This window comes from Fodinibius halophilus, from assembly GCF_011059105.1.
GTDB classification, from domain to species: Bacteria; Bacteroidota; Rhodothermia; order Balneolales; family Balneolaceae; genus Fodinibius; species Fodinibius halophilus.
In genome coordinates this window covers 1-115,343 of record NZ_JAALLS010000011.1, presented here as the reverse complement: position 1 = coordinate 115,343, position 115,343 = coordinate 1, and the positions used below count along the sequence as shown (strand labels likewise).

At 43.0% G+C, this 115,343-nt stretch carries 112 protein-coding genes, 1 tRNA gene, 2 pseudogenes and 1 riboswitch (1 of these 116 running past the window's edge); of the genes and pseudogenes, 45 read left to right on the top strand and 70 right to left on the bottom strand.

The annotated features are described in order from the left end of the window. On the bottom strand, nucleotides 1-626 hold the 5' portion of the coding sequence (locus G3569_RS10005; RefSeq protein ID WP_165268670.1) for an acyl-CoA dehydrogenase. The gene continues 538 nt to the left of window position 1, outside the view; the window shows 626 of its 1,164 coding nt (coding positions 1-626); the start codon lies at nucleotides 624-626; its stop codon lies beyond the left edge, outside the window. A 249-nt stretch (nucleotides 627-875) separates the two neighbouring features. On the opposite strand from G3569_RS10005, the gene G3569_RS10000 reads away from it, so the two are divergent. The 5 genes from G3569_RS10000 to meaB all read left to right on the top strand — a co-directional run bounded on the left by G3569_RS10000 (nucleotide 876) and on the right by meaB (nucleotide 7,717). Continuing rightward, nucleotides 876-2,897, top strand: a complete 2,022-nt coding sequence (locus tag G3569_RS10000) for a methylmalonyl-CoA mutase family protein (protein WP_165268668.1) — start codon at nucleotides 876-878, stop codon at nucleotides 2,895-2,897. Nucleotides 2,898-2,948: 51 nt separating this feature from the next. Beyond that, entirely contained in the window at nucleotides 2,949-5,078 is a 2,130-nt protein-coding gene (scpA, locus tag G3569_RS09995; RefSeq protein ID WP_165268666.1) for a methylmalonyl-CoA mutase, read from the top strand. A gap of 60 nt (nucleotides 5,079-5,138) precedes the next feature. Beyond that, nucleotides 5,139-5,840, top strand: coding sequence for a TenA family protein (locus tag G3569_RS09990; RefSeq protein ID WP_165268664.1), 702 nt, complete (start codon nucleotides 5,139-5,141; stop codon nucleotides 5,838-5,840). Nucleotides 5,841-6,060: 220 nt separating this feature from the next. Further along, on the top strand, nucleotides 6,061-6,435 hold the full coding sequence (locus G3569_RS09985) for an endonuclease domain-containing protein (RefSeq protein ID WP_240894682.1): 375 nt from the start codon (nucleotides 6,061-6,063) through the stop codon (nucleotides 6,433-6,435). Between the two features lie 184 nt (nucleotides 6,436-6,619). Continuing rightward, nucleotides 6,620-7,717 (top strand): methylmalonyl Co-A mutase-associated GTPase MeaB, encoded by a 1,098-nt coding sequence (gene meaB, locus G3569_RS09980; protein ID WP_165268662.1) that lies wholly within the window; start codon nucleotides 6,620-6,622, stop codon nucleotides 7,715-7,717. 515 nt (nucleotides 7,718-8,232) lie between these two features. Here meaB and G3569_RS09975 read toward each other — a convergent pair. The 9 genes from G3569_RS09975 to G3569_RS09935 all read right to left on the bottom strand — a co-directional run bounded on the left by G3569_RS09975 (nucleotide 8,233) and on the right by G3569_RS09935 (nucleotide 17,951). After that, nucleotides 8,233-8,511: a hypothetical protein gene (locus tag G3569_RS09975; RefSeq protein WP_165268660.1), complete on the bottom strand. Its 279-nt coding sequence runs from the start codon at nucleotides 8,509-8,511 to the stop codon at nucleotides 8,233-8,235. A 59-nt stretch (nucleotides 8,512-8,570) separates the two neighbouring features. Then, nucleotides 8,571-9,443: a DUF4097 family beta strand repeat-containing protein gene (locus tag G3569_RS09970; RefSeq protein WP_165268658.1), complete on the bottom strand. Its 873-nt coding sequence runs from the start codon at nucleotides 9,441-9,443 to the stop codon at nucleotides 8,571-8,573. 82 nt (nucleotides 9,444-9,525) lie between these two features. Next, nucleotides 9,526-10,344, bottom strand: coding sequence for a diadenylate cyclase CdaA (cdaA, locus tag G3569_RS09965; protein ID WP_165268656.1), 819 nt, complete (start codon nucleotides 10,342-10,344; stop codon nucleotides 9,526-9,528). Nucleotides 10,345-10,468: 124 nt separating this feature from the next. After that, nucleotides 10,469-11,326: a dihydropteroate synthase gene (gene folP / locus G3569_RS09960; RefSeq protein WP_240894681.1), complete on the bottom strand. Its 858-nt coding sequence runs from the start codon at nucleotides 11,324-11,326 to the stop codon at nucleotides 10,469-10,471. A 63-nt stretch (nucleotides 11,327-11,389) separates the two neighbouring features. After that, on the bottom strand, nucleotides 11,390-11,728 hold the full coding sequence (locus tag G3569_RS09955; RefSeq protein ID WP_165268654.1) for a DUF3470 domain-containing protein: 339 nt from the start codon (nucleotides 11,726-11,728) through the stop codon (nucleotides 11,390-11,392). 87 nt (nucleotides 11,729-11,815) lie between these two features. After that, on the bottom strand, nucleotides 11,816-13,042 hold the full coding sequence (locus G3569_RS09950; RefSeq protein ID WP_165268652.1) for an alkaline phosphatase family protein: 1,227 nt from the start codon (nucleotides 13,040-13,042) through the stop codon (nucleotides 11,816-11,818). A gap of 163 nt (nucleotides 13,043-13,205) precedes the next feature. Then, complete coding sequence (locus tag G3569_RS09945; RefSeq protein ID WP_165268650.1) at nucleotides 13,206-16,418, bottom strand: TonB-dependent receptor; 3,213 nt, start codon at nucleotides 16,416-16,418, stop codon at nucleotides 13,206-13,208. 229 nt (nucleotides 16,419-16,647) lie between these two features. Continuing rightward, complete coding sequence (locus G3569_RS09940) at nucleotides 16,648-17,340, bottom strand: TIGR04283 family arsenosugar biosynthesis glycosyltransferase (protein ID WP_165268648.1); 693 nt, start codon at nucleotides 17,338-17,340, stop codon at nucleotides 16,648-16,650. Beyond that, nucleotides 17,337-17,951 carry a TIGR04282 family arsenosugar biosynthesis glycosyltransferase gene (locus tag G3569_RS09935; RefSeq protein ID WP_165268646.1) on the bottom strand — a complete coding sequence of 205 codons (615 nt, stop codon included), beginning with the start codon at nucleotides 17,949-17,951 and terminating at the stop codon, nucleotides 17,337-17,339. Before G3569_RS09935 ends, G3569_RS09940 begins: the two co-directional genes overlap by 4 nt. A 168-nt stretch (nucleotides 17,952-18,119) precedes the next feature. Between G3569_RS09935 and G3569_RS09930 the strand changes: the two genes are divergently transcribed. Beyond that, nucleotides 18,120-18,590, top strand: coding sequence for a hypothetical protein (locus G3569_RS09930; protein WP_205720123.1), 471 nt, complete (start codon nucleotides 18,120-18,122; stop codon nucleotides 18,588-18,590). Between the two features lie 84 nt (nucleotides 18,591-18,674). Here the strand turns inward: G3569_RS09930 and G3569_RS09925 are convergent, their stop codons facing one another. The 7 genes from G3569_RS09925 to G3569_RS09895 form a co-directional block, all read right to left on the bottom strand. Continuing rightward, entirely contained in the window at nucleotides 18,675-19,538 is an 864-nt protein-coding gene (locus tag G3569_RS09925) for an MBL fold metallo-hydrolase (protein WP_240894680.1), read from the bottom strand. A gap of 160 nt (nucleotides 19,539-19,698) precedes the next feature. Beyond that, on the bottom strand, nucleotides 19,699-21,939 hold the full coding sequence (locus G3569_RS09920) for a DUF349 domain-containing protein (RefSeq protein WP_205720122.1): 2,241 nt from the start codon (nucleotides 21,937-21,939) through the stop codon (nucleotides 19,699-19,701). A gap of 180 nt (nucleotides 21,940-22,119) precedes the next feature. Continuing rightward, a complete protein-coding gene (locus G3569_RS09915) occupies nucleotides 22,120-22,944 on the bottom strand; it encodes a mechanosensitive ion channel family protein (protein WP_165268642.1) in 825 nt (274 codons plus the stop codon). A gap of 89 nt (nucleotides 22,945-23,033) precedes the next feature. After that, entirely contained in the window at nucleotides 23,034-23,324 is a 291-nt protein-coding gene (locus G3569_RS09910) for a sll1863 family stress response protein (RefSeq protein WP_165268640.1), read from the bottom strand. A 41-nt stretch (nucleotides 23,325-23,365) separates the two neighbouring features. Further along, nucleotides 23,366-23,863, bottom strand: coding sequence for a Dps family protein (locus G3569_RS09905; RefSeq protein WP_240894679.1), 498 nt, complete (start codon nucleotides 23,861-23,863; stop codon nucleotides 23,366-23,368). 265 nt (nucleotides 23,864-24,128) lie between these two features. Beyond that, nucleotides 24,129-24,839 carry an RluA family pseudouridine synthase gene (locus tag G3569_RS09900; RefSeq protein WP_165268638.1) on the bottom strand — a complete coding sequence of 237 codons (711 nt, stop codon included), beginning with the start codon at nucleotides 24,837-24,839 and terminating at the stop codon, nucleotides 24,129-24,131. Between the two features lie 42 nt (nucleotides 24,840-24,881). Further along, nucleotides 24,882-25,232, bottom strand: a complete 351-nt coding sequence (locus G3569_RS09895) for a hypothetical protein (protein ID WP_165268636.1) — start codon at nucleotides 25,230-25,232, stop codon at nucleotides 24,882-24,884. A 123-nt stretch (nucleotides 25,233-25,355) separates the two neighbouring features. Between G3569_RS09895 and G3569_RS09890 the strand changes: the two genes are divergently transcribed. The 4 genes from G3569_RS09890 to G3569_RS09875 all read left to right on the top strand — a co-directional run bounded on the left by G3569_RS09890 (nucleotide 25,356) and on the right by G3569_RS09875 (nucleotide 31,699). After that, nucleotides 25,356-27,626, top strand: a complete 2,271-nt coding sequence (locus tag G3569_RS09890) for a S46 family peptidase (protein WP_165268634.1) — start codon at nucleotides 25,356-25,358, stop codon at nucleotides 27,624-27,626. A 46-nt stretch (nucleotides 27,627-27,672) separates the two neighbouring features. Continuing rightward, on the top strand, nucleotides 27,673-29,451 hold the full coding sequence (locus tag G3569_RS09885) for an SLC13 family permease (RefSeq protein WP_165268632.1): 1,779 nt from the start codon (nucleotides 27,673-27,675) through the stop codon (nucleotides 29,449-29,451). Nucleotides 29,452-29,755: 304 nt separating this feature from the next. Then, a complete protein-coding gene (locus tag G3569_RS18925; RefSeq protein ID WP_165268630.1) occupies nucleotides 29,756-29,962 on the top strand; it encodes a transporter permease in 207 nt (68 codons plus the stop codon). 3 nt (nucleotides 29,963-29,965) lie between these two features. Then, a complete protein-coding gene (locus G3569_RS09875) occupies nucleotides 29,966-31,699 on the top strand; it encodes a SulP family inorganic anion transporter (RefSeq protein ID WP_165268628.1) in 1,734 nt (577 codons plus the stop codon). Nucleotides 31,700-31,708: 9 nt separating this feature from the next. On the opposite strand, the gene G3569_RS09870 is transcribed toward G3569_RS09875, so the two are convergent. From G3569_RS09870 to G3569_RS09860, 3 genes are all read right to left on the bottom strand, one after another. Then, nucleotides 31,709-32,221, bottom strand: coding sequence for a SixA phosphatase family protein (locus tag G3569_RS09870; RefSeq protein WP_165268626.1), 513 nt, complete (start codon nucleotides 32,219-32,221; stop codon nucleotides 31,709-31,711). A gap of 75 nt (nucleotides 32,222-32,296) precedes the next feature. Next, nucleotides 32,297-33,601: an MATE family efflux transporter gene (locus G3569_RS09865; RefSeq protein ID WP_165268624.1), complete on the bottom strand. Its 1,305-nt coding sequence runs from the start codon at nucleotides 33,599-33,601 to the stop codon at nucleotides 32,297-32,299. 18 nt (nucleotides 33,602-33,619) lie between these two features. Then, nucleotides 33,620-34,111 (bottom strand): MgtC/SapB family protein, encoded by a 492-nt coding sequence (locus G3569_RS09860; RefSeq protein WP_165268622.1) that lies wholly within the window; start codon nucleotides 34,109-34,111, stop codon nucleotides 33,620-33,622. Between the two features lie 62 nt (nucleotides 34,112-34,173). Here G3569_RS09860 and tmpT point away from each other — a divergent pair, with 62 nt between their 5' ends. The 9 genes from tmpT (at nucleotide 34,174) to G3569_RS09815 (ending at nucleotide 40,268) form a co-directional block, all read left to right on the top strand. Then, nucleotides 34,174-34,833 (top strand): thiopurine S-methyltransferase, encoded by a 660-nt coding sequence (tmpT, locus tag G3569_RS09855; protein ID WP_165268620.1) that lies wholly within the window; start codon nucleotides 34,174-34,176, stop codon nucleotides 34,831-34,833. Between the two features lie 145 nt (nucleotides 34,834-34,978). Then, a complete protein-coding gene (locus G3569_RS09850) occupies nucleotides 34,979-35,458 on the top strand; it encodes a hypothetical protein (protein WP_165268618.1) in 480 nt (159 codons plus the stop codon). Between the two features lie 6 nt (nucleotides 35,459-35,464). After that, nucleotides 35,465-36,328, top strand: coding sequence for a hypothetical protein (locus G3569_RS09845; RefSeq protein ID WP_165268616.1), 864 nt, complete (start codon nucleotides 35,465-35,467; stop codon nucleotides 36,326-36,328). Nucleotides 36,329-36,418: 90 nt separating this feature from the next. Further along, nucleotides 36,419-36,973 carry a 16S rRNA (guanine(966)-N(2))-methyltransferase RsmD gene (gene rsmD, locus G3569_RS09840; protein WP_165268614.1) on the top strand — a complete coding sequence of 185 codons (555 nt, stop codon included), beginning with the start codon at nucleotides 36,419-36,421 and terminating at the stop codon, nucleotides 36,971-36,973. A gap of 14 nt (nucleotides 36,974-36,987) precedes the next feature. Next, nucleotides 36,988-37,482, top strand: a complete 495-nt coding sequence (gene coaD / locus G3569_RS09835; RefSeq protein WP_165268612.1) for a pantetheine-phosphate adenylyltransferase — start codon at nucleotides 36,988-36,990, stop codon at nucleotides 37,480-37,482. A 218-nt stretch (nucleotides 37,483-37,700) separates the two neighbouring features. Beyond that, the gene (locus tag G3569_RS09830) at nucleotides 37,701-38,909 is read left to right on the top strand and encodes a pyridoxal phosphate-dependent aminotransferase (protein WP_240894678.1); all 1,209 of its coding nucleotides are present in this window, start codon (nucleotides 37,701-37,703) and stop codon (nucleotides 38,907-38,909) included. An 83-nt stretch (nucleotides 38,910-38,992) separates the two neighbouring features. Further along, nucleotides 38,993-39,295, top strand: a complete 303-nt coding sequence (locus G3569_RS09825; protein ID WP_165268610.1) for an FmdB family zinc ribbon protein — start codon at nucleotides 38,993-38,995, stop codon at nucleotides 39,293-39,295. 3 nt (nucleotides 39,296-39,298) lie between these two features. Beyond that, complete coding sequence (locus tag G3569_RS09820; protein WP_350356556.1) at nucleotides 39,299-39,898, top strand: GbsR/MarR family transcriptional regulator; 600 nt, start codon at nucleotides 39,299-39,301, stop codon at nucleotides 39,896-39,898. Continuing rightward, nucleotides 39,891-40,268, top strand: coding sequence for a YraN family protein (locus tag G3569_RS09815; protein ID WP_165268608.1), 378 nt, complete (start codon nucleotides 39,891-39,893; stop codon nucleotides 40,266-40,268). Before G3569_RS09820 ends, G3569_RS09815 begins: the two co-directional genes overlap by 8 nt. 38 nt (nucleotides 40,269-40,306) lie before the next feature. Here the strand turns inward: G3569_RS09815 and G3569_RS09810 are convergent, their stop codons facing one another. Together G3569_RS09810 and G3569_RS09805 are read right to left on the bottom strand one after the other, a co-directional pair. After that, complete coding sequence (locus tag G3569_RS09810; protein WP_165268606.1) at nucleotides 40,307-41,245, bottom strand: bile acid:sodium symporter family protein; 939 nt, start codon at nucleotides 41,243-41,245, stop codon at nucleotides 40,307-40,309. A 58-nt stretch (nucleotides 41,246-41,303) separates the two neighbouring features. Next, nucleotides 41,304-43,247, bottom strand: a complete 1,944-nt coding sequence (locus tag G3569_RS09805; protein WP_165268604.1) for a phospholipase D-like domain-containing protein — start codon at nucleotides 43,245-43,247, stop codon at nucleotides 41,304-41,306. Nucleotides 43,248-43,328: 81 nt separating this feature from the next. Here G3569_RS09805 and G3569_RS09800 point away from each other — a divergent pair, with 81 nt between their 5' ends. Together G3569_RS09800 and G3569_RS09795 are read left to right on the top strand one after the other, a co-directional pair. After that, entirely contained in the window at nucleotides 43,329-43,634 is a 306-nt protein-coding gene (locus G3569_RS09800; RefSeq protein WP_165268602.1) for an FtsB family cell division protein, read from the top strand. Nucleotides 43,635-43,758: 124 nt separating this feature from the next. Then, nucleotides 43,759-46,482 (top strand): putative LPS assembly protein LptD, encoded by a 2,724-nt coding sequence (locus G3569_RS09795; RefSeq protein ID WP_165268600.1) that lies wholly within the window; start codon nucleotides 43,759-43,761, stop codon nucleotides 46,480-46,482. Here the strand turns inward: G3569_RS09795 and G3569_RS09790 are convergent. The 6 genes from G3569_RS09790 to G3569_RS09765 form a co-directional block, all read right to left on the bottom strand. Further along, complete coding sequence (locus tag G3569_RS09790) at nucleotides 46,479-47,072, bottom strand: riboflavin synthase (RefSeq protein ID WP_165268598.1); 594 nt, start codon at nucleotides 47,070-47,072, stop codon at nucleotides 46,479-46,481. The two genes, G3569_RS09795 and G3569_RS09790, sit on opposite strands and share 4 nt — an antisense overlap. A gap of 14 nt (nucleotides 47,073-47,086) precedes the next feature. Continuing rightward, complete coding sequence (ribD, locus tag G3569_RS09785; RefSeq protein ID WP_165268596.1) at nucleotides 47,087-48,202, bottom strand: bifunctional diaminohydroxyphosphoribosylaminopyrimidine deaminase/5-amino-6-(5-phosphoribosylamino)uracil reductase RibD; 1,116 nt, start codon at nucleotides 48,200-48,202, stop codon at nucleotides 47,087-47,089. A 172-nt stretch (nucleotides 48,203-48,374) separates the two neighbouring features. Next, complete coding sequence (locus G3569_RS09780) at nucleotides 48,375-50,150, bottom strand: SurA N-terminal domain-containing protein (protein WP_165268594.1); 1,776 nt, start codon at nucleotides 50,148-50,150, stop codon at nucleotides 48,375-48,377. 176 nt (nucleotides 50,151-50,326) lie between these two features. Continuing rightward, entirely contained in the window at nucleotides 50,327-51,256 is a 930-nt protein-coding gene (locus G3569_RS09775) for an MlaD family protein (protein WP_165268592.1), read from the bottom strand. Between the two features lie 11 nt (nucleotides 51,257-51,267). Further along, nucleotides 51,268-52,008 carry an ABC transporter ATP-binding protein gene (locus tag G3569_RS09770; RefSeq protein WP_165268590.1) on the bottom strand — a complete coding sequence of 247 codons (741 nt, stop codon included), beginning with the start codon at nucleotides 52,006-52,008 and terminating at the stop codon, nucleotides 51,268-51,270. 15 nt (nucleotides 52,009-52,023) lie between these two features. Then, nucleotides 52,024-52,761, bottom strand: coding sequence for an MlaE family ABC transporter permease (locus tag G3569_RS09765; protein ID WP_165268588.1), 738 nt, complete (start codon nucleotides 52,759-52,761; stop codon nucleotides 52,024-52,026). A gap of 120 nt (nucleotides 52,762-52,881) precedes the next feature. Here G3569_RS09765 and G3569_RS09760 point away from each other — a divergent pair, with 120 nt between their 5' ends. From G3569_RS09760 to G3569_RS09735, 6 genes are all read left to right on the top strand, one after another. Beyond that, nucleotides 52,882-53,988, top strand: a complete 1,107-nt coding sequence (locus tag G3569_RS09760) for a potassium channel family protein (protein ID WP_165268586.1) — start codon at nucleotides 52,882-52,884, stop codon at nucleotides 53,986-53,988. Continuing rightward, the gene (gene aroC / locus G3569_RS09755) at nucleotides 53,985-55,163 is read left to right on the top strand and encodes a chorismate synthase (protein WP_165268584.1); all 1,179 of its coding nucleotides are present in this window, start codon (nucleotides 53,985-53,987) and stop codon (nucleotides 55,161-55,163) included. The genes G3569_RS09760 and aroC overlap by 4 nt, the downstream gene beginning before the upstream one ends. Nucleotides 55,164-55,708: 545 nt before the next feature. After that, nucleotides 55,709-56,056, top strand: a complete 348-nt coding sequence (locus G3569_RS09750; protein ID WP_165268582.1) for a tetratricopeptide repeat protein — start codon at nucleotides 55,709-55,711, stop codon at nucleotides 56,054-56,056. Further along, the gene (locus tag G3569_RS09745; protein ID WP_165268580.1) at nucleotides 56,056-57,177 is read left to right on the top strand and encodes a LysM peptidoglycan-binding domain-containing protein; all 1,122 of its coding nucleotides are present in this window, start codon (nucleotides 56,056-56,058) and stop codon (nucleotides 57,175-57,177) included. The genes G3569_RS09750 and G3569_RS09745 overlap by 1 nt, the downstream gene beginning before the upstream one ends. Next, the gene (locus tag G3569_RS09740) at nucleotides 57,177-57,905 is read left to right on the top strand and encodes a CPBP family intramembrane glutamic endopeptidase (protein ID WP_165268578.1); all 729 of its coding nucleotides are present in this window, start codon (nucleotides 57,177-57,179) and stop codon (nucleotides 57,903-57,905) included. The genes G3569_RS09745 and G3569_RS09740 overlap by 1 nt, the downstream gene beginning before the upstream one ends. A 225-nt stretch (nucleotides 57,906-58,130) precedes the next feature. Continuing rightward, a complete protein-coding gene (locus tag G3569_RS09735; protein WP_165268576.1) occupies nucleotides 58,131-58,712 on the top strand; it encodes a sigma-70 family RNA polymerase sigma factor in 582 nt (193 codons plus the stop codon). Nucleotides 58,713-58,722: 10 nt separating this feature from the next. On the opposite strand, the gene G3569_RS09730 is transcribed toward G3569_RS09735, so the two are convergent. The 5 genes from G3569_RS09730 to G3569_RS09710 all read right to left on the bottom strand — a co-directional run bounded on the left by G3569_RS09730 (nucleotide 58,723) and on the right by G3569_RS09710 (nucleotide 63,598). Continuing rightward, nucleotides 58,723-60,030 (bottom strand): ATP-binding protein, encoded by a 1,308-nt coding sequence (locus tag G3569_RS09730; protein WP_205720121.1) that lies wholly within the window; start codon nucleotides 60,028-60,030, stop codon nucleotides 58,723-58,725. Nucleotides 60,031-60,147: 117 nt separating this feature from the next. Beyond that, a complete protein-coding gene (clpX, locus tag G3569_RS09725) occupies nucleotides 60,148-61,410 on the bottom strand; it encodes an ATP-dependent Clp protease ATP-binding subunit ClpX (protein ID WP_165268574.1) in 1,263 nt (420 codons plus the stop codon). A gap of 34 nt (nucleotides 61,411-61,444) precedes the next feature. Beyond that, the gene (gene clpP / locus G3569_RS09720) at nucleotides 61,445-62,086 is read right to left on the bottom strand and encodes an ATP-dependent Clp endopeptidase proteolytic subunit ClpP (RefSeq protein ID WP_165268712.1); all 642 of its coding nucleotides are present in this window, start codon (nucleotides 62,084-62,086) and stop codon (nucleotides 61,445-61,447) included. Nucleotides 62,087-62,163: 77 nt separating this feature from the next. Beyond that, complete coding sequence (gene tig, locus G3569_RS09715; protein WP_165268572.1) at nucleotides 62,164-63,450, bottom strand: trigger factor; 1,287 nt, start codon at nucleotides 63,448-63,450, stop codon at nucleotides 62,164-62,166. 65 nt (nucleotides 63,451-63,515) lie between these two features. Next, nucleotides 63,516-63,598, bottom strand: a tRNA-Leu gene (locus G3569_RS09710). 183 nt (nucleotides 63,599-63,781) lie between these two features. On the opposite strand from G3569_RS09710, the gene cutA reads away from it, so the two are divergent. Further along, complete coding sequence (gene cutA / locus G3569_RS09705; RefSeq protein ID WP_165268570.1) at nucleotides 63,782-64,141, top strand: divalent-cation tolerance protein CutA; 360 nt, start codon at nucleotides 63,782-63,784, stop codon at nucleotides 64,139-64,141. Between the two features lie 97 nt (nucleotides 64,142-64,238). Here the strand turns inward: cutA and G3569_RS09700 are convergent, their stop codons facing one another. Next, a complete protein-coding gene (locus G3569_RS09700; RefSeq protein ID WP_165268568.1) occupies nucleotides 64,239-64,895 on the bottom strand; it encodes a phosphoadenylyl-sulfate reductase in 657 nt (218 codons plus the stop codon). Between the two features lie 64 nt (nucleotides 64,896-64,959). Between G3569_RS09700 and G3569_RS09695 the strand changes: the two genes are divergently transcribed. Next, complete coding sequence (locus tag G3569_RS09695) at nucleotides 64,960-65,721, top strand: enoyl-CoA hydratase/isomerase family protein (protein ID WP_165268566.1); 762 nt, start codon at nucleotides 64,960-64,962, stop codon at nucleotides 65,719-65,721. A gap of 209 nt (nucleotides 65,722-65,930) precedes the next feature. Here G3569_RS09695 and G3569_RS09690 read toward each other — a convergent pair whose 3' ends face one another. Both G3569_RS09690 and G3569_RS09685 read right to left on the bottom strand, forming a co-directional pair. Beyond that, a complete protein-coding gene (locus G3569_RS09690) occupies nucleotides 65,931-67,190 on the bottom strand; it encodes a S1C family serine protease (RefSeq protein ID WP_165268564.1) in 1,260 nt (419 codons plus the stop codon). A 17-nt stretch (nucleotides 67,191-67,207) separates the two neighbouring features. Continuing rightward, entirely contained in the window at nucleotides 67,208-68,191 is a 984-nt protein-coding gene (locus G3569_RS09685) for a DHH family phosphoesterase (protein WP_165268562.1), read from the bottom strand. Between the two features lie 150 nt (nucleotides 68,192-68,341). Here G3569_RS09685 and G3569_RS09680 point away from each other — a divergent pair, with 150 nt between their 5' ends. Then, the gene (locus G3569_RS09680) at nucleotides 68,342-68,959 is read left to right on the top strand and encodes a thiamine diphosphokinase (RefSeq protein WP_165268560.1); all 618 of its coding nucleotides are present in this window, start codon (nucleotides 68,342-68,344) and stop codon (nucleotides 68,957-68,959) included. Nucleotides 68,960-69,033: 74 nt separating this feature from the next. Beyond that, on the top strand, nucleotides 69,034-70,464 hold the full coding sequence (locus G3569_RS09675) for a sodium:solute symporter family protein (RefSeq protein WP_165268558.1): 1,431 nt from the start codon (nucleotides 69,034-69,036) through the stop codon (nucleotides 70,462-70,464). Nucleotides 70,465-70,468: 4 nt separating this feature from the next. Here the strand turns inward: G3569_RS09675 and G3569_RS09670 are convergent, their stop codons facing one another. Genes G3569_RS09670 through G3569_RS09655 form a run of 4 tightly spaced genes read right to left on the bottom strand, consistent with a single transcriptional unit; the run spans nucleotide 70,469 to nucleotide 73,358 of the window. Further along, nucleotides 70,469-70,750, bottom strand: coding sequence for a hypothetical protein (locus G3569_RS09670; RefSeq protein ID WP_138432030.1), 282 nt, complete (start codon nucleotides 70,748-70,750; stop codon nucleotides 70,469-70,471). A gap of 19 nt (nucleotides 70,751-70,769) precedes the next feature. Then, nucleotides 70,770-71,198, bottom strand: a complete 429-nt coding sequence (gene tsaE, locus G3569_RS09665; RefSeq protein WP_165268556.1) for a tRNA (adenosine(37)-N6)-threonylcarbamoyltransferase complex ATPase subunit type 1 TsaE — start codon at nucleotides 71,196-71,198, stop codon at nucleotides 70,770-70,772. A 57-nt stretch (nucleotides 71,199-71,255) separates the two neighbouring features. Then, nucleotides 71,256-72,809, bottom strand: coding sequence for a T9SS response regulator signal transducer PorX (porX, locus tag G3569_RS09660; RefSeq protein ID WP_165268554.1), 1,554 nt, complete (start codon nucleotides 72,807-72,809; stop codon nucleotides 71,256-71,258). A gap of 15 nt (nucleotides 72,810-72,824) precedes the next feature. After that, entirely contained in the window at nucleotides 72,825-73,358 is a 534-nt protein-coding gene (locus G3569_RS09655; protein ID WP_165268552.1) for a ComEA family DNA-binding protein, read from the bottom strand. A gap of 117 nt (nucleotides 73,359-73,475) precedes the next feature. Here G3569_RS09655 and G3569_RS09650 point away from each other — a divergent pair, with 117 nt between their 5' ends. Then, entirely contained in the window at nucleotides 73,476-74,270 is a 795-nt protein-coding gene (locus G3569_RS09650) for an alpha/beta fold hydrolase (RefSeq protein WP_165268550.1), read from the top strand. Between the two features lie 13 nt (nucleotides 74,271-74,283). Here G3569_RS09650 and G3569_RS09645 read toward each other — a convergent pair whose 3' ends face one another. Together G3569_RS09645 and G3569_RS09640 are read right to left on the bottom strand one after the other, a co-directional pair. Then, nucleotides 74,284-74,748 (bottom strand): DUF2231 domain-containing protein, encoded by a 465-nt coding sequence (locus G3569_RS09645; RefSeq protein ID WP_165268548.1) that lies wholly within the window; start codon nucleotides 74,746-74,748, stop codon nucleotides 74,284-74,286. 17 nt (nucleotides 74,749-74,765) lie between these two features. Then, entirely contained in the window at nucleotides 74,766-75,107 is a 342-nt protein-coding gene (locus G3569_RS09640; protein ID WP_165268546.1) for a hypothetical protein, read from the bottom strand. 85 nt (nucleotides 75,108-75,192) lie between these two features. Between G3569_RS09640 and G3569_RS09635 the strand changes: the two genes are divergently transcribed. Then, a complete protein-coding gene (locus G3569_RS09635; RefSeq protein ID WP_165268544.1) occupies nucleotides 75,193-75,858 on the top strand; it encodes an RNA polymerase sigma factor in 666 nt (221 codons plus the stop codon). Nucleotides 75,859-75,967: 109 nt separating this feature from the next. Here the strand turns inward: G3569_RS09635 and G3569_RS09630 are convergent, their stop codons facing one another. Both G3569_RS09630 and trhO read right to left on the bottom strand, forming a co-directional pair. Continuing rightward, nucleotides 75,968-77,563, bottom strand: a complete 1,596-nt coding sequence (locus tag G3569_RS09630) for a S8 family serine peptidase (RefSeq protein WP_165268542.1) — start codon at nucleotides 77,561-77,563, stop codon at nucleotides 75,968-75,970. Between the two features lie 198 nt (nucleotides 77,564-77,761). Then, the gene (trhO, locus tag G3569_RS09625; protein ID WP_165268540.1) at nucleotides 77,762-78,724 is read right to left on the bottom strand and encodes an oxygen-dependent tRNA uridine(34) hydroxylase TrhO; all 963 of its coding nucleotides are present in this window, start codon (nucleotides 78,722-78,724) and stop codon (nucleotides 77,762-77,764) included. A gap of 115 nt (nucleotides 78,725-78,839) precedes the next feature. On the opposite strand from trhO, the gene G3569_RS09620 reads away from it, so the two are divergent. Then, nucleotides 78,840-80,600, top strand: coding sequence for a T9SS type A sorting domain-containing protein (locus tag G3569_RS09620; protein WP_165268538.1), 1,761 nt, complete (start codon nucleotides 78,840-78,842; stop codon nucleotides 80,598-80,600). A 90-nt stretch (nucleotides 80,601-80,690) separates the two neighbouring features. Here G3569_RS09620 and fahA read toward each other — a convergent pair whose 3' ends face one another. The 18 genes from fahA to G3569_RS09530 form a co-directional block, all read right to left on the bottom strand. Then, nucleotides 80,691-81,986: a fumarylacetoacetase gene (fahA, locus tag G3569_RS09615; protein WP_165268536.1), complete on the bottom strand. Its 1,296-nt coding sequence runs from the start codon at nucleotides 81,984-81,986 to the stop codon at nucleotides 80,691-80,693. Between the two features lie 53 nt (nucleotides 81,987-82,039). Then, nucleotides 82,040-83,032: a hypothetical protein gene (locus G3569_RS09610; protein WP_165268534.1), complete on the bottom strand. Its 993-nt coding sequence runs from the start codon at nucleotides 83,030-83,032 to the stop codon at nucleotides 82,040-82,042. Between the two features lie 73 nt (nucleotides 83,033-83,105). Beyond that, nucleotides 83,106-84,230: a radical SAM family heme chaperone HemW gene (gene hemW, locus G3569_RS09605; RefSeq protein ID WP_165268532.1), complete on the bottom strand. Its 1,125-nt coding sequence runs from the start codon at nucleotides 84,228-84,230 to the stop codon at nucleotides 83,106-83,108. Nucleotides 84,231-84,445: 215 nt separating this feature from the next. Beyond that, nucleotides 84,446-84,997 (bottom strand): gamma carbonic anhydrase family protein, encoded by a 552-nt coding sequence (locus tag G3569_RS09600; RefSeq protein ID WP_165268530.1) that lies wholly within the window; start codon nucleotides 84,995-84,997, stop codon nucleotides 84,446-84,448. Between the two features lie 59 nt (nucleotides 84,998-85,056). Continuing rightward, nucleotides 85,057-85,683 carry a thiamine phosphate synthase gene (gene thiE, locus G3569_RS09595; RefSeq protein ID WP_165268528.1) on the bottom strand — a complete coding sequence of 209 codons (627 nt, stop codon included), beginning with the start codon at nucleotides 85,681-85,683 and terminating at the stop codon, nucleotides 85,057-85,059. A gap of 28 nt (nucleotides 85,684-85,711) precedes the next feature. Next, nucleotides 85,712-86,347, bottom strand: coding sequence for a thiamine phosphate synthase (thiE, locus tag G3569_RS09590; RefSeq protein ID WP_165268526.1), 636 nt, complete (start codon nucleotides 86,345-86,347; stop codon nucleotides 85,712-85,714). Continuing rightward, complete coding sequence (locus G3569_RS09585) at nucleotides 86,334-87,122, bottom strand: thiazole synthase (RefSeq protein ID WP_165268524.1); 789 nt, start codon at nucleotides 87,120-87,122, stop codon at nucleotides 86,334-86,336. Before G3569_RS09585 ends, thiE (G3569_RS09590) begins: the two co-directional genes overlap by 14 nt. A 21-nt stretch (nucleotides 87,123-87,143) precedes the next feature. After that, a complete protein-coding gene (gene thiS, locus G3569_RS09580; RefSeq protein ID WP_165268522.1) occupies nucleotides 87,144-87,350 on the bottom strand; it encodes a sulfur carrier protein ThiS in 207 nt (68 codons plus the stop codon). Nucleotides 87,351-87,356: 6 nt separating this feature from the next. Then, complete coding sequence (gene thiO, locus G3569_RS09575) at nucleotides 87,357-88,487, bottom strand: glycine oxidase ThiO (RefSeq protein ID WP_165268520.1); 1,131 nt, start codon at nucleotides 88,485-88,487, stop codon at nucleotides 87,357-87,359. Nucleotides 88,488-88,496: 9 nt separating this feature from the next. After that, nucleotides 88,497-89,297, bottom strand: coding sequence for an energy-coupling factor transporter transmembrane component T family protein (locus G3569_RS09570; RefSeq protein WP_165268518.1), 801 nt, complete (start codon nucleotides 89,295-89,297; stop codon nucleotides 88,497-88,499). After that, nucleotides 89,287-90,795, bottom strand: coding sequence for an ABC transporter ATP-binding protein (locus tag G3569_RS09565; protein ID WP_165268516.1), 1,509 nt, complete (start codon nucleotides 90,793-90,795; stop codon nucleotides 89,287-89,289). Before G3569_RS09565 ends, G3569_RS09570 begins: the two co-directional genes overlap by 11 nt. 3 nt (nucleotides 90,796-90,798) lie before the next feature. Beyond that, on the bottom strand, nucleotides 90,799-91,380 hold the full coding sequence (locus G3569_RS09560) for an ECF transporter S component (RefSeq protein ID WP_165268514.1): 582 nt from the start codon (nucleotides 91,378-91,380) through the stop codon (nucleotides 90,799-90,801). A 12-nt stretch (nucleotides 91,381-91,392) separates the two neighbouring features. Then, nucleotides 91,393-92,067, bottom strand: a complete 675-nt coding sequence (tenA, locus tag G3569_RS09555; protein ID WP_165268512.1) for a thiaminase II — start codon at nucleotides 92,065-92,067, stop codon at nucleotides 91,393-91,395. 27 nt (nucleotides 92,068-92,094) lie between these two features. Then, on the bottom strand, nucleotides 92,095-92,922 hold the full coding sequence (gene thiD, locus G3569_RS09550; RefSeq protein WP_165268510.1) for a bifunctional hydroxymethylpyrimidine kinase/phosphomethylpyrimidine kinase: 828 nt from the start codon (nucleotides 92,920-92,922) through the stop codon (nucleotides 92,095-92,097). A 4-nt stretch (nucleotides 92,923-92,926) separates the two neighbouring features. Further along, on the bottom strand, nucleotides 92,927-93,958 hold the full coding sequence (gene thiL / locus G3569_RS09545; RefSeq protein ID WP_165268508.1) for a thiamine-phosphate kinase: 1,032 nt from the start codon (nucleotides 93,956-93,958) through the stop codon (nucleotides 92,927-92,929). Nucleotides 93,959-94,005: 47 nt separating this feature from the next. Then, nucleotides 94,006-94,101, bottom strand: a riboswitch (TPP riboswitch). A gap of 96 nt (nucleotides 94,102-94,197) precedes the next feature. Next, nucleotides 94,198-94,782, bottom strand: a complete 585-nt coding sequence (locus tag G3569_RS09540) for a DsbA family protein (RefSeq protein WP_165268506.1) — start codon at nucleotides 94,780-94,782, stop codon at nucleotides 94,198-94,200. 71 nt (nucleotides 94,783-94,853) lie between these two features. After that, the gene (locus tag G3569_RS09535) at nucleotides 94,854-96,515 is read right to left on the bottom strand and encodes a M20/M25/M40 family metallo-hydrolase (RefSeq protein ID WP_165268504.1); all 1,662 of its coding nucleotides are present in this window, start codon (nucleotides 96,513-96,515) and stop codon (nucleotides 94,854-94,856) included. A 111-nt stretch (nucleotides 96,516-96,626) separates the two neighbouring features. Beyond that, complete coding sequence (locus G3569_RS09530) at nucleotides 96,627-98,327, bottom strand: DUF2339 domain-containing protein (RefSeq protein ID WP_165268502.1); 1,701 nt, start codon at nucleotides 98,325-98,327, stop codon at nucleotides 96,627-96,629. 108 nt (nucleotides 98,328-98,435) lie between these two features. On the opposite strand from G3569_RS09530, the gene G3569_RS09525 reads away from it, so the two are divergent. The 3 genes from G3569_RS09525 to G3569_RS09515 are packed head-to-tail and all read left to right on the top strand — an operon-like array spanning nucleotide 98,436 to nucleotide 101,619. Then, a complete protein-coding gene (locus G3569_RS09525) occupies nucleotides 98,436-99,260 on the top strand; it encodes an SDR family NAD(P)-dependent oxidoreductase (RefSeq protein WP_165268500.1) in 825 nt (274 codons plus the stop codon). Continuing rightward, entirely contained in the window at nucleotides 99,257-100,627 is a 1,371-nt protein-coding gene (locus tag G3569_RS09520; protein WP_165268498.1) for an aldehyde dehydrogenase, read from the top strand. Before G3569_RS09525 ends, G3569_RS09520 begins: the two co-directional genes overlap by 4 nt. Further along, nucleotides 100,624-101,619: a YhdH/YhfP family quinone oxidoreductase gene (locus G3569_RS09515; protein WP_165268496.1), complete on the top strand. Its 996-nt coding sequence runs from the start codon at nucleotides 100,624-100,626 to the stop codon at nucleotides 101,617-101,619. The genes G3569_RS09520 and G3569_RS09515 overlap by 4 nt, the downstream gene beginning before the upstream one ends. Before the next feature lie 4 nt (nucleotides 101,620-101,623). Here G3569_RS09515 and G3569_RS09510 read toward each other — a convergent pair whose 3' ends face one another. Further along, nucleotides 101,624-102,049, bottom strand: coding sequence for a response regulator (locus tag G3569_RS09510; RefSeq protein ID WP_165268494.1), 426 nt, complete (start codon nucleotides 102,047-102,049; stop codon nucleotides 101,624-101,626). 669 nt (nucleotides 102,050-102,718) lie between these two features. On the opposite strand from G3569_RS09510, the gene G3569_RS09505 reads away from it, so the two are divergent. From G3569_RS09505 to G3569_RS09495, 3 genes are all read left to right on the top strand, one after another. Beyond that, nucleotides 102,719-104,593: a histidine kinase dimerization/phosphoacceptor domain -containing protein gene (locus tag G3569_RS09505; protein ID WP_165268492.1), complete on the top strand. Its 1,875-nt coding sequence runs from the start codon at nucleotides 102,719-102,721 to the stop codon at nucleotides 104,591-104,593. Between the two features lie 501 nt (nucleotides 104,594-105,094). Then, a complete protein-coding gene (locus G3569_RS09500; protein WP_276611340.1) occupies nucleotides 105,095-106,588 on the top strand; it encodes a PAS domain S-box protein in 1,494 nt (497 codons plus the stop codon). A 175-nt stretch (nucleotides 106,589-106,763) separates the two neighbouring features. Then, nucleotides 106,764-107,198 carry a TroA family protein gene (locus G3569_RS09495; RefSeq protein WP_165268488.1) on the top strand — a complete coding sequence of 145 codons (435 nt, stop codon included), beginning with the start codon at nucleotides 106,764-106,766 and terminating at the stop codon, nucleotides 107,196-107,198. Nucleotides 107,199-107,243: 45 nt separating this feature from the next. Here G3569_RS09495 and G3569_RS09490 read toward each other — a convergent pair whose 3' ends face one another. Beyond that, nucleotides 107,244-107,483: a hypothetical protein gene (locus G3569_RS09490; RefSeq protein ID WP_165268486.1), complete on the bottom strand. Its 240-nt coding sequence runs from the start codon at nucleotides 107,481-107,483 to the stop codon at nucleotides 107,244-107,246. Nucleotides 107,484-107,493: 10 nt separating this feature from the next. Further along, nucleotides 107,494-107,727, bottom strand: a complete 234-nt coding sequence (locus G3569_RS09485) for a S1 domain-containing protein (RefSeq protein ID WP_165268484.1) — start codon at nucleotides 107,725-107,727, stop codon at nucleotides 107,494-107,496. A 180-nt stretch (nucleotides 107,728-107,907) separates the two neighbouring features. Between G3569_RS09485 and G3569_RS09480 the strand changes: the two genes are divergently transcribed. Further along, the gene (locus G3569_RS09480) at nucleotides 107,908-108,282 is read left to right on the top strand and encodes a hypothetical protein (protein WP_165268482.1); all 375 of its coding nucleotides are present in this window, start codon (nucleotides 107,908-107,910) and stop codon (nucleotides 108,280-108,282) included. A 112-nt stretch (nucleotides 108,283-108,394) separates the two neighbouring features. Here G3569_RS09480 and G3569_RS09475 read toward each other — a convergent pair whose 3' ends face one another. Continuing rightward, nucleotides 108,395-109,594: a 3-phosphoglycerate dehydrogenase family protein gene (locus tag G3569_RS09475; protein WP_165268480.1), complete on the bottom strand. Its 1,200-nt coding sequence runs from the start codon at nucleotides 109,592-109,594 to the stop codon at nucleotides 108,395-108,397. 467 nt (nucleotides 109,595-110,061) lie between these two features. Further along, nucleotides 110,062-110,292: a hypothetical protein gene (locus G3569_RS09470; RefSeq protein WP_165268478.1), complete on the bottom strand. Its 231-nt coding sequence runs from the start codon at nucleotides 110,290-110,292 to the stop codon at nucleotides 110,062-110,064. A 166-nt stretch (nucleotides 110,293-110,458) separates the two neighbouring features. On the opposite strand from G3569_RS09470, the gene G3569_RS09465 reads away from it, so the two are divergent. Together G3569_RS09465 and G3569_RS09460 are read left to right on the top strand one after the other, a co-directional pair. After that, on the top strand, nucleotides 110,459-110,980 hold the full coding sequence (locus G3569_RS09465) for a transposase (protein WP_165268476.1): 522 nt from the start codon (nucleotides 110,459-110,461) through the stop codon (nucleotides 110,978-110,980). Between the two features lie 157 nt (nucleotides 110,981-111,137). After that, nucleotides 111,138-111,536 carry a hypothetical protein gene (locus G3569_RS09460; protein WP_165268474.1) on the top strand — a complete coding sequence of 133 codons (399 nt, stop codon included), beginning with the start codon at nucleotides 111,138-111,140 and terminating at the stop codon, nucleotides 111,534-111,536. A 409-nt stretch (nucleotides 111,537-111,945) separates the two neighbouring features. Here G3569_RS09460 and G3569_RS09455 read toward each other — a convergent pair whose 3' ends face one another. Both G3569_RS09455 and G3569_RS09450 read right to left on the bottom strand, forming a co-directional pair. Then, nucleotides 111,946-112,527 carry a TetR/AcrR family transcriptional regulator gene (locus G3569_RS09455; protein WP_165268472.1) on the bottom strand — a complete coding sequence of 194 codons (582 nt, stop codon included), beginning with the start codon at nucleotides 112,525-112,527 and terminating at the stop codon, nucleotides 111,946-111,948. Between the two features lie 118 nt (nucleotides 112,528-112,645). Then, nucleotides 112,646-113,399 (bottom strand): annotated as a pseudogene (locus G3569_RS09450) (SDR family NAD(P)-dependent oxidoreductase). A 382-nt stretch (nucleotides 113,400-113,781) separates the two neighbouring features. Here G3569_RS09450 and G3569_RS09445 point away from each other — a divergent pair. Next, complete coding sequence (locus G3569_RS09445; protein WP_165268710.1) at nucleotides 113,782-114,357, top strand: Crp/Fnr family transcriptional regulator; 576 nt, start codon at nucleotides 113,782-113,784, stop codon at nucleotides 114,355-114,357. An 82-nt stretch (nucleotides 114,358-114,439) separates the two neighbouring features. Beyond that, complete coding sequence (locus G3569_RS09440; protein WP_165268470.1) at nucleotides 114,440-114,997, top strand: NADPH-dependent FMN reductase; 558 nt, start codon at nucleotides 114,440-114,442, stop codon at nucleotides 114,995-114,997. 105 nt (nucleotides 114,998-115,102) lie between these two features. Here G3569_RS09440 and G3569_RS09435 read toward each other — a convergent pair. Continuing rightward, nucleotides 115,103-115,343 (bottom strand): annotated as a pseudogene (locus G3569_RS09435) (hypothetical protein); the annotation flags it as partial.

Here is a 115,343-nt window from a genome sequence, read left to right as displayed (position 1 = left end):
TTATTCTCTTTCTTTGAAACTGAGAAACCTTCAAAATCTTTTTCGACAATAAAAGCCGTAATACCCTTATAACCTGCATCGGCATCTACGGTAGCAAACACTAAGAAGATATCGGCTTCATTGGCATTGGTAATCCACATTTTTGAACCATTGAGCACGTAGTGATCACCTTCATCTTTTGCTGAAGCTTTCAAAGCAAAAGCATCACTGCCTGACCCCGCTTCCGACAAACAGTAGGCACCAACTTTCTCAGTAGCAAGCTGGGGCAGATATCGTTCTTTAATATCATCACTTCCAAAATTCAGAAAGGCATTATTGACAAGGGTATTTTGCACATCCATAAAAACCCCGACCGAAGCATCAACACGAGAGATCTGCTCAATAGCAACAATAGACATAAAGAAAGAACCGCCGCCTCCGCTATAACGCTCAGGGATCTCGATGCCCATCAATCCCATATCAAAAAACTCTTGCACCAGATCGGGATCCAGCTTGGCCTTCTCATCCATCTCATGCACTTTCGGCTTGATGGAGCTTTCTGCAAAATCGCGTGCAGCATCCCTAAGCATTTTCTCATCTTCGGTTAGCGTGGTTAGTGCGGGTACCTGTTGTTCTACCTGTTCCATAGAATAGCTTCCTTCATGTTCATAATTGTTCAAATTTCAGTGGCCCAATATAGTAATAAGTGAATAAAAAATCGGGGCAAAATTTGCATCTGGTGAAAAGAATATGCAAAACATTTTATCCGTTATACATTCTATATATAAATTTGGTCTCCGTCAGACTAAAAAAATCGCACTTCTTAGCCAACATGTTAGTAAAGTAAGAGTAAGGTCATTATTTTGATGAGCGAAAATTGTGATCAAAAAATTATTATGAGTGATTCCGACACGACGATAAAATCTCTTTTTGAGGAGTTTCCACCAACGCCTACTGATGAGTGGGAAGATGTTATCACCAAAGATCTTAACGGGGCAGATTATAAGGATAAACTTCGATGGGATACCGGCGAGGGCATCTCTCCACTCCCATTTTATCGCAGAGAAGATATGTCTGCTGTTGAACGCGAAGAAGCTATCCAAAAGCACTTTGCGGATGGCAACCCAAACGCATGGGAGATCAGAGTTCCTGTCTTTGCGGAGTCTGCAGAATCTGCCAATAAAGATGCGCATCACGCCCTGAACCGCGGAGCCGATGCCCTGCAATTCTATATGCGTGTGCAACGTACCGAGGGGGCCCTTGGTGGAGACCTGCGTGGCTTGCCTCTACAAAATCAGCACGATTTTTCAACGCTTTGCAGCGATATCTCCCTGGAAAATACGGCCCTGCACTTTGATACGGGCCTTGCTTCTGCTGCGGTACTGGGCATGCTCAACAATGAAATCCAAAAGCAGGGAAGCAGCCGTACTGACATCCGGGGCACCTTCTCTTATGATCCTTTTGTCTATATCCTTGAAAAGGGACAGTATCCCAAGGATAAAGAACAGCTGGAAGAAGAGATTTACGAGCTCAGATCCTTTACCACAAAAAGTTTACCAAGTGTGCGGCCACTCTGTATTGATGCACGCTTCTATCACAATACGGGTGCTACCATTGTTCAACAGTTGGCGTATGCTTTGGCAACTGCATCGGAATACCTTTCTTTATTAACAGAACGGGGACTTAGTGTCACGGATATTACTGCTGCACTTCATTTTAACTTCTCTGTCGGCTCCAGATACTTTTTAGAAATTGCCAAACTGCGAGCCATGCGCTTACTATGGAAAAACTTGCTGAACGCCTATGGAGACCGTTCAAAAGCGGAAGCATATCTACATTCTGAGACCTCACAGTGGAATAAAACGCTCTACGATCCCTATACCAACATGCTGCGTACTTCTACCGAGGGGATGGCCGCTGCTATTGCGGGAGCAGATGCGATGAGCATCCTCCCTTTCGATCAGCATTTTCGTCAGCCGAATCATTTTTCACAGCGTATCGCACGCAATCAACAACTTATCCTCAGTGAGGAATCACATTTAAATAAGGTGACAGATCCTTCGGCCGGCTCCTATTATATCGAAAAACTTACTGATTCCATCGGACGAAAGGCATGGACCTTATTTCAGGAGATTGAGAATGAGGGGGGACTATTTCAATCTATAGAAAATGGCACCGTTCAATCTGCGATACACGAAACGCAACAAAGAAGAGATCAGGAAATTGCGTGCCGGGGACGAACATTTGTGGGGACAAATCAATATTCAAATGCCGATGAAGAGATGGCAGATAAAAAAGGAAGTCCCCGCCGGTCGGTCTCTCTTGATACCAGCGACAGTGAGATAGACCTGGATAATGACAATCTCCTTGACAGCTTATCAACAGCTTTTAAAGAAGGTGCAAAACTGGGAGATATTGCTCCCGACCTTTTCGATTTCGGGAGACATAAAATTAGAACAGTCGCTCCATACCGAGGGGCAGTTGCCTTTGAAAAGCTGCGGCTGGCAACGGAAAATCATTCGTTTACGCCACAGGTTTTAACGCTTCCGCTGGGTCACAAAAAATGGCGTAAAGGGCGCTCTACCTTTTCAGCAAACTTCTTTGGATGTGCCGGCTACAATATTGAAGAACCTATCGGTTTTGAAGATGTGGAAGCTGCCCAAAAAGCCGTGAAGGAACAGCAGCCCGATATTGCAGTCCTTTGCAGTTCTGATAAAGAATACAACGACCTGGTACCTGCTATTTGTGAGGCTTTTAGCAAGCTGGAAAAACGACCTATTCTTGTGTTGGCAGGCTATCCGAAAGATAAGATAGAGGATTTTAAAGAAGCAGGAATTGACGACTTTATCCACGCAAAATGCAATGTATTGGAAACACTCAAACGCTTTCAAAATAAACTTGATATAATTGAAAATTAGGAATTAGGAATTTGTTCATCCTTAATTCTTAATTCCTAAATCCTAATTATTATGAGACCTGATTTTTCCGAGATATCATTTACCTCAGACTTTGACTCCGACAAGTCCACAAACGGCGAAAACTGGGAAACCCCGGAACAAATTCCCGTAAAGCCCCAATTCGATGCCTCTGATATTGAAGAGTTTGAGCACCTGGATTATGCGGCAGGGATTCCTCCCTATCTCCGCGGGCCCTATTCTACGATGTACACTTTTCGTCCGTGGACAATACGCCAATATGCCGGTTTCTCTACCGCCGAAGAATCCAACGAGTTTTATCGCAAAGCCCTGGCCCAGGGACAAAAAGGATTGTCGGTGGCCTTTGATCTTGCCACCCACCGGGGCTACGACTCCGATCATCCCCGTGTTTCCGGAGATGTAGGGAAAGCCGGTGTTGCTATCGATTCAATTCTAGATATGAAAGTGCTCTTTGACCAGATTCCACTTGATGAGATGTCGGTATCGATGACGATGAACGGGGCCGTTATCCCGATTATGGCCTTTTATATTGTCACCGCTGAAGAACAGGGGGTATCCAAAGAAAAGCTGGCCGGCACCATACAGAACGATATCCTCAAAGAGTTTATGGTGCGCAATACCTACATCTATCCGCCGCGCCCCTCCATGCGTATTATTGGTGATATTTTTGAGTATACATCCCAACATATGCCAAAATTTAACTCCATCAGTGTGAGCGGCTATCACATGCAAGAAGCCGGGGCCACCTGCGATATTGAATTGGCCTACACTTTGGCCGATGGACTTGAATACTTGCGCAAGGGAATAGATGCAGGGCTTAATGTTGATGATTTCGCTCCGCGGATCTCCTTTTTTTGGGCTATTGGGATGAATCACTTTATGGAGATCGCTAAAATGCGTGCTGCCCGACTTCTATGGGCTAAACTGGTAAAACAATTCGACCCCGAAAACCCCAAGTCGATGTCCCTGCGTACGCACAGCCAAACTTCCGGATGGAGCCTTACCAAGCAAGATCCTTATAACAATGTAGCGCGTACTACTACGGAAGCAATGGCCGCGGCACTGGGGCATACCCAATCCCTGCACACCAATGCCCTTGATGAAGCTATTGCCTTGCCCACCGATTTTTCTGCACGTATTGCCCGTAACACACAGATCTACCTGCAAGAAGAAACAGGTATCACCAAAGCGGTAGATCCCTGGGCCGGATCCTATTATGTAGAGTACCTTACCGGGCAAATTGCCCGTCGGGCCTGGGAGCTCATCGAGGAAGTAGAAGAACTGGGCGGTATGGCCAAAGCCATTGAAACGGGCGTACCCAAAATGCGCATCGAAGAAGCCGCAGCACGAAAACAGGCTCGTATCGATTCGGGACAAGAAACTATTGTGGGCGTCAACAAATATCAGCTTGACAAAGAAGAGCCGATTGATATTCTTGAGGTTGATAATGAAAAGGTACGTAAGAAGCAGATTGCACGACTTGAAAAATTACGTGCCGAACGCAATGAGGACGAAGTTACTTCAGCTCTCAATGCCATAACCCAAGCGGCAGAAAGTGGAGATGGAAATCTCCTTGAACTGGCCGTCGATGCAGCCCGTAAACGAGCCACGCTCGGTGAAATTTCCGATGCGATGGAAAAAGAGTTCGGGCGCTACAAAGCAACCGTAAGATCAGTATCAGGCGTGTATTCTTCAGAAATTGATAAAGACGAAAACTTTAAAAAGGCCCAACAGCTGGCCGACGATTTTGCCGAACTGGCAGGTAGGCGTCCCCGTATTATGGTCGCAAAAATGGGGCAGGATGGTCACGATCGCGGAGCAAAAGTCATCTCTACCAGCTTTGCCGACCTCGGCTTTGATGTTGATATCGGTCCACTATTCCAAACCCCCGAAGAAGCTGCACGACAAGCGGTAGAAAATGATGTCCATATCTTGGGCGTTTCGAGCCTGGCAGCCGGACATAAAACTCTAGTTCCCCAGGTTATTGATGAACTTGAAAAACTGGGCCGCGATGATATTATGGTAATTGTGGGTGGGGTTGTCCCTGAACAAGATTATGAGTTTTTATATAATAAAGGAGTTGTTGGTATTTTTGGTCCGGGTACGGTGATTTCCCTTGCCGCTCAACAGATTTTAGAGATATTAATCGATAGTCAAAAGTAAATGAAAATTTGAATAAAGCTTTCCGGTTGTCTAACACTTGGAAAGTGTAACGTTAACTGAATGGATACGCTACAATCAAAAACTTCTTTTGAAGAATGGACAGAACAAAAGTCTAATGGTCGTTTTACAAACTGGCTTAAAGCAATACATCAAGAGAAATGGGAGTCTGTCATAAATCACCGTTTTACCAATGAACTGGGAGAAGAATCTTTGGATAAAGATACATTCAGCCAATACTTGGTACAAGACTATGCGTTTGTTGATCAACTGGTAAAACTTATCGGCCATGCCATTGGTACCGCTCCCTCACTGGAGGATCGGATTCCCTTGGTCAATTTTTTGGGGCAAGTAACCAGTGAAGAGAATACCTATTTTCAGCGATCTTTCGAGGCTTTAGATATCCCTGAAAAGGATCAAACTGATCCACAACTACTGCCGGCAACGAAAAAATTTCAACAGCTCATGGCCGAGGCAGGACGATCATTAAATTATGCCAACATAATTACAGTATTTATTGTTGCTGAATGGAGCTACCTAAGCTGGGCCAGCCGGATATCAGAACGTTCTTATTCAAAGTTTTATTTTGGTGAATGGGTTAGCTTACATGCTAATCCCGAATTCCGTTCATTTGTGGACTGGCTACGAAATCAACTTGATCAAATTGGTCCAACACTTTCTACAGAAAGACAGCAGGAAATTTCAGAATTATTTGAACAATCACTGGATTGTGAACAAGCATTTTTTGATAGTGCTTATTTATAAAAACCATAATATCTGTCGAACCATCTCCCCTTGAGGGGAGTACTTCGGCTGGGTTTTGAGCCGAAGGGTGGGGTGTAAAACCTCATTTTAGTCTAACATACACCTCCCACCCAATCCCGAAAACCCACGGGCTCGGGCCCCCTCCTCGAGGAGGGATAAATTTTATCTCCCCTCGGAGGGAAAAGTCGCCTCGCGACAGATGGGTGTCCATTTACTAATCATGATGTCGAAAAACAAAATAATCCCATATAACCCTGAGCTTAAAAAGTTGGCGAGAAACCTCCGGAAGAATATGACTCATGCCGAGGTGCTATTATGGCAAAGAATCAGGAGAAAGAGGTTGGGCTATCAATTCCATCGTCAAGTACCCATACTTGAGTTTATTGTTGACTTCTACTGCCATGAATTAATGCTGGCTATTGAGGTAGACGGTGGTGTTCACCAACATCCCCAGGCTAGTACCGAAGATTTAGAGCGACAACAAAAAATAGAATCCTATGATATACATTTTCTTAGATTCGATAATAAGGAAATTAAACAGGATATTGATTCTGTAGTTCAAATAATTGAAAATTGGATAAAACTTAATACCTAAAACCATCTCCCCTTGAGGGGAGTACTTCGGCTGGGTTTTGTGCCGAAGGGTGGGGTGTCAAACCTCACTTCTATTTAAACATACACCTCCCGCCCAATCCCGAAAACTCACGGGCTTGGGCACCCTCCTCGAGGAGGGATAAATTTTATCTCCCGTTTTTGGGGAGTATATATAAGTTTTTGTAATGCCTGAAAACTCAGATCCAAATAACGATTCTTCACTTTCCGTCAACAAAGGAGTAGATCAAAATAACTCCATTAATACCAAGGGATTGGACCGTTTTAAAAACAAACGAAAGTCCCTAGGTCTTGAGGATTATGTGAACGGTATCAAAAGCGGAGACCGTACCATTCTCAGCCAGGCAATCACCCTTATTGAGAGTACCAAAGCCTCAGACAGGGAGCTGGCCCAGGATATTATTGAAGAGTGTTTGCCTGATACCGGAAATTCTATCCGTATTGGTATTACCGGGGTACCCGGCGTTGGCAAAAGCACCTTCATTGAATCATTGGGGAACCACATCATAGAACAGGGAAAGAAGTTGGCGGTGATGGCCATTGACCCAAGCAGCACCCGAACCAAAGGCAGCATACTGGGCGATAAAACGCGCATGGAGACCCTTGCTACCAACGACGATGCATTCATCCGCCCCTCGCCCACGGCGGGCTCTCTGGGCGGCGTAGCACGAAAAACACGCGAAACGATCTACCTTTGTGAGGCGGCCGGATATGATACCATCTTTATTGAAACGGTAGGCGTGGGCCAATCAGAAACGGCTGTACATTCTATGGTCGATTTCTTTCTGCTGTTAATGCTGGCCGGGGCCGGTGATGAACTGCAGGGTATCAAAAGAGGTATTATGGAGATGGCTGATACCATTGCCATTAATAAAATTGATGAAGCCGCAGAAAAGACAGTCACCCAGGCTGTTCGGGAGTATAAAAATGCTTTGCATCTCTATCCCGAAACGAAATCCGGCTGGTCGCCGGAGGTAACAACCTGTTCGGCCTTAACCGGGAAAGGGATCGAGGAAATTTGGGACATCATCCAAAAGTACATGAAACTCACCAAAGAAAATGGCTATTTCCAAGATAAGCGCAACCGCCAGGCCAAACACTGGATGTATGATACCATTAGCAATAAGCTGACTGACCATTTCTATGATAACCCCGATGTAAAAAAACAAAAACGATCCATAGAAAAAAAGGTGTTAGAAGGGAAACTTAGCTCTTTTAAGGCAGCCCAAATGCTGCTAGATCTCTACTTTAAGAGTATCAAGTAGTTTGGTTAGCGGTTAAAAACTGGAGCAAGGTGCTCTATTACATTTGTTCAATCTCTATGATTCGCCGGACGACAACCCCAGTCGCCCGACGAAAGGTAGGAGAACATATGTTTTAAATCTGGGGGTCTGGGGGAATCGCGGGAAAACCCAGCTTCATAGCAACTGAAGAGATAGAGCAACGCCCTAACTCATTTCTTTAACTAGTACAAAATCTACGATTCCCCCAGCAGTTTTTTCGTTCTTCCAGCTTTGCTGGTCCGACTTTCGGCGGATGCTGGCAAAAAATGGACAACACATATACTGGTAATTTCTATCAGCTACATACCAATATACTCTCACAAATCGTAAACAGACATCAATATGGGAAACAATCCTTGTTATCTTTGTTAAATCAATAGCCCAACCCTCCGCCGGAGGAGGCTTTTTCTTGCCTTTTAGATTCTACACGAACCAAGAAAGGGAGACTGCCGCGGTCTTCCGGAAAATAACCGGAATCCCTCGCAGTGACACTGCTTTTAAATTTTGAAATCAACGCCCGTCATTGCGCGGTGCCCCGTTTTTGCGGGGAGGAGTACCGTGGTTTGACGGTACGACGTGGCAATCTCTCTGAAACGATTGGTTAGTAGATGAAGGCTGACTTTATATTTTACGCGAACTTCTTCAAGGAGATCCGCCGTAGGGCGGATGACATTGCTTTTGCTAAGGAAAGGAATACCCCAAAGGTTATTGCCTTTATGATTCGCCGGACGACAAACCCAGTCGCCCAACGAAAGGTAGGAGTTCGGATAAAACAATAAAGGTGACCGCTCATATGAGCAGCCACCTTTATACTTTGAGTTCGCCCTACTGTATGTTACATCGTTCTCAGCTCCACATCTCCGTCATCGATATCAATTTCAATGCGAGCCTCTCCACCAAGCAATCGGTATAACGAACGTCGTTCATCCCGGTCCAACTCTTCAAAGGAGTTATCTGTTCTGATGCCAGCATTATCGTGACGGATATCAAACTGACCCCCTCCTCCAGTAATATTCAGCTCAAGGTCTCCGTCATCGAAATCAAAAATGTAGAGTCCATCATTGGCGAGTGAGGTTGTGATATCTACTTCTCCATCATCCAAGTACGCATCAATTTCATCAAAATTTCCCTGTCGCACATACATATCACCGTCATCCATCCTTAATTTAAGGCTCCCCCGAGTTTGATCCATACGAATACTGCCATCATCGATATCGAAACTAAAATCGTCACCGGTCATATTGCTCAGATCCAGATCTGAATCGTCGGCATTCACAGAAAAGCTGCCTTGGATATCTGAAATTTCATAATCGTCATCATCCCCCTGCAGATCTAAAGATATATCGGAAGGCACCTCTAACGTAATTCTATACTCTTCTTCTACACTGCCGAATAAAAGTCGAAACTCTTCAGAATTTTTTTCTTGTATATAAAGATCTCCTCCTCGTTCCTCTACTTCGATATCAAATTCTCCACGAGATCCTAACTTCCACCCATCCACATCAATATTGCGATAAACTACCAAGTGTACACTGGAACGGTCAGAACCCTCAATAGTCACCTCTGCATCATCACTGCTCAGGTGAACTGTTCCGCCAGAATTAACCTGATATTCTCTGTCGAGATTAAAAACACCGTCCTGCGCATAAACGGCATTTGCCATTATTAACGTAGCTGCCAAAAGAAATAAAAGCTTCAATATTTTCATGGGAATACTGATCTGTTTTAATTGTTAGTCAGCATACCATTACGAGAGCAAGAGAAAATTGTTATGAATTTTGAAAAAAGAATTAGCTCAAGTTAAGCTCGGACTGGCTGGGAGAAAATGCTACCTCGTCATCTTCGATCTCCTGCTCACCCAGTGCTTCATTCATTTCACTGCGCAACTTCTGTATGGTAAGTCCACTGGTAAGTGAACCGTTGCGGGCAATAGATATGCGCCCGGTTTCTTCGGATACCACCACTACAAATACATTGTTGGTTTCGGTAATTCCTACCGCTGCCCGGTGACGGGTCCCAAACACAGAAGAAATATTCTGATTTTGAGAAATAGGTAAATAACAGCTGGCCGCCACCATTCTGTTATTTCTGATGACCACGGCCCCGTCATGCAGGGGCGTATGTTTATTAAAGATCGTCTGCAGTAACTGGCTGTTCACTTTGGCATCCAGCTTAACCCCCACATCTACCAAGTCTTGTAGTGAAGAGCTGCGGGCAAAAACGATAAGCGCCCCCGTTTTTGACTGCGCCATCGTACGTACCGCATCAATTACTTCATCGATAATGGTATCAGGATTGGAGCGGACAAAAAGGCGATCCAAGTTGGTGTTTTGTCCCAGCCTATAAAGCAGCTTGCGTATTTCAGGTTGAAAAATGATAAATACAGCCAACACCCCTACATCCAAAATACCGCGCAGAATAAAATTTATAGTGGTAAGGCCCGCTGCACTCACTACTGCGTTGATCACAATAATAAAGACCAGCCCAACAGCCGCCTGGATGGCAAAGGTCCCCCGTATCCATCGGTACAAATAAAAAAGTACCATGGTAATAATCAGAACTTCGATAAAGTCCTTAATACCAAATTCCAGGAAACCTATGGGAATCAATGGGGATACCTCGATTAACTAAATATTCTTTAAAAGAATATAACGATAATTTGGAGAAGTTTTTTGCGGTACTTCAATAAATAAAATAGCAGGCACTGAATAAAGAATTTCCCCAAAACTACTACTATTCTTTATCAGTAATAGCGTTATAAACCAGTAATGAATCGTGTGCTTCCCTCACGTCATGAACTCGTATTATTTTGGCCCCTTTTCTCATTGCATCATAGTGCAGAGCTACCGTACCGGTAATGCGTCCCTCCGTTGGACGATCATTAAGAATGGTACCGAGCATAGACTTTCGGGAAGCCCCAACCATAATGGGATGACCTAAGGCTTTAAACGTTTCCAAATGAGCAAGCAACTCCAGATTGTGGTCCAACGTTTTCCCAAAACCGATACCCGGATCTATGATAATCTGCTTAAGCCCTTTTTCTTTCGCCCGCTCCAACTGCTCATCAAAAAATCGGTATATATCATTCACAACGTGCTCATAAGTGGGATCTTCCTGCATATTCTTAGGATCTCCCTGTGAGTGCATCATAATATAGGCTGCATTATATTTCACACAGAGATCAACAAAGCGAGGCTCTTTTTTCAGTCCACTTATATCATTTATAAAGTGCGTACCCAGCTTAAGAGCTTGCCGGGCCACCTCGTATTTCGTGGTATCCACAGAAAAAAGGGTATCAGGGAATTGCGGAATAGCTTTTTCAAGAATGGGAATTACCCTATCCAGCTCCTCTTTTTGAGCAACAGGGTCAGAACCCGGGCGTGTAGACTCACCGCCCACATCAATAATATCAGCCCCCTGCAATATCATCTCCTGGATGCGTGCCATCGCATCTTTCACCTGGTTAAACCGGCCGCCATCAGAAAAAGAATCAGGCGTGGCGTTGAGAATCCCCATTATGTGAGGAGTAGAAAGGTTGATCGTTTTATCTCTAAGATCTAATTGATAGGAGGAGACACCCTTACTCATCATAAATCATCAGTTATTGGTTAATGGTTATTAGGTCACACCAATAACCATTAACTGGTAACAAAATTAGCCCCAGCTTTCTTCGAGATGTTCGAGCTTTTCTTCGACTTCGGCCCATTCATCGGCATCTTCCATCTCTTCTGTGGTTTGGTTGATAATGTGATCAGCCCACTCTTCGGCCAGCTGCTCATTTAAATCAATATAATGCTCCCACTCCATGGGTACTTCATCATCAGGATAGATCGCTTCTACCGGACATTCAGCCACACAAGCATCACAATCAATACATTCTAGCGGATCTATCGTCAGGAAGTTAGGCCCTTCCCGAAAAGCATCAACAGGGCATACTGCTGCACAGTTTGTATACTTACAGTTGATGCACGGTTCTGTTACTACGTAAGCCATCAGGTTCTTCTATTCTGTTGCTGTTTTAAATTTGGACTAAATATCTCGGCTTCATCGGATAGATGCAACGTTTATCGGCAAGAAACCTTAATTTAGAAGCACTCTAACGCTATCGACGGAACCATCGTTCTGCGTCGGCTCAGTACCCATGAGATGATTAATTAATTCATAAATATGGATGTTTTGAAATGCTTCTACTTCTGCTCCACTTTTGAAGGCGGGACCTCGTGCAAGGAATAAAGCCTGCATCTCTTTATTGTTATTATCATATCCGTGGGTAGCGCGGGGCAATGAGTTTAAAAACCGCTGCTCATATTCTTCATCCAGAATGGTGTATCCCAACTCAGCCACCATCACAATATCTTCTACGCGCCGGTGATTTTTAAGATGATAGCGCTCGGGCAGATCCTCTTTCTTATACACTTTGTAATTATTTTCGGCGGATTTAAGCCCCCGGTAAACCTCCTCTTTTTTACCATTTTTCGGCTCAATCATCGTCATTGGCCCCCAAATAACCCGACCGGTATTCTCCATGTTAATAATATTATCTAACCGGATGAGTTTATCGGCCGACTGGTTTACCATGCCGTGATCCGAAACGATTATAATATTGGTATTCTCCCATAGGCTACTTTTCTCCATCTGCTGTTTTAGATAGCCCATAAGACGGTCGGCACGCTTGATAGCCTGCTTTACGGAATCAGATTTCGTGCCGTAACGATGTCCCTTGCTATCTACATCACTGTAATAAAGTGTAGCAAAGTTCACGACTCTATCACCGGGTGCTGCCATCCATTTAATAACGGTATCAATACGTGCTTTGCCGGGCATATCATCGTTATACCTTTTCCAATGGGTGGGGCGCATCCCCTGTATATCGGCTTCGGAACCTACCCAGAACATCGTGCCGGTTTTAATACCCTGCTTTTCGAGCGTATTCCAGATCGGCTCTCCCCCATACCACTTGCCATTTTCTACGGCCTCGCGATCCCGAATGCGATACCACTCCTCCCACTTGGGATCGTACATAGTGTTCCCTATGAAACCGGTGTTTTCGGGATACAGCCCCGTGGCTATGGAATAGTGATTGGGAAAGGTTTTAGTGGGGAAAACGGGGATTAATCCTTCGGCCTGAACTCCACCGGCAGCTAGCGTATCAAAATTTGGGGTATCGGCCTTATGCAGATAGTTGTGGCCAAAACCATCAAAAGAAATCAGCAGTGTTTTTGGGGGGTTGGGTTGCTGTTCACTACTACACCCCAATAAACCAGTACATACTGCCAATAGTAAGATGGTAAGTAAACGTCGTTTCATAAACCGTGTAATCGTTTTCAAAACTTCAATTTAAGCAAAATCACTTTCGTCTAAAGATAACGCATTATCTGTGGTATTACATCTCAGCTTTGTGAAATCATTTTAAAATAAAAAAGGGCAGCCCGAATGGACTGCCCTATAAAATCAAACTATTGGCAACTCGTTAGAATGAATAACGAAGACCAATCTGCATCTGCCATCTGGAACCAAGGTTGCTCGTACTATAAATTCGATCCTCAGAAACTTCATCAGGATTAAAGGAAATAATAGGTTTACCTGTTGCATTATCATATTCCTTAATTGTCCATGGCTGATAAGTATTATAGGATACATACTCACGCTTACCCCAATCCTCATTCAAGAAATTCAACACATTAAACATGCTGGCGGTAATCTCCACCTTTTGTCCACTAAATGTTTCAATTTCTTGATTAATCCGTAAATCAAGGAAATTAGACCAAGGAGCACGCGCAGATCCTCTCGGAACAATCTCACCACGGTAATCATTCAATGAAGAATTGCTGGCAATAAAGTCATTCATTTCATTCCAATTATTAGACTCTAAGATTATTTCATCTTCAGAAGCCGGAACATAGACAAGGTCGTTTTGATATCGACCATCTCCAGAATCACCATTGGCATTACCATCATATATCCAACTAAAGGGTGCCCCTGAGTGACCATCGTAAATAACAGAAACTGTTGTTCTGAAACGATCAGCCCAAGAGAAAGTATATCCAACATTCGCTAAAATGCGGTGACGCTGTTCAAAATATGACGTCCCAATTCGAGGATCATTTTTATCCTTAGCCTCATTATATGTCCAGTTAGAAATAGCCCGACTTGAAGTACCATTATTTACATTCTCTGAACGATTATAGGTGTAAGAGACATTTGCTCTCAACCCCCAATCGAACTGTTTATTCAACTCACTGGTAATAGTATAATTGTATCCTTTATCCGTATTATCCAATACCAATGCATTAGTAAACCTTTGATCTACATATGCAGGATTCTCAGAGGCATTATTATATCGTCCCTCAAAGACAGTTCCATACATTGGACGCCCGTATATTGAAGTGCCCACTTGCTCAAGATTTATGTCTCTATAAACAACAGCATTTATTGATTTAGAATAGACACCCTCCAATGTTGCAGTAACACCATACGGAAGATCCTGATCTACAGCTAAATTAAACTTAGCGGCCTGAGGATACTTAAAATCTTTTTCAATCAAGTTAACCTCAGTTGTTTCAACTGATGGTAACCCATTACTACCACCAGGCTTAGGTTGGTTATTTGGATCTGGACTAAAGAACCCATCACCCCAATTAGCTTCCCAAAAACCAGCAGATACACGTCCATAGTCAGCACCAGTATTACTGTACTGGTTGGAAATCCATACAAATGGAGGTGTTCCAGAGAAGATTCCTGCCCCACCACGAATTTGTGTAGTGTACTCTCCAGTTTCTGGAGCCCAGTTAAAACCGAAACGGGGGGACCAGAGAATGTTTCCACTTGCTACACGATCTGTACTATATCCAGGAAACGCATCAGGTACATCTGGATTATAAGTAGGATCATCAGGCATAATGGGGACATCCACACGCAAACCAAAGGTAAGCTTTAAATTCGGCTGTACGGTCCACTTATCTTGCACATACGCACCCAATTGAAGAGCATTAAACTCAGCTGCCCGATTACCATCATCAAGGAGATAACTATAATTATAGTAAGTGGGATTACCTCTTTCGAACATTTCAACTGCACTTACATAATTGGGATCACCAGGTTCTCCTATTGGTTCAAATGAATAATTCCCAAAATCATCTTGAACAAAGAGATTTCTAAATTTAAAAATCTGGTTACTGGTACCAATAGTAAATTCGTGGTTTCCGCGGATGTAGGTGAAGTTATCCGTAATTTCGATCAAATCTTGATCCAAAGCATTCGCCTGAGAAAATCGATCAATTCCCATTAAAATATTACCGGTATCACCACCGTCTTCTAACGGGACCTCAATACTTACTTGAGGAAATGGATCTGCAACCACATCTCTTGAATCTCGAATACGAGTATATACCGCGCGGAAGGTATTGGATGTATTATTGCCAAAGCTACTGTTTAACTCAGCTACATATGAATTTTGCGTACTATTGAAGTTGTACTGTCGATTAGAAAAACTATAAGATGACGAACCACGACCGATACCTTCATTGTCCGTTGCATCCACATAATTGTATCGAAAAGTTAACTTGTGCTCCTGGTTAATGTTCCAATCAATTTTAGCAAGAATCTTATTATTATCCTGTTTCTGGTCAAGGTTATTCCCAAAACTTCCAGGATTATAATTATATTTGTTTTGTGCGATATTTTGAATTTCAGAAAAGGTTGAAGCAGGAACATCAAAACTATTATCCTGACTACTTCCCATAATTCCACCTGTAATGGGAGCCGTTTCCCGTTTAAACTCTCCATTTACAAAGAAGAAAAGTTTATCTTCAATAATAGGACCGCCCAACGTGAGGCCAAGGTATTTTTCATCAAATGTTTCTATATCTTCAGAAGTCTGGCCATCCTCTGTGATATAGTTTCCAACAAACCTCTCATTGTGTAGTTGGTAGTAGGCAGAACCGGTAAAGGTATTGGTACCACTCTTTGTAACAGCATTAATTTGTCCACCGGTAAAGTTATTATTGGTAACTTCAAAAGGAGCTATATCAACATTAAACTCTTCGATAGCATCAATACTAATTGGCGAACTAACACCAGCCTGACTTCCGGGAGTACCTTCACCTAAGCCAAAGACATCATTCAAAGTTGCACCATCAACCAATAAGTTATTAAAACGGTCATTATCTCCACCAAAACTTCCACCGCCAGTAGCTTGCGGAGTCAATCGGGTAAAATCACCCAGCGAGCGAGATAAAGTCGGCGTTTGGTTCATGTCTTCACTACTAATATTCGTTCCGGCACCTGTCCTGTCACGGTTAAACGTTTCATCAACCTGAGCAACTACAGAAATTTCATCAAGAGCCAACTGTCCTTCTGCTAAGGTGAAATTTACCTCAATGGTCTCTCCAAGTTGAACATTAGGAACTTCCTTTTTCTTAGCATCAAAACCAACAAAAGTAACTTGAATTTGGTAAGGCCCACCAACACGTACACTGTTAAATGTGAACTTGCCATTTGGGCGTGTTGCCGTACCATAACGCGAACCAGTTGGTTGATGTATAGCTACAACATTTGCACCAGGCAATGGTTCACCTTCTGTATCAACAACCGTTCCCTCTATGGAACCGGACGTTATACCTTGGGCAAACATTACCATTGGGAGCAGCAATACTGCAACCAGAATAGATAAGTAACGTTTCATAATCGATAGATATGTTCGTTTAAATTAGTGATTTGATAAGTGAATCAATTCTTAACCACTCATGGGCTTTTTACATGCTTTAACCTTTTAAGCATATAATCTGAGATTGGAAGCTGAAATAAACAACCTACCATCCCTTTTCCCAGAGCGATATAAAAATAAAAAATCTAAGATTAGCATACTGTTAACTCTGAAATACCGAAATACGGTTTGCAGCTAGTTAACAGTGTTATCCTTCTCGGAGTGCTTTTTCTTTGAGCATCAACAAATACTCTTGTTTTACCCCCAAAAAGTATAACAGGTATATCACAACAAATAAAAGCTGAAGCTTGATAACTCCCACTTTTTGGTATGACCGAGCCGAGGTTGTTACAGTATCATCTATGATAGAAAAAGCATAACTTTCTTTAATCCTCCGTACAATTTCATTGTCCTCCATCAGTAAATGATCTTCTCTGAAACCATCAATGGAGAAGAAGTGCTCCCTTTTAATAAACAAGCTTTGATCTCCAAACCGAAAGGCATCAATATCGAACTTTGTGAACCAGGCATAACTCTGTAACAACCAGTGGTTATGATCAAAAGCCAACCTAAAGCAACCGGCCGGTGCTTTTTGGGTTACCGTATTTATTATCTTTTGATCGAAATCTTGGGGAGGCACACTGTCAGCATGTAAAAAATAGAGTATATCAGCGGTCGCTTGCCTGGCCCCATAATTCATTTGAGCCGCACGTCCTTTTTGGGGAGATACAAAAACGGTTGCAGAGGTCTGCTGAGCTATGGCCTCTGTATTATCTGAGCTCCCCCCATCAACTACAATAACTTCATTAACAGATAATCCGGCCCTCTCTCTAACTGTTTTTATTGTTCGGTCAATACATTCCTCCTCATTATAAGCCGGAACAATTACACTTATCTTCATTGACTCTGTAGGTTTAAGGAAGATTCCTGTAGATCTTTTTCAGTGTCAATATCGTTCAACTCACTTAAAACTTCATAAGTCATATCCAGCTTTTTAATGCGATATATAGTCTCCTTAAAAACTTGCGACGTGCTCCATTCTATATTTTCGAAAAGGCCGGGAAGATACTCTTTCATCCCCAACAAATAATACCCACCATCTTTTGAGGGACCAATCACTACATCAACATTTTGCAAGGTCCTAAATGCTTTTCTTAAATGCTTTTCTTTCAGCTCTGCACAGTCACTCCCGATAAGTACCACCTGTTCAAAGCCTTCTGAAAAAGCATGTTGAAATGCATGGCTCATTCGTTCTCCCAGACCATTGCCTTGTTGCAATTTCTTTTCAAAATAATCTTCGTTCCACTCGTCATTGTGATCAATATAATCGGAGTACCACAGTTGCCTGGCGCACGTAATTTTCTTTGCCCTTTGTCTGGTTAACTGCAATAATTGGTGATATACACGGCATGCAACATCGGCGCCAACCGTTTTAGCTAAGCGGGTTTTAACCTTACCCACCTCTGGATTTTTTACAAACACAACTAACACGTTTTTCTGTGAATTATTCATATACCAAGCTTTGTTATAATAGCATTCAAACAACGGCAGGCATCTCTATTTAATTAACGAAGCGTCCCGTGCTCAGGGTACGGAACATTATACCTGCTAAACAATTTAATTGGACTAATGATCCAGCATATATCTTACTAACTAATTCTGAAAATAATTACTTCAATTATGAAAAAGCTACTTATTGTAACAGTACTGTCAGCCTTTCTAGTCGTTTCTCTAAATAATATCTCAGCTGCCCAAGATGCTGATAAAGATCTTGGAATTGGATTCATCGTTGGTGAACCTACTGGCCTTAGCTTAAAAACCTGGACTGGCGGCGGTAATGCCATAGACGCCGGAATGGCTTGGTCTTTTGGGCGATATGAAGCCATTAACATACATGCCGACTATCTATGGCATAATTACGAAACATTTAATGAAATTGATTCAGGTACCCTTCCTATCTACTATGGTATTGGCGGCCGAGTAGTTTTAGGGGATACTGACCTCATCGGCGCCCGAATTCCCGTAGGGTTAAATTATCTGCTGGAAGATTCACCCATAGGTTTTTTCTTTGAGGTTGTTCCCGTAATCAATATAGCTCCTGAAACCAGCTTCGACGTGGATGGCGGTATAGGCGTACGACTTTATCTTTAAGTAACCGATACTGGACTTTTGGTCAACATATTTTAAAAAGCTCCTTAATATATGAATACAAGGGATGCTTGACGGCATCCCTTTTTATATTAATAGCTGAGTCCCTTCTTTAGCGAGCTCAATAGTATTAAAATACGGCGCATATTCTCGCTGTAATTTTTCATCAAGATCAGCCAACACCCTATCTGTAGAATCAGGATCATGATGAGTTATAAATAGATTCTTCACGTTTGCCTGTCGGGCAAAATCAACAACAACCTCCCAGGCCGAATGCCCCCACCCATGTTTTCCTTCATACGATTCAAGATCATACTGTCCGTCGTGAACTAAAATATCGGCACCCTCAAAGAAACTCATCAACCGACTGTAATACTCTTTTCCTGCTTTAATAGCTTCCGGGTCAAGTTCATTATCCGGGCAAAAAATTATCGTATGACCGTTACATTCCAGCTTATAAATAGCAGTATTAGTAGTATGGTTAGCCAGCATGTACTCCATACTATATCCCTCATATTCAATTTCCTCCGGGGGCTGAGTTATATATTTGAGGTTGGCATCAATCATCTCCAGCGTTACCGGGAAAAATGTTTTCGTCAAATGCCCCGATAAAATCTCTTTGCACCCGCCGTCTTCTTGTTGGGGCATGTGAATCTCAAACTGATTATTGGAACCATAAATAGGTTTGAAGAAAGGAAAGCCCTGGATATGGTCCCAGTGGGGATGAGTAATAAATATCCGTCCCCGAACTTTTCCGTTGCCATTTATAGTATTCCCTAAATTGCGAATACCGGTGCCGCTGTCAAGTATCAGCACTTCATCGGATTGTGGAATATCCACTTGCACACAGGTGGTATTGCCCCCGTAGACCATATTTTCTTTATTCGCACAAGGGGTTGACCCACGGACGCCCCAAAAAACAATGCTTATCTGATCATTCTTATCGCCCATGCAATTCCTTTGGAAGTTAATCAATTACAACAAGACAGGTCATCTATTCATATTTGTTGACCTATTTTTTTAAAAAAAGCCCTAACCTTGATACAAGAAGGACACATTCGTTAATTGTTGTAAAAATAGCGGAACCAATAAGAAAAGCAAATTTTCCCCATTAAGCCGACGCCTCACGGATATCTTCCATTTGGTCTGTTAGCTCCTCCATTTTTTGCTTTTTCTGTTCGATCTCTTGCTCGAGGTTTTCAATCTTATTTTCGACCTCGTCCAACAAACTATTGCCCCCATTACTAGGCTTAAAATATGTTTTTTTCTCTTCGTATTGCAGAACCTCTTTCTCTAAACTGCGGACCTCTTTTTTAACTTTTTTATACTCCTTCCGCAATTCTTGAATTTGGTTACGTTCTTCAGGGTTCAAATCTGCCTTAGCCAACTCTTGGTCAAATTTATCACCTGACTTAGCTGCCCGCATCCGATCATAAATGACGTCACAGACCTCCCGGTACTGTTTCCACATTTTATTTTTTTGCTTTATGGGCACATAACCTACGTTTTTGAATTTCTCTTGGAGCCCTTTTGCAATCTCAACAGCCTCAATAGGATCTTCGTGGCGACCGAGCTCTCGAAGCTCTTCAAGAATCTCTTTTTTCTTTTCCAGGTTTTCTTTTCGCTCTTCTTTTACTTCTTTGAAGTGTTCTCGACGGCGATCGTAGAACTCATCCATAGCCCCTTTAAACTTCTTCCATATCTTGTTGGACTTTTTCCGGGGTACAGGTCCAATCTTTTTCCAGCGATCCATATAGCTCTGCATTTGCGAATGCCCTTTTTCAAAGTCATCCGTATCTTTAATAGCATTTGCTTTATCGATCAGCTCCAGCTTTTGCTGGTAATGCTTCTCTTCAAGCTCTTCAATCTTATCCCGATTATTCGCTTTTTTCTCATTAAAAGCATCCGTCGCTTCCTTAAAGCGATTCCACAATTTATCTTCTGTTCGTTGCGGCAAGTTACCCACCTTCTTCCACCGGCGATGCAACTTATTAATCTTTCGGGCAGCAATAGCCAGATCTTCTTCTTCAAGAAGTGCTTCGGCCTCTTTACAGAGCTTCTCTTTTTTATGATAAAAGCGATCTACCTTACTCTGATGTTCGGGATCATGCTTATATTTTTGATCGTAATACTTATCCTGGGCAGCCTTATAACGCTCCCATACATTATTAGCCTTATCTTTGGGAACACGGCCAATCTTTTTCCACTGTTTGGTAAGATCTTCAAACTTCTCTTCCAGCTCATCCCACTCGGTGGTTTCGTGATTAATAGAACCGGCCACCTTTTCCATCTTCTCAAGAACCGTCAGCTTTAGCATCAGGTTATCTTCTTCTTGTTGCCGCTTTTGTACCAGCCGATCTACCTTATGCTCATTAAAGATTTCGAGCAACTCTTCAAAACGCTCGTCCAACTCATCACCTTTACCGGAAGGAAGCGGCCCCGTACTATTCCACTGTTGCTTTATCTGTCCTACACGCTTGGTAGCCGTCCAGGTTTCGTTAGAAACGATGCCTTCAAACTCTTTAAGCAGTTTCTTTTTAGTCTCTAAATTCTGTTGCCGCTTCTCTTTCTGTTTAGCATAGTGCTCTTCCTTCCGCTCCTCAAATTTATCGACCGTTTTGTTAAACTTTTGGAAAAGCTTTTTAACTTTATCAGAATCGGTATCAGGACCGTCGGCCCATTTGTGGCTAAGATTGTCGAATTCTGCAGACACATACGACCAATCGGTTTGCTGGGCAAGCTCTTGGGCTTTATTAACAATATTCTTATAAAATGTTACAGGGTCTTCATCAGCCTCCTCATCTGTTGACTCGTCGCTCCCCTCATTTTCGGCTTTAGCAGCTGCTTCTTCAGGCTTTTCATCTTCGTCAGTAGAATCGTCTTCTGTTTCTACTTCTTCAGCTCCCGTCTGATCAGTAGATTCCTGTGATACTTCCTCAGACTCTTCGTGTTCAGCTTCTTTAGATTCTACTTGATCTTCAGCTACTTCTTCTGCAGCAGCTTCAGCTTCATCCTCACTTTCATCTTTATCAGCTACTCCTGCATCTTCAATACGATTCAGCAAACTACCAAAATCTCCAATACCTATCGTAGCCTGAACTTCTTTTTGCAGAGAGTCTAGCAACTCTTCTGTTACCTCTTGACCAGAAAGGGCCTGCTCAACCTTCTCTTTTAATGCAGCAAAGGTCTCCTCAAGTTCAGCAATTTTGTCTTTAACTTCATCGGCCGGGACCTCACATAATTTCTTCTGATCTCCCTGTAATCCCTTTTTCAGAAAAAGCTCATTATTTTCAGTTAAAAATACGTCTTCATCCTCGTACAAGTATTCGGATGTCTTTTCGTTTTCTTCCATAGTAGTATTCACAGAAACCTCTGTTGTAGCTCTTGGCAATTCTGATTTAACGCTAGATGCTTATAACGATTAACTAAGATAATATTTCTAGAGAACTTATTACAATTCGTATACGAATAACAATATCAGCTTAGCAAAATCCCCTCCAGGCATAACAGGGAACACCTTTTAGTTACTTAATCAACCGACATCTTTGTGCAGGTATACATCTTTTGAAGGATAAGGGAAATTGATACCCTCCTCATCGAATTGCTCTTTAATACGTTTCGTAAGGTCATATTTTAATGACCAAAAATCTTCTTTTTTTGCCCAAGGACGAACAATTAGATTTACAGAGCTGCCTCCAAGTTCAGAGACGGCAACTTGCGGTTCGGGATCAGCTAGCACACGATCCTCCTTTTCAAGAATTTCGTTAATTGTTTCCATGGCATGATCGATATCATCATCATAACCAAAACCAATGACCAAATCTAAGCGCCGCTTCTCGTTGACAGACATATTTTTAATATTATTCCCCCATACATTGGAGTTGGGCAAGACAACAGCCACATTGTCAAAGGTGTTAATCTTTGTTATTACCAGTCCTATCTCCTCTACTGTGCCTGATGTACCGGCAATATCTACTGAATCACCCACATTAAACGGCCGCATCACCAATAGCATAACCCCCGCAGCAACATCCGAAAGGGTACCCTGCCATGCCAAACCGGCTGCAAGTCCTGCGGCTCCTAACACCGCCACGAGGCTTGCTGTTTGAATGCCCACCATATTCAGTACAAAAATTACGACAACTGTAAGCCCTAATATCTTTGTGAGCTTTGCCAACAACGGAGTTAAGGTGTCATCGATAGTTTGGGAGCTTTCACAGTGGCGTCGTACTTTCTTGCTAAACCATCCCGCCACGGTCCATCCTACCACTAAAATTAATATTGCCCCTGCTACTTTTAAGCCGTATTCAACTAACTGGGGCATCATTTTCTCGAGAATTGAACGAAATTCTTCCATACTTTTAGCAATCTGTCTTGAATTTAAACTGTAAATAAAAAAGGCAGCACATTAATGTACTGCCTTCTTCGATAAAGAAAAATACCTATTTATCCCTTAACGATTTCTCGAATTTCGGATATGCCTTTTTTTACGTCGCCCCAGAGCTGCTCGGTATCAGACTTAATATCCTCAAAGGTTTTATCCCCGGAATCCTTAATCTGATTGAGCTTCAATTTAAGGGCTTCACGCTTTTTTGATAACACTTCAATTCGCTCTTCGAGCGTTGCTTTTAGATCTTGTGATTCTTTATTGGCTTTTGCTTGCAACTCATCGATCTGCGTATTCCACTCTCTGAGCTTATTTTCTAACTTATTAATGTATTCTTCTCGGGTAGCCATAATGCTCAAGGGTTAAATTAGTATTTCAATAAAGCCCATTGCTATTCGAGATGACTTCGTAACATCCAGGCTGTTTTTGAGTGAACATGAAGCCGTTGAGTCAACAGATCTACTGTTGCCTCATCTTCGGCTTCTTTTGCAGGTTCCAGCGCCTGTCGTGCGGTACGCAGTACCTGCTCATTGCCTATTGCCAGTCGTCGAACCATCTCCAAAGCTTCGGGTTCTTCGGACTCCTCTTCAATAGAAGTTAACTCATTAAATTCTTTAAATGTTCCCGGAGCACGATATCCCAGCGCACGAATTCGTTCTGCAATCTCATCTATTGCATCAGCGAGTTCGGTATATTGTTCCTCGAACTGTTCGTGCAAAGAGTGGAACAGCTCACCGGTTACATTCCAGTGATAATTGTGCGTTTTAAGATATAGCAAGTATGAATCTGCTAATACCCTTGACAATGCATCGGCTGTTGCTTTTCGGTCTTCTTCAGCAATCCCAATATTAATATCCATCTCTTTCTTTTCTATTGTTGTGGTACTCATTTCTGAACACCTCTTGCCTGTTTAATTATTTGTTGCAGTTACAATTCCATCTACACTCTTTTGTGCGATCTGTAACTTCAAATATTTCTGCAATTAACTCACAGAGTAACTCTTTAAATACTTGTATAACCATAACTTTTTGTTGCTGGTAAATTGTTGAATTATCACTACATGAATATCGAGGTATTCATTCCAACACACCAATAGAAGGTATTTATAAGACAGATAGGAAGTAACTTATACCGGAAGATATATAACCGGCTTGCTAGCCGGAATGTTTCTCTTTATTCCATCGGAAACGATCAATAAGACGAAGCATATCAGCAGGTATCTTTGCTTCGCACTTTACTGTTTTTCGTTTTCGGGGATGCTTAAAAGAGAGGCGATAGGCGTGGAGGGCCTGCCGGTCAATCAGGGGTTCTTGCTTCTCTTCGGGCGCATAGTGTTGATCTCCAACCAATTGATGACCGATCTCCTCGAACTGCACCCGAATCTGGTTTTTGAGCCCCGTATCAAGTTGAACCTCTACCAACGTATTATCAAAAAATCGTTCTTTCACCTTATATGATAACCGGGCAGGCGTGGCTCCGTCCTCATCCGGGTCAACCACGATATTACGAAATCCATCCTTGATGAGCTTAAGGTGATGTTCAAGCGTACCTTCATCTTTCTCTACGATACCCCGCACAATAGCAAGGTAGGTTCGCTTGGGGTCATGATTGCGAAACTTTTCATAGAGATCATCATAGGCCCTTTTATTTTTTGCAAACACCATCAGGCCACTAGTATACCGGTCAATACGATGCACGCACCCTACCCGAACTCCATGCTTGCCAAGATGATCGGCAACCAGGTCGTACAGATTTTTAACATTGCTGTCTGGGATAGGCACAGCCAATAAACCGGCAGGTTTATCCACTACAAAAATATCCTTATCCTGCTCGACAATATAGAATGGACGTTTTTTTGCAGCCATAACGCGAATAGTATAAAAATAAAGATAGAGATTGCCTGTAATTTAGGCGTCTATATCGTGTACCTCTTTAAGAATCGCTTTCGCTTCTTTATCATCACCTTGCATTACTTTGTGCTGCAGGTTGGTTACAATTTCTTGCTGTGCATTTTCAAAAGCCAACTCCTTAGCCTGTTTTTTTGTGCCTGTACGCAGCAGCTCAAAAACATCATCTGCACGAATAACACTGTATAACTTGTCCTCATTAAACGCATGAGAACGCAACTCTTCATATTCTTCAAAGAGTTTGGGAAATTCTGACGTTTGCTCAGCGCGATCAATAACCTCAACATCTTTGGGGCCTTCTGCGCTTAGAGGTATTTTGCAGAGATAGAAAAACTTGTGCTCATATTTCATATTCGAACAACCTTAATCTTTTATAATGCTTTCAAAAGTTATATCGCTTTAATGTAAGAAAAAATCTTCGCACCTTCTTAAAACTTCGCGATCAAATATAAGCATCTAATTATATAATTCAGCATGCACTTTAAAGGATATATATACCAACTCTTTCTTCCCTTGTTTATCATTACGGCATCTGTGTTATCCGGGTGTGCTACCTCTTCTTCTGCACAACAGACAATGGCTCCAGAACAATTAAATGGCACCCCAGAAAACAGAATAGTCCCCAATGATCAGGGAATGTGGCTATTGCCCCAAATTGATGGCATCCTGTACAAAGCATTGAAAAATAAAGGGCTTAAGCTGGCAAAGTCTACGCTGTATCATCCTGAAAAAGCATCGTTGAACCAAGGTATTGTGCGTATAAATATCAATGGCAGCAGCAGTGGCACCGGAGCCTTTGTATCGCCTAAAGGGCTTATCCTCACCAATCACCGCATTGCATACGATGGCAAAACTTCGGCAAGCATCATTAAAAACAATTATCCAAAAACCGGATTCTATGCTGACGCTATGGATTCTGAACTCCCCCTGGAAAACTATACCCTGTATATTCCGATTGAACAGAAAGAAGTAACCCACCAGATCCAGTCCCAGCTTCCTGACACTCTAACCTATTATGAACAACAGCAACAAACACAATCTATAAAGAAAAGGCTCATTGCCCAACGCAAGGACAGTACCGACGATCTCATTGTAGAGATTAACGATTTTTGGTCGGGGAATCGCCAATTCATGTCGGTATATAAAGTAATTCAAGACGTGCGTCTTGTGCATCTGCCCCCCAAAGCAGTAGCGGAATACACCAACGCACCCCTGGCCTGGAGCTGGCCCACTCACGGTGGAGACTATGCTTTTTTACGAGCCTATGTAGACACCAATGGACAAGGCAGCTCATATGATGACGCAAACATCCCCTTCCAGCCTGCCACTCACCTTCCAATTGATACTTCTGGGGTTGCTGCTGATGATTTTACCATGACCTTAGGATTTCCGGGGCAAACATATAGGAACGAAAGCAGCTTTTCTTTTGAGTTCTATAAAAATCATCGAAATCCGGTTCTCCTCGACTCTTATCGAGCCATACTCAAAAGCCTGCAATATGCGGACGAGCAAGATTCCGGAACCGCTATTAAGAATACATCCAGGCGCGCGTCAATAGCTAACGTACTCGCATACTACCGAGACGTACAGCACGGGTTTGAAAAGCATAATATTATCGAAAAAAAACGCACTCTGGAAAAGGATTTCGAAATGTGGGCACGAAAAGATTCTCTGCGATTTCTACGATACCGGAGGGTGCTTAAACAGCTCGACCAGGCTTATGACATCGCCTCTCAATCAGGTGATTTATTATACGGATTAGTACAAGCCATAAATAATAACAAACTGCTTAAAATAGCGGGATTTTATAACGCATACCGTCGCCACAGGGGCGATTCTGCCAATACAGATCTAACACAAAAACAAAAAAAGAACCTCATCACTCAGCATAAAAAGGTATTAGAGAATATCAATATCGAAGCACAAAAGTTGATGCTCTCTGAAATGCTGTATTCACAGGCTACACTGCCCGATGGTAAAGTAATGTTCTATCTTATACGCCTATTCGGCGGGGCCGAAAAGCAAGATCTTAAACAAGAAATCACAAACTATGTAGATTCTCTGGAACAACAATCGTTTATATTTGATCTTACAAAAGCCAAAAAGTTTGTCGATCTCCCTATCGACAGTGCCCGGGCCACCCCTGCTGATCCCATGGTAGAACTCTACAAAAAAATGTTTGAAACCTACCAGTTTAGTCGAAAAAACTATTTGCAACATGTCCCCTACCTGCGACCCGCCCAACGCCGGTATGCCGAGGGAATGCTGGCCTTTAAAAACGACACCTTGTCTTACCCTGACGCAAACTCAACGCTTAGACTCAGCACTGGACATGTTACCGGCTATAAAAATACCGAAGGAACATACCACAACCCATTTACAACTCCCAGTGAACTCGCTGCTAACAGCACCAAATCAGCAGCTCTAAATAAATATATCCAATTATCCACCTATGCTGATTCTGTTGATTCGCCGGTCATTAATTTTTTAACCAGTAATGATATAACCGGGGGTAACTCGGGCAGTCCTGTGCTAAATAAAGATGGAGAAATTGTGGGGCTGGCCATCGGCAGCAACCCCAAAGGGGTAATTGGCGACTATCATTATAACCGAAAATTCAAACGAGCAATTAATGTAGACATCAGATATATCCTCTTTCTTCTAAAAGAAATTTCTGGGGACGATCGTTTGTTAAAAGAAATACAAATAAGCTCAACAATTCAGAAAAGCACGACCCATAAATAGAATCAGTAAAACTTTAAATACCCATACATTAAAGTGACAGTAAAGCATGTCATTCGAAATTATTTTCGTATTTGCCCTGCTTGGACTTGCATTATTTCTTTTCGCAACCGACTACGTATCATTTGATGTAGCTGCCTTAATACTACTGGTCTGTCTTTTGGCTTCTGGAATACTTACCCCTCAAGAGGGATTTGCCGGCGTCAGCAATCCTGCCACTATAACTATTGCTGCAATGTTTGTCATCAGCGAAGGGTTACGGAGAACCGGGCTACTTAATAAAGCCGGAAACTTCTTTTGTGAAAAGATGAAGCGTAACTTCTGGCTCTGGCTTTTTGTGATGCTATTGTTTGTAAGTTTTGCCTCTTCATTTATGAACAATACGGCAGTAATTATGATATTTATCCCTGTCGTTATTGATATTGCTGCCAGAATTGGGGTCAGCGCATCCAAACTGCTAATGCCCCTGGCCTTTGCAGGCATTATGGGAGGAACCCACACCCTGATCGGCACCTCAACTAACTTATTAGTTAGCTCTATTGTTCAAGACAGAGGGGGGCAGGGATTTGCCATGTTCGATTTTATGCCCATGGCGCTCATTTTCCTGAGTGCCGGCTTTATCTATATGTATTTGATTGGTGTAGACCTAATTCCACCGCGCCGAAAAGATGAAGACTTAACTGCCGATTTTAAAATGCAGGGCTACCTTACTGATCTCAAAGTCAAAGAAGAGTCAAACTTAATCGGCAAATATTTGGATGAAGGAGGACTTACTGAGGAGCTCGACCTCGATGTACTCCGAATATTCAAAACTAAAAGTGATGCTTCCGCTCAACGTACAGAAACAAAAATAGAGGCCGGAGACATCTTGCGGATACGAGGTAGTGCCTCCGAAATTGACAAGCTTTTACGACGTGAGGATCTTGCACTTATTCCCAGCAAAGAGTGGGTAGACATTGATCTAAAGCATGGACGAGATGCTCTAGTTGAAGCAGCGGTAGCACCGGAATCAACATTACATGGAAGAAAGTTGAGTGATATTAACTTTTACGAACGTTTTGGGGCCGTACCCCTGGCCATTCGTCACCACGGAGAATTAAAACAAGAAGAGCTCAGTAACATTAGTCTGGCTGGGGGCGACACCTTACTACTTAGCATGAGTACCGAACGAGTTCACGAAATAAGTAACGATCCCTCATTTGTAATCTCCTCGGAAGTTGACATCATGCGTCCCCGCACCGATAAAACGTATACCGCCGTGGGGATATTGGCAGCTGTAGTGGGCGTGGCAGCTTTCGACTTAATACCTATCATGGTTAGTGCCCCGGCCGGGGTTATCATGATGATACTAACCGGCTGTATTACAACTGAAGAGGCCTATACCGCTGTTAACTGGAAAGTTATCATGCTGCTGGTGGGAGTGCTTCCGCTGGGTACTGCAATGGATAAAACCGGTGCTGCCGGGCTTATAGCCGATTCTATGATTACTATGCTCTACGACTTTGGCCCCATTGCTGTACTATCAGGATTTTACCTATTTACCATGATGATAACAGCCATCATCTCTACAAATGCATCGGTAGCACTATTGGCGCCCATTGCCTTTGAGGTAGCCAATCAAATAGGGGTAAATGCAGAACCAATGGTACTTGCCGTTAGCTATGCTGCATGTTTAACTTTCATCACTCCCTTTGGGCACCATGCGAATACACTGGTTTATGGATCAGGACAATATGAGTTCACAGACTTTACCAAGGTAGGGCTACCCTTAAATCTACTTTTTTGGATCTTGGCTACCATATTTATCCCTCTTATCTGGCCTTTATAAGCTTCACAATTGAATAACAATTATTCCCAGACTGTTGTACTGCTTAATACAAACAAGTTGAATTATCTTAGAACCATTGCCAATGACTTCAATTACCTTGATCCTCTTGGACTTGACCATTTCCAACAAACTTATCTTCTGCTACAACAGAATGCTCTGTAGGGCCATCTATTTTAAAAGTGATAATACACAAACACCTCCCGATACATAATTCAGAAACGGGAACAGACTCAAATAATTATTAAACTACCAGCAAGTATTTAGTCAAAATTTAACTGCGGGTGCCATAAAATCGACTAATGCCATGAATGTGGATCCGTATCCCTTTTTATTTGCCGTGACCTTTGCAGCATCACTCAGTTTTATTACGCCCTTTGGATACCAAACAAATACCTTGACTTACGGGGCAGGGCAATATAACTTTAGTGACTTCACTAATGTTGAATTACCTTTGAATATTATCTTCTGGATACTAGCGACAATCTTTATTCCGATATTTTGGCCTTTTTAGTATATGAATGAATGGCTCAAAAAAACGTTTAGGATTTCAGGATGGTTGCCTGAGTATAACAACCAAAAGTTTCGTGGCGATCTTACGGCAGGCCTTACCACCGGGGTCATGTTCATCCCCCAAGGAATGGCTTATGCCGTTATTGCAGGCGTTCCACCTATCTATGGGCTTTACGCCGGGGTAATCCCATTACTGATCTATCCCCTTCTTGGCACCTCGAAAACCCTTTCTATTGGGCCTGTTGCTATCGATATGCTAATTGTTGCTGCCGGGGTTTCTTTGCTTGCCGAACCCAATACCGAGCGTTATATCACCCTTACCATATTGCTTACGATGATGGCCGGAGGGCTGCAACTGCTGATGGGATCGATGCGCCTGGGGGCCGTGTTCAATATTTTCTCCCGCCCGGTTATTGCCGGCTTTACCTTAGCAGCTCCCCTTATTATTGCTGCCAGTCAGCTCAATAACCTGCTGGGGATTGAACTCCCCCAAACACAATATGTGATTGTTATTATCGAAGAGGTTCTCAGGAATATTGACCAAATTCACTTGCAGACTTTTCTTTGGGGAGGTGTTGCTATAATCTTGCTAGCTACTATAAAGCATATAAAGCCAATATTTCCGGCCTCCGTCCTTATTTTGGGCGGCAGTATTATCATCTCTTGGGGCATAAGTGCTGGGAATGTAGGTATTCAACTGGTAGGAGATATTCCCATGGGGTTACCTTCTTTTGCCTTACCGGAAATAAATTTTAATAATATGAGGGAGCTGCTCCCCACAGCCCTTACTCTTGCGCTTGTACAATTTATGAGCGTAGCATCACTGGGACAAACATTTGCCAAAAGAAATAATTATATCATTGATGCTAATCATGAACTGATAGCAATCGGTGCTTCCAACTTCTTCGGAAGCTTATTCAAATCCATCCCCGTATCCGGCAGCTTTTCACGTTCAGCGGCATCAGATCAAGCCAATGTTAAAACACCACTGGCAAATGTTATCACTTCGGCAGTAATAATAGCAACGCTACTGCTGCTCACTCCTATCTTCTATTACCTGCCCATGCCCATACTGGCAGCAATTATTATTGTATCGGCTCTCAACCTCATTGACATTTCAGAATTTAAGTTCCTTTACACTACCAAACGAAGCGAAGGTCTTATCGCTATCTTTACAGCTGTCTGCACATTGCTAATTGGAATACAAGAGGGTATTCTACTCGGCGTTGTTGCTTCTATGATCCATATGCTCTATAAATACAGCCGCCCCAATGTAGCTGAACTTGGTATTTTACCTGGTACCCGTCTATTCAAAAACCTGGAACGACACCCCGAAGCAAAACCGATAGACGGTTTGATGATCTTACGGGTAGATGCCTCTTTCTCTTTTGTAAACGCTGACTTTTTCAGGGATTATATCATTGAAAAAAGTCGGGAACGGAATAAATCAACGCATTATGTAATTATCGACGGAAGCACCATCAACTTACTCGATACTACCGCGGTTGAGCAGATCAAAGCGATGGTGGGCACGCTAAAGAACTGGGATATTGAACTATATATCTCCGGCCTCAAAGGACCGGTGCGGGATGTTGTCAACAAATCCGGACTGCGCGAATACCTGGGAGAAGATCACTATTTTAGAGATCCGCATGAAGCAGTATCGCATATCTTAAAAAAGATGGACAAAAAAGATGAAAAGTCACGCCTGGATGACTACAAAGATGTAACCGGCTAAACTTGTAATTTAACTCAGGTTATTTAGGATTTTGGGAATCATCATCCACTGGAAACGAGCAGTTCCCGCCTTTACCTGCTCCCATTTAATAGCCGGATGCTCTATGCAAACCAATGCCCCCGTCGGCATACGCGCCGTGTACCGCCCTTCCCCATTACAAAAAATCGATACTGTTTCTTCTAATAAAGGATTATGCCCTATCAATAAAATATGATCAATCTCCTCCGGGGCATGTTGAATAACACTCAAATAGTCGCGGGCACCGCCGTAGTATAAATCTTTGTTCCAATGAACTTTTGCTGAATCAATACCTGCCGTATCTATGAGCAACTCGGTAGTCTGTCGGGCACGTTTTGCCGGTGAACTTTCTATATAACCGGGCATTGTGTTGGCCTGCCTGATAAACGTTCCCAGCCGTGGCGCATCTTGCTGACCTTTTTCAGCCAGTGAGCGGTCAAAATCTTTAACACCGGGCCCAGCGTGAGATGACTCTGCATGTCTTAAAAGCATTATCGTTTTCATAGAAACAGTTTGTGTTATAGCATTTGCTGTAGGCATTTAAGCAGCCAGCTATCTATCCTCTTGTAGTTTCATTTACTACACAGCATTTGCCTTTAAAATATGTTTAGGTGCAAAAAATGTGAGTGTTGCTCCTCTTGCTAACATAAACAATGTCATTGCTAACCAAAGGGCGTGGTTCCCTAAATACAAAACGCCAATAGCATAAGCCGGCAAAAACACAATCAACGTAGCTACAATCATGGAATCACGCATAGGGCCGGTAGCAGTAGCTCCAATAAAAACGCCATCCCAGATATAAGAGAAACTACTTACAACGGGACCTGCAATCGTCCAAAGAAAATAAACCATCGCAGTATCAATCACATCTTTTTGATCGGTAAAGAGCCATAAGATTTGGGTATCGAAAATAGCATACACTGCCGACGCAAGCACCCCGATGCCCGTTCCCCATATAAAACAGTATTTTACTGCCAGGTTTATCCGCTTTTGCTGACCTGAACCGGTATAACGCCCAATAAGACTTTCCGCGGCATAAGCAAAACCATCAATCCCATAAGAAACCATCATCCAGAGCTGGAGCAAAATTGAATTTGCTGCCAACACAACATTCCCGAATTCCGCCGACTTGGCGGTAAAAAAGGAAAATGTGAAGATGAGGCAGAGCGTGCGAATAAAAATATCACGGTTGACGGAAAAGAATTTCTTCATAGCTTTTACTTCCATCAGCAGCTCGTGCACATACCCTTTAAACCAATCCCGGTATTTATAAAGCAGCAGTATAACGGCAAGCGTGAGGCCGGCATAACGTGCTATCAGGGTACCCATTGCCACACCATCTACATTCATATTCATGCTATAGACAAAGAATACATCCAGTGCAATGTTCAAAGCATTCAGAAATATCGTTACGATCATCGGGTAGCGTGCGTTCTGCATCCCCAGAAACCAACCATTGATCGCATAAAGACAGAGCGTTGCCGGAGCGGTAAAGATTCGTATCTCAAAATAGATCCGGGTGTACCGTTCTACTTCGGGAGATGCCTCAACAACCCAAAAGCTAAAATCAGCAATCCAAGCCTGCAGCAACACAATTAATATCCCAAAAACACCTGCAACAGTGAGGGCACGAGCCAGCGTCATAATACTGTCGGTTTTCTCTTGCTCTCCAAAAGCCTGTGCGGTAAGTCCGGTTGTACCCATCCGTAAAAAACCGAATCCCCAGAAGATAAAATTGAAGATCATGCTGCCTACAGCAATGGCTCCCAGGTAATAGGCTTCATCCAGATGCCCTACCAAGGCGGTATCTACCGCACCCAATAGAGGTACAGAAAGGTTACTGATGATGTTGGGGATCGCCAGGTTCAGGATTTTCCGGTTCAACGAATCGAGATATGAACTTTAGTCTTTGGGGTTATCATCGTAGAGGCGTTTTCTCAGCCTTTTTACAAAGCGCTCAATATAACCCAATCCAAACAGAATTACGATTGCTATAACGGTAAGCACCCCGGCTAACAGATACTGTTGTAAAGCAACGGTAATTCCAATAGCTGCTGCGTACAGAATAGAGGCCGCGGTCGTAAGCCCCTCAACCGTTTCTTCCTGATTTCTAAAAATAATAGTTCCGGCCCCCAAAAAACTAATTCCGGTAATGATAGCCTCCATAATACGAATGGGGTCAGCCTGTATAGCATCAACTACCGAACCAGTGCTATAGTTAATAATCATGATATCGCCCAGCACTACCAGCAATGAAGAAGCCCCTGCAACAAGCATATGTGTCCGCAAACCCGCCGGTTTTCTTGCCAGTTCCCGCTCTAATCCCATTAGCCCACCAAGAAACATTGCAAATATGACTTTGGCTGTCGGTATTAAAACAAAGTTAACATCCATGCCACTCTTCTTTTATTATCTTGTTACTATGTAAGACTAATATTATTACGAATTCACCAATTATGGAATTAAGCTATTGGCAGAGTCGCTGGAAAAAAGATAATACCGGCTGGCACATGGAGACGGTATATCCACCGTTGCCCAAGCTTTGGTCCCATTTATCTATTGACAAAAATTCTCGGGTTCTTGTTCCGCTTTGTGGAAAAAGCAGAGATATGGGGTGGTTTTTGGAACAGGGACACGCTGTAACAGGTATTGAGACCTCAACAAAAGCGATAAACGAGCTCAAAGAAAAATACTCTGGGGAATTTACCAAAGAACAGAGCCACGGCTTTACTATTTATACCACTGACCGACTAAGATTATGGCAAGGAGATTTTTTAAAGCTCCCCTCTCAACAGATTGAATCCCCTGCCATTATTTATGACAAGGCAGCGATCGTTGCCTTACCCCCGGCAATGCGCAAAGAGTATGCACAAAAAGTACTGGAACTGTGTAATCCCGAAACTCAGATTCTACTCCAAACCTTCGAATATGAACAAGGGGAAATGAACGGTCCTCCTTTTTCAGTAAAAGAAAAAGAGATTCGCAAACTCTTTGGTAACAGCTTTTCACTGAACCTTCTGCACGAACAGCCTAAGTTTAAAGAATTAAAGAAATTTCAACAGCGTGGTCTGTCTTCATACCTCACAGAAAAGATTTTTTTGCTAACACCTCCATAGAGGCCCTCTTTTTACACTTTTAGCAAAAAATTAGAATATGACACTGATAGCAGCATTTTGCAGATCTAGTTGCATATCAACAAGTCGGAATGTATTTTCAAAGTCATATTTTCGCAAAACACTATAATTACACATTTACCGGCACATGGATGTACAAAAGCGTAATCAACTGTTAAGTATTGTACTGGGTATCATTATTATCGGCCTGGCATATTGGCTGTACCAATCTATTGTAGGCCCTTACCAAGAAGTTATTGAGCGCGAACAAATGACAGAACGTGTTCGCCACCAGATGGGCAATGTTCGTGAAGCACTCATCCAATACGAACGTACCAAAGGTGATTTTCCTCCAACAGAGGGTGGGCTCGACTCATTGGTTCAGTTTCTGAAAACGGATTCTGCAATGATCGCTAAAGGAGATTCCCTGCTCAAACCTTTACGACCCAACGAATCCTATAATCCCGATTCCCTGATTTATTCTCCACGTCCACCGCATCCTAGATTTGAATATACCCTGAACGACACACTTCGTCCTCAGATTTACTTATTGAAAGATCCGGCAACCGACGATAAAATTGGGTCTCTTGAAAAAACGACCAGGCTTAATTCTGGCAACTGGGAATAATTTTGCATGAAGGATCAATATCCTAGTCTAGGGCTCTGCTTTTTTGGTAAACGGTTGTATTATGCCGTTAACGACCCCTCCGAACCACAAAAACTTGCCCGGATAGGATCTTATGACTTCAATATTGATGTAACCGAGACGCTGCTCGGGAATACCGAGCAGCATTTTCGGGGCATTAAAGAAACCGTTACCCAGCTTAAAAAAGAATACGATATTCAGCGCCTTCGTGTTCTATCCTTTCCCACCCAAGAATGCTGGACCACCGTTCCCAAAATTGTTTATGACAATTCTGACGAGCGTGAAAAGCATATCAGTATCCTGATGAGTGGAGTAGAACGCAAAAAGATTCACCCTACCTGGTACAATCTCAGCAATCAGGACTACAAATTCCTACTCCTGCGCAACAGTGATTCGATGCACTTAATGCAAGAACTTGCTTCGGACACCTCCACGACCGACCTGATTAGTGATTTTGAAATTGGCACTCGCTGGGTGCGCCATGCCAATCCGGGCGGTTCTTTTATGAACATATGCTGCTTTAATAACTGTATTTCTGTTTCGTCATTTATTTTGGGAAAGCTCCGGGGGGCAACCTTTATTGCATATGATAATATTGATGATCTGCCCTACCTGTGGTTACAGCGAACCAAAGAGTTAAGCTGGATGAAAGGCCTGCACGAAGAGATTTATGTCTATGGCCCAGAAGCTTATCATACGATAGAAATACTAAAACCCTTTTGGGATGAAGCCGGTACAGTCACCAAAATGGATACGCTCGACAAGATACAGATTGAAGCTGACGAAGAAACTTATGGGTTTAACCTGGAAAATGCCTATCCGGCTATGATGCTGGCTCTCGACCACACTTAACAACCCCCACAGCTGTGATCTACTAAGCTCGACACTATTATTTTTCTTACCTTACCAGCTAAATGATTTTCAATACCAAAGTGATCCAGTATGCGTATTATTACCGGCCTGCTTAAAGGGCGACAAATAACAATCCCCAAAACATTAAAAGTGCGCCCCACATCTGCACGAACCAAAGAGGGATTATTTTCCATATTGGAAGCACGTAAATATATCCGGGGTGCCCATGTGCTTGACCTTTTTGCCGGCTCCGGTAATCTCGGTATTGAAGCCATATCGCGCGGTGCCCAAAAAGTATTATTTGTCGACAGCGACCGCCGTAATACCGATCATATAGAAAAAGTAAGTGAAGAGTTCGGTATTTCTGATCAAATTCGCACAGCCAGCACTCCTGTAGAACGTTTTCTGGAAGGCATGCCTCTTCCTTACGACATCATATTTTCTGATCCCCCCTATGATTTCCCCATGATGCATGAAATGGTTGATGCCATAACCTCCAATGGGTGGCTGGCAGAAAATGGCTGGTTGATTCTCGAGCATGACAAACGTCATAACTTTACTGACCATCCCCACTGTGCCTATTATAAAGAATACGGACGCACTCATGTGAGTATTTTTCTGGCAGAAGAAGGAATAGAATTCTAAAAAAATCGCTTTTTATGGAAACGTTGGCTCTATACCCCGGCTCTTTTGACCCCATCACCTATGGCCATTTGGATATCTTAGAACGTGCAACCGACCTTTTTGATAAGGTAATCATTACTATTGCTGTCAATAAACAAAAGGAAACGGTGTTTTCCGGGGATGAAAGGGAGACGCTCATCGAAGAGTGCCTGGATGGTGAAGAATGGGCCAAAAGAGTAGAAATTCAACAGTTTACCGGCCTTCTTGTCGATTTTGCCAAAGAAAAAGGAGCCCAAACCTTGGTCCGCGGTGTTCGCCAAGTTTCCGACTTTGAATATGAATTCCGTATGGCACTGACTAATCGGCGACTGGCTCCCGATGTGGATACCGTTTTTCTGATGCCCAACGAACAGCTCACCTTTATTTCTGCCTCCCTCGTCAAAGAGATTGGCTACTGGGATGGCGACCTCTCCTCTTTTGTGCCTGATCATGTAGCCAAAGCTTTACGAGAAAAGTTCAATGAGCAGTGAGCTGAAACTGCTTTTATAAGCAAGAAAGTAACTCATGAGCGCAAACGTCCAGCTTATGCTAAAATAGTTGGTAGTATCATCGCACACCAACGAGACACTCACGCGATGACGATCAGCCACAAAATTTCTTAGAAAGATATAACATACCATCACAAAGTGGCTTTAGAATTAGAGTACACTTTTTTCTATTTTCAGTTCTGCAATAATTTTACCCATCAATGAAGAACAAGACCATGATCTCAAAGCGCGCCCAATCGGTTTCTCCCTCAGAAACGCTTAAAATTTCTGCCAAAGCAAAAGAACTTGCACGACAAGGAAAATCAATTATATCGCTAAGCGCAGGGGAACCCGACTTTAATACTCCTAAACATATTTGTGACAATGCCATCAAAGCAATAAAAGATGGATTTCACGGCTATACGATGAACACCGGCACCCCGGAACTGCGTGAGAGTATTTCTAACAAGCTAAAGCGCGACAACAACTTAGATTATGCCCCCTCTCAAATCGTCTGTACAAATGGTGCAAAACAGGCCTTAGGCTTTAGCATACTTGCCATGGTTGATGAAGGAGATGAAGTTATTATTCCTGCCCCATACTGGGTCTCTTATCCCCAAATGGTGAAAGTGGCCGGAGCTACACCGGTAACGGTACGTACCTCCTTTGAAAATAACTTTCGCATAACCGCAGAGCAACTTGAAGAAGCAATTACGGAAGATACCAAAGCTTTTATGCTCTGTTCTCCCTCGAACCCTACCGGCACCTGCTATACCGAACAGGAGCTCAAAGAGCTGGCCGAGGTGCTATCCAAATATCCGCAAGTCAATATTATTTCGGATGAGATATATGAATATATCGTCTTTGAAGGTGATCATGTAGGCATACTGAATGTAGCTCCGGAACTGAAAGATCGAACCGTCTTAATTAATGGCTTTTCTAAAGGCTTTGCGATGACAGGCTGGCGCCTGGGGTACCTTGCTGCGCCCCAACCGTTTGTTGATGCTGTGGCCAAAATCCAAAGCCAGGAAACCTCTGCTCCCTCCAGCATCTCTCAAAAAGCAGGTGAAGCAGCATACACCGGAAGCCTCGACCCTATTCACGAGATGCGGGATTCCTTTAAAAAACGTCGCGATTTTATTGTTGATGAACTTGCTGATATAGAGGGGGTAAAATGCTTCAAACCATCAGGGGCTTTCTACGTATTCCCCGACATATCGCAGTACCTGGGCAGTACCTCTGCTAAGGGTAATACGATAGACAGTAGCACCGACTTGTGCATGTATCTTATTGAAGAACACGGCCTGGCAGCTGTACCGGGTGATGCCTTTGGTGAACCCAATGGCATTCGCCTGAGTTATGCTTCATCGATGGATGATCTCAAAGAAGCAATGAATCGACTGCAAAAAGGACTGAAAGAGTTGTCCTAAACTGAAATTTTGTACAAATAGACGAGTTTGGCACATTTTATGCTAGTATCAGGTGCTAAACCACAAAAGAATATTTAAATCTTATGCCTACGTATAAATACAAACGAGAAGACGGAACAACTTTTGAAGTACGACAAAGTATTAATGCTGATGCGCTTGAAGAGTGTCCTGATACTGGTCAAAAAGTAAAACGTGTTATCAGTGGCGGGGGTGGCGTAGTCTACAAGGGTGACGGCTGGTACGTTACAGACTATAAGGACAGCGATCGCAAAGAAAAACGCGCCAAAGAAGCCAAGAAAAAGAATGGAGAAAGTACGGCATCAAAAAATGGTTCTGTCAACGGTACTGCCGAATCTTCTTCCACAACAAAAAGTACATCCGGTTAAATTGTGAATTCAACTCGCTCCGAAACACATGAAGAAGCATTAGAGCAATTTGTATTGCTTTGGGGCGAGATGGCATCTGCCTGGGGTATTAATAAAACGATGGCCCAGATTCATGCCCTGCTCTATGCCGAAGCCGATCCCCTCGACACCGACACTATTATGGATCAGCTGGATATCAGCAGAGGCAATGCCAATATGAATTTGCGTAACCTTTTGCAGTGGCAGCTTATCCATAAAGTGCACTTTAAAGGGAAACGCAAAGACTACTTTACCGCTGAAAAAGATGTTTGGACCATCGTTTCCACTATCATCCGGGAACGACAACAGCGTGAGGTCGCTCCCATCCGGGAAAATCTTAACGGCACGCTCGACCTGCTGGAGGAAAAGGGGGATCTTTCGGATGAGGAACAAGCATTCCAGGAACGCATTGAGAACTTTACAGAATTCCTGGAAATGTTTGAACGGTTTACCGAGGCCCTGCTGCCTTATATCAACAAGAAGAATCTTAAGTTTCTGAAGCACCTGGTAAAACTGGCCGAAATGAAACACTCTATTACCGGAACCAAAGCCGGGATTAATCCACCTTCTGACAGTGATGAGTAAAAAAACAAGCCGAGAAATTGGGGACGAAGGCGAAGAACTGGCCACGGCATACCTGGAATCCAAGGGCTATACCATTCTCGAACGCAACTACCACTTTGAGCATGCCGAAGTGGATATCGTAGCCTATAACAATACCTCACACATCGTTTTTGTAGAAGTCAAAAAACGCTCTACAAACCGATATGGCGATCCGGAAGAGTATGTAGACGAAGAAAAAATCCAGAATGTATACAAAGCGGCCGAAGCCTGGCTCTATGAACGTAAAATGGACGGATCCCCTGTTCGTTTTGATGTGATTGCCATCCTACAACAAGAGAATGAGGCACCGGATATCAAACACTATGAAAATGCTTTTCGACCAGGCAGGTAATAATAACTTTTTTTAGATGCTTATTAAGCAACTGCATCTTAGCTGCCAAGCTGTGCATTGCCTATAACGCGTTCTATGGCGGGCTTGCCGGTTGACCAATACCAACTTACGCCCAAGCCGGTTATGATATGCCAGATACCCCACCAAGCTGCTACCAGAGCCATACCACCAAGCCCATCAAAGAAGTTGAAGATGAGTAACAAGCCTAAGCCTGAATTTTGAATGCCCGTTTCAATAGCCACTGACCTGCGATCTTTCTCAGGAAGACTGAATATTGAGGCCAAACCATAGCCCCCTGTCAGAGCAAAAGCGTTATGAAAGAAGACAAGCATAATCACTAAATGCACATAGCTTATAAAGTTTTCGAAATTCATGGCAAAAGCTACGAGTACAAAGCCCGCAAAAAACAATATCCCAAAGCCCTTTATCCATTTAGATATCTTTTGAGCTAAATCTTCTTGCCATTGCCGCACCGTCATCCCTAAAATCAACGGTGCTCCAAGAATTAACCCTATTATTTTAAAAACCTGCCAAAGATTAATATGTATATCCCTCATAATTTGATGCGTTGGCTCATATAAACTGGCCCAAATAGTAAAGTTGAAGGGTGTCATAATAATAGCCAAAGAAGTAACAACCGCTGTCATGCTCACCGAAAGTGCTGCATTTCCCTTAGCCAACAAAGAGAAAAAGTTGGAAATATTCCCGCCCGGGCAGGCTGCTACCATAAACATCCCCAGGGCCAGACTTGGGTGGGGCTCAAAAAAAAGTACCAATGAAAACGTTATGGCCGGCAGTAAAACAAATTGAGAAAAAAGACCAACCAATGTCGATTTCGGATTTTTCAGCAGGCGGCGAAAATCATTGACAGATAATTCAAGAGCCACACCAAACATGATGATTGCCAAAGATATATTCATCACCAGCAAGCCGCCCTCCCCTAAGTTCAACCGAATGGTATCAATAGATTCACCCATAATTATATCTTAATCTACCGGTATTTTTATTAAATACACTTGTCATTATAAAACGATATTACTCTATCACCACATTCGGGCGAAGCTTCTGCATTGTTTTAGGCCCAATACCGTGAATATTTCGCAACTGTTCAATATCTGTAAAGCGTCCATGTTGTTCTCGGTACGCCACTATTCGCTTGGCATAGGCCGGACCAATACCCGGTAACAGATCTAAAAGAGACTCATCTGCAGTATTAATATTGATGGGAAAAGCATCGGATGGCTCAACCTGCCCACCCATAAGCTGGGCCCGCAAATATGTCTTCCCTATTTTTTCGGGATGTTTCCAGAGCCCTTTCTTGCTGTTTTCCGCTTTCTGCTCATACTTTTTGAACATTCGTACGGAATCGGGGTGCTGCGCAAAATAGTTAGAGAACCTGCCAAAGCCTTGTCTCAGCAAATGTCTATTAAGGGCAACGGAGGTTCCCTTATCTTTAAGTGTTACATACGCTTGAAATGCCCCAAACCGAGCCTCCGGGCTTTCCCCCGACGGACCCTGTAGCCTTACCTTTTTGCCGGAAATAAAATTCCGCACATATTCCGAGGCCTCAACCGAATAGTACTCCGATGAATCATTCCCGGCATATATTCGTGGCATATTTACACCCAAAAACCGAACATTGTATTCGAAACCCGGGGCCACTTCAATAGCAAATTGACTGCCGTCACTAACCTCCTTAACCTTATACCATCGCTCACTGTCAATCGGTGGTGCCGGAATAGGTGCCTGCCCTTGTGCCCGCCTGACAACCCCAAGAAAGTCTTGGTAATACTGATTGGTAATACGGTCTGAATGAATAATCAGCAGATTTTCGTCATTATTTACTTCGGCATTTTTAGAGAAGTTATACGAGCCGGCAATAGTTATTGCTGAGTCCAAAGAATCAGGGTGGTTGGAATCGACCAACATAACTTTGTGGTGTAGCTTGCGCATCTCTTTGGCAGGCAAAATCATACGGTTTGAAAGCTTTGCCTCTCGGGAAGCCCAGATATCCCCGTTACTTTTATAGCGATAGTAAAACATCGGATCGATAACTCCATTTAACACTATTTCTCCGGTAGCCGACATCTGCCAAATTGTTCTGCTTAATGCAATAGAGGGGGTAATTGCAAAGGCTTGAAAAACGACATCGTGTTGTGCTTCTTTCCGGATCACCTCCACCAGACGCTTCATGATGCTTGGCTTGGTGTCAGTGCGGTTTATGGGCGCAAAATACACCTCTACTTTTGTGTTATCTACATAATAAACATGGTCGCTTACCTCTTTTTTATCTTTGTGATACAACGCACGCCCCGGGTTGGGCAGGGCATCAGTACCGCCCCACATCTGCTCAAACTCTTTAAGATAGGCTTCGGCAATACCACTATCTTTTATAACAATGGTATTATTGGTGTTGTAAGCCCCCGTGTAAGTCATGTTGGTAGATCCGGTCCAAACTATATCATCCTGCGGAGTATTACTTTTAGCATCAATTACTGCAAACTTATGGTGCATATCGGCCCCCGAGTTCGTAAGAGAATGATCCACGATACCCCCATCTTCCTTGTAGACGTCTCCGTCATCATCTATAGAAGTTATATCTGCCTTACGCAATATAGCCCACATGGTGGAATCGATCTGTTTTGCATCAGTACGATTGTAGTTATCCGTAACCACCCGTACTCGCACACCTCGTTCTTTGGCTTCGGCCAATGCCCGGCCGATACGAGCATGCTCCAGATCATAAATGGCAAGATCCACACTATGTTCGGCAGATGCTATAAGTGATTCTAATGTACCTATCAGGTCAGCGTTGCTATTACTCATATTGCCCGGTTGGGCTACTGAGTAATCAGCAGGCATATTAAAATATACCTTTATCCATTCTACACTACTGCTGTCTGCTTGTACAGCAAGGGTAGAATTACAAAGAGGCCCAGCCATGAACAGAAGTACCAGCAAAAACTTCTTAGCGATCATCGAAATTGTTTTTCGTCTATAAATTGTAGTATTTTTGAACTGAAATGTACGACAATAAGATGCCATAAAGCAATTGCCTCAATGAACCTTCAGCTTTTAAATCCCTTACGTTGGCGCAAATCGTTCCTGGTTATCATACTGGGAGGCTTTTTGCTTATTTGGTTTACTTTTATCGATACCTACAGCATTTGGACACGGATTGAATTAAATCAACGCAAAAACGAGCTTCAACAAAAAAAAGAAACACTTAAAAAGGAAACGGTTGTTCTCAAGAAAAAAATTAAAGACCTAAAAACAGATCCTTTTCTATTAGAACGTATTGCTCGTGAAGAGTATGGTATGAAAAGAGAAGGAGAATATATTTACAAAATAAAAGAAATACATTAGTTGTCCCCATTCCCGCTTCTTTACTCTTCACTTCTTAGTTGTTCTGCCTTATACTATAGCCCTCTTATTTTTGTTAATAATATTCCAACAATCTTTATAACTCTGTTATAGCAACAGTACGTACATGAGCAGATTTATTACATACAGTACCTTTTTTACGGGCATGTTACTGTTGCTATTATTAGGGCTGGCTTCTCCCCTGGTGGCCCAGATCGAAAGACCGCCTGTAAGAAATCAAGAGGCTATCCAGAATGATACTACAAGAACTTCAAAGCGGGCTAGTGCTCAAACCCCTCAACAAGAGGGGCAGATTAATTTCCAGGCCAGCGATTCACTGGTTTTCAACAACAGAGAAAATCGAATAGCAACGCTTTATGGTTCCTCGTCGGTAGTCCATAGTTCAGGGGAGTTACAGTCTGGTAAAGTGGCAATGAATCTCGACAGCTCCCTTGTTAGTGCCACTACTCAAACTCCGCAAGATACCCTGTCTCAACCGGTATTAATTCGTGAAAACGACCGCGTCCGCAGCAATAAAATTGATTTCAACTATAAAACCGAAAAGGGGCGTTTTGAGGTCGCTCGCGTTGAAGTACAAGACGGTAACTTAATTGGCACAAAAGTAAAGAACACCGGGCGAGATGTAGTATTCCTTGAAGACGCTATCTATTCAACCTGTCAACTGGATCATCCTCACTATTATATCCAAGCCAAGCGAATGAAGGTGGTAGAACGCGAAAAAATATTTTTTGAACAAGCACGCCTCTTTATTCTGGATATTCCCTATCCGCTTGTATTTCCTTTTGGCTACCTGCCGGGTAAATTTGATAAAAAACAGTCGGGTATTCTTGAACCTACCTATGCCTTCCAGGACAGGCAAAATCGAGGTATTGGGCTGCAAAATCTGGGGTGGTTTCAATATTTTAATGACTACTTAACCGGTCAGGCTTCTTTTGATATCTTTACATCAGGTGATTTTTTCGTCGACAGCCGAGTGAGATATCGCGTGCGTGATAAATTAAGCGGGAATATTCGCATCGGGTATTCTCGTAACAATAGTGGGCTGGAATCTTCTGACCCAGACTTTAGCAGTAGGGTTTCCAAAGAGATTAAGGTGAGTCATAATCAAGACTTTTCTCCCTATGCCAGTTTTAATTCAAGCATTCATTTAAGAACCGAAGACTTTAACAAAATTAATTCCAATGATCCTACAGCAATAGCAGAAACAGACGCCAGCTCAAGTATCAATTACAAATACCGGCATCCGGAAAGTGTGTATTCATTAAATGCATCTATTCGGCAGAACCAAAACTTTGCTAATAATACGACAAAAATTACAGGACCTGAATTAAACTTCAGCCTAAATAGATTTTCTCCTTTTAAAAATGAAGAGACGACCGGGGATGATGACAAATGGTACGAATCTATATCAGTTAACTATGACAATACATTTAACTCTAAGTTCAAGTATCGTCCCGAACGTGCAGATTCTGCCCGCTACAATTGGTTCGAAGCATTAAAGGATCCTGACAAATATCGTAAAGCTACAGGAAATACCGATCACTATCGCTTTGGCTTCAAACAGAATGCCGGAATAAGCATGAATCAACTTCTGCCAAACCGCTTTTTGAATACCAGCCTAAATCTAAACTATAACGATTATTGGTATCCCACGACCACGCGAAAATCTTTTAACAGTGACTCTGTCGAAGTTGTAGAGCGCCAGGTAAGAGGGCTCACTAGTGCGCATGAATTCAATACCAGCCTAAACTTTTCTACTCGAATTTATGGACTGATGAACCTTAATCTTGGAAATCTAAAAAGCTTCAGGCATACCTTGAAACCCTCGATCAGCCTTAGTTATCGGCCTGACTTTAGCAACGACCTGTGGGGCTACTATCGTACCGTACAAACAGATACCGTCAGCCAACCCGGAGACCCTGTACCAACTGAACGTTATTCAATATTTGAGAATGAAATATTCCGTGGACCGGGACAAGGAGAACAGCGCCAGGTAAATTTCAGACTTGGAAATGTATTTGAAGCAAAATCTGTAAAACGCGACTCCACGGGCGAAAAGAAAGAAGAAGTTATTAACCTTATTGATCAGCTTGATTTTAGCTCAAGTTATAACTTTGCAGCAGATAGTCTAAAGCTATCCGATTTACGCTCTAACCTCCGGGCAAAAATTTTGCCCGGCATGAACATTAATGCCAGCGCTAACTTTAATTTTTATGAGCGAAATTCAGACGGCAATAAAATTGATGATTTTCTCGTAACGAACTCAAGCAAGCTTATGGAGCTTACTCGATTTAGAATTAGCACCAGTTACTCTGTTCAACTTGGAGAGAGGGGATTTCAACCCAACACAAATCCGCACTACCCGGCAAACTATAACCCGCTAAACCAAAGTATTTTTCGGCCGGTTGATCCGCACTTTAATACCCAACCCGTCCAGGATTTTAAATCTCCCTTCTCCTTTTCAATCAACTTCAGCTATAATTGGCGTTTAAATCCTACAGGCAAAAACAATACAACTGCAACTATAAATGCCCAAAACATAAACTTAAAACTTACCCCAAAATGGGATTTTCGCACCCAAATTGGGTATGACTTCATTCAAAAGGAACTCACTCCTTCCCAGTTTTCGTTAAACAGAAAGCTTCACTGCTGGGATCTCTCTTTTACAATGAATCCTTTTGGCGATAGAAAGTATTATTTCTTTTCACTGCGGATTAACGCCAGTCGATTACAAGGAATCATTCAGAAGCTACCGGGCCTCAACAACCTTGAAAGGGGATCGCGGGGAACCGGGCGTTCACCACGTGGATTTGGCGGTGGAAGTTTTTAGTCTTCTCGATTTTCTAGATGCTTCAACACATATTTCCCCAGAATATCGAACTCCAGGTTTACGGTATCACCACTTTGTTTGGTGTAGAGATTAGTATGCTCATAGGTGTAAGGAATAATAGCGACCTGGAAACTATTACCCTGTTCATTGGCAACTGTCAAACTAATACCATCTACAGCAACACTGCCGCGACCTACGATTAACCCAGAATGCTTGGGGGGATACTCAACCGTAAAAAGCCAATCCGTGCCCTCTTGTTCAATACTGGTTATCGTACCGGTAGCATCAACGTGCCCCTGTACAATATGACCATCCAGCAACTGATCGGGACGTAGTGAACGCTCCAGATTTACCATTGATTCTTCTGAAAGATCCCCAATATTCGTTTTCCTGAGCGTTTCCTCCACACTTTGTACTGTAAAAGAAGCTTCATTACACGCAGTTACGGTATGGCATACCCCATTGATGCTAATACTTTGGTCAACTTCTAACTTGTCAGCAAAATCAGCAGAAATAGTGATCTCCTTTCCACCTTCAAGGTCAATAGCTTTTTCAACGGTACCAACTGATTTTATTATTCCTGTAAACATTGTGTTATCTAAGATTAAAAGTAGCCACTAAACAAAAGATCGTCGCCAACCTGCTTCCATTCCACTTCACGAAATTCCATAATTTCAGACATATGGTTGATTCCGACGCCCAATACCGATCGTGCCCCTCCCCCCAGCATTTTGGGGGCAATAAAGCATTCCACCTTATCAACAAGGTTTTCACGCAGCAAAGCCGAAGCCAAACTTTGCCCGGCTTCAACCAATACCGACGTTACCGGCAGTTTTCCGAGTTCTTTTAACGCATCCCCCAGATCGGTATGCCCGTCCTTTTCATCTACCAGCAGCGTTGTGCCCCTAAAATAATCTGATTTTAGCATATTCAACATGGGATCAGCTTCTTCCCGGTACTTTTTTTGATTATGAGTCAGAACGATCGTCTTTTCTTCGTACTGGTCCGTAAATAAATTAAGTTCATCTGGCAGTTCCAGGGGACCATCAATAACAATACGTTTAGGCTGACGCCCCTCTACATGACGAACCGTTAGACGAGGATTGTCCAGCAATGTCGTATTTCGACCTACCATTACCGCATCGTACCTACTTCGCCATTCATGAACTAACGAACGTGAATGCTGTCCACTTATCCATTCAGAATCTCCATCCGGGGCAGCAATATATCCATCAAGGGTCTGAGCAATCTTAAGCGTAACAAATGGTCGCCCCCAGCGCTGGTGATGCAAAAAAAACTCATTCAGCTTTTCTGCTTCTTCTTTCAACACTCCAACTTCTACCTCAATATTATGATTCCTGAGGTATTGTATGCCTTTTCCTGCAACCTTGGGAGTAGGATCTTCCATTGCCACTACTACTCTGTCGATAGGCAACTCTGCCAACAACTCGCAGCAGGGAGGCGTATTTCCGTGGTGCGCACAGGGTTCCAGAGTAACATAAACGGTAGCCCCATCCAGCAGCTCTGAATTCGAAACAGAGTCAACAGCATTTTTTTCGGCATGGGCCTGGCCATATCGCTCGTGGATTCCCTGCCCTATTTTCTCTCCCTCAGCCGATACAATAACACAACCGACCATGGGGTTGGGTGAAACATATCCGGCCCCGCGTTCGGCAATTTCAAGAGCCAGGCTCATCCATTGTGTATCAGCTTCGTTCATAATATCAGAATAATAATATAACTAGTGATTTAAATAACCGTCGGTACAGACCTTGAACAATCACCAACAGTAAGATCAATAAAAGTGAGGGTAAACAGCTCGATTATGAAAAATAAAAAAGGGCAAGAAGAGTTTCTTCTTGCCCTCAATATCAAATAACGCTTCAAGACTATTACCCGCGAAGCAGCTGATCTCTGTTATCTTCGATATCAGCTTCTTCTTTCAATTCTTCAATCCAGGTACTCATAAATGCCGAGCTCTTTTTCTGCTGAAGCTGACGTCGAATCTGCTGTTTTGTAGTAGCAGTCAAGTTAGCAACGTCCGCCTCACGAAGTTCATTAACCTTTACAATAAATGCGGCACTTCTTCCTTCAATAGCCGTAGAACGATCTCCGGTATCCAAGCCAAAAATAGAACCGATCACTTTTGGTTCTCTACCTGCCCCGGGAATCGTAGCAGCATTTTGGGTAATAGACTGGGCCGTTGCCAGCTCTTTGCTTGCTGCTTCTGCCAAGGCCTGCATATTTTCATTCTCAGAAGCCAATTTATCAGCACGATCTAACATCGCCTGCTTTCGCTTTTTATTCTCAACAAGCGTGCGAATCTGACTTTTGACCTTGTCAAATGGCTGAGTACCGGCCGGAGTGATCTCAGAAACTTTAATAACCACAAACTGGCCTGCCAGTTCAATTGTTTTTGAGACCTTACCCTCATCAGCATTCTCTAAGAAATTCATAATCTGTCGGCTTTGCCCAATTCCGGAAATAAAATCATTTCCTTTCGTTGCAAAAGCCTCCTTCACCTTCAATTCGCGACGATCAACTTCGGTCTTGAACCCTTCCTGCTCAGCAAAATAACTGAAGTCATCCGCCTTTTCTGCCTGCTTGTCTATAGTAGCAATGGGATCTGCTTTAATATCTTGACTAAAAACAACAAAACGAACTTCGTCTGCTTTCTCTTCCAGCTTTTTCAACAGGTACAAACGCCCTTGATCTTTAATGAGATCTGTTACTTGCCCTTCATCCACATCAAGAACCGGGCTATACAGCTCACGCACATCGCTCTTGGGCACAAATTCTGCGCTGTACGGAGTAGAAGATTGATAACGATTTAAGAACAAGGAATCATTCTCTGCTTTAGCAAAGTCTGATTTCAACTGCTTCATATCCTTGATGGTACGAGCCGTATCCTGTGCCGTTGGTTTTTTGTCAAAAGAGACATACTTAAAGCGATACGATTCTTTGCGCTTATACTTGTCGGGATGATTATTGTAGTATGCGCGCAAATCATCTTCAGTAACGTTTATATCATTCTTATCAACATCTGCATAGGGGAACCGAACAAAAGAGATATCTGCCGATGTATTACGTTGAACATACTCTTGTTCTACTTCATAATCGCTTACCTGCATGGAAGATTGCAGATAGTTGCTCATTTTCTGCTGCCGGCGCTTTTGTCGCATCTGCTGCTCAATCTGGATCCAAACCTGTTTATTTTCAGGGGACTCAATAGCTGTTTGTAATGCTACACGATCTATAGTACCGTCTTCTTTGCCAAACTGTTGTCGGATAAAAGGATCGGGATTGGGACCGGTAATCATATCAACAACTTCTTGATCGGTAACCTTAATACCCAACTCATCCATCTTTTGCTGAATCAGCTTACCGGTAACCAGCTCATTCCAAACCTGCTCTTGGTACTGGGCCCGAACTTCCGGAGTCATAGAGCTACCGCTTTGGCGATTATATTGCTTCGTATAATACTGCATCCGATCATTGTACTCATTAAGCGAAATTGTTTCACCGTTAACGGCTCCCAGAGCTCGCGGCCCACGCTGTAGTACACTAAAAAAGTCGGTGTCTTGTAACATCCAAAGTACGCCGAATGAGAAAATAAGTACCCATAAGATAACGCCGGTACCTTTTCTCATTTTTTCCATTACACCCATATAAAAATCCTCTTATCTACGTCTTAATTAGTTCAAAAAAATGATGGCAGATTAATCCACCTTTTACAAGCTACCAAATATACAAGAAGCCTTTGCTAAGAGCAATTTCACTGCTACAGAAACTTTCGCACCAGTGATAACTGGCTGCTTTTAACCGAATTGTCAACCTGTTACAACTAAAATACCTCAATAAGCCGCATGTGCTTAAGATATTTTCGCGGATTTTCATTGATATTCTTAATCAGCAGATCCATCTCGGCCGACATCGACTCTAAATTATTGTACAGTGTGGAATCATTAACCAACTTACCCAAACTGCCTTCCCCGTTGTTAATTTTCGTCAATATCTGATTAAGCTGGGAATTTGTTTCTTGAAGATCTCTACTCAGAGCTTCCAACTCAGCCAATGAATTCTCAAACCCTGTCATAACTGAATCAACACGCGACTTATTACGCATACTAACCGTATCTACATTCGCTAAAAAGTTGCGTGCATGTCCAATACTCGATTCCAAGTCAGATTTTTTACGCTCAAAAAGCGTAGCAATATCATTAGATGTGGACCGGACATCTTCTATGACCTTATCCACTTTGCCTTGATTCTCTTTATCAACAACTTTGTTTAACTGTTCAAGCAATTCATTTAGCTTCCCAAAAGACTCCGAGACATCTTCACTGAGCTGCTCCCCTTCTTCTTTAAGAGTCTCCATCATACCGCCACTGTATACCCCTTCCATGGTACCGCCATATTTCAATTCTTCTTTCGCATCTCCGCGCTTTACTACAATCGCTTTTTCATTAAGCAATCCCGAAGATTCCAAATATGCCACTGAATTTTTAGGAAGACGTACATCCAGATCAAAACTCATGGTCACCTTTACACTGTCATTATTAGACAGCTGTAATTTTTTTACTGATCCTACCTTAACACCGTTAATATAAATATAGTTACCCGGCGAAAGGCCGTCCGTGCGATCAAAATAGGAATGTACCACTTTAGACTGCCGAAACAACGGCAAATCACTCATCATGCGATAGCCGATAAAACCGAAAGCAATAGCGGCTAAAATTGTTAATGCTACTTTTAGTTCATTATTAATCTTCAAAATATCTCCTTTTAATTTCTTATTTGATACTCACTGGCAGATACAAAACTCATCAACTCTTCATTATCACTGTCGCGTAACTCTTCAACAGTTCCATACCAATGAAGGCCTTGGTCTTCTAAAAATGCCACCTTTGTTGCAATTTTAAGTACGCTATGTATATCGTGCGTTACTACGATAGATGTAATATTTAAATTTTTTGCCATCGAAATGATAAGCTGATTAATCTCCTCAGACGTTTTAGGATCAAGGCCGGAAGTAGGCTCATCGTATATTAAGAAGTCTGGCTGTAGAATTGTAGCCCGGGCCAAGGCAACGCGACGCCGCATCCCCCCGGATAATTCAGCCGGTGATTTTTCACTGGTCCCGGCCAAATTAACCAATTCCAAGGCCTCCATCACTTTATCAGAAATCTCTTCTTCGTTCAGTTCTGTAAAGTAACGAAGCGGAAATGCAATATTCTCAAAAGTATTGAGCGAATCGAATAACGCCGACCCCTGGAACAGTACTCCAAAACGCTGGCGCATTTTCCGCAGAGAAATATATTCCAGATCAAAAACATTTCTACCATCAATAATAACTTCGCCGGAATCGGGGTACATAAGGGCATTCAAATGCTTTACCAATACTGATTTACCACAACCAGACCGCCCAATAATGGCGACGGTTTCGCCCTGTTCAATAGAAAAAGAAACGTCTTCCCAGACGAGGTTAGATCCAAAACTTTTTTTGAGATTGCGTATCTCTATCATTCTTTCTTACTATAATTATAAAAACACAGCAGCCAATACGAAATCAGCTAATAATACATATATACAGCTTAAAACCGTAGCTTGCGTTGTACTGTTTCCTACGCCCTCGGCCCCGCCACTTGCATAATATCCCTTAAAACAAGAAATCGAGGTTATTACATATCCAAAAACAAATGCCTTAAGCAGGCCAAAGGTAACATCCCAGGGATAAAATAAAGCTCGTGCTCCCTCAACATACTCCGCCGGGGTTACTGCACCGGACAAGTACCCGGCAGCCAACCCTCCTAAAATACCAGATATGCTGGCAAAAACATACAGCATTGGGAACATGATAAGTCCCGCTAATACACGTGGCAAAACCAAAAAAGAGACTGAATTAAAGCCCATTGACTCGAGAGCATCAATCTGTTCACTCACGCGCATTGTTCCCAGCTCGGTGGCAATACGTGCGCCCACTTTTCCGGCCAGCACCAAACTTGTTATTACTGCGGCCAGCTCAATAAGTAGTGATTCAGCAGTAATAGAACCGATAAAAGACTTAGAGATAAATGCCGAATCCAGCTGGTATGCTGTTTGTATTGTCATCACTGCTCCGGTAAAAATACCGGTCAGCAGAACAATAGGTACCGATTCGTACCCAATCTTCAACAGCTCGTTAATGAGATTTTTCTTATAGGTATTGAACTCATATAACGAGCGCAGCGACCGATATAACAACAGGCTATATCTTCCTAATTTTTCAAGTGCTTCCATAAATAATATTTTACTAAAATAACGCTGGAAACTATTAAATTTCCACGTAGTTGTCATTTCGAGCGCTTTATTTTTTCAACTATATTACATCCATCTTAAATTCTGGCGATTATACACCCTATGCAAGGATTTTATAACAATATTATCGATAATATTATAGCTCGAAGGATTACTATTGCCTCGACAATCTTGATTGTTGTTTTTATAGTGGGCTCAATCGGGTATCATCTTATTGAAGGATTGGCCTTTTTTGATGGGTTTTATATGACCTTTATCACTATCACTACCATTGGCTTTTCTGAGATTTCAAATTTGTCTTCGGCCGGTCGTGTCTTTACAATGATTGTTTTTGTGATGGGCATCGGTGTGATCTCCTATATTGCTTCACAAACCACACAGCTGATCTTTGAAAGTGAAATATTCAAAAAACGGGCTATGAAAAAACAACTTGAAAAAATGGAACAGCACTATATTGTAGCGGGTTATGGTCGAATTGGCCATCGTATTGCCGAAGTATTAAAAGAAGCAGATATCCCTATTGTTGTTATAGAAAATCGCAAAAGCAGCATCGAACGCATAAAAGATGATCAACTGTTGTATGTGGAAGGGGATGCCCAGGATGAAAGTGTTCTGCGCGAAGCCGGCATTAAACGAGCCAAAGGATTAATCTGCTCGCTCTCACGCGACCAGGATAATGTCTTTGTCACGCTTATTGGTCGTGAACTTAACCCCGATATCTTTATTCTTGTGCGAACAAACGAGCATCAAAATACGAAGAAAGTTTTAAGAGCCGGGGCCAATAAGGTGATTTCACCCTATGAAATTGGAGCCGACCGCATGGCCAATGTTATACTGCGTCCCCATGTTGACCAGTTTATGGATCGCCTTCGTAAAGATCCGGACCAAGACCATATTTTCGATGAAGTTAAGATCTTTGAAGGGTCAAACCTTGCAGGCAAAACTCTTGCCGAGGCTCAAATAAGACAAAAATATTTTGTCGTTATTATCGCAATTATTCCTGAAGATAAAGACACGATCCAATTTAACCCCGGTAGTAACGACCAGATTAATGTGGGCGACTCACTCATTGTTCTCGGAGACGTGGATCGCATTAAACACCTTCGAGAACAAGGATGCAAGGATTTCCGCACGCTCGAAGAACGCGTGTCTAAACACGACTTTATGAAACATATTAACCCTCACCAAAGCAATACCCAATCCGCATGATACGATACTTAACAGCCGGCGAATCACACGGTCCTCAACTAACCGGTATTACGGAAGGCGTTCCGGCCGGACTCCCCATCACCGAAGACGAAATTGCCTTACACCTAGCCCGACGCCAAAAAGGGTATGGGCGCGGCGGTCGCATGGCCTTTGAAAAAGACCGAGCCACTTTTCTATCGGGCGTTCGTTTCGGCGAAACAACCGGTGCTCCTATTGCGATGAGCATCCCCAATCGCGCCCACGAAAAAGACGACTCAAACTGGCCCAAGGTATTAAATAAAGAAGGCGATGGTGAGGATGTAGAAGCGATTACAGTCCCACGCCCCGGCCATGCCGACCTTACCGGCGTGCAAAAGTATCGGTATGATGATATACGACCTGCTATTGAGCGATCCAGTGCCCGCGAAACAGCCATGCGGGTAGCGTGTTGCTCCATCGCTCGCCAATTCCTGAAACATTTTGGGATTGAAATTGGCGGCCACGTAACGCGGGTAGGAAGTGTGGGCTATGAAGATTCCTGGGAAGATGTTCGTAAACGGGTAGGCCCGATGCTGAAAGATGGGGCTGAATCGGTGTTTGAAGAAGCAGACAAATCTCCGGTTCGTTGCCTGGACGAAGAGCTCACCCAAGAAATGCGTGATCTTATTATTAAGCGACGAAAGGAAGGAAGCTCACTGGGAGGTCACTGGGAAGTAATTGTTACCGGACTTCCGGCAGGTCTTGGTAGCTTTGTACATTGGGATCGCAAGCTCGATGGCAAGATTGCACAAGCAATAATGGGCACCCAGGCAATGAAAGGTGTTGAAATTGGCCAGGGATTTGAATCGGGTCGTCGCCACGGGCAAGTGGTGCATGATGAAATTATCTATGAAGATGATGACTTTAAACGCCGTACTAACCGCATGGGCGGTATTGAAGGGGGCATTTCTACGGGGATGCCGCTTATTGTTCGCGGCGTGATGAAACCGATCCCCACAATGCTTACCCCCATTGATACGGTCGATTTCAAATCCAAAGAAAAGAAGGATACGCGCTACGAACGGTCGGATGTATGTGCACTGCCCCGCGCTATTGTAGTTGTGGAAAGCGTTATTGCCACGGTACTCGCTAATGCTTTCCTGGAAAAGTTCGGCGGCGATTCTATCGAAGAGATTGAAGAACGGTACAGCAACTAATTTCTCTTTCCCGTTTTATTCAAATACAGATTAAGTGACCAGGTGATTACGTTACTAAGTAACAAAGTGACCCCGTCAAACGGGGCACGGCAAGAGAAAGACCGACGACTGATGATGGCAACCGCCTAATCTCCCCTTGAGGGGAGTACGGCGAAGCGGGAGGGGTGTTTTATTGGTATTTGAGTAATTAAGTGATTGGGGGGACCAACCATTAAAAATGCAATGCCATCTCGAACGTCCCCCCCTGACATAAGCTCTTGAAGCGATCCGTAAGACATAGGTAATAAGTGTACCATATAAATTTTTTTTAACTTTAATGACCTTTCCTTATCCCTTTTGTCTTGACACAAAAGAGACTAAAAAGTCAAGGCTTAAGAATTGTAACCCAGCATATCTTTTCATCCTTATAGTTTATAAATTCAACCTACATCATTAGTTTCTCTATAGAAAAGTGAATCTCTTTTCATCAAGATCACGTATATTCTTTAGTGATTTTTGATGAAACATAGAATACCATCCCAAGCTATACGTTAGCATAACTGGTTATGAGTAAAGACAACAAATCCAAGATCAAACAGCTTGCCAGGCAGATAAAAAACAATCCCGGTGATTCATTTTCAAAGTTTGCACTGGGCCTGGAATTTCGCAAGAACGGTGAATTTAAAAAAGCACGGATCCTTTTCGAGGATATCTTGAGCAGCGATCCTGACTATGTGGGCGTTTACTATCACCTTGGCAAACTGTATGAAGCCCTGGATCGGCTCACCGATGCCAAGGAACTCTATAATGATGGCATTGAAGTGGCCCAAACGCAGAGCGAAACGCGTACTGAAATGGAGTTAAAAGAAGCTCTTAACCAAGTGGAAATTGAAATTGAACAACGGACAAATTAATGAGCTCACAACGCACTATCTTTCTCAAATCTGTTATTCCGTTTATCACTCTCCTATTAGTGATTACCCTAGGATCTTTAGCTCAAAGCACAACTCATACTGTAAAAGAAGGAGAAACACTTTTTAGTATTGCTCAACAATATGGGATAGAAGTACAACAACTCAAGAAATGGAATGCTGATATTACTGCTAATGAGCTTTCAGTAGGCCAATCGCTTATAATTCGTGCCGGCAATCCCAACAATGAAGATAAAACCGTCCACACTGTAGAAAAACAAGAAACATTGTTTTCGATCTCTAAAATGTATAACGTAAGCATAGCAGAGATCAAAAGATGGAACGAGCTTTCATCAAACAATCTATCGGTAGGACAAAAATTGGTAATCTACCCTTCTAAAGAGAGCGACAAAAAGAGATCCATTGTTGTGGAAGAAGATACTCAACAAAATACCTATTATACCGTTAAAAGCGGAGACTCTTTATACCGCATTGCCCAATCGCATAATATGTCAGTTGCAGAACTTAAAGAGCTTAATGACTTGTCATCAAATACTATTCGTATTGGGCAAAAACTTACGGTCAGAAGTCAGGGCGGTGAAGCACCACCCTCGGTGGCCTCAAAAGCAAACTCTTCGCCCCAAGGCAAATTCATCTCCTATAAAGTCACCGAGGGAACAAAATCCGTTGATGAATTACTCAATAAATTCCGGATGAGTGAAACTGAGTTTCGGGCCCTTAACAACGGTATTAAAGGCTCCACTTTGCGACCGGGACAAACAGTAACGGTTTTAGCACCTCCTACCAAGAGTTATAACAATCCCTATCTCAATGATGCGAACAAGAAAAGCCTGGGTAGCACATCCGTGTCTAAATACGGTAAAAATGAAAAAGCGAGCCCAACCACCAATGGTGAACTTTACAATCCCCAGGCTCTTACTGCCGCACATTCAAACATCGCGCTGGGCTCTGTTATCTTCATAGAAAATCCTGAAAACAAAAAGGGAATTTATGTTCGAATTAATGATCGTAATTCGGGCAGCTCTCTTAAACTATCTGCTACTGCCTGGCAGCTTTTAGGATTTACCAGTAGCGAACCAACGGTAATGATCTATCAAAACTGATGGCAAAAACAACGAATAGTATTCGAAGTTATTTTTTGACAACCCACACGCTGCTATACAGCTACCTCATTAGCTTGCCCCTGCTATTGGCATATGAGGTGCTCATCTATATAGCCCAACCTAATGCCGAGCAAATTGTACGCATTTCAGTTGATGTATGGGTCAAAACCCTATTTTCATACGTCGGTCAGGATGTACTGTCCATTACCCTCATCTTTGTAGCATTGTTGGGAATCTATGTTCTATATAGCGAACGAAATCGACTCTCATCATTAAAGCTGCGTTACTTTGGCGTCATGATATTAGAATCTTCGGTATATGCCTTTATTCTTGGCCTGTTGCTTACCGTTACTGTAAGTAATTTGTTACAAATGGTGCAGACCTCACCAATGGAGAGCCTCTCTATAATACAACAACTTGCTCTTTCTCTGGGCGCCGGACTATATGAAGAGCTCTTTTTTCGCGTAATTCTGGTGACGTCCCTTCTTTATATTTTTAAACGCCTGTTCTCTAATAACTACATCTCTTGGGGATCTGCAATCATTTTAGCAGCCCTGATCTTTAGTTTTGTACACTATGTAGGCGTGATGGGCGACCCCTTTACATTTGGATCTTTTTTGTTTCGCTTTCTGTTTGGATTAGCTCTTAACGCCATTTACCTATGGCGTGGCTTTGGCATTGCAGCCTGGACTCATGCTATTTATGACTTAATGGTAATTATCTATTGAATCTAGTAAGAAAAGCATTTTTAAAATCGTCAAAAAAAATATAAATCTAAATATTATATAATTTCGTATTAAATAATAGCTATCAGCACTATCTATTAAAATGATTAACGTTTTATAATCATATTTAATATACTACATGTACTGGCAGAATAAGAAGCGGGATGTTTGAAGATGTAATACAGTTTTACACTAACAGGCTATAATCACAAACGCTTATCCATCGGGATGGCTAAATTAACCAAAGACGAACTCCAGAAACAGGAAGATTTTGAGGAAGAAATTATTCCTCATCTGGATGCTATGTATAATTTTGCATTGCGCCTTACATCAGATCCCAGCGATGCTGAAGACCTAGTGCAGGATACGATTGTCAAAGCATTTCGGTTTTTTAGCAGCTACGAAAAAGGGACCAATGCTAAAGCTTGGCTGTTCCGGATCCTAAAAAACTCGTACATCAATAATTATCGTAAAAAGTCTAAGCAGCCTAACCAAGTCGATTACGACGAAGTTGCTACTTTTTATGAGACTATAAGAGCAGAACGTACCGATACTTCAGATCTGGAAGATAAGATGTTTCGGGATCTCATTGATGATGACATCTCGAATGCCCTGGAGGAACTGCCCGAAGATTTCCGAACGGTGGTCTTATTGTGTGACATCGAAGATTTTACCTATGAAGAGATTGCCAACATGCTGGATGTCCCTATTGGCACCATTCGATCTCGGCTACACCGTGGACGAAATTTATTGAAAGATCAGCTCGTTGAGTATGCTGAAAAACGCGGCTACCAACCTGATCCGGAATAAACAGATAGCTTTACCTACTTCTTTGCACCTGCCTATTTTGCATATCAGTTGATAAGGTTACCCGCATTGTCGTACCACTTCCCAATTCAGATTCGTGAATTTCCAGCTTACCCCGGTGGTAGTCTTCAATAATACGTTTTGTAAGACTCAACCCTAATCCCCACCCCCTTTTCTTTGTACTATAACCGGGCTTAAAAACTTCGTTTTGGTACTTCTTTTCAATCCCTACACCTGTATCCTTAACATCAATATATACCTCATCACCAAAGCGTCCCAGTATTATAGAGACCTGCGACTTTGCCGCTTTAGAATTAATGGCATCCATCGCATTTTTGACTAAGTTCTCCATGGCCCACTGAAACAGATCGGGATTCACTTTTGCCTGAATATTTTCATCAAGCTTTCGATATACATCAACATTCTTTTTTAGCTGTGGCAGTCGTTGCTCCATATAATCGAGTACTTCTCTCAAAATAGGGGCTAGTTTCTGAAGCTTCAGTTCCGGTTCGGAGCCAATCTTATTAAAGCGTTCTGCCACTCCCCGCAATCGTGAAATGTCATTATCCAACTCATTACATATGCGCTGTGTAAATGGGTCATCTTTCTTTTCCTCTCGAAGTAATTCTACCCAACCATACAAACTGGAAAGCGGTGTGCCAAGCTGGTGAGCGGCCTCTTTGGTCATACCCACCCACAAGTTCGACTGCTCTGATTTTGTAATAGTACGGTAGCTTACAACTCCAATACCCAGCAATAAGGCAAGAAGGCTAAACTGTATGTAAGGGAAGTAACGAAGGTAACGCACCGTAGGACTCTCGCCATAGTATACATACTGGCGCTGCGAATATTGCTGATTTCCCAGCGTTATTTCGATGGGATCATGCATAGCAGCAAACCGATCAATCAGTTCTTGGTTCAGAGGTTCATCAACATGAGATTCTGCAATTATTTCTCCCTGTTCATCCACAATAATCCGCGGAACCTGAAATCGATCTTCACTTATTACAATTTCCTGCGTAACAAACGTTTGGGAGGCCCGATCGGCCTCGGCCTCCTCAATAACTGCAGCAATACTATCGGGAACCGCATCATTTTGGCGCAGATAACGAGAAACCTCTAATAAGTTTCGGCTAATCTGCTCTTGGGTGGGATTACTGGTATACTCAATTGCCTTTGCCCAAAGTTCAATGCCCGATCGTTCCTGCGTTAAAATACGATCAATCAAATATTTATTGTAGGCAAATGAACCGATACCCAGCAGTATTAACAGCCCAATAAGGGCAATATTTATTCTATTTGATGTGAGTTGAATTTTCATACCTAACCTTTAGAACCGCCAAAAAGATCATAATGTACAGTAAACCACTCGACATTTTACAAAATAAAAAAGGCATCACCGAATGATGATGCCTTTTTCCTAATATTCCTTTACTCTTTATGCCGAAGCTTTGCGCTTTTCGTATACCGGCGGCGCATCATCTTCGATCGTCTCACGCGTTATCACACAACGTTCAATATTATCCATTGAAGGAAGAGTAAACATAATCTCAAGCATAGAACCTTCCATTATGGAGCGAAGACCACGTGCACCGGTTTTTCGTTTCATAGCCTTCTCGACAATAACTTCCAGGGCTTCCTCTTCAAAAATCAATTCTACCCCTTCCATCTGGAACAGCTTTTTATACTGCTTGGTAAGAGCATTCTTAGGCTTAACCAAAATCTCAACCATTGCATCTTTCGAAAGCTGATGCAATCCTGAAATAACCGGCAGACGACCAATCAGCTCTGGAATTAATCCATAACGCTGAAGATCTTGTGCCTCTACATGAGTAAAGATATCGGGATCTTCCTTATCAAAGGTCACCTGTTCTTCGGTATGGAAGCCTAATGAACTCACAGAAAGACGCTTGGCAATAATTTCTTCGAGCCCACTGAAAGCACCACCGCAGATAAAGAGGATATCCGAAGTATCAACTTGGATAAAACTCTGCTCGGGATGCTTGCGTCCACCTTTGGGTGGGATATTTGCAGTTGTTCCTTCTAAAATCTTCAACAACGCCTGCTGTACGCCTTCTCCCGACACATCGCGAGTTATCGATGGGTTATCACTCTTACGAGCTACTTTGTCTACCTCGTCGATATATACAATCCCGCGTTTAGCCTGCTCTACGTCATAATCGGCAGACTGCAAGAGACTTGATAAAATACTTTCTACATCTTCGCCTACGTATCCGGCTTCTGTCAACACGGTAGCATCGGCGATTGTGAAAGGCACATCAATAATGTTAGCCATTGTTTTGGCCAGCAGGGTTTTTCCACAACCGGTAGGCCCAAGTAACACGATGTTACTTTTTTCTACTTCCGTATCACCAAACTCATCATTAAGATCAGAACTAATACGTTTGTAGTGATTATAAACAGCAACAGATAATGTTTTCTTTGCCCCTTCCTGTCCAATCACGTACTCATCCAGCCGTGATTTTATTTCTGCCGGTTTCAGTATGGGCTTGTAGTTTTTTTCTCGCTTCTCAGACATTGAAGCTAAATCGCTCTTAACAATGCCAGAAGCATCTGCTACACACCGGTCGCAGATATACACATCATTGGGACCGGCAACCATGCTGTTCACTTCATGGCTTGACCGACCACAAAACGAGCAGTGTATTGTTTTATCATTATTTTTTTCTTGGTCGCTCATTATACTTTGCCTACTTCTATGCTAATTATATTGACTATTCCTCGTCTTTCTTCTTAGCGTTCTCCATAATATTATCTACCAGACCGTAGTCTTTTGCTTCCTGCGAAGTTAACCACTTATTACGGTCCGAATCTTCCATTACAGTTTCAACATCTTTGCCACTGTGCTCAGCCAGAATCTCAGAGAGTAACTGCTTAATTCGCAGAATCTCTTGTGCTTCAATTTCAATATCACTGGCCTGCCCTTGCACACCACCCAACGGCTGGTGAATCATCACACGAGCATTGGGCAATAGATTACGCTTACCGGATTCGCCACCGGCTAACAGTACCGCTCCCATAGAGGCAGCCATTCCTACACAAGTAGTAACAATATCACAACTTACATACTGCATAGTATCATAAATAGCCAAACCCGCAGAAACAACACCGCCCGGGCTGTTGATGTAGATATTGATATCTTTTTCAGGATCTTCGGCCTGGAGATACAATATCTGAGCAACAATAGAGCTGGCTACTGCGTCATTAATGGGAGTGCCCAAAAAGATAATCCGATCTTTAAGTAAGCGCGAATAAATATCAAAGGCACGCTCACCGCGTTCCGTCTTTTCAACGACCATCGGAACCAAGTTGTTATTTTGGATCCGAGATGTTTCACCGCTTCCAATATTTGGCATTTCGTAAAGTGGTTGCTTATCCATAGACTGCTATAATAATTATCTGAAATTTAATTCACTTCTTGAGAACCAAAAGCTTAGGCTTTTACCTTGTCGTCATGCTTTTCTTGATACTCTTCCTTATCAATTTCGTTGACTTCCACTTCATCTCTCAACTTATCAAACACTTTCTGCTCACGGATACTTTTTCGCAAGCTTTCAAGTTGCTGCGGATTTTGAGCAAACATGTTCCGCATTTGGTCAACACTAATGCCATAACGAGCTGCTTCGCCCTCTAAGTGCTCATCTATATCTTCGGGTTTTATCTCGATATCATCAAATTTTTCTTGCAGCTTTTCATTTAAGAAGAACCACATGGCATCGCGTGTTGCACGTTCTTCCATATTTTCTTTGTACTCCTCCTCATCGAAGCCGGGAGGTAGCTGTCCTTGCGACTGCTGCTTAACACGTTCTACATACTGGTTAAGAATTTGATTCTCGAATACATCCGGTACATCAAATTCATGTTCTTCAACAAGCGCATCGATAATATCGTTCTTAAAAAGATCATCCGCTGACTGATCGTAGTGATCCTGAATCTGGCTCTTAATCAGGCTTTTGTACTCATCAACATTTTTGGCTTCTCCGTTGCTTTGCTCCTTGGCAAACTGATCAGTAAGATCAGCCTTATGCGGCTTCTCAACTTTTTTAACGATTAACTGGAAATTGTGTGTATGGTCATCGTGCCCAATTTCCACATCTACTTCATCTCCGGTTTGCCGGCCCAGAAGGTCCTCGCGAAACTCATTAGACTCTTCCTTACTCAGATCAATAACCTCTTCGGCCTTATTTTCTTCGTCAAGCTCCCCATCCTCATCAACAGGGATAGCATCAACAGTAACCCGGTAATCATCTTCGATCTCTTCTTCGACCTCTTCCCAGTTCCCGGCCTGTTGTAGCTGACGATCAATCTCTTCCTCAACTTCCTCGTCTGTCACATCATGCACAAGGCGATCTACTTCGATCTCCTCAAGCTCAGACAATTCAAACTCAGGACGTGCCCCAACCTTAAACTTAGCTTCGAGCTCATCGTTTTCCCAAGTAAGGTCCAACATCTGGCTTTCACCGACAGGCTCATGCTCGGGAACGACCTTTTCCTCAAAGATTTCTTGAACAAAATTGCTAATCTCTTCCGACTCGATCTCGTCCCCAAAACGCTTCTTAATAATTTTAATCGGCACTTTGCCGGGACGGAAACCGGGCATATTAATTTGCCCACGATACTTCTTGTAGGCTTCCTTAAACTTCGGCTCCAGATCTTCGCGTACAGCCGAGATTACAATTTCTTTGTCAACGGAGGTGATATCATTTACAGTTATTTCCACAGAACTACTCCAAAAAGGTATTTAAGTTAGAACGGTAAGAATGACACGATTCATATGAACATGTGTACGAGAGGGGGGACTCGAACCCCCACGCCTAAAAGGCACTAGATCCTAAATCTAGCGCGTCTACCAATTCCGCCACTCTCGCAGGTATTACTAATGTAGCATAAATTTAAGCCACACGATTTTAGGTGGCGGGAAAAATACGGTTTTTTTCTACTGATATCAACTATTGAGAAGGAAATACTATTTTAAAAAAGCCCCTGAGTCATTTCAGCTTTTTTTGTAATTTCCACTGTCCTCTTAAATCTCAACCCGACAACTGCCTTTCATGTTCTATAATCTGCGTCTTGCCTACATCACTACCAAAGATAAAGAAGAAGCCAAGTCGATCGGTCGCACACTGGTAGAAGAGAAATTAGCTGCCTGTGTAAATATTGTTGACGGAATGGAAGCAATCTATCGCTGGAAAGGTGAAATTGTTGAAGATTCTGAAACGATCCTTATTGCTAAGACTCCTTATCACAACGTCAAGGAGCTCACTAAGCGAGTAAAAGAACTACACAGTTACGAATGCCCCTGCATTATTTCACTACAGCTTACCGAACAAGAAGGAAATGATGATTACCAACAATGGCTGATCAAAAACTCAAAACGACAGACCATCAACTATGAGATTGATGATATTTAAAGCCTAATGGTAAAAGTATCAGCATGACCAGCCCGCCTGGCTTCTCTACCGATCTCCCGGAAGAGAAGTCAGGGGCAAACGGTTCAATTCTACAAAACTATTTATGTAACCCGCATTCGGTCTTCCCGCTATCACTCCACCGGCCATTTCTGCCGGCCCCAGCTACCGTACAGTGCGTACAACCAATAGAGTGATACCCCTTGTCTTTGAGCGGATGCTGAGGCAGGCTGTGCGACTCCATATACTCTTCCACCAGCGAAGTATTCCAATCAATCAGGGGGTGGAACTTGATTATATCGGCCTCCTCATCAACAATCTCCAGGTCACTTCTATTGCGATTTTGAAACCCGATAAGGCCCGACATCCATACCTTATACTTCTCCTTTACCCTGCTCAGCGGCTCCACCTTATTGATATGGCAGCATTGATCGGGGTCCTGTGACCAAAGTTGGTTCTTATCGGTCATGGAATGATCAGCCGGATCAGGCCGCAAATCGACCACATTAAGTCCCAGCAAGCGTGACAACCGCTTTTTATAGCGAATCGTCTCTTTAAAGTGATATCCCGTATCGATAAAATAGATTGGACAATTGGGCCTGACTCGACTCACAATATGCAACAGTACAGCCGAGGTTGTGCCAAATGAAGAAGTGACTAACACATCCCCGAATGAATTAAACACTTGTGCTACCCGTGCATCAACTATTTTTGCCGATAATGATTTATTTATCTTTTCTTTATTAACGAGATACATATAGATTCAAATTTATTAAAACTGTATATCAGAATAGTACTTCTAAACAAAACACAACCTAACAGTGAGCGTCCTAAAAGTCGAACAAAATAGACATATTTGTCAAGTAATAATTAATCGTCCCTCTTCCCATAATGCAATTAACTTTGCGGTGATGGATGCATTAGAGGAATTACTCGACGAAATGGAGGCGAATACTGATATTCGCTGCCTTATTTTTACAGGTGAAGGTGATGACTCTTTTATCTCAGGCGGAGATCTCAAAGAATTCCATACGATAAAAACGGCAGAAGAAGCCAAACCAATGGCAAAACGCATGCTCACTATCTTGAAGCGAATAGAACAATTGCCCTGCTGGACGATCGCAGCCATTAACGCTCCCGCCTATGGGGGCGGCTGTGAGATAATGCTCGCCTTTGATTTTCGAATCGCATCAGAAGAGGCCACCTTTGGCTTTACCCAGGGCAAATTCTACCTGCCTCCCGGCTGGGGCGGTCTAACAAGACTGGTAGAAAAAGTGGGCCGCTCTACAGCCCTGCAGTGGCTGGCTGAGGCTAAAATTGTAGATACAGAATCAGCTCTCCGCCATAAGCTGATCGACCGAACAGCACCGCCCGATAAATTGCAAGAACAGGCTTTGAGCTGGGCTAAAAAGATGAGCAAGAACGACCGCCCATTTATTAAAAACTTAAAGGAAGGAGCTATGCGTACCACGAAAGCACGTTGGGAAGCTATAGACGCCGAACTCGATACTTTTGCCGAGTTCTGGGAAAGCGACCTACACGAACAACGAGTAGAAAAGTTTCTGCAGAGGAAAGATAACTAAGGAGACAAAACCCCCGGCACTTTCAAAGTGCCGGGGGTTTGAAGAAGCAAATAGCACAAGCGTGACGCTTGCGCTATGGTGTAAACACTGAATATTGAAACACCTGACTGCTCCCCCTTGAAGGGTGACTTCATAAATAGCCCAACAGTCCACGGTCTGCTTTATCGCTTTGCAACTCAGTTACTGAATCACTAAAGCACTAACCAAACTTACTCCTTAACTTTTTTTCGCAAATACATCTTGGTTTCGTAGCGTTTTTGATCACGAAGCAGTTCCACGCGCATAGAATCGCCCTCTTCATACTCTCTAAATAATGCCTGCCCGTGCATCTTACTCTGCACACGCTCATTACCAATTTTAATAATAATATCACCCGGTACTATACCCGCCTCAAAAGCTGGTCCATCCCTATTTACATTATTCACCAACAATCCCATACGCGCCGGCAAACCATACTTTGCAGCTAGTTGATAAGTCATTTCAATAGTACTAAAACCGGGGTCGTATGAAAGGTGAACTTCTCCGGTTGTTGCCAACTGGCGGATAATCTTTTGCACCCTATTACTGGGGATAGCAAAACCGAGCCCTACATTCCCGGCACTGGTTCCACCGGTAAAGATGAATGTATTCACCCCAATAACCTTTCCATTACTATCTACCAATGGCCCACCCGAATTTCCACGGTTAATTGAGGCATCGGTTTGTATCATATCAATATATACGCGAGGCTCGTTTGGATTGGGACGAAAATCGCGATGCAGCGCACTCACTACGCCTACCGTCACAGATGGTTGTGCAGCTTCAAACAAACCAAAAGGATTACCTACTGCCAGTGACCACTCCCCCACCAATACACTGTCGGAGTTTCCAAACTCAGCAAAGGGGAATTTTCGGTCAGCCTTAATTTTGAGCAGAGATAAATCAGCAAGCTCATCGGACCCCAATACTTTAGCTTCATATTGAGAACCGTCGGTCATGGAAACTACTACCTTTTTCGCATTCTCATTGGCTACATGCTGATTAGTCACCACCCAACCATCCCTATTAATAATAAAGCCTGATCCCATGCTGCTTACCTCCCGCTCTATGGGTACGGAAAAAAAGCGATTCATATATTCATCAAAAGCCAACCGGCGACCGCCTTTTACCATTTCAGTAACGGTAATGCTTACCACCGCCGGACTCACCTTTCTAACAGCCCTTGTAATGGCATTTCGGCGACTGTTATTAATTTGAGGGTTTGTATTTTGTGGCTTTTGGGACTGTACTCGCTGCACTTGTCCCGAATCGACCGTGGGAGGTTGTTCTGCCGCTGAATCTACAACAATACTGGAAAGGCGTGCCCCGGATGCTTGTGATCCCCTTTCTCCCGACCTCTTTTGGGGATAGGCCTCTTCATCTTCACATCCCGCTAATAAAAAGATTATAGATAGCAGAACTACAGATATACTAATTGCGCGCTTATTCATCGTAAAAAAGGCTTTTATTACGGCTTGTCTATACTAACAAGCTGATCTGAACCGATCTCAACAACTTCTTCGATTGCTTTTTCGAGCGGGCCGGGGTGCCATGCACCGGATGCTTTCTTATGTCCGCCGCCTCCAATTTTGCGAGCCCATTTATTAACATTTACGTCATTACTCTTTGAGCGTAAACTCATTTTAACCCCATCGCCGAGTGCTTTAAATAATATCGCCGCTTTAATACCGGCTACACTCAAGGGGTAGGCTACAAAACCTTCGCAATCGTCATTTGTTGTATTCGTTTCTTCCAGCATCTCTTCCGTAACGTACATCACCGCGATCTGATTGTCCTCGAATAACTCAATTGTGCCCATAGCCTTACTCAGAAGATGGAGCTGGTTCAAGCTTTTATTCGAAAACACCTGTTCTGCCACTTCGTTAGGGCGAAATTCGCCAAGCCGTAGCAACTCAGAAGCGATATTCATTGTTTCGGGCGTTACGCTATCATACTGCAGCGAGCCCGTGTCAGTAAGAATACCGGTATAAAGAGCTTTCGCTACCTTTTCATCAACCTGAGTCACATCATTTTGTAGAAAGAGATGAAAAATAAGCTCACAGGTCGACGACGCTTTTTCGACTGAAATAGTAAGATCAAAGCCGTCATGAGGATCCGGGTGATGATCAACCATAAACGATGGCTTCGGATAATCTTGAATATAATCCGAATAACTGCCAAACCGTTTAGGTGAATTTCCATCCAGCACAATAAAGGCATCGCATTTATTCAATGTCTTTTCATCGGGCTTCTGGATAGGAAAGTACTCAGCCAACCACTGGAGATTAAGCGGCACATCATCATCATTGAACCCATATACTTCTATATCATTCTTTTGCAACCATAAACATGTTGCTATTTGCGCACCAATACAATCACCATCCGGGCGTATATGAGAAAATACCCCTACGGTATCGTATTGTTTTAATTTTTGAATGAGTTCTTCAAACATGATAACGGGGTTAAACCGCGAAAAATAAGCTTAATAAAATGGGGTATAGCAGCGAAGAAAGCAATATTTTTTTCTCAATAAAATCTGATTGCATATTATTGTATTATTAAGTGAAAATTCCCCATTAGAACAACACTAACGCACTTATTAATGAAAAAAGTTCTCATTCTTTGCAATGGATGTCCTCCCAGCAGGGCTTTATTCCATGATAATTTCGCGCAGGCAGACTCCTTTATTGCCGCTGACGGCGGGGCCAATATAGCTCAAAATTTTAATACCCTGCCGGATGTAGTAATCGGAGACCTGGACAGTTACGAACCTTTGGCAAACGAACCGTACGAAGTTATAAGCCGACCAGACCAAGAACATAATGACCTTGAAAAAGCATTAACCTATGCCCGCAAAAAAGGAGGAACACACATACATATTTTGGGGGCAACGGGACACCGGCTTGACCAAACGTTAAAAAACCTATCTGTACTCAAGCAATTCAACTCCAGCTTTCAATCGCTAGTGATGAAAGATAATTTTGGAGAAACACAACTAATCGCCCCATCCTATAAAACAGAATTACCCATAGGAACGACCATTTCACTATTCCCGCTTTCGGGTTCAGTTACCAACGTCACAACCAAGGGGCTCAAATACCCGCTTACCAATGAGTCTCTCACTAATGGGGTGCGTGATGGATCTTCAAACGAAGTTGTAGAACAAACTGTACATATTACCTATAAAAAAGGAGACCTGCTTCTATTCGTCCGCAGATAACCGGGATATCACTATTTTTGGAGCTTTCATATATCAAGCTATCTTAACATTCATTTTGAAATAAATAGATCCTATTGGCTGAACTAGAATTTACGCTCTTCGACTGGGGTATTATCCTTAGTTATTTTGGATTTTTAGTATATCTGACCTGGCAAAAGGACTGGCAGACCGATGATGAAGAATCATTTTTATTATCGGGACGCAAAATGAGCTTGGCTGCCTTTGTAGCCACCCTGGTATCTACATGGTACGGGGGCATTTTAGGCGTGGGAGAATTCAGCTACCAAAGCGGGCTTTCTACCTGGCTTATACTGGGGTTCCCCTTTTATGTATTCTCAGCCCTTTTTGCCTGGCTCCTTGCCGGCAAAATACGGATGAACAAAGCGCTCTCCCTGCCCGAAGCTGTAGGCAACTTCTATGGAGATAAAGCAGGCCTTTTCTCGGCAATCCCTATTTTTATACTCGTAAGCCCGGCTCCATATATTTTGATGCTTGGCCTCATCTTTCAATACCTCACCGGAGGTACCGGACATTTTCTTTGGTATGCCAGTGCCGTGGCCCTATTCTCGGTAGCCTATGTTGCTTTTGGCGGATTTAATGCTGTCGTCCATACCGACATGCTCCAGATTACTCTCATGTTCGGTGGTTTTGTTTGCCTCATTATTTTTGCAGGCATAGAGTTTGGTGGCTTCGGACAGCTCTGGGAGACGATACCTGCGAACTATCAAGACATTACAGGAGGGCACGACTGGCAGTACATCCTGGTTTGGTTCTTTATTGCACTATGGACCTTTGTGGATCCCAGCTTTCACCAGCGCGCCGCCGCGGCTGAATCTCCCAAAACAGCTAGAAAAGGGATCTTTATCTCCATTTTGCTTTGGTCTGTTTTTGATTTCCTGACCATATTCAGCGGCATCTATGGCTTTGCTATTTTGGGTGGGGACCTGGCGGAACCTATCATGGTATATCCCTACCTGGCTAACGAAATATTACCCATCGGCTTAAAAGGATTATTCTTTGTGGCCCTGCTGGCGACCATTATGTCTACCCTCGACAGTTACCTCTTCCTCTCCGGGCAAACGCTCGGTCGCGACTTACTGGTCAAAATCTTTCCCAACGTAAAAAATAACACCCTAACTCGTATCAGCACGTTAGTTGCTGCACTCATTGGCATTATACTGATTATCATCTATCCCAGCGTTATCGACCTCTGGTATGTGATCGGTTCGGTGATGATTCCGGGGCTGCTGATACCTGTACTGGGCGTTTATCTCAAACTGTTCTCCCTTAAAAAAGGCTGGGTACTTCCGGTCATGATCGGTAGTATTGCCGTATCACTGGGATGGCTCATTCTTGGCACCGTTACCAGCGAAGGTACTTACAACTATACCTATTTTGGCATTGAACCCTTTTACCCGGGGCTAGGTGTTAGTATCATTTTATGGATTATGGGCCGTACAAAAAATGGAGAGCTGCTTGAAGAGACCGAATTTATCAAAGAATAGACAGTTACGTGCTCTTTAGAATATGCCCCAAGTTTAGCTTGTGGATGGGAATCAAATACTTTGTTGCCATAGCATCTTTCTCGATATTCAACCGACCGGTGCGCCGAAAATCAACAATACAGTATCCATCCATAGAACGGACTACTTCTCCAATACCATAATACTCGGGACACGGTCCATAATAAACCAAATCTCCCAATTGGATATTATTATCCGCCCTGCGGTTATAAGGATAAATAACCGGCAGCCGGTCGAGGCGATATGACAGTCTCTTTTTCGTTGCCATGATTGTTGAATATACGGGATTAAGAACCCCTTTTTCTAATGACAAATTTTCGGTTTTCTCTATCGGGTGCTTCAATAGAAATCCAAATCGCTTCGGGGGGCAGAAGTGGCTCTATACGCTCTGGCCACTCAATAACGGATATCCCATCGCCATAAAAATATTCTTCGGCTCCAATTTCGAGAGCCTCACGGGGCGACTCCATGCGATAACAGTCGAAATGATAGAGCATTTTTGTGCCCGAATATTCATTAATCAACGTAAAGGTAGGAGAATGCACGTCGGCACTGTCAATCTCATACGCTTTTGCCATACCCTTAACAAAGTGGGTTTTCCCGGCTCCTAATTCACCTTGCAGACACACAACATCCCCTGCGGTGAGTCCATTGCCAATCTTTTCACCCAAGGCAATCGTTTGTTCGGGGCTATTTGTTGTAAACTCTTTTTCCATACCAAAGCACTTACGATAAAAAGATAAGAAGATACAAGCTGTAAGGGGCGAATGCCACTATAACATCGATTTGGGACGCAAAGTAGCAATGGGTAAGATCATCTCTTCCATGCTTGCACCGCCATGCAAAAACGTATCGCGATAGCGATTTTGATAGTGATGATAATTGGTAGGGTATACGAAATAATAATTTTCTTTGGCTATAATATAATTATTGGCGTGCCCCGGAGTCGGCAATTGGTATTCCTTTGGATTATCAATAATCATTGTGACATCCTCTTCAGCCGACAGGTTACGACCGTACTTATAGCGCAGACTGGTAGAGGTATCACGATCTCCCAAAACCTTTGTATCGCGGAGGGCCCGCACCGCACCATGATCACTCGTTACTACAATTACAACCTCCTCTTCGGCCAATGATTTAAAAATTTCAAAAAGCGTAGAATGTTGGAACCAGGTTTTCGTCAACGATCGGAAGGCCGGCACATCGGGTGCAATCTCTTTTAGTACATCAGAATCGGACCGCGAGTGCACCAATGTATCTACAAAGTTATACACAAAGGTACTTAGAGGAACCTGCAGGTAGTTATGAATACTATCAGTAACTGCCCGTCCTTCTTCGGTATTCAATACTTTCTCATACGTAAGCTTTGTATCAAGGCCTTTCCGCTCAAGCTGTTTCAACAATAGTTCTTTTTCATACCGGTTTAAGGAAGTCTCATCCTCTCCCTGGTGCCATAAATCCGGATACTTCTTTTGTATTTCCAGTGGAAATAAACCCGAAAATATAGCATTTCTAGAATAAGGCGTGGCCGTGGGCAATATCGAATAATAGAAATCAGTATCTATACTAAAATCGTCCTTAAGCAAACTCTCAAATAACAACCACTGATCGTATCGCATGCAGTCGATCACCAAAAAGAGGGTCGTTTGCCCGTTTTTAACATGCGGCAGCACATATTCATCAACTAAATCCGTGGAAAGAGCCGGGCGTTCGGGGGTGTCCTTATCCAGCCACGACTTATAATTATCTTCAATAAATCGGCCAAACATGTTGTTAGCTTCTCGGTATTGATCTGCCAAAACCTGTCGCAGCGATTCTTCTCCCGATTCCAAGTCAATATCCCAGCGAGTAAGCTGCTGGTAGATCTCAATCCATTCTTCCCAGCTGGCCTCTTTACTGATCTTTGCAGAAAGTTTATTAAAATTGCGGAGGTACGACTGGGCAAATTTTTCGTTACGAATCCGGCGTCGTTCTAAAATCCGCTTTACTGTTAAAAGAATCTGGTTAGGATTCACCGGCTTAATTAGGTAATCGGATATTTTACCCCCGATTGCCTCCTCCATGATCGACTCCTCTTCACTTTTCGTAATCATGACTACGGGCAGAGCCGGTTGCAGGGTCTTTATCCTGTTTAGCGTAGCCAACCCATCCATTCCGGGCATCTGCTCATCAAGAAAAATAATATCAAACGGACGCTCTTGTATAAGCGTAATAGCATCGTCCCCATTGGTCACGGGAGTGACTTCAAAATCTTTATTTTCCAAAAAGATGATGTGGGGCTTTAACTGATCGATCTCGTCATCAGCCCATAAAATACGTGTTGCCATTGAGATCCGTCTATATTAATTAGGATCCTTAAGTTTGATAAATGGTTTCAATTTATCCAGTCGCTTTTGAGCAATTCCCTTTATTTTTTTCAGCTCCGTAATTGCATCAAACTTACCATGTTCTTGCCGGTACTTGATAATACGTTTGGCATAGGTCGGACCAATTCCCGGGAGTGATTCTAACTGTACCTGTGAGGCCACATTAATGTTAATTCGGTGGTTAGTGCTGTCGCTACCGGCTTTGTTCTCCGGGGCAGGATCAATAGTATCGGTAGGCAAAGTATCCATATCAGCCATAATATGTCGCTGTCGTTTGGGAGGATTATACTTTGACAACACCTTTTCCCTTTGTTTTTCAAGCATGTTTGTGCGTTTATCGAACTGCTGCTCAAGTTCATGATATCTCCGCTCTTCAAATGGTTCTGGCTTTGATATTCCAAAATTTATAATTGCCAATACAACCAGTAAGATAAGTAGACCTGAAATGGTTATTCGTTCTCCAGGTGTAATTTTCAACTTTTCCAGCCAGAAAAATATTTTTCTTTTCATAGCTTCCCTCTCTCCTCATATTTTATATTACTCTCTCTAGTAAGACCACTTCGATAGCTAATCCTTACAATATCGTGCTTGTTTGACGCCAAAAATAATTCGATGTTTGGCCCAGATATGGAAACTATAAAAATATATCACTACAACGACCTCTCTATCTCTTATGCGCGTGTGGGGATGGGAAACAATAAGCCTTTGGTTATTCTCCATGGCTGGGGCAGTAATAAAGAAGTAATGATGCCGCTGGCCCAGCAACTTTCTGAACAGCGAGACTGTTTTTTGCTCGACCTGCCCGGCTTTGGCAACTCTTCTGTCCCCAACGAGGCATGGAATGTTGACAACTATGCTAATCTGATTCAGCAATTTATCAAGGACCAAGAATTGGGCACCGTGGATCTTTTGGTACATTCCTTTGGCGGCCGCATTGCCCTAAAACTTTGTGCCAGACCGGAAGCCAAATCGTTGGTAGAAAAAGTACTAATCACGGGAGGGGCCGGGATGAAACCCAAGCGCAGCTTTAGCTACTATTTTAAAAAGCACTTGGCCAAATCGTTGAAAGTCCCGTTCTATATTCTGCCATCCAAACTGCGAAAAAAGGCCCTTAACCGTCTCCGCCAAACATCCCTGTGGAAATCACTGGGTTCCAGCGACTACAGCAAACTCAGTGGCGTGATGCGCAAAACTTTTGTCCAGACAGTCACTGAATACCTGGAACCTTCGCTGCCCAACATTCCGCACGAAGTACTGCTGCTGTGGGGTGAAAATGATGAGGCCGCCCCCCTCTACCAAGCTGAGCGTATGGAAGAAGGTATTGAAAATGCGGCATTAGTGGTCATTGATAATGCAGGGCATTACGCCTTCCTCGATAAACCGAGCCGATTTACCTCTATTGCCAAAGCTTTCTTAAAATAAAGATAACTAACAGTTATCCGTCCCGGCTTTCATCCAAACCAACCTTGTAAGATAATACCAGTTCACCACCCAAATAATTACCTGTAATCAATAATCCTACCCCTAATCCCATTAGCCCCAGTTGCAAAAGACCGGGTGCTCTTATATCTGGATAAGCACGATATTGTATACCCGCTACTACTATAAAAAGCATAAGCACTAATAACTGAACTCCGCCATGCCAGGTAGCTATCTTAAACACCTTAGGGCTATCCCCTAACTTTGCGTAATCCAAGAAACCAAAGAATGCGGCTAATACTCCACCAGCCAGGCCAAATAGCACCACATAAAATGAGGTTTTATGAAGCAAGGAATTTTGCACGAACAGGCCCAATAAATTCAAAATAAGTGCACTTGTAAAAAGGGCTGTAGGAAAATGCACAAGCATCAGGTGAATTGGATGCCCTAACAATTGCCCTTTCTTAATTGACTGCCACATATTATCCACTCCGCAACCTATGCACCAAAGGCCGCATACAACAACAAAATAAAACCTGTTACCGCTGCCAATGCATGAACCACCGACAACCATTTTGGAATTGACTTCTTCGAAATATCAAGCCCAAACATTACAAAGCCACCCAGTGCTGCAACTACAAAAATCAACAGGCTTATCAATAGTAACGATTCCCCCTGTTTCATATAGGTTATAATCAGTAAAACCAATGCAAGGGCTGCTGCCCCACCATGGCTGTACACCACTGCTTTGGGGGTCTCCTCATCTTTAAACACTTTGATTATTAGAACAACTCCAAGTACCGCTGCCAATGCAAATAACATAACTGTAGTAAGTAGCATAAATCCTCATTTTATGATTATTAGTAATTAATTTTGTTATTTGATCGCAGAAACCGGAAAAGGTTACAGAAAACTTTCTAGCGTGATGAATTCAGATACTAATAATTATGACAGCCTGCCTGATAAAACGCTTGTAAAAAAAGTGCAAGAAGGGAATACCAAGTTATTTGAAATCATCATTCAACGCTATAACCAGCAGCTTTTTCGCATAATCCGGGGATATCTGAAAGACAGGCAGAACATAAAAGACGTAATGCAAACAACCTACCTGAAAGCCTTTAGCAAGCTCTCCCAATTTAGAGGAGAGGCACAGTTTTCGACCTGGTTAATACGCATTGCTATAAACGAAGCACTTAAAAAGAAAAAGTCGAATAGCAGGTTTTCTGACCTCTATTCTGTAACTGATACACAAATTTCGGATCAAAAAAGTAGCAGCAGGGAATATTCGCCTGATACCCAAGTAATCCAAAAAGATATGAATACCCATCTTGAAAAAGCGATCGATACATTGCCCCCGAAGTATCGCAGCGTGCTAATTATGCGAGAAATTGAACAATTAAGTACGAAAGAAACGGCCGAGCTCCTGGAAATATCACGCCCTAATGTAAAGGTGAGGCTGCACCGGGCAAAGAATATGCTTCGAGACCAACTATCTGAAATGCTGGATGAAATAGACCTTCTTACTTTTAAAGGTGAAGAGTGCGACAAGCTCACAGAACAAGTTATGCTATCAATACAAGAAAATAGCTAAACTGTACCCTTCGAAGTTACATTACCATTTTTTAGGGACTAACACCGAAAAAATAAAACGCCCTCCGCCTAATAATTAGCAGAGGGCGAAAAATACTGACCATTATTTGCTACTTTATCGGGCAAGGATTTAATATTTGGCTTCCTTCAGAATTGCTATATTGATTATCACATTTCAACACGATAAATGAATGCACATCAGAAGCTGTTTCTCCAGCACTCGTAACTTCCACTTTAACAGCTTGATCTTCATACCCCCCAGGATTATCAAATATGCGTGCATACGATGAGCTTGTTGCTCCAGTATCCAATACCCAAGGACTAGTCGGAGAAACGCGATAGTACCATTGATAACTCACGGATCCTTCTGCATTTGACACGCTACTGTAGAACATCCCTAGCTCACCGGAATTCACATAACCTGGCCCCGACACATTAACACTAAGGGGCAGATCTTGATCGGCAACAACAATTGGGTCTGCAGTACCATCTGGATCACTACTAACATAGCCATCTGTTGCAATTCCGTTATCAGAAGCCAGTAAAAGACCTGCCATGTGAGGTGCTGCCATGGAAGTTCCACTTATTGTATTAACCCCACCTCCTTTCCAAAGAGATTTAATACTAACGCCCGGCGCACCATATTCAATAGGGGGATTACCATAGTTTGAAAAATATGCGAATGAATCATTGTTATTATAAGCGGAGATTGTCCAAACATTTGAATGTTCAACCCTGGAAGGTGAATAATTATTCGCATTGTCACCATTATTGCCTGCTGCTATAGTAAACTTTAAGCCACTATTAGCCGCACTCTTAATTGAATTTTCCAGATCAGAAAGGGGAATATCGGTTGATGCATTTTTATGGTAACCCAAACTTAAATTTGCTACATCTCCTGATGAGAATCGACTGGCAACATAATCAACACCAGCTTTAACGTCACTAACGAAGCAACCACCACCGCTGTCACATACCTTTACGCCTACAACCTGGGCACCTGCAGCTACACCTACTACATCTCGGCTATTATTTAATGCTGCAATTGTCCCTGCAACATGTGTACCATGGCCATGGCCATCATCAGTGCCCTCATTAGTTAAAAAAGAAACTGTGCGATTGTGATCAATATCTAAGTCCGGATGATCCACATCCACACCAGTATCTAGTACCCATGCTGTCTTACCAGTACCATCAAGAGGGCCATTAACGCGACTAACGCCCCAAGGTATACTTTGAGAAGCAGCTGTTACACTTTCTTTACGTTGCAATTGTGGGTTTTCCGAAAATGAGGAGATCGCTATCGCATAATAGTCTTTAACAACTCGATCTACCAATGGATGGTCTCGGAGCTTATTTACCTGCTTCGCTGTTAATTCTGCCGCAAACCCTTGTGAAGTCCATTTGTATTGATGAATTAAGGATTTACTTGGAATACTCGAGGACGAAAGTACTCTCTTAGTTTTTTCTACAGCTTGCTTAGCCATGCTGGTGCTGGCTAAACCCTTAGACTGATTCTTAAACGTTACGAGATAGCGATTGTGTGTTTTGTTTATGGCTTTGCTATTGTTTTCCCCTGGATGTAATTCAACATCTTCTTGTGATGGAGGTACACTTGTTTGTGTACTTAACTGATCACTACACCCTGAGCAGAATAGTACAATGCAAAAGATAATAATCGACTTATGAATAATTAATCGTCTCATGATGCTCTAAATTTATTAGAATTTATTATTTGCCATATACTGGAATTAAATCCCAGTATATAACAAGAGCATCAACACGTAGTTTTGTTACAGATTCCCCACCGGATTTTCCATTTTTATTGTGTAAAAGGAAAGAAACCTACGTGGAAAAACAATTCATAAAAAGCTCCAAAGCTCAAACCATTTTTGGGCTATTTACTATTGCTTTTCTTCCACCTCTCGTTCTTTGAAGTCCTCATCAAAATAGTTGTACCATTTTCGAAACGGGCGAAATGCATTTTCGGGATCAAAGGGACGCTTATATTCGCTCTGACGACACTCCTCGCTACAGCAGCCTTCCATCTTCCTTGCTCCTTCTTCGGAACAGACAAAGAGCTTATTGCACTCCATATTAGCACAGTTTATATAGGTATCTGCGGGCTTTCCTGTAATCTCGCACTCAGCAATAGGGTCCATATCATCTTCATTCACCGGAACCACCAAGCGATCATCAAAAACAAAGCACTTACCTTTGTAGTGATCTCCGCCCTCTTCATGAGCATAGCGTAAAATTCCGCCGTGCAGCTGGTTCACATCATCCCAGCCCTTTTCTTTCATAAGAACTGAAAACTTCTCGCAACGAATACCGCCGGTGCAATACATTAATACTTTTTTGTCCTTATCGACCTTATTCTCAAACTCTTCGAGCCAGTCGGGGAATTCGTAAAAGTTTTCGACTTTGGGAGTAACGGCGCCTTCAAAATGCCCAATCTTAGACTCATAATCATTCCGCACATCGATGAGCACATAGTCTTCCTCCGACTCCATAACCTGCTTCCATTCCTCGGGCTCAAGGTATGCCCCGCCATCGTCAGGATCGACCCCTTCTTTGTGGATAGCAACAAGCTCATCACGCGTTTTACACTTTAACTTGGCAAACGGAACATACTCGCTCGTATCAGTCTTAAAGTCAATACCGTCAAAACCGGGGATAGTTGTTAAGTGTTCTTTATACTTTGTTACCTGCTCCGGGGTACCGCCTAAAGTACCGTTAATCCCTTCTTCTCCGATATAGATGCGCCCCTTTACACCTAGCTCTTTACAAAACGCCTTGTGTTCCTCACAAAATGTTTCGGGATCTTCAATTTCATTAAACTTATAATACAGTATTACTTCGTACATAGCTGTTGCTATCCGTTGTTAGAAATGCGTACTTAAAATTTGTTTCTTTTGTAGAACCCAAAATTAAGGCTAATTTTGGAAGAAATGAACCCCTTTGCCTAATAAAATATTCTCAATGAAGTTTTTGGCTCACTCTTTTGTCCTCGTCCTGCTGCTATCGGGACTTGCATTAACTGCTAACGCCCAACAAAACGCTATCAGGGCGCATGATCACTCCCCTTATACTAAAATTGATCGTGCTTACCAGGAAGGCAAACTTAGTCTTGATCAAAAGATACTATATAAATTTTATGCCACGAATTCGGCCCAAAAGCTGCCTCCGAAGCTCAAAGAAGAAAGCCAGCTTCCTATCAAGTGTGGTACACCCGCCATTTCAGATTTTATTAAGAATCGTGACCAGCTATCTGCTTCTACCATCCAAAAGGTAAAATCCATGATGGGCTCCAGCAGCATGCAGGCCTCTGAGACTTACGACTCTCCAGACGGTAATTTTACCATTCACTACGAAACCTCCGGTGAACATGCTGTACCGGCTGCCGATGAAAACAATAATAATACTCCTGACTATGTAGAAGAAGTCGCAACTGCTGCAGATTCCTCGTATCGTCATGAGGTACAGAACCTGGGATATAGTGACCCTATCCCACCCCTGGGAACCTATGATGTGGAAATACGCAATCTATCTAGCTACTATGGAGAAACGCGCGTTCCAAGTCCGTATGGAGGAGAATCCTATATCAGGATTGAAAATGACTTTTCAGAAGGCTTCCCACCAAATGATGACCCTGAAGGTGACCAGTTGGGAGCAGTAAAAGTGACAATGGCCCATGAATTTAAACACGCCGTACAGTATGAAGCCACTAAGTGGCAGGGAGAATCAGACCGATGGGCCGAGATGGACGCAACCCTCATGGAAGAAGTAGTTTATGATGTTGTCAACGATTATTATAACTACTTGGATTCCAATGCTTCGATATTTAACAATCCACAAAGTAGTTTTTATCCTGGGTCTTACTATCATGTGTCGTGGGCACTCTATTTCGAAGAAAAGTTCGGCTCTCAATTTTGGGTTAATACCTGGGATACTATCAAGTCAAACCCTCAGGGGGTGACCTTGATCGAAGCTATTACCAATGAGTTGGGCGGAACTTCAGAATACACTGCGAACTATATTCAATCACAACTCTGGCATTTTGCTTCCGGGTCTGAAAAAACCGTACCCAATTATGGTTTTGAAGAAAGTGCCTCTTATCCCAAACCCAGAATAAGCTACAATTTTACCGGTGAAGACAGCCTTAACCTACCCAAAAATCAGACAGACCTGTTACAGCCTCTGTCTGCAAAATATATAGAGGTTACTCCTTCTCTTTTCGAAGGATTCGTCGGTATCGAACTCACTGATGTATCTATTCCTGCGATGGGAGCCGGAGTCATTGCATATTTTAAGGATGGTACTACCAAACAGCTGCTGCTGCCTGCTAATGGGCAAAATGCTATTAGCCATAAAACCAATTGGGCGTGGCAAGATCTGAAGAAAGTTGGAGTTGTAGTAGCGAATGGCAGCGAAACTAAACATACCACCTATAAAATATTTGTACGTAACGTATATCCGGACAAAATACAGTTGAGCCAAAACTATCCCAATCCATTTAACAACCAAACGCTAATTGAATACATCCTTCCCCAAAGGAGTTCTGTAAAGCTGGAGGTATATGATATTCTGGGTAGAAAGGTGAGATCACTAGTAGATGAGAACAAAAACGAAGGCATACATTCAGAATTCTTTAATACCTCGGATTTAGCATCCGGCATCTACTTTTATCGATTACAAACGGATGAAAAGGTCAAAACTAAAAAGATGACCATCATTAAATAGGAAAATGCATTACTATTTTCCTACAGCAATTAAAAAAGGCTTTGAGGTACTAGCCCCAAAGCCTAATAGTAATACATTTTATGGCGGTATCTACAACCCTAAATCTTTGGGAGGCAGCACCTTTCCGGTAACCTCACCAAATCCAATACGATACTCATCCGTATCGGCATAGCCGGTCATGGTAACTTCATCGCCGTCTTCAAGAAAGGTCCGCTCTTCGCCATTAGGGAACTCCAGCGGATCTGTTCCTTTCCAGCTGAGCTCCAGCATACTGCCGTACGAACTCTCCTCTTCACCGCTGATAGTGCCAGAAGCATAGAGATCACCGGGCTTCACATTACAGCCGGTAATTGTTTGGTGAGCCAGCTGTTGTGCCACATTCCAATACAGGTTTTTAGCATTGGATGCACAGATCTTGTGTGGCTCATCCATATCTTCACCCTGCAAAAAGACATCCAGGTTGATATCAAACGTCCAGTTATCTTCTGACTGCAGATAAGGCAGCGGCTCCGGATCCTGGTCGGGACCTTCAATACGAAACGGCTCCAGTGCGGCCAGAGAAACAATCCAGGGAGATACCGACGTTGCCCAGTTCTTGGCAAGGAACGGTCCCAGCGGTTGATACTCCCACTTCTGTATATCCCGAGCACTCCAGTCGTTAACAAGCATTAAGCCAAAGATATGTTCGTCGGCTTTATTAACGGGAATCGGATCTCCGAGCTCATTCCCTTTACCGGCAACAAAGCCCATCTCCAGCTCAAAATCACAGAGCTTACAAGCACTGAATATGGGGGTATCATCACTTTCGGGTGGCAAAATTTGTCCCTGTGGGCGATGCAGGTCGGTACCACTTACCACAATAGAACTGGCACGACCGTGATAGCCTACCGGCAGATGTTTCCAGTTAGGTTTGAGGGCATTTTCGGGATCTCGGAACATACTACCCACATTGGTAGCATGCGGTTCAGAAGAATAAAAGTCGGTATAGTCGCCAATATCGATGGGCAGTAATAACTCTACTTTATCCATCGGAGTAAGCACCTGCTGCCGCAACGATTCATCATCGCGGAGTGTAGCTTCGTCAGCACTCAGTAACTTACTCAGGTAGGTTCGGGCTTCATTCCAGGCTTCATGTCCCAAATCCATAAAGGCATTAAGAGTAGATTCCTGAAAAACTTTTTTCCCGTCAAGCTCAGGGCCATCAAAAAGACCGGCCTCTTCCAGGGCAGCCAAATTTACAATATAGTCGCCAATGGCAGAACACAAGAAATTATCGCCGCCCCCTTGGGGACTTGCTAAACCGTAAGGCAAATTCTGAATAGGAAAATGCGAATCTTGGTCTACCTCAATAAATGATTCTAAGTTAGGATCGTTTGTTGGATGCATACTAAGAATTAGGAATTAAAATTAGGAATTGGTTTTACTTCAGTGAAAAACATTTATGCCACGGTATCGAGCAGATCAAGCTGCTCTAAATCTTCGCGCGGCTCATCAAAACTACAGCTGCCAAAAGAGATAAGAGCGACATCGCGCAGCTCCTCAATTTCTTCCGTTGATACCTTTAAGTCATTCCAGTAGAATCCTTCATCATCAAAACTGAAACGATCAGGATCTTCTTCACGGATAATTTCTTCGAGCTGGTCATTGGCAAGATCGTGAGCATAACTGAGCATCGCGCCGCCAAAAACATTGAAAAAGCCGTGCATCTTTGTCTTGACAGAATCAGCATAGTGGCGAACAGGATGATGTAACCCCGCCGTGCATTTTATCGCTACATTCTGCTCACGAACTTTATTGAGCGCAAATGCCACTTGTTCTACTGATGGGAACATATGAGCCTCAACTCCCCCACAACGTAGCTTAAACGCGCCCTGATTAACATTACTGCCATTGAAATCGGCGTTTACACTTCGCAACGTTTCTATTGCCAGCCCAATCTCCTTTTTCCAGTTCTCTTCAAAATAGCCTTCAAAGAAGATATCAGTAGGGGTTAGCGATGACTCATCAAACCGTTGCATAGTCTCGGAATAGACCTCGCTCAACAGATCAGCGTCATTTGCAAACACCGCCTCGTGGGGTAACTTAATTTCAAGGATATCAGTTGTAACCCGATCACCATGCGTTGCATGGAACTGTTGCAAAGCGTCAATAAGCTCATCTAAATGCTCCTGATAGCCCGATACTGTTTCAGTACCTTTCCCGAGCACCGAAAATGCAAAAGGCTCGCCCTCTTGAAAAAGCTCTTCATTATAGGGATTAAGCTCATCAAGCTTCCAGCCCGGCATAATAAATCGGGATAACATCCATGCGTCATCAATTTTTCGATACTCACTATACTTTCTAATGGCAATATCCAGTGAAAGATCAGCCGGAGGGAAAAGGCCGGCATAGTCAATAATGCCTTTCATAAAGGCTTTTAAGCTTGCGTCCATGGGTCTTTTGGTCAGTTTAGTTAGTAGCTGATTGCAACGACAACAAGTTGTTCCATTTGGTAAAGAAAAGCAATCAATACAGCGTCACCAAATCAAGAATAATAGCATCCGCTATTTTTATGCCCTTATCGGTCAATCTGATTCGTTTATCGGCTTTAAGTTTTTCTTCTTGTTGTCGGTTATCTAAGTACTCTTTCTGGCGTTCACTGAATTGATAATCGTATTTCTTTTCTAATTCGTCAATTGCGATCCCCTCTCTCGTTCTCAACCCCATCATCAAGCGCTCCTCGGCCAACTGTTGTAACGTAAGTTGCTCTGTCTCTTTCGTGTCCTCATTGCGCAAATAGCTGCGCAGGTCGGCTTCGTTTTCCCAGCGCACAGCGGTTTCATCCCACCAAAAAGAATGGGCGCCCGGCCCCAGCCCCAGGTAGTTTTGATGCTCCCAGTAATTGCTGTTATGTACAGCTTCACACCCCGAGCGACAGTAGTTACTTACCTCATACCGTTCAATTCCCTGCTCTGCAAGCCTTTGATTCACAATATCAAAATGGGCAGCCACTTTATCATCTTTGGGAGGCGCGATGCGCCCCAGCTCTACCTGCTTACCGAGCCGGGTTCGGGGCTCAATAGTCAACGAATAAGCCGAAACGTGCGGTGGATTAAATAGAAGCAGTTTATCAAGATCTGTTTCGAGCTGTTCCTCCGACTGGTTGGGATTACCGTAAATAAGATCTACGGTATATGATTCAAACCGGGATTTGCTAAGCAACTCAAGGCAGTGAAGCGCTTCGCCACTGGAATGGGCCCGGTGCATAAAATCCAGCAGATCCGGATCAAAACTCTGTACGCCCATGCTCGCCCTGTTCACCCCAAGGCTTTTGAGATCCCCTAAAAAAGGTTCAGAAACATCATCGGGATTCATCTCGAATGTAATCTCCCGGGCTTCGATTTGGAACGACTGCTGCAGGGCTTTCATAATTTTTTCCACCTGCCGGGGCTCGAGCAGTGAGGGGGTTCCCCCGCCAAAATAGATCGTCTCTACTGTTTCAACCGCATATGGGGTATCAGCATAATTCTGAATCTCCTCTAGAAGCTGCTGCACAAAATGCTCCCGCTCTGATGTTCTCGTCACGAAATAAAAATCGCAGTACGAGCATGCTTGTTTACAAAACGGGATATGGAGATAAATTCCGGACAAGGTAATTGGGAATTGGGAATTAAAAATTAGGAATTAACACCCTCTGTTTCCAAGGTCCAACACTTTAACTTTGCTTTGGGCACCATACAGTGGGTTTTTCTATTCCTATACAAATACTCATACATGAGATCCTGAAAGAGATATTCCGACAAGCCAACCTATGCTAAAGCTTCGGCTGATAAACTCAGTGCATGATTCAGGATGAGATTGTAACTCTATTGCCTGTTGTCGTCATAAAAGGGATTCTCATCGTACTGGTCTTTCTGCATATAGGTGCGCGCATACTTTACGTAGTTATCGGCGTGCTCTTTGATCGAGGCGATCTCCTCATCTGTAAGTTCACGGGTCTTTTTCACTGGACTTCCCATGTACATATATCCCGACTCCAATCGCTTGCCCGGCGGCACCAAGCTTCCTGCTGCCACAATAACATCCGATTCGACAACGACCTCATCCAGCACCGTAGCATGGATACCGATAAGTACACGATCATGGATGGTACAGCCATGAATCATTGCATTGTGACCGATGGTAACGTCATCTCCAATCTTGGTGGGCCCGGTCTGGTTCATCACATGTATGCACGTATTATCCTGTACATTCGAACGGTCACCAACTTCAATCCAGTTAACATCGCCGCGAATAGTAACATTAAACCAAGCACTGCTCTCCTCTCCAAAGGTAACATCGCCAATAATATCTGCACTGGGTGCTACAAAAGAAGATTCGGGAAACTCAGGGGTTTTATTCAGAAATTCGTAAACCATAGGTGCATTTTTTGTTCAAAGATTCTCGTCCTAAAGATAGGCAAAAGGCGTGCCCCTTGCTATTCAAACAGCTCCACTAACTTTCGTGCTGCTTGTTGCGGATCTTCCGCCCTGCAGATCGCCGAACTTACCGCCAGTATATCTGCTCCTGCATCAATTACCTGCGGAGCATTTTCCAGCCTTATACCTCCTATGGCAACCAAGGGAAGATCAATTTCTTGCCGCACCTTGTGCAAGGTTGTTATGCCCCGCGGAGCATATTCTTTTTCTTTTGTGGAGGTCTCAAAAATATGTCCCAGTGCCACATAATCTGCACCTGCTTCTTCAACCTTTTTGGCCTCCTCCAAATTTGCGGAAGTGCCGCCTATAATCGCCTCTTCACCCAACAGGCGCGCCGCTACCGAGACAGACAGATCATCTTGCCCCAGGTGCACCCCGTCCGCGCCCCCCATCTTAGCAAGGTCGGGACGATCATTTACGATCAAAAGGTGATCCCCCTTACTTTTGAGTCCAGCAATTTCCCGAATCTCCTCCAAAGCTTTCCGGTCTGATCTGTCTTTAGCCCGATACTGAACCATCTGCACCCCGGCACGATAAGCGGCATCTGCCAATTCAACATGCGAATAGCGATCCTGCCCTTGGGTATCCGTAATTAAGTATATCCCTTTTAACTTCTGCTTTCCCATTTCTCTAACCTATTCGTTCTTTATTGATTTACAGCTGACCAAGCTTCTTTTCAAATTCGCTGACCTTTTCTGTCACATCATCTGCTTCCATTATTGCAGAGATACCGGCAACTCCAAAAGCCCCTGCCTGTAAACAGGGCGTAACCTTTTCAGGAGTTATCCCTCCTACTGCAAAAACCGGCAGTGACGACTGTTCAGCAATCTCTTTCAACCTGTCAATTCCCTGGGGTTCACCGTATTTCACCTTTGATGCTGTATAGTAAACCGGACCAAAAAGCAGAAAGTCTGCCTCCTCCTGTTCAGCACGCTCAGCCACTTCTTCCGAATGGACACTCACACCTATTGTCAAATCCGGCCAATAACTTTTTATAACGCTGGGAGGAATACCACCTTCCGGGCAGTGTACACCGTCAGCCCCTATAGCTTTTGCAACATCCGGGCGACCATTAACAAACAGTTTTGTATCGTATTGATTCGTAATTTCGCGGACCTCATTACCTAAATCATACAACAGCCCTCCGGGTAGATCTTTTTCGCGCAGCTGTACTGCTTGTACCCCCGCACTGCATGCTTCCTCAATAGTTTCAAGAAAAGTAACAGACGAAGAAGGAGCCCTGCGATCAGTGATTAAATAGTACCGAAAGTCGACTCTATTGTTCTTCACGATCCACCTCAATAAGTCCATCTTCCGGACTCGATGCCTTGGCGTACAGCCTTTTGGGCATTCGTCCCGATTCCAGGGCCAGCCGTCCGGCTTCCACACTCTTTTTCATCGCCTCCGCCATCATCACCGGGTGCTTGGCTTGCGATATAGCCGAGTTCATGAGTACGGCATCCATTCCCAACTCCATAGCAATGGCCGCATCCGAAGCCGTTCCCACACCTGCATCCACAATCACCGGTACATCTACCAGCTCCTTAATAATCCGTAGGTTATAGGGATTTCGTATTCCCATACCCGAACCAATAGGTGCCCCCAGCGGCATTACCGCTGCACACCCCATATCCGCTAACTTTCGACACGTAATAGGATCATCATTGGCATAGGGCAACACTACAAAATCTTCAAGTATAAGCTTCTCGGCAGCCTTCAACAGTTCCGGCACATCGGGAAAGAGGGTTTCATCATCCCCAATAACTTCCAACTTTACCCAGTTAGTACCCAGCGCTTCGCGACCGAGCTTGGCCGTAGTAATAGCTTCTTCGGCGGTATAACATCCCGCAGTATTGGGCAACAAAAAGTAGCCGTCCTCCCGGAGGTATGTAAGAATATTTTCACCCTCATCGGTATTCAAATTAGCACGCCGCAAAGCCACCGTCACCATCTCGGTACCGCTAGCCCGCAAGGCTTTTTGCATTGTCTCCGGATCGGGAAATCGACCGCTCCCCACAATTAATCGAGAATCAAATTCTCGGTCAGCAATTTGTAATGAACTCATAAATATATGCTCCTTTTATAATTATCCACCTTGGGTAGCCCGAATTATTTCGACCTTGTCACCGTCATCAAGCTGATAGTCCTGCCACTGCTCTCGTGCAACTACAGTACTGTTTACAGCAACGGCAACCCCCTTTTCGCTGTGTTCAATATCAAAAGACTGGAGCAACTTTTGCAATGTCTCTGCTTCCGTCTTTTTCTGTTCTCCATTTACTGTTAATTCCATCATCAATATTTACTCGTTAGCATTAAATCGTTGTGGCCGGAATGGGGTAAGCCAATCCGATACTTCTCCTTCCAAAATTTCATCAACTAAGGCATAAACGGTGAGCGGCATTAACATAATTCCATGCCGATAATGTCCCGTGGCATAATATAAGCCTGAAATATCACTTTCTCCTATAATGGGTCGGTGATCTTTGCCGGCGGGACGCAGCCCCGCAACCGTTTCTACCAGTGGCAGCTCATAAATAGAAGGGATCATCTCCCAGCCGTGTTCCAGCAATTCTTTTTGGGGACCGGCGGTGGGGCGTTTATCAAACCCTTTTTCTTCGGCTGTTGCTCCCAATCGAATCGTGCCATCTTCTTTAGGTACCAAGTACATTCGGGGCGAACGAATGATTCCTTTCAACGGGCAATCAGCGGTTTTCTCCATTGTAATTATCTGTCCTTTTTCGGGCCGTATGGGAGGTAGCTGCTGATCAGGTATTCCATCCAGCTGTTGCGACCAACAGCCGGCAGCTACAACAACCTGATCAACAGCATACGTCTCCTCTTCCGTAATAACGCTCATTACGGTCTCTCTTTTAATATCAACTTCTTCCACTTTTGTCTGCTCCATCACAGTACCGCCCAGCTGCTCAAAGCCCCTTTTCATTGCCTTTAACAGCTTCCTGTTATCGATCTGTGCATCATCGGGTAGCCATAAACCGGAAACGACATTGGGCGATAACAGCGGCTCGCGTTCCCGGGCTTCAGTTCCAGTTAAGAGTTTAACATCAAGTGCCAGTTCTTTTCTAAACTCATACAATCGCTTCAGCTTCTCCGTATCATCCCGATCGATACCGGCCATCAGTGTTCCGCATGTATCAAGGACGGGCACCTCATCCGTATCCTCAGAAAGTTCATCCAGCAACCGGGGATACATCTGTAAGCTCTGCTCTCCAAATCGCATCAGCTTAATCTCTTCAAAACCCGCTTCGGCATAGGGCGCCAACATGCCGCCCGCTACCCAGCTGGCCTCCTTTCCGATTTCTCCTTTTTCAAATATGGTTACTTTGGCACCGCGCCGTACCAGCTGCCAGCCAATACCAAGACCAATGATACCGCCACCAATTATTGCTATATGATCTGTGTTATTCTTCATAATTCTTTTTTATTCGTTAAAACGTACATCTGTGATTTCAAATAGTGGCCATTGTACGCCTACGATCCATGCTCCCGCAAATATACCAACCCAGCAAATGACCATCAGTCCGTCTTCGGACGAAAACCCGGGTCGGTAATAATATGTTCGTTGTATACTTTTGTTAAAACGACGGGCCTCCATTGCAACAGCAATACGCTGTGCTCTCCTGATACTCTGTGCCAACAAAGGAATGGCATAAAGTCTTAACTTTTGCCACCACCCCTTCCATCCCTTTACTGAATCTACGCCCCGTACCTTATACGCCTTTTGCAATGTTTTAAACTCCTCTAAAATAAGAGGCAGCAAGCGCAGTGAGGCCATAAATCCATAGGCATAACGAGGCGGTAGCCGAAACTGCTGCATCAGCGAATAAAATAACAGCACCGGTCTCGTGGTAAGCGCAAAAAGCAGCCCGATTAATCCAAAGCTAAGCGCACGAAGCCCTATATGCACGCCTCGATAAAAACTTTCACGACTTATTACCGCCGGGCCCCATTGCCACCAAAGCGTCTCTCCTTTTCCAAAGAGGATCATTGAACTCCCCGTTGAAACAAATACAAACAAAAATGGCAACATAAACAGCAGTACCCTGCCTATCGGCTGGCCTGAACCAATGAGCAACATCCCGGCCAGTGCCGCCACCAGCGGTATCATCACATTCACATTATGGATAAATAGAACAGCGATAATGCCCCCCATTAACAATACCAGCTTCAGGGCCGGATTAATACGATGCAGCCATGAGCTATACTTTTTCTTATACAGCATGACCTACCCCCGTATTCTGTTCTCCAACTCTTTCTCCGGCATAATCGGCCTTTAGCTCTCCGTCCTCAATTTCCCAGACTCGCGTAGCATATCGCCGGACAATTTCAGGATCATGCGTCACCATCAACAGAGAAGTACCCGCTTTACGGTACCGCTCCAGTTCCTCGAGAATAGCAAAAGTATTACCGGCATCCTGCCCAAAAGTAGGCTCATCCAACAATAAGAGCTCCCGATCCGTAACCAGGGCAGATGCAACACTTAATCGGCGCTGCTGCCCGGTAGAAAGCCGGTAGGGATTTTCATCTTCAAATTCAGTCAGGCCAAACTGCTTCAACACTCGCTGTACTTCCGAGTCCACTTGCTGCTCCGAAATATTTTTTTGCCACAACGTAAATGCCACCTCCTCATACACCGTTTGTGCTACGAACTGCAGCTCCGGATTCTGAAATACAAATCCCACTTCCGACGCCAGCTGTTCCGTATTTTTGATAGCTTCTCCCTTCCAGTGACTCATTCCTTTTGTGGGGATCAACTTCATAAGTGCCTGCAACAGCGTACTTTTGCCCGCACCATTCGGTCCGGTAACGGTAATCCATTCTCCCTCATGAACCTGAACCTCAGGCATATTTATGCAAGCCTCATCCTCATAAAAACCTTTGAGCTGGTCAATTTCGAGTAGTGGAGGAAGGTCCGTATTCGCAGGATTCTTTTGAGACAGCTGTGCTACCTCATACTGCTGGTCATGAACCGCCCAGCTATCTGCATGCCAGATCCCATATCGATCTAACAACGAACGGTGGTTTTTTTGTACTTCTTCCGGGCCACCGTCAGCTACCAAGCTACCCTCTTGGTCTATGACCAATACCCTATCGACAAAATCGACAATTTCTGCAATTTTATGTTCTACAATCAATAATGTTTTATCGCGGCCCAACGTACGCACATGCTCCCAGATCTCTGTTGTCCCCTTCGGGTCTAATAACGCCGTAGGTTCATCAAGTACTAACGTCTCCGGCTCCAAAGCCAGTGCCGAAGCTAACGCCAAACGCTGCTTCTGTCCCTGTGACAGTGTGGAGATTGGCCTGTGCGGGTCTTCAAACGCCAAGCCTACCCGGCGGAGGTAATATCGAATGCGTTCCGGCATATCAGAACGTGGTACTCCCATATTTTCCAACACAAATGCGATCTCTTCATCAACATAGGGCATACAAAACTGTGCATCGGGATCTTGAAAAACATAGCCCCCCGACTCAAGAGGTTTACGAAGCTCCCACTCAACCGGTAATTCAATAGCTTCCGGTATAAGTCCTGTCAACACCTTTAACAGCGTCGATTTACCACAGCCGGAAGGTCCCAACAACAGCACCTTTTGCCCCCTGGGTATACGCAGTGACACCCCATCAAACAGCAGCGTATCTCTGCTCGAGAAACGCAGTCGCAGCCCCTCTAATTGGGCCGCGAGCTGGAGAACATCATTATGTGCTGCTGGACTTTCCATACATTAATCCGGGTCTACTGTTGCAGTGCCAACGGGACGAACCAACTCTGCCACACCGGTATCCTCAAGAGCTGAGACAAGCCAATGGGCCATCCACCCGGCGATAATAACGGCCCCTGTCAAACGGAAAACAATCAGAAGCGAAAGATTCCATAACGCCAGATCACCGATATAGCCCTGCAGGGAATCCAATAACAGTGAACCCACGGTAGCAGCTGCCGCAGCTGCCACTGCCACACTCACCGAATACTTTCGGTAGCCCACAGCAGCAAACACAAGCTCCGCAGCCAATCCCTGGGCTACCCCCGACAACAAGACAGCCAAGCCCCATTCGGAGCCCATAAAAAATTCACCCGAAGCCGCAGCAATCTCAGCCAGCAGCCCCACGCCCGGTTTTCGAATTAGCAAAAAAGCTACCGTCGCCGCAATAAACCACATCCCGTAGATTAACTGCTCCAGGTGCATACCGAGCGGCTTTATGGCATAGTATAACGGACCCCACAGCTTATAAATAACACCAAAAACGAGGGCCACCACAGTGGTAACCAGTATATCTGACAACTTGAGTTTGAATCGATTTTTCATGGCTGAGTGTACCTATGCCGGCACAGCGCTTTTAGGTTTATGGGTCCATTCTTCCATCTCGTAAGCGCTATCCCAGAATTTCCATTCCATCTGTGAAGAACGCACAAAAGCGTGCCTCATCTGTTGACGTCGGCGTTCAGGTTCCTCTTCTGCTACGCGGTTTGTTATGGCAATAGCCTTTTCAACGCCCTCATTGAACTCCTCACCCGCATAGGTATCAATCCAGTCCTGGTAGGGATTATCCGGAGCAGCATTTTCATAGATCTGTAATCCAACTTCGCGATAGATCCAAAAACAGGGAAGCAGCGCAGCAATAGCAACCGCATTATCTTTCATGGTGGCAGTAGCTAACAAAAAATTAGTATATGCGAAGCAAGAAGGAGACTTTTGCAGCGGACTTCCCGTATCCAGCTTCTCATAAAACTCCCCGTGTAGTTCCCGCTCAACATCAATAGCGTTGGTAGCAAAATTTAAGAATTGACGAGCCTGCTCATTGCTGTCAGATCGTATACCGGCCAGTGAAAGCGCCCGGGAATAATCAGATAGATATAGCGTATCCTGCTTTAGGTAGAAGGTGAAAATCTCTTCCGGCAAGGTGCCATCTGTTAACTCCTTAATAAAAGGAAGCTCCAAAATACGATCGTAAATGGGTGTTATCTCCTGCCAGAGTTTATCAGTAAATTTCATTTGTTATCAATCCTTTATTAGTTAATGTTAGTTCCAAAATTGGTGAAAGTGATGCAGAGGCCCGCCGCCACCGCCAATACGGTATTGACTTCCTGCTGCAATAGCCTGGGTGATATATAACTTTGCCTGTTCTACCGCCTTAGGCATTGGGTATCCCTTCGCCAGGTAAGCGGCAATCGCCGAAGAAAGGGTACAGCCCGTTCCATGCGTATTATCCGTTTCTATGCGTTTTGCCTTAAATTGATGCAGTTCGGGGTTTTCGTCTGCAATCGATAAATAATCGATACTTTGCTCCTCTTTGAAATGCCCTCCCTTGAGCAATACCCCGCCGGTGCCGGTATCCAAAAGGTCATAAACAGCCTCCTTCATCTGCTCCTCGCCTTCTAATTCTCGACCCAGCAATCGTTCTGCTTCCGGGATATTGGGCGTAATAAGATCGGCCAGTGGAAAGAGGGTTTCCCGAATAACAGCAATGGCCCCATCCTTAATAAGTTGTGCTCCACTCTGGGAAACCATTACGGGGTCTAACACCACATTCTTTAGATTGTGCTTTTCAATACAATCCGCCACTACCTGCATCAACTCACCGGTAAATAACATGCCAATCTTTACTGCATCCACCTCAAAATCTTCTACCACTACATCAATTTGATCTCTCAAAAATTGCGGTGGTACCTCATGGATATCCCGCACCTCTTGCGTATTCTGAGCGGTCAAGGCGGCAAAAGCAGACATACCATAACATCCTAAGGCTGAAATGGTCTTCAGATCAGCCTGTACACCTGCACCACCCCCACTGTCTGAAGTAGCAATGGTGAGTACACTGTCATACGATTGTTTTGAATTCTCCTGCATAAAACTATGATCCCTTAAAATGTTTGAATTGCTGTTCTTCCAATTTGATAGGCGCCCCATCACGAAGGGTACGAAGCTGTGGCTCTCCCTTCTTCATAGTCCCTATTTGATGCAAAGGGGTATTAAATTTCTGTTTGAACTTTTTTTGAATCTCTTCAAGATCATCTGCTGCAATGGCAAGCAGAAGCTTATAATCTTCTCCTCCTGCAGCTGCAAAATCCTGTGCCTGCTCAATTTGAGCCCGATGAAACGCTTTAAAAGGCGCCGAAAGAGGAAGTCGATCCAAGGTGATATCAACACCACATCTACTTTGGCTGGCTATGTGCCGGGAATCTCGTATTAACCCATCGGAAAGATCGATCATGGCATGTACGGCTTCCATTTGGGCCAACCATTTCCCTTTTGCTACTTCAGGTTTTGGCTCCTGATGGTGCTCTACCAACTGCTTACGATTCGCATCAGATAAATAGCTGTACCTGTCGGGATGAGATAAAACTTTAAAACCGGCTGCGGAATCTCCCAGCGAACCGGTCACGCATAAAACATCACCCGGCTCAGCCATGCTACGCAACTTCAAATGCTTCGGCTTAACAGTTCCGGTAATTGTAATACTTATCACGATATCATTCTGTGATCGCGTAGTGTCGCCTCCCAGCAGCGAAATATTATGCCTTTGGGCAAGAACAAGTAATCCGTCTCGAAACCGGGTAAGCCAATGTGCCGACAGATCTTTGGGGAGCGCCAGCGAAAGGTAAAAACCTTTGGGAATCCCTCCCATCGCAGCGATATCGGAAAGGTTAACAGCCAGCGCCTTGCTCCCTAAAGCACGGGGAGAAATATCTTCACGGCGGAAATGCACTTGCTCAATAACAAGGTCGGTACTAACAAGCTGCTTTACCCCATTAGGGCCATCAGTTACCGAGCAGTCATCCCCTATACCAATCCCATGATCCCGATGTCTGGATTCAGCAAACAGATTTATAATCTGTTCTTCAGACAGTTCGTTTATATTTTTAGGATTCAGCGAATCAGCCATAGAAAATAACATGCTGCTCGCCGCCAGAAAGGGCAGGAAAAATCAGTACCAATGATTTGTCGTTTCCCTACGCTGGTTCTAACCAGATCAGGTGGCCAGGATGTCATCTCAGCCGCATTCCTGCAGCACTCCTAACGACAAGCAATACTTAATTTTAAGTAGAAGGTGAAGCTATCCTTTTATCCTATGTAATGCAAGCTACAAGTCTTAAGGATAACCGGCTTTTTACAATAATCAGATTAACCTTTCTTCTTCGCCAGATATTTTTCGACTACCTTTTTAAAAGCATTATATGATCGCGGAAGAGGATCCAGTTTTTCTCCTTCAATGAAGAAGGTAGGAGTTGAATTAACCCCCATTTTTCGGCCTTCCTTCTTTTCTTCCATCACAGCTTTTTGGGTTTCCGCAGCATTCAAATCGTTGCGAAACTCTTTCATATCAAGTCCCAGCTTTTTCGCATAGTTCTCAAATATGGGAGCCGGATTTACCGAATTTGACCAATGCTGTTGATTCTCATAGAGCATGTTATGCATCTCATAAAACTTATCTTGATTTCCGGCTGATTCGGCAGCACGAGCAGCTAAAGCGGCAAACTGATGCATATTTAAAGGATAGTGCTTTAACTTGAGTTCAATTTGATCTCCAAGCTCTTTTTTTAACTTCTTTACAAAAGGATGATAAGAAGCACAGGCCGGACATTGATAATCGCTAAACTCAGTGATTGTAATTTTAGTAACTTCTGAAGAATCACTCTGAGCCTGAGCCGTTCCCATTCCCAATGACATTACAAAAATCACAAAACATATACTTATAACTTTTTTCATCACTTTCTTCATTATTTAAAAATATTATTATTCAGTTTTTAGAATGATTTTCAACAGTACATCTTTTAGAACTACTGTTGAGACGAAGCTTTTTCAATCATTTCCAACCGTTTCTGTTTAAATTCATCTTCTTTCTGCCAAGATTGCATCTCCCCGGAATTTAGAATTTGATAGCCGGCATCAAAAAAGAGCCGTACATCCTGCACCATGCCCGACAGATCCCAATACTTATTGATCTCATCATTCACAGAATGGTAATTCGCATCCTGCAGGCTGTCAACTGTGGCCTTATACCCTTCCGGTTTATCGATAAATTCCGTTCCGGAATTGGGGAACACTGCGGGAATGCCTTTCTTTGCCAGCGAAAAGTGATCGGATCGGTAGAAGTATCCGCGATCAGGGTGTGGATCCGGTTTTACCTTGCGCCCGTTTTGTTCAGCTATTTTTTCAATCTTGTCACTTACCGTATTACGGCCATACCCGATAAGTACGATATCTTTGGTTTTACCGTATACATTCATCCCGTCCAGATTAATATTAGCCGTCACTTTTCCGGGATGCACCGTGGGATGCTCTGCCCAATATTTGGAACCGAGCAAGCCAACCTCTTCGGCTCCTACAAATAAAAATAAGACACTGCGCTTCAACTGGGGTTGTAACTCTTTATATCCGCGCGCTGCATTTAGAACAGCACTAACACCGGCCGCATTATCAAGAGCCCCATTATTAATTGAATCTCCCTTTACCGGCTGTGTTATACCCAGATGATCGTGGTGTGCAGTAAAAATGAGATGCTCATCATTCAAACGCTTATTACTCCCCTCAACAACACCCAGCACATTTTGCGCATCCTGCTTGCGATAGGTAGCAGACAAATCCAGACTTAACGACAACCCTTTAAGAGGCACTGGCTCAAACTCACGACTCTCAGCAGCTTCCAGCTGGTCTTCCAGCTTTAGTCCCGCACTCTCAAAAAGCTCTGTACTTGCTTCTTTTGTTAGCCAGCCATTAAACTTTGTAGGTGATCCTTTTATCGATTCATCACCGCGCAGGTAAAAACGTTCTCTGCTCCAGCTGTTCGCCACCACGCTCCATCCATAGCCTGCCGAAGGTGTGGTGTGAATAATCAATACGCCCGCAGCTCCCATTTCACGTGCTTTCTCAAACTTATAATCATAACGCCCATAGTATAAGCGCGCCTTCCCCTTAAACAGCTCAGGGTCATCACTGGGATCGTTATTCTTTACTACCAAGATCTTTCCCTTTAGATCGGCGTCTTTAAAATCGTCCCAATTTTCTTCAGGAGCCTGGATCCCATAACCGACATAAACGAGTTCCGCCTCATCTATAGATACCTCTTCTTCCAGATTACTGGGCCAGGCCATAAAATCATTATAGTAGTCGAAACGATGAATAGTATCACCGCCTTTATTGATGCGCACCTGGGCATCCTGGTCGGTCTTTTGTCCTAATAGCGGTACATCCTGGGTATAACTACCATCCGGCATGCCTCCTTTTATACCGTATTCTTTCAATTTTTCAACCAAATAATCTATGGTTTTTTCCTCTCCAACGGTACCGGTGCTGCGGCCCTTGAATTCATCAGAAGCCAAAACCTCAATGGGTTCCATCAGGCTCTCTTTAGTGATTTTCTTTGCCACCTTATCAACAGGTGATTGCATGCAAGCAACGCCTATAGCCAGTAATAGAGCAACAGATAATAGTTTTCTCATTTTTCTAATATCCAATTAATTGTTGATGTATGAAGTCAGTAATTGTGAATACCTCACGGAACAAAACAGGTCAAAAAGGTAACATATTTTTCAATGATTGCTAAGTGATCTTTAATCACTCTTATCACTCCATCGCGATTGACCATAATACCCCAGTAAAAGAAAGACAGCACCAAAGCCCATAAATAACAGTATTCTCCATATTGCCTGCAGCTTTGAAAGGTCAACCAAGAATAATTTACCGACTACCAAAAAGAGGGTAGCCATGCCGCCTATTCGCATTTTCTTTCCAAACCGAATAAACCCAAGCAAAAGTAGAATAATAGCATAAGCGCCCCAGGTTATAGTTACCAGCGCCTGCCCATTTTCAAAACCGGCTACCTTATGATATATCCAAAACAGAAATAAAATATGCGTGCCGATATGATAGATCTGTTTTATATTTTTCCCTCGAACCCAATAAGGTATTAGTATTCCAGCCCCGGCAATAACGAAGAGTTGTGATACGGTGTCTACGCTAAACAGCAGATTACCTACCTCAAACCGCATCAAATTGAATAACCAAAAGATAGCAATTAGAGCTAGCAGATGAGAACCAAAACCGATTTTACGATCCTCTGTCTGTTGTGCAATGTAGCGAAGAGCAACAGCTTCAGCCATTAAAACGACCATCAAAACGTTACCTTCCAAGATCAGGAAGAGACCGATTGTCAGCATCACCAGCCCCATCATTGCATGAGATGAAGCCAGCTTGGTATCTCCTTCTCTTTCTAATACCCAGTATAAAACACCCCCGACAGCAGCCATTAGAATATATCCAATGCCACTTTGGTCAGCCGATAAATCCCAGAGAGCCGGTATAATAAGCATTCCAAATAAAGGCACCATAAATACCATACTATGCACGGTAGAACTCACGCTATCGCCTGATCTTTCAATTCCGGGTGCCAACAAAGAGTTCGGCCAAACTTCACGTATTACCGGTAGCAACCATGAAACCAACATCCACATTACAGTTCCGACTTGCATCCACCACTTATCCTGATAAGAAAAAGTAGTACCGGTGAACAGTCCGTTTAGCACCACTACCAAGAGCACCGCCCATCCACCAACAGCTATACTCCAGAGTAGCGACCTCCATCCCTTCTTCATATAAATTGCTGACGTTCCCGTAAGTACGATCAACAAATAGATCACCAATGTCCCTATACTGCCCTCACCTGTAAAAAGCATGAAGGGCGTGCCCAGGGCGCCCAATGTTCCTACTATAGACAGTGCCGCCTCCTCTTGCTGCACTGACAAAGACAATGCCAGCAGGGTTACTATAATCATAAATGACCAGACTATTACCGAGGGCACAAAGGAATAGAGTTGAAAAGTAGCAAATCCGGTAATGTAAAATACTGCTATACCACCGCCGATAAGAATCTGCTTTAGTGGCTTTGCTTCTGCATTCATCTTTATACCGCTGCCAAATAGAAATAAACCAGTGACCAAACCAATAGCACTCCGTATGGGGGGGATTAACCATCCCTGGTCAATAGAATACTTGAACAAAAATGCCACGCCAATCAGCAGAAGTCCTATTCCAATACGATTTAGCCACTCTTCACCAAACTGAATACCATCGGTATCCCAACTAGCGGTTTCATCTTTAGAACTGGCATTATCGGGGGCTTTGCGCGTTGTCTCCAGCTGTTGTATTTCTCTGGAAGTAGCCTCTGAAACGGACAACTGACGCTCAAGTTCACCGACTCGTTTTTCAAGTTTCTCTACTCGATCCTGTAAATTATTTTCTTCTTGTTCCGACATAATCAAAATTTAACGGGGATGAACCATTCATATAAGAAATTTTCTGCTTCTTCTCTATTTATCGCACAATTTTATTACTATACTTTCCTTAAATGAATATAATTTCATATGAGCAAATTTAAGAATTCACATATTCTTATTACCGGGGGGGCCAATGGCATAGGCTTGCTAATGGGGAAACGTGCCCTTAAAAAAGGCGCCCGATCGTTAATCATTTGGGATATTAGTGAAGAAAATATAACTGCTGCTCTCAAAGAACTCAGCGAGTATAAAGATCGTATTAGTACCTACACGGTTGATATCTCTAAAACAGACCAAGTGTATCAAACAGCCGAAGATACCCTTCAAAACGTACCCCATATAGATATCCTTATCAACAATGCGGGTATTGTAGCAGGAAAAAACTTTGATAAATTAATGCCCGAAGATATCGAACAAACGATTGGTATTAATTTGCTTGGTATGATACACACCAGCCGTTCTTTACTGGGAGGTCTCAAGAAAGCTCCTTCTGCTCATATCGTAAATATTGCATCTGCAGCAGGCTTAATGGCTAATCCCGGGATGTCTGTATATGCCAGCAGCAAATGGGGAGCTATCGGTTGGTCAGAATCGCTGCGTATCGAATTCAATAAATCAAATACCGGCATTAACGTTACTACCGTAGAACCGAGTTACATTGATACAGGAATGTTCAAAGGCGTATCCCCTCCCCTGCTAACACCACTGTTATCTCCTGATGATATCACTGGTCGTATTATAAAAGCAGTAGAACAAAATAAAATCCATTTACGGGCCCCATTTATGGTAAAGCTATTGCCCTTTCTTCGGGGCGTATTGCCGGCAAAAGTATTTGATTTTGTAGCAGGAAAACTATTTCGCGTTTATCACTCAATGGATACTTTTACCGGACGTAAACAGCACGAGGTATGATGGAAAAGGTTGTCTCTACTCAGCGTACATTCTTTAGAAAGGGAAAAACACGCAATATTTCTTTTCGTAAAGAACAGCTCAAAAATATAAAGAGCATTCTTAAAGATAATGAAGATGCCATTTTCCAAGCCCTTGATGCTGATTTACATAAACCTGCCTTCGAAACGTATGAAACAGAACTTCTTATCACCTACCAGGAAATTGATCATATACTTTCTAATATAGATCAATGGGCAGCTCCCCAAAAAGTGAATGGCTCACTCTTTAATTTCCCCTCCCAGAATCACATCTACCAGCAACCATATGGAGTAACCCTTGTAATTGGGGCGTGGAACTATCCCTTGCAGTTAACGCTCAATCCCGCTCTCGGATCAATGGCCGCAGGTAATGCTACCATTATGAAGCCATCGGAACTTGCCCCCAACACCTCCGGGCTGTTGGCAGAACTTATTAATGATAATTTTGAGCCCGGATACCTCACCGTTGTTGAGGGAGATGCCGAAACCACACAAGCCCTTTTAAGCCAACCGTTAGATTATATCTTTTTTACGGGTAGCAGCAGGGTTGGTAAAATCATCATGACAGCTGCTGCTGAACAACTAACCCCGGTCACCTTAGAACTTGGAGGTAAATCACCAGCCATTATCGATGCTAGTGCAGATCTCCCGGTGGCGGCAAAACGTATAGCCTGGGGCAAATTCATTAATGCAGGACAAACCTGTGTAAGCCCCGATTATGTGTATGTAGATCAATCAATTGAAGATCAATTTTGCGAGTTACTCCAGCAATATATCACCGAATTTTACGGGGATGATGTGCAGCAAAGCCCCGACTATGCCCGTATCATTAACAATGACCACTTTAACCGCTTAACAAATTTTATTGATCCCGAGAAGGTATACCACGGCGGCGCCACAGATTCTGCAGACCGATATATAGAACCCACTATACTTAGCGGGATAAGCTGGGATGATGATGTTATGCAGGAAGAGATCTTTGGCCCTATTTTGCCTGTCTTAACATTTGAACACCTTGATGAAGTTTGTAATTCTATAAACACTCATCCCGACCCTTTGGCACTTTACATTTTTAGCAGCAACCGGGAAACTCAAGACAACCTCATTCAATCTATTTCCTTTGGTGGAGGATGCATCAATGATACTGTTGCCCATCTTGGCAATTTAGAACTCCCCTTTGGGGGTGTTGGCAACAGTGGTTTTGGAAATTATCATGGAAAAGCAAGCTTTGACCTTTTCTCTCATTCAAAAAGTATAATGAGAAAAAAAAGCTGGCCCGACATCCCCTTACGCTACCCACCCTATGATGGCAATCTTAAATGGCTAAGAAAACTCTCTAACCTATTATGAAAGATTCTTTTCGCGCACTTGTAGTTGAAGAAGCCAATAGCAACTTTAAGAGGGCTATAAAAGATGTACCCTTAGAAGATCTTCCTGAACATGATACCCTGATTAAGGTGCACTACTCTTCTTTGAATTATAAAGATGCCCTTTCAGCTTCCGGCAACAAAGGGGTCACAAAAAAATACCCGCATATCCCCGGTATTGATGCCGCCGGTATTGTAGAAAAAAGTAACAGCTCGGATTTTAACAAAGGAGATAAAGTTCTTGTTACCGGATATGACCTTGGCCAAAATACGTATGGGGGATTTGGAGAATATATTCGTGTACCTTCCAACTGGGTTGTGTCCCTGCTCAAAGGGCTTACACTCCGTGAAAGTATGATCCTGGGTACGGCAGGCTTCACCGCAGCAATAGGCGTTCACCACCTTCGCCATAACCATATGACTTCCGAAAAAAGCCCGATATTAGTAACCGGTGCAACGGGTGGTGTTGGATCTATGGCTGTAGGAATATTGGCCAAACTGGGATATAACGTAACTGCAGCAACGGGTAAAATGGAGCAGAAATCATTTTTGCAATCAATTGGTGCTGCCACTGTTATTCACCGTGATGAAGTACAAGACGATTCCGGGCGTATGCTGCTAAGCAGTAGATGGGCCGGAGTTATTGATACCGTCGGCGGCATTATGCTTGATACCGCTCTTCGCCAAACTAAGCATAATGGAACCGTGGCATGCTGTGGAAATGTATTGGGACATGAACTCAACACCAATGTATACCCATTTATTTTGCGAGGCGTACATCTGGCCGGTATGGACAGCGGCAACTGCCTTATGAATTTGCGTAAGAAGCTGTGGAAAAACTTAGCTACAGACTGGAAACCCGACAAACTATCAGAAATGGCAAAAGAATGCCCACTCAATGAATTAGACAAAGAAATTACGACCATACTGAAAGGCGATCAAATTGGTCGTGTATTAGTGAATATAATTGACTAACTGTTTATTCAGTGGCTATTGGCTGCTCCTCAGAATCCGGCTGTTGCTGTGTTGAGCCGTTTAATGCTTTACTCAACGGACCCTTTAAATCTCCACCTGTTATCGGTTTAGTCAAAAATTCTACACAACCTGTTTTTTGAGCCCGTTCATACTGATAACGATCTGAACTCCCCGACAGATAAATAACCGGAACGTCAGATTGTTCTCTTATCTTCTGTACCGTTTCAATACCGTCCAGCTTTCCATCTAAAGAAATATCCATAATAATGGCATCCGGATCGAGTTCTGAAAACTTATCTATCGCTTCCAGTCCGTTTTCAGCTTTACCCACAACATCATAACCCAACTTTTGGATAAGCCGCTCCTCCACCATTGAAAGAAGTAGATCATCTTCAACTATAAGTATCCGACCGCTTGACTTGCTACCCATGCTCCTATTACTAAAATATTAACTAACATCCAGCCGCTACTGAATATTAGAATTCTTTAATGAAAGATAATTAAAAAATCTTAATGCTCAAAGTATTTTTACCCTCCGTTTCACAAGTATTTCACCTAAAGTAATAAGCATATTCATACATTTTCACGGCAACTGGCTTATTCTACTATTACGAGGTGCATCACCAAGCTATCCCAACATCCCGCTTATTAATTTAGATCCGTACTAAAAAATATCAAAAAACTGTGCCACATCCCTCTCACAGCTTCAGATATATCCTTCAAAACGTACAGTTGAACATGAAAATTAAAATAAAAAATATCAAATTATTTATGGACTTTTTACTCTTAAATTAGCTTTGGAATGATTCTACCTCATTCTTTCTTTAAATATCACACCATAAGCCTTGGATCAGTTTTACAGCGCTCTGCAAATTTTTTGCATAATAGAGAGGGGATGGGAATGAAAAAATATTTCACACTTATTAAATGCATTAATCAGACGATAACTAGAGGGAAGGATCTGGGATATTAACTGACTACATGCAGAATGCATTTTAAAAGGGCTTTTTATATAACGTCCACAAAAATAGAATCCCAACGCATTTCACATAATATACCGGGCAATCTTTTAGCTAAATTCTGAGTCTCTTTAGCAAACATGGCATTTTTAAAAAAGTACCGCACACTTAATTCAATAGGTCTGGGAACTATTCTCAGCCTGTTTGTAATTATTGGCTGGCACAACAGTCAAACTGACCTTGAATCATCCCTTTCCGATAACGTATCTAATACTGCTCACTTAATAGTTGAACAATTTCGTAATGCCATTTCCGAAGATGTAAACAAGTTAAAAAACCTTAAAAAACGCCTGGAAATTACAGAAGGCGCTTATTTTGACTTTTGGAGCAAAGACGCTTCACTGTTAATCAATCAAGATTCTACCTTAAAATTGATTGAATGGATTGATGATTCCGGAATTATAAAACGAGTTGAACCCTATAATGAAAACAAAGAGGCAATAGGGTTAGATATTACCAAACTGGAATATCGTTATCCTGAGTGGAGCAAGGCACGAGAAGATTCAACTTTCAACCTAACCCATTGGTTAGAACTGGTACAAGGCGACCATGCATTTCTTATTGATGCCCCCGTATATATCGATGGCCAATTTAAAGGTACAATTACTGCGGGTATAGACCCTTCATATCATTTTCAAGATATTCTTCACACCTTTAGTGAGTACCACGTACAAATACAAGATGAAAAGGGGGATATCTTCTATACCTTTGGGGATTCCGCAAAAACAAATAGTCTCCAAAATTTTGGGACTGTTAAAAAAATTGATATTGGAGATGCCAGCAAGAGTACCTGGACTGTTACTATTACCCCAAACCACCTTTTTAGAAAAGATAATTCTACTGAATCTAATACCTTTCCTCTTATACTTGCACTTGTTCTGTGTGGGCTCGTATCTATAAGCTTCTTCTTTGGATTAAAATCTCTGGATGCAGAAAAATCACTTATAAAGACCAATAAAAAGCTTCGATCCCTAATCGACTCTTCCCCACTGGCAATTTGTGTGATCAATACTGAGGGTATTGTCACAGATTTCTGGAATTCGGCTGCCGAAAAAATGTTTGGGTGGCAAGCCGAAAAAGTAATAGGAGAACACTTGCCATTAATAAATGATGATGAGCTAAAAGATTTTAAAACCCTTATAAACGAAAGCCTCCAAGAGGGGGGAGTTAAAAACAAACAGATAAAAAAAACACGCAAAGATGGTACAGAAGGCCTATTCATGCTAAATATCGGCATGATTTCCGGTGGAGAAGAAATGCTTGTGCTGATTGAGGATATTACGGAGATCAAAAACTACCAACAGAAAATTAAAAAATCTCTAAACGAGAAAGAGTTCCTGCTTACCGAAATTCACCATCGTGTTAAAAATAACCTCGCTATAATTGTTGGGCTTATTGACCTTCAAAAAGATCGTATTTCTGATGAACGAGTAATTCCCATACTCAACGAAACCCAGAGTCGTATCTATTCTATCTCCGGAGTTCATGAGTTACTTTACCAAGCAGATGATTTTACAGAGATTAGCCTGGCAGAATATATTGATAAGCTTCTGGACAAACTACAACAGACTTATCAAGGTACCGAACGTCCTGTCTTAATCTCAAAAGAGATCAACAGTTTTGGAGTTAATATTAACCAAGCAGTACCTCTGGGGCTCCTTATCAATGAGCTCATAACCAATTCGTTTAAGCATGCTTTTTCGGATACTCAAATCCCAAAAATTACGCTTAGTATCGACCAAAAAGATGGTTATATCAACATTCACTATCAAGACAACGGCAAGGGAATGAGTCCACAAGTATTTGAAAACAAGAACTCTCTGGGACTCAATCTCATCAGAACACTTATAAAGCAGCTGAACGCTGAATATAAACTAGACACTGATTGTGAATCCGGCTTTGGGCTTCATCTCGAATTCCCTGTGAGCCAAAAAGGAGCGCACTCAAATATATAATTGGTCACCACCAATTTAATTCCACTCTCTTATGGCCAGATATTCCCATCTCCTACCTGTTATTCATCAAAAGGTGCAGAATCTCATATACCCGGCTCCTTACCCAGCCTCATAATCTGACTCTAAAATCTACGGTTCATAATCCAGTTGCTCTGTTTCTTCAACTAAACGTTCATGAATAATCGGGACCTCTTTTCTAGTTTTGAACTTCGAAGATGTCTTTTTGGGATATTATCGGCCTCCCAATAATATCAGACCGCTTTTTCGCGCATCTTTACCGGTACAGTTCAGGCGTTTGCAACAAACCACCTAAGAGAACCATACCGTTACGCTGGTTGTTATGTATTGAACACCAAATAAGAATAAGCACTTTAAATTGTTTATTTATTAATTAATGTTAAGTTAAATAAAGGAAGCAATACTGTTCCTGACCAATTAGCAAACTGCTTTTATAATTTAGGAGACGAAATATCCAAGTATAATTTTCGGGAGGTAGTGCATATGCTCAAGTCATTATTCAGGGACAACCCCTCACCAATGTTCATTCTCAAAAAAGAAACATTGGAGATCTTGGATATTAATGATGCAGCAATCAACACCTATGGCTATGATAAAGATACTTTTACTGATAAACGCTTGCCTGATCTGCTGTCACCGGAACTCACCACCTCATGTCATTCGACAGAAGAAGTAGATATTAAGGCCGAACATATCACCGGTAACCACATCCATGAAACCGCTTTTGGAACATTGCTGCCGGTCAAACTACTGGTACAACCACTGGAATATAGTCACCACGATGCGTATTTGGTTAAGGCAATATCCCTACAGCATAAATCCGATTATCAATGGGCAATAGATCAAACGGAACAAGAATTAAAGGAACATTTAGCCAATAGCCCATTGGCTTATATGATTTGGGATGACAAGTTCCATCTGAAAAGGATCTCCCCGGAAATTACCGAGTGGTTGGATGTGAGCAGGGATGAACTCCTTGGAGAACGATCTACGGCCTTAGCTTTCAGCCAGCTAACAGCCCATGATTTTATGAGAGTAAAAAAGAAGGTTGACAACCTTTTTGAAGAGGAAACAACCAATAACATTATGGAGTTTGGGGTTCAAATATCTGAGGATGAAACCAGGTATCTGAAGCTCTACAACTCTGCACTAAAAGACGCAGAAGGCAACCTGGTTTCCGTTTTATCTCTCGTTGAAAACCAGACCCAGCTTGTTAACTCTCTTAAATTGCAAGAACTACAAAATGAAATTATCCAAAACGCTTCCGACTTTGTTTGCCTGATCGGCATGGATGGAAATATCAAATATCTAAACCCTGCCGGACGAAGATTGATGGGATTTGATGAGGACTTTGATATTACCTCAACCTATATTAAAAAGTTTTTTACGGATGAATCATATCATCGTTTGGTAAGCACCCTTATTCCTAAGGCGGTAGAAAATGGATCCTGGAAAGAAGAACTGGAGCTACGAACTCTCGACGGAAAAAAAATTCCTGTCTCTACCGTAATTAGTGTGCATAAAGATGAAAACGATAATATTGAATACTATTCCACCATAAGCAGGGATATTAGCAAAGAAAGGCGGATACTTTCGGACTTGCGCAACAAAACTCAACAGCTTGAAGCCGCTATGCAGGGAGGTGAAGTATGTTTCTGGCAATATTTTGTAGAAGAAGATCGATTTGAATTCGATCACGATTGGTTGCATGAACTACTGGGATATGAGAACCAAAATCTGGCAGATTTCGAAACCTGGAAAAAGCTCATTCACCCGGAAGATTGGCCTGCAGCTTCACAACACTTCTTGGATACCATCAAAGGAGAGACAGATAGTTTTAAAGATGAATTGCGACTACAAAAAGCAGATGGCGAATACCTGTGGATTCTAAGCAAGGGTAAACCGGTGGAATATGACGATCGCGGCAACCCCACAAAAATAAGCGGGGTCCATCTGGATATCGATGACTGGAAATAGTGTCTTCTTGTTCGATTCCCATTCTTTAATCCTGCCCAAACCATCAATCCCAATCACCGCTGCAATCTAGGCACTGTAATTGTGGTAGATTCTCCCTCAAAACGGAACTTATACTCCCTTATCATTGTATATAATAGAGCGCCGTTGCATTTTCCACAACTAAACCTGACAAATCATGGGTAACTTTAAACGATTAGTACGATCGATTAAAGCACACAAAGAAGAGCACGGAAACCATCCAAAAGTAAGAGTAAGTCGCAAGTTTTGGGCTAATCATTCCAAAAATCTCGAAAAACTTTCAGATCAGGGAATTAAGATAGAAGTTGATGATGCCATCTTACTTGACGATACATTCCTTTTAGATGTAGAACAAGAAAAAGAGTATAAAGCCGAAACAATAAAAGATCTCAAAAAAATCATTGACAAGCTGGTTGATGAAGGTAAAGGAAACTGGCCCGTTCGTAATATGCCTATGAATACCGACACCTATCACAACGTTGAACTCTATACGATTGTCCCCGGCGAAGCACCCTACACAGGGCTTGAGTTGATTCCCAGCCATGAAGGGGCACCCGACGGCGAACATGTACTTTTGCAAATGGGGAGTTAGCTATAGCGGGACAGGTGAAGAGCTTATCTTCAAAACCCTTATTCCCTATTTTCGGGCAGCATGCTGCAGGTGTTTTATACTTCCAAGATCAAACAAATATAAAATAGTACTCCCCTTGCTACAATTGGCTTGAAAATACCACATGACCGATCTCTTCTCCAAGCCGTCATTTAAGCTCAAGAACCCTCTATTGGGACCTTCCTGCTTCCAAACACCGGGAAATCCCACAAATACGGTCTGCCCCGAACACCCTATGGCAAGATCGATACCTACATTGGCCTCCACACAATTGTCTCTAAACGGGTATCTTTTGGTAATCTTCCACAACTTCCAATGCGTCCATATTAATGGCATGGTAGTGGCTGAGAGCTACCTTTATTTTCGTTCCCGGTATTATTTTGATATTCGAAAACTGCATTTTACATAATGGTGGGCTATTTCTGAGATAGCACTGCTCCCCGGTGGTTATATATCTATCTAAAGCACCATTATCTAGTTCAGGATTATCAACATCTGCTTCAAAAATCATGAAAGTCCCATCTGCATATCAAATACCAATATCATTACCTCTTGCCTTATTCGACATCTTTGGCTGCAATCTGTATTGTAGAGAGTTACAAGTCTGATCGGATTTGTAATGTTACATTAATTGCATTTTATTCTAAGTATCAAATTTTATTATGTAGTTATACACTAATCATCAACAATTATGAAAAAAATTATTGCAGAAAAAACGGGATTCATCCTTGGATACATGTTACTCATGATCCCTACTTATATATTACCCTATTTTGGATCTAACTCGGTATTAATGGGAAGTGCTACATCAGGGCTTAATCCCGGCTTTTGGGTCCACTTACTTTGCTTAGCAGGGCTGATCTATATAGCGAAGCAAAGAACTATTAATTTAAATAAGGATTATCTTTATATCTTTCCTGTGATAGCAACTTTTTTTGATCTAACTCCAGTCTTATCCTCTATTCCACTGGTTCCGACAGTAATGCATATCCTGACTCTTATTTTAGGTATTGCATTAGAAGAAACAACAAACGTTGCAGCTGAAAGTGCTCCCGTTACGGACTAATTTCCAAGTCTTTTTTACGAAGCAACCTATATGGGATTCTGACCTATTTCAGAATCCCATACTTGCTCCCCCTTCTTGTGGGACTATCGGTAATAGTTCTTTTGCCACATGTTTAATTCTCTATCAACATAGCACTGATTACCTCGTTTTGACGTGTTCTGATGTTCTCCAGGGTTTCGTCAGCAGGTTGGGCATCAAGCTGGATGGTACAGCAAGCCGTTTTCTTGCCTTCGAAGATAACATTTTCCAGTTCCTGGGCATTGATATCTGCTTTTTTCAGCTCGTTCATCACATTGGCAAGAACACCGGCTTTGTCGTAGTGTCGTACCACCAGCTTCCAAGGGGCTTCGGTATGGGCACAACGGTTCAGCCAGTTTCTCACTTCCCCCTCCTCCAGGTATCCGCGAACAATATCCACGGCATCGGAGGCTACTGCCAGCTGTGCCTGCTTGGTACTGGCTCCTATATGGTGGGTTACCTGCACGTTATCCAGCTCCTGGAAACGGCTTTCCACCTCTCCCTGTTTGTACTCTGGTTCATTTTCAATTAAATCGAGTCCGGCCTTGATGCGTCCCGATTTCAACTCTTCGTAGAGGGCATCTTCATCCACTACCCCGGCCCGAGCGGTATTAATAAAGAATGCCCCATCTTTAAGTAAGGAAAGCACTTTTTTAGAAATAATGCCTTTAGTATCCGGCGTCATGGCGAGGTGAACGCTCAAAATATCGCACTGCCCGGCAACCTCTTCAGCACTATCAGCATAGCCGATCTCCATCTCTTCGGCAATTTCGGGCGTCAGTGAGCGCGACCACGCTACGATATCCAGCCCAAAAGCCTTAGCCCGCTTGATCACTTCCTGACCGATCTGTCCAACTCCGACAATACCCAGGGTCTTTCCGAAAAGACCATCGGCCTTGCCGTACACTTTTTTATTCCACTTCCCATTTCGAAAATCACTCACATTATCAGCAATATACCGATCGAGCGACACAATGAGTCCCATCGTCAGTTCGGCAACGGCAATAGAATTCTGTCCGGGACAGTTTGCCACATAGACCCCCGCATTACTGGCCGCTTCGATATCGATCGTATTTACACCCGCCCCGGCACGGATAATCAGCATCAGTCGCGGACTGTTTTGGATAAAGGTCTCCGTAAGTTCTGTTGAACGGACGATCAAAATATCAGTGTCATCTAACCCCTGGTCCAGCTTACTGCTTGTCACGGATGGATCAAACTCAACATCCAGGCCCAGCTCTTTTAATTCGTCAATAGCTTGCTGTGGTAATTTATCGGCAACAAATACTTTCATAATAATTACAGAACTTTTAAAACTTGAACTTACTTCATTTAACATATCCTGCGGCAATCTTAGCAGGAATTAAGATAGTATCATAAATAATGAACGGAGCGCTAAAAAGCCAGCACTGCCTTTTAAAAAAGCTTAAATTATTATTTATCTAATGTTTTGATTTGAGATCCCGAAACAAGTACTACACTACGCAAGATATTAATCTGCTGAAGTTTATAACGCAGCCTATTAAGGCGTAGTTGAGCGAACTGTATCTAGTGATTTATCAATCCCCGGGATCCCCTTTCTCTAAAGGGAACTTTGATTGAAATTTATTTCAAAAGGATTCATGGTTTTAACCCAGCGCAAATAACAGGAGTCTTATGAAACAAATAGCCGTTATGCCCCCCTGGACTTGAGACAACCCAGGGAAGGCAAATCATTAGAAGTATTTAACCGGAAGGCCTCCTCCCCATCGCCGTCTCAAATCAAAAACCGCTAAAGTCTGCATCCCCATCAAAAGTGATAAGGTCCCGGCCGTTCTCCTTCGAATTTTGGGATGAATTGACCTTTTGCTGCTCTGACATGGGGTTGCTACCAAACTTAGATTCAGCTTTATTCTTGGGATAATCATTACCATTTGCCCCTTTAGCCCACTGTCTGTCAGATTCATTCAGCGCACCTACAAGCTCACCAAGTTCCCGTACAATGCTATTCATGCCAGACGCCTGGGATGAGAGCTCTTCAGCTGAACTGGCCGTTTAACCGGATGCCGAAGCATTTACTAATTGTACCTGCGAACGAGCACCTTTTTCGGCATTCGCTGTAGAGGGCAACATTGTCAAGCAAGTTATTAAAAGCCCCCACACCCTAGCACCCTCTGCGTTGCTCGAGGAGCAGTGGCAACAACAACTGCAGCTATACAAACAACAAATTGATCAGCTGGAGGATCAGATCCACCAGCTGATTACCACTCATCAGGGACTGAATCGGTATTACCAGCTGCTGCAGAGCATCCCCGGCGTAGGGAACGTCACCGCCTGGCTGTGGCTTACGTTGTTTTACGGACAGCAAAAGCTCAATCACAAACAGATTGCCTCGCGGTTTGGGTTTGCCCCGCACGGTCACCGCTCCGGCACCTCGGTACGAGGTCGGACCCGTTCCTCCGGGCACGGAATCAGCCAGATGCGATCCTGTCCGGCGATGGTCGCCCGATCGGTAAGCCATCACCACGAGCAGTTTGCTCGCTACAAACAACGGAAACTTGATGAGGGGAAGCCGTGGGCGATCGTCAGAAACAACCTGATCAACAAAATGATTAAAATTATCTGTGCTATTTGGAACAGCGGGCAGGCTTACCAAGAAGATTATGAATCTCGTTTTGATCGGCAAAAAAATGCGGCATAATACTTGACAAAGTCATAGCATTCAAGTAGAACGTGCCTCGCTGTAGGCTGACGGTTTTGATTTGGCCAGTTTCCGGAGTACATTTTAAAAATCAGGGCTGTTTTGCACGGCCTTATGCACCAGGTTGTTAGGTGGCTTTTAACTAAAATTTGATCCCATGACTTCAACCAATCAAAATGTTACTCCAACTGGATTATACGTCCTGAGTGGATTTGCGATACTGTTGATTCTCGATATCCTATTCGATTTAATTAATAGTTCTTCGATCAATTATTACATAATAATATCTACCGTAATTTTTATTCCTATTTATATCTATATCGGTATTGGTATTATCAAACGGTGGCCTAAAGCAAGAAATGTTTATGTCGTTGTGGCAATGCTTCTATTTGCGGGAACAATTATTCAAATTATTAAGCACTTTATAATTGAACGTCAGGGATTGACAGTTGACGTAAATATGATTAGATATATTCTTGGATTAACCATTCCACCTGCAATTTATTTCTACCTTCACAAACCAAAGGTTAAATCCTATTTCAATCCAGCCACCTAACCAAGGCTTCAACACGAATGTACCTCGCCATCAGCTTCTCGTTTTAATTTTTAACCCCAAATAGTGACATAGGAATTGACTTAACAACAGCCCCTGTGCCGCTTATGCCCATCCCGTTATACACCTAAATTCTTGTTTATATCGCGAACTGACGTTAATTAATGGAAGAAGCCACATTCCACACCATTTCCCCAAGCTCTTATAGCCATTGAGCGTGATACCGAAAATAGCGATTTCAATAGCCTTCTAAGCGAAAGAAGAGTTCCCTGTTGAGGACCTTGGTTGAGTCAGAATTATGTGCTGCTTTACCTTTTGGTCAGTTTCTGAGAACTGAGTTTTTAAATGTGTACAGCCCAAGAGATAAGCGCTTACTCATAATTAGATCATTCAGTCGCAAGCAGTAATAAAATCAATCCAATATTGACAATAGATTATCCACCGACCGTAGCGTTTCTTGCTCGTTGAAACTCACTTTACTTACAATTCTGAGCCCACTGTAAAAAGTGTAAAAGAGCTTGGCTATGGACTCGAACTCTTTATCGGCAGGTATTTGACCGTTTTCCACCCCCTCTTTCAAATAATCACGAAAAGTTTCTACAAACTTCTGTTGGTTTTCTTGTAGGTCTTTAAGAAAAGAATGATCGTTTGGAACCAATTCGGCAGTTGTATTAACAACAAAACACCCCTTTGCCTCCTTATCGTTTTTTGATTCCTCAATTGCCTTTTCAAACAGAGCCCGAAAACCATCCTTAACACCCTCGTGTGATTCAAGTAGTTGAGAAGCGGCTTTTAAGTTTTTATCTCTATAAAGCTGAAAGGCCTTTTCAAACAGCTGCTTTTTCCCGCCAAAGGTAGCATACAAACTAGACCGGCTAATCCCCAACTCATCCACCAGATCCTGCGCAGAAGTATCATAATAGCCCTTTTTCCAAAAGAGATTCATGGCCTTAATGAGCACTTCCTTTTCGTCAAATGATTTAGCTCTTGGCATAGATACAAATACAACGTTTGCTTAATAAACAATCAATATGGATTATAAATCTATCTAATCCCATTAATTAATAAAGGGCCGTATTTGGAATAATCATTCCAAATTTTGATAAAAAAATTTAGCCGATTAATGGATTTATATTGACACCTCCATCTATATTGTATTCTCCACCAGTAATAAACGAGGCTTTGTCAGAAGCCAAGAAACTTACCAGCTCAGCAATTTCTTCTGGCTCACCAAAACGGTTTAACGGAATACGATCTAGCATAGCCTCAGCAAAGCCATCGATCTGTTCTTCGCTCATACCGGTCTTGCTAAATATTGGTGTGGATACCGGACCCGGATTTACCGAATTGATGCGAATATTTCTGGGTGCTAATTCTGTAACAGCTATGCGGGTATAGGAATTTAGCGCTGCTTTAGATGCTGCATATACAGCGGTATTCGACATTCCCGAGGAAGCATTTACAGATGCCAGATTGATAATACTGGCTCCATCGTTTAATATCGGCAAGAATTTTTCTATGGTAAAAACAGCCCCTTTGAAATTGATACCCATTTGATGGTCAAACATCTCTTCAGTTATTTGACCTATCGGCGCGGGTTGAAAAATTCCGGCATTCACAAACAAAATATCGACATTGCCAAACTCATTTTTAACCTGATCTACTGCCCTTTCAACAGCTTTCAGATCCGTCACATCAGCAACGATACCTGTGACACCGAGTTCATCAGCAGCCTTTTGTACTTTTTCTGTGTTTCTGCCGGTAATGATAACTGTTGCTCCTTGGTTCTTTAATTTTGGCGGATGCATATCCTATTCCGCTGTTACCACCGGTAACCACGGAAACTTTATTTTCTAACTGATTCATATATAAAAGTGATTTTGAAATTAATTGTTATGGAATGATCGTTCCTATATCGAATATACTTATATTGGAACGTTTATTCCAAATAAAATGCCTGGTCAATTAGGGGGGCTTTTTTATCAGGATTTTAATAAACTGAGAATACCCTTCCTTATAACATACGCTTTACATTATCCTACAATAAAAACTTGAATTTAGGCGTATAACCCACACATTAACATGGCTTCCGCCAGCCGGAAAAATCTGTGATTAGCCCTCTTGCCAACCTTGGTTTTGCGGATCATCTTTTGTTACTTATTTAATCAATCTTAGCCCGTATGCCACTTAAATTCAACCTGCACAGTAGGCCGCCAGGTCGGTATAACTCAATTCAAATAATAGAACGATAGAAAAACTGATAAACCATATTGAAGAGACTGTTCCTCTCGATGATTCTGACTGCTCTTTAATTCGCAAGCATTTCCAAAGTAAAGAGCTGCAGAAAAAAGAGATCCTTTTATTCAAAGGAGACGTTTCACGGCATATGCGATTTATCACAAACGGCTGTTTGAAATGCTATCATATTGACGAGGCTGGAAACGAACAAATTTTGCAGTTTGGCATTGAGGGATGGTGGATTAATGACTTATATAGCTATTTGACTCAAACACCGGCTAAATATTTCATCCAGGCTATTGAAAATAGTTCCCTGCTTCAGATTGAGCGAAATGCTTTGAAGAAGCTTTACAATGAAAGTCCTGCCATTGAGCGATTTTTTCGAATTAAAATTCAAAATGCTTACGTCGCCTTGCAGGACCGGACCATTTACAGCATGAGCAAATCTGCCAAACAGCGGTACCTTGATTTTCGCACCTCGTACCCCAACATTGACCAACGGGTACCGCAGTATATGGTAGCATCTTATTTAGGGATTACCCCGGAGTTTCTCAGTTCTATTCGCAATGATATAACAAATTCGTGATTTCTTAAGATACCTTAAGTCTTTCCTTTCCGCTTCTTGACATGTTAGTGCTGTAATAAATTCCAACAAACCGAACAGCATTATGAATACTCAGATTATTGCATTTGCAGGAAGCAACAGCCCTAACTCAATTAATGAGCAACTTACAAAAGCAGCAATCGATGACATATCCATAGATGATGTTACATATGTTGACTTCAAAGATATGAACATACCAATGTATGGAAAAGCCGTAGAAAAGGAGCAAGGTATCCCAACCCCCATTAAAAATTTATATCAGCAAATGACGAAAGCGGAAGGGTTTATCGTAGCTTCTCCAGAACATAATGGGCTTTTACCTGCATTCTTTAAAAATATAATCGATTGGCTTACTCGTATAGATCAAGAAATTTTTATGAACAAACCGGTACTCTTGCTAAGTGCCTCTCCCGGCGACAACGGTGGTGCAACCAATCTATCTATTCTCTCTGACCTTATGCCGTTTTGGGGTGCTGAAATAGTAGACACCTACTCACTTGGCAAGTACAACGAATATTTCGACGTCGAATCGCAAACCATTGTCAACCCCGATGAAGCACAAAAGTTTTCTACTGCCATTGAACAACTGGAAGAAATGGTCATGGAACCGATAGCACATTAGAATTGAAGTATAACCCAACGCCTTAACTCAGACAGGCCTCCCCCCCTGTGCCGCCAGGTACTGTGTTAAAAGTCAATGTATTTTGGTATTTTTTATAAAAGAACATCATTGAGCTACCGCCAATGATGTATCTACCATAGCCTTGCCTTCGGGTGAGGCTACTGCTTTTTGGTGCAGTGCCTGTTGGTTGCGAATTTTTTGAGGATCAAAATATTCGCCTTTGTTCCACAGAAAGTACATATAGCTCAACAGCTTTTTCTGTACGGCTACATGGGCTTTCATCTTGACATTATGAGTCCCCAGCAATCGCTCGTAGAGCCTATAGGTGGGGCCGGTGCCACTGCGA

What these genes read in the sequence shown, in the direction of transcription:
- G3569_RS09680 (WP_165268560.1), top strand. Translation starts at nt 68,342, where the DNA reads ATGAAAAAAGTTCTCATTCTTTGCAATGGATGTCCTCCCAGCAGGGCT.
- G3569_RS09495 (WP_165268488.1), top strand. Translation starts at nt 106,764, where the DNA reads ATGGGTAACTTTAAACGATTAGTACGATCGATTAAAGCACACAAAGAA.
- G3569_RS09475 (WP_165268480.1), bottom strand. Translation starts at nt 109,594, where the DNA reads ATGAAAGTATTTGTTGCCGATAAATTACCACAGCAAGCTATTGACGAA.
- G3569_RS09585 (WP_165268524.1), bottom strand. Translation starts at nt 87,122, where the DNA reads ATGAGTTCATTACAAATTGCTGACCGAGAATTTGATTCTCGATTAATT.
- G3569_RS09440 (WP_165268470.1), top strand. Translation starts at nt 114,440, where the DNA reads ATGAATACTCAGATTATTGCATTTGCAGGAAGCAACAGCCCTAACTCA.
- G3569_RS09770 (WP_165268590.1), bottom strand. Translation starts at nt 52,008, where the DNA reads ATGATAGAGATACGCAATCTCAAAAAAAGTTTTGGATCTAACCTCGTC.
- G3569_RS09730 (WP_205720121.1), bottom strand. Translation starts at nt 60,030, where the DNA reads ATGAAAATTCAACTCACATCAAATAGAATAAATATTGCCCTTATTGGG.
- clpX (WP_165268574.1), bottom strand. Translation starts at nt 61,410, where the DNA reads ATGAGCGACCAAGAAAAAAATAATGATAAAACAATACACTGCTCGTTT.
- G3569_RS09955 (WP_165268654.1), bottom strand. Translation starts at nt 11,728, where the DNA reads ATGGCTTACGTAGTAACAGAACCGTGCATCAACTGTAAGTATACAAAC.
- G3569_RS09640 (WP_165268546.1), bottom strand. Translation starts at nt 75,107, where the DNA reads ATGCTACTTACTACAGTTATGTTATTTGCATTGGCAGCGGTACTTGGA.
- G3569_RS09525 (WP_165268500.1), top strand. Translation starts at nt 98,436, where the DNA reads ATGAGCAAATTTAAGAATTCACATATTCTTATTACCGGGGGGGCCAAT.
- scpA (WP_165268666.1), top strand. Translation starts at nt 2,949, where the DNA reads ATGAGACCTGATTTTTCCGAGATATCATTTACCTCAGACTTTGACTCC.
- G3569_RS09635 (WP_165268544.1), top strand. Translation starts at nt 75,193, where the DNA reads ATGAATTCAGATACTAATAATTATGACAGCCTGCCTGATAAAACGCTT.
- G3569_RS09685 (WP_165268562.1), bottom strand. Translation starts at nt 68,191, where the DNA reads ATGTTTGAAGAACTCATTCAAAAATTAAAACAATACGATACCGTAGGG.
- thiD (WP_165268510.1), bottom strand. Translation starts at nt 92,922, where the DNA reads ATGCAGGAGAATTCAAAACAATCGTATGACAGTGTACTCACCATTGCT.
- G3569_RS09745 (WP_165268580.1), top strand. Translation starts at nt 56,056, where the DNA reads ATGAGCTCACAACGCACTATCTTTCTCAAATCTGTTATTCCGTTTATC.
- G3569_RS09985 (WP_240894682.1), top strand. Translation starts at nt 6,061, where the DNA reads ATGATGTCGAAAAACAAAATAATCCCATATAACCCTGAGCTTAAAAAG.
- G3569_RS09485 (WP_165268484.1), bottom strand. Translation starts at nt 107,727, where the DNA reads ATGATTTTTGAAGCAGATGTTGATAATCCTGAACTAGATAATGGTGCT.
- G3569_RS09900 (WP_165268638.1), bottom strand. Translation starts at nt 24,839, where the DNA reads ATGGCTGCAAAAAAACGTCCATTCTATATTGTCGAGCAGGATAAGGAT.
- G3569_RS09750 (WP_165268582.1), top strand. Translation starts at nt 55,709, where the DNA reads ATGAGTAAAGACAACAAATCCAAGATCAAACAGCTTGCCAGGCAGATA.
- G3569_RS09890 (WP_165268634.1), top strand. Translation starts at nt 25,356, where the DNA reads ATGCACTTTAAAGGATATATATACCAACTCTTTCTTCCCTTGTTTATC.
- G3569_RS09915 (WP_165268642.1), bottom strand. Translation starts at nt 22,944, where the DNA reads ATGGAAGAATTTCGTTCAATTCTCGAGAAAATGATGCCCCAGTTAGTT.
- G3569_RS09760 (WP_165268586.1), top strand. Translation starts at nt 52,882, where the DNA reads ATGCAAGGATTTTATAACAATATTATCGATAATATTATAGCTCGAAGG.
- G3569_RS09535 (WP_165268504.1), bottom strand. Translation starts at nt 96,515, where the DNA reads ATGAGAAAACTATTATCTGTTGCTCTATTACTGGCTATAGGCGTTGCT.
- G3569_RS09790 (WP_165268598.1), bottom strand. Translation starts at nt 47,072, where the DNA reads ATGTTTACAGGAATAATAAAATCAGTTGGTACCGTTGAAAAAGCTATT.
- G3569_RS09825 (WP_165268610.1), top strand. Translation starts at nt 38,993, where the DNA reads ATGCCTACGTATAAATACAAACGAGAAGACGGAACAACTTTTGAAGTA.
- G3569_RS09990 (WP_165268664.1), top strand. Translation starts at nt 5,139, where the DNA reads ATGGATACGCTACAATCAAAAACTTCTTTTGAAGAATGGACAGAACAA.
- G3569_RS09655 (WP_165268552.1), bottom strand. Translation starts at nt 73,358, where the DNA reads ATGAAAAGAAAAATATTTTTCTGGCTGGAAAAGTTGAAAATTACACCT.
- folP (WP_240894681.1), bottom strand. Translation starts at nt 11,326, where the DNA reads ATGATGAGTAAGGGTGTCTCCTCCTATCAATTAGATCTTAGAGATAAA.
- G3569_RS09520 (WP_165268498.1), top strand. Translation starts at nt 99,257, where the DNA reads ATGATGGAAAAGGTTGTCTCTACTCAGCGTACATTCTTTAGAAAGGGA.
- G3569_RS09560 (WP_165268514.1), bottom strand. Translation starts at nt 91,380, where the DNA reads ATGAAAAATCGATTCAAACTCAAGTTGTCAGATATACTGGTTACCACT.
- G3569_RS18925 (WP_165268630.1), top strand. Translation starts at nt 29,756, where the DNA reads ATGAATGTGGATCCGTATCCCTTTTTATTTGCCGTGACCTTTGCAGCA.
- G3569_RS09630 (WP_165268542.1), bottom strand. Translation starts at nt 77,563, where the DNA reads ATGAGACGATTAATTATTCATAAGTCGATTATTATCTTTTGCATTGTA.
- coaD (WP_165268612.1), top strand. Translation starts at nt 36,988, where the DNA reads ATGGAAACGTTGGCTCTATACCCCGGCTCTTTTGACCCCATCACCTAT.
- G3569_RS09620 (WP_165268538.1), top strand. Translation starts at nt 78,840, where the DNA reads ATGAAGTTTTTGGCTCACTCTTTTGTCCTCGTCCTGCTGCTATCGGGA.
- G3569_RS09700 (WP_165268568.1), bottom strand. Translation starts at nt 64,895, where the DNA reads ATGTATCTCGTTAATAAAGAAAAGATAAATAAATCATTATCGGCAAAA.
- rsmD (WP_165268614.1), top strand. Translation starts at nt 36,419, where the DNA reads ATGCGTATTATTACCGGCCTGCTTAAAGGGCGACAAATAACAATCCCC.
- G3569_RS09905 (WP_240894679.1), bottom strand. Translation starts at nt 23,863, where the DNA reads ATGAGTACCACAACAATAGAAAAGAAAGAGATGGATATTAATATTGGG.
- G3569_RS09650 (WP_165268550.1), top strand. Translation starts at nt 73,476, where the DNA reads ATGGAAACTATAAAAATATATCACTACAACGACCTCTCTATCTCTTAT.
- G3569_RS09530 (WP_165268502.1), bottom strand. Translation starts at nt 98,327, where the DNA reads ATGTCGGAACAAGAAGAAAATAATTTACAGGATCGAGTAGAGAAACTT.
- G3569_RS09815 (WP_165268608.1), top strand. Translation starts at nt 39,891, where the DNA reads ATGAGTAAAAAAACAAGCCGAGAAATTGGGGACGAAGGCGAAGAACTG.
- G3569_RS09670 (WP_138432030.1), bottom strand. Translation starts at nt 70,750, where the DNA reads ATGGCAACGAAAAAGAGACTGTCATATCGCCTCGACCGGCTGCCGGTT.
- G3569_RS09570 (WP_165268518.1), bottom strand. Translation starts at nt 89,297, where the DNA reads ATGCTGTATAAGAAAAAGTATAGCTCATGGCTGCATCGTATTAATCCG.
- G3569_RS09870 (WP_165268626.1), bottom strand. Translation starts at nt 32,221, where the DNA reads ATGAAAACGATAATGCTTTTAAGACATGCAGAGTCATCTCACGCTGGG.
- G3569_RS09800 (WP_165268602.1), top strand. Translation starts at nt 43,329, where the DNA reads ATGAACCTTCAGCTTTTAAATCCCTTACGTTGGCGCAAATCGTTCCTG.
- G3569_RS09920 (WP_205720122.1), bottom strand. Translation starts at nt 21,939, where the DNA reads ATGGAAGAAAACGAAAAGACATCCGAATACTTGTACGAGGATGAAGAC.
- G3569_RS09510 (WP_165268494.1), bottom strand. Translation starts at nt 102,049, where the DNA reads ATGGGTAGCAAGTCAAGCGGTCGGATACTTATAGTTGAAGATGATCTA.
- G3569_RS09610 (WP_165268534.1), bottom strand. Translation starts at nt 83,032, where the DNA reads ATGGACGCAAGCTTAAAAGCCTTTATGAAAGGCATTATTGACTATGCC.
- G3569_RS09930 (WP_205720123.1), top strand. Translation starts at nt 18,120, where the DNA reads ATGAAAAAGCTACTTATTGTAACAGTACTGTCAGCCTTTCTAGTCGTT.
- meaB (WP_165268662.1), top strand. Translation starts at nt 6,620, where the DNA reads ATGCCTGAAAACTCAGATCCAAATAACGATTCTTCACTTTCCGTCAAC.
- thiL (WP_165268508.1), bottom strand. Translation starts at nt 93,958, where the DNA reads ATGGCTGATTCGCTGAATCCTAAAAATATAAACGAACTGTCTGAAGAA.
- fahA (WP_165268536.1), bottom strand. Translation starts at nt 81,986, where the DNA reads ATGCATCCAACAAACGATCCTAACTTAGAATCATTTATTGAGGTAGAC.
- thiE (WP_165268528.1), bottom strand. Translation starts at nt 85,683, where the DNA reads ATGGGAAAGCAGAAGTTAAAAGGGATATACTTAATTACGGATACCCAA.
- G3569_RS09500 (WP_276611340.1), top strand. Translation starts at nt 105,095, where the DNA reads ATGCTCAAGTCATTATTCAGGGACAACCCCTCACCAATGTTCATTCTC.
- G3569_RS09740 (WP_165268578.1), top strand. Translation starts at nt 57,177, where the DNA reads ATGGCAAAAACAACGAATAGTATTCGAAGTTATTTTTTGACAACCCAC.
- G3569_RS09860 (WP_165268622.1), bottom strand. Translation starts at nt 34,111, where the DNA reads ATGGATGTTAACTTTGTTTTAATACCGACAGCCAAAGTCATATTTGCA.
- G3569_RS09780 (WP_165268594.1), bottom strand. Translation starts at nt 50,150, where the DNA reads ATGGGTGTAATGGAAAAAATGAGAAAAGGTACCGGCGTTATCTTATGG.
- G3569_RS09970 (WP_165268658.1), bottom strand. Translation starts at nt 9,443, where the DNA reads ATGAAAATATTGAAGCTTTTATTTCTTTTGGCAGCTACGTTAATAATG.
- clpP (WP_165268712.1), bottom strand. Translation starts at nt 62,086, where the DNA reads ATGCCAAATATTGGAAGCGGTGAAACATCTCGGATCCAAAATAACAAC.
- aroC (WP_165268584.1), top strand. Translation starts at nt 53,985, where the DNA reads ATGATACGATACTTAACAGCCGGCGAATCACACGGTCCTCAACTAACC.
- G3569_RS09480 (WP_165268482.1), top strand. Translation starts at nt 107,908, where the DNA reads ATGAAAAAAATTATTGCAGAAAAAACGGGATTCATCCTTGGATACATG.
- G3569_RS09455 (WP_165268472.1), bottom strand. Translation starts at nt 112,527, where the DNA reads ATGCCAAGAGCTAAATCATTTGACGAAAAGGAAGTGCTCATTAAGGCC.
- thiS (WP_165268522.1), bottom strand. Translation starts at nt 87,350, where the DNA reads ATGATGGAATTAACAGTAAATGGAGAACAGAAAAAGACGGAAGCAGAG.
- G3569_RS09885 (WP_165268632.1), top strand. Translation starts at nt 27,673, where the DNA reads ATGTCATTCGAAATTATTTTCGTATTTGCCCTGCTTGGACTTGCATTA.
- cutA (WP_165268570.1), top strand. Translation starts at nt 63,782, where the DNA reads ATGTTCTATAATCTGCGTCTTGCCTACATCACTACCAAAGATAAAGAA.
- G3569_RS09945 (WP_165268650.1), bottom strand. Translation starts at nt 16,418, where the DNA reads ATGAAACGTTACTTATCTATTCTGGTTGCAGTATTGCTGCTCCCAATG.
- G3569_RS09850 (WP_165268618.1), top strand. Translation starts at nt 34,979, where the DNA reads ATGGATGTACAAAAGCGTAATCAACTGTTAAGTATTGTACTGGGTATC.
- tmpT (WP_165268620.1), top strand. Translation starts at nt 34,174, where the DNA reads ATGGAATTAAGCTATTGGCAGAGTCGCTGGAAAAAAGATAATACCGGC.
- G3569_RS09935 (WP_165268646.1), bottom strand. Translation starts at nt 17,951, where the DNA reads ATGAATAATTCACAGAAAAACGTGTTAGTTGTGTTTGTAAAAAATCCA.
- G3569_RS09805 (WP_165268604.1), bottom strand. Translation starts at nt 43,247, where the DNA reads ATGATCGCTAAGAAGTTTTTGCTGGTACTTCTGTTCATGGCTGGGCCT.
- tsaE (WP_165268556.1), bottom strand. Translation starts at nt 71,198, where the DNA reads ATGGAAAAAGAGTTTACAACAAATAGCCCCGAACAAACGATTGCCTTG.
- G3569_RS09645 (WP_165268548.1), bottom strand. Translation starts at nt 74,748, where the DNA reads ATGTGGCAGTCAATTAAGAAAGGGCAATTGTTAGGGCATCCAATTCAC.
- G3569_RS09950 (WP_165268652.1), bottom strand. Translation starts at nt 13,042, where the DNA reads ATGAAACGACGTTTACTTACCATCTTACTATTGGCAGTATGTACTGGT.
- trhO (WP_165268540.1), bottom strand. Translation starts at nt 78,724, where the DNA reads ATGTACGAAGTAATACTGTATTATAAGTTTAATGAAATTGAAGATCCC.
- G3569_RS09515 (WP_165268496.1), top strand. Translation starts at nt 100,624, where the DNA reads ATGAAAGATTCTTTTCGCGCACTTGTAGTTGAAGAAGCCAATAGCAAC.
- G3569_RS09765 (WP_165268588.1), bottom strand. Translation starts at nt 52,761, where the DNA reads ATGGAAGCACTTGAAAAATTAGGAAGATATAGCCTGTTGTTATATCGG.
- G3569_RS09460 (WP_165268474.1), top strand. Translation starts at nt 111,138, where the DNA reads ATGACTTCAACCAATCAAAATGTTACTCCAACTGGATTATACGTCCTG.
- G3569_RS09470 (WP_165268478.1), bottom strand. Translation starts at nt 110,292, where the DNA reads ATGAATAGCATTGTACGGGAACTTGGTGAGCTTGTAGGTGCGCTGAAT.
- G3569_RS09910 (WP_165268640.1), bottom strand. Translation starts at nt 23,324, where the DNA reads ATGGCTACCCGAGAAGAATACATTAATAAGTTAGAAAATAAGCTCAGA.
- G3569_RS09565 (WP_165268516.1), bottom strand. Translation starts at nt 90,795, where the DNA reads ATGGAAAGTCCAGCAGCACATAATGATGTTCTCCAGCTCGCGGCCCAA.
- G3569_RS09690 (WP_165268564.1), bottom strand. Translation starts at nt 67,190, where the DNA reads ATGAATAAGCGCGCAATTAGTATATCTGTAGTTCTGCTATCTATAATC.
- G3569_RS09845 (WP_165268616.1), top strand. Translation starts at nt 35,465, where the DNA reads ATGAAGGATCAATATCCTAGTCTAGGGCTCTGCTTTTTTGGTAAACGG.
- G3569_RS10000 (WP_165268668.1), top strand. Translation starts at nt 876, where the DNA reads ATGAGTGATTCCGACACGACGATAAAATCTCTTTTTGAGGAGTTTCCA.
- G3569_RS09540 (WP_165268506.1), bottom strand. Translation starts at nt 94,782, where the DNA reads ATGAAAAAAGTTATAAGTATATGTTTTGTGATTTTTGTAATGTCATTG.
- G3569_RS09795 (WP_165268600.1), top strand. Translation starts at nt 43,759, where the DNA reads ATGAGCAGATTTATTACATACAGTACCTTTTTTACGGGCATGTTACTG.
- G3569_RS09925 (WP_240894680.1), bottom strand. Translation starts at nt 19,538, where the DNA reads ATGGGCGATAAGAATGATCAGATAAGCATTGTTTTTTGGGGCGTCCGT.
- thiO (WP_165268520.1), bottom strand. Translation starts at nt 88,487, where the DNA reads ATGAAGAATAACACAGATCATATAGCAATAATTGGTGGCGGTATCATT.
- G3569_RS09600 (WP_165268530.1), bottom strand. Translation starts at nt 84,997, where the DNA reads ATGGTTTACGAATTTCTGAATAAAACCCCTGAGTTTCCCGAATCTTCT.
- G3569_RS09940 (WP_165268648.1), bottom strand. Translation starts at nt 17,340, where the DNA reads ATGAAGATAAGTGTAATTGTTCCGGCTTATAATGAGGAGGAATGTATT.
- G3569_RS09735 (WP_165268576.1), top strand. Translation starts at nt 58,131, where the DNA reads ATGGCTAAATTAACCAAAGACGAACTCCAGAAACAGGAAGATTTTGAG.
- G3569_RS09810 (WP_165268606.1), bottom strand. Translation starts at nt 41,245, where the DNA reads ATGGGTGAATCTATTGATACCATTCGGTTGAACTTAGGGGAGGGCGGC.
- porX (WP_165268554.1), bottom strand. Translation starts at nt 72,809, where the DNA reads ATGGCAACACGTATTTTATGGGCTGATGACGAGATCGATCAGTTAAAG.
- tenA (WP_165268512.1), bottom strand. Translation starts at nt 92,067, where the DNA reads ATGAAATTTACTGATAAACTCTGGCAGGAGATAACACCCATTTACGAT.
- G3569_RS09830 (WP_240894678.1), top strand. Translation starts at nt 37,701, where the DNA reads ATGAAGAACAAGACCATGATCTCAAAGCGCGCCCAATCGGTTTCTCCC.
- G3569_RS09875 (WP_165268628.1), top strand. Translation starts at nt 29,966, where the DNA reads ATGAATGAATGGCTCAAAAAAACGTTTAGGATTTCAGGATGGTTGCCT.
- G3569_RS09895 (WP_165268636.1), bottom strand. Translation starts at nt 25,232, where the DNA reads ATGAAATATGAGCACAAGTTTTTCTATCTCTGCAAAATACCTCTAAGC.
- G3569_RS09505 (WP_165268492.1), top strand. Translation starts at nt 102,719, where the DNA reads ATGGCATTTTTAAAAAAGTACCGCACACTTAATTCAATAGGTCTGGGA.
- ribD (WP_165268596.1), bottom strand. Translation starts at nt 48,202, where the DNA reads ATGAACGAAGCTGATACACAATGGATGAGCCTGGCTCTTGAAATTGCC.